The 115,343-nt window shown below is 37.3% G+C and carries 100 protein-coding genes (2 of these 100 cut by a window edge); 40 read left to right on the plus strand and 60 right to left on the minus strand.

Translation table 11 applies throughout. The annotated features are described in order from the left end of the window. The 18 genes from D0T60_RS07705 to D0T60_RS07790 all read right to left on the minus strand — a co-directional run. Window positions 1-4: the beginning of a hypothetical protein gene (locus tag D0T60_RS07705; RefSeq protein WP_163217582.1), read on the minus strand. Its footprint begins 503 nt before the window's first position; the window shows 4 of its 507 coding nt (coding positions 1-4); the start codon lies at window positions 2-4; its stop codon lies off the left edge, out of view. Between the two features lie 157 nt (window positions 5-161). Next, entirely contained in the window at window positions 162-797 is a 636-nt protein-coding gene (locus tag D0T60_RS07710; protein ID WP_163217583.1) for a metallophosphoesterase, read from the minus strand. An 8-nt stretch (window positions 798-805) separates the two neighbouring features. Then, window positions 806-2,062: an MBL fold metallo-hydrolase gene (locus tag D0T60_RS07715; protein WP_163217584.1), complete on the minus strand. Its 1,257-nt coding sequence runs from the start codon at window positions 2,060-2,062 to the stop codon at window positions 806-808. Further along, window positions 2,059-2,970 (minus strand): hypothetical protein, encoded by a 912-nt coding sequence (locus D0T60_RS07720; RefSeq protein ID WP_163217585.1) that lies wholly within the window; start codon window positions 2,968-2,970, stop codon window positions 2,059-2,061. The genes D0T60_RS07715 and D0T60_RS07720 overlap by 4 nt, the downstream gene beginning before the upstream one ends. A 7-nt stretch (window positions 2,971-2,977) precedes the next feature. Next, a complete protein-coding gene (locus D0T60_RS07725; protein WP_163217586.1) occupies window positions 2,978-3,868 on the minus strand; it encodes a YafY family protein in 891 nt (296 codons plus the stop codon). 536 nt (window positions 3,869-4,404) lie between these two features. Continuing rightward, window positions 4,405-4,833 (minus strand): hypothetical protein, encoded by a 429-nt coding sequence (locus tag D0T60_RS07730; RefSeq protein ID WP_163217587.1) that lies wholly within the window; start codon window positions 4,831-4,833, stop codon window positions 4,405-4,407. 727 nt (window positions 4,834-5,560) lie between these two features. Further along, the gene (locus tag D0T60_RS07735; protein WP_163217588.1) at window positions 5,561-6,469 is read right to left on the minus strand and encodes a F0F1 ATP synthase subunit gamma; all 909 of its coding nucleotides are present in this window, start codon (window positions 6,467-6,469) and stop codon (window positions 5,561-5,563) included. 297 nt (window positions 6,470-6,766) lie between these two features. Next, window positions 6,767-8,350 (minus strand): F0F1 ATP synthase subunit alpha, encoded by a 1,584-nt coding sequence (gene atpA, locus D0T60_RS07740; RefSeq protein WP_163217589.1) that lies wholly within the window; start codon window positions 8,348-8,350, stop codon window positions 6,767-6,769. A gap of 131 nt (window positions 8,351-8,481) precedes the next feature. Further along, window positions 8,482-9,042 (minus strand): F0F1 ATP synthase subunit delta, encoded by a 561-nt coding sequence (locus tag D0T60_RS07745; protein WP_163217590.1) that lies wholly within the window; start codon window positions 9,040-9,042, stop codon window positions 8,482-8,484. 1 nt (window position 9,043) lies between these two features. Next, window positions 9,044-9,544, minus strand: a complete 501-nt coding sequence (gene atpF / locus D0T60_RS07750; protein WP_163217591.1) for a F0F1 ATP synthase subunit B — start codon at window positions 9,542-9,544, stop codon at window positions 9,044-9,046. A gap of 9 nt (window positions 9,545-9,553) precedes the next feature. Further along, on the minus strand, window positions 9,554-9,814 hold the full coding sequence (gene atpE / locus D0T60_RS07755; protein WP_163217592.1) for an ATP synthase F0 subunit C: 261 nt from the start codon (window positions 9,812-9,814) through the stop codon (window positions 9,554-9,556). 150 nt (window positions 9,815-9,964) lie between these two features. Next, the gene (gene atpB / locus D0T60_RS07760) at window positions 9,965-11,041 is read right to left on the minus strand and encodes a F0F1 ATP synthase subunit A (protein WP_163217593.1); all 1,077 of its coding nucleotides are present in this window, start codon (window positions 11,039-11,041) and stop codon (window positions 9,965-9,967) included. A gap of 14 nt (window positions 11,042-11,055) precedes the next feature. Then, window positions 11,056-11,304: a F0F1 ATP synthase subunit epsilon gene (locus D0T60_RS07765; RefSeq protein WP_163217594.1), complete on the minus strand. Its 249-nt coding sequence runs from the start codon at window positions 11,302-11,304 to the stop codon at window positions 11,056-11,058. 5 nt (window positions 11,305-11,309) lie between these two features. Then, window positions 11,310-12,827, minus strand: coding sequence for a F0F1 ATP synthase subunit beta (atpD, locus tag D0T60_RS07770; protein WP_163217595.1), 1,518 nt, complete (start codon window positions 12,825-12,827; stop codon window positions 11,310-11,312). Window positions 12,828-13,126: 299 nt separating this feature from the next. Next, window positions 13,127-14,374 carry a DUF1015 domain-containing protein gene (locus D0T60_RS07775; RefSeq protein WP_163217596.1) on the minus strand — a complete coding sequence of 416 codons (1,248 nt, stop codon included), beginning with the start codon at window positions 14,372-14,374 and terminating at the stop codon, window positions 13,127-13,129. Between the two features lie 99 nt (window positions 14,375-14,473). Continuing rightward, window positions 14,474-15,391, minus strand: a complete 918-nt coding sequence (locus tag D0T60_RS07780; RefSeq protein ID WP_163217597.1) for an NAD(P)-dependent oxidoreductase — start codon at window positions 15,389-15,391, stop codon at window positions 14,474-14,476. A 105-nt stretch (window positions 15,392-15,496) separates the two neighbouring features. Continuing rightward, a complete protein-coding gene (gene serC / locus D0T60_RS07785) occupies window positions 15,497-16,564 on the minus strand; it encodes a 3-phosphoserine/phosphohydroxythreonine transaminase (RefSeq protein ID WP_163217598.1) in 1,068 nt (355 codons plus the stop codon). A 342-nt stretch (window positions 16,565-16,906) separates the two neighbouring features. Beyond that, window positions 16,907-18,235, minus strand: coding sequence for a DEAD/DEAH box helicase (locus tag D0T60_RS07790; protein WP_163217599.1), 1,329 nt, complete (start codon window positions 18,233-18,235; stop codon window positions 16,907-16,909). A gap of 378 nt (window positions 18,236-18,613) precedes the next feature. On the opposite strand from D0T60_RS07790, the gene D0T60_RS07795 reads away from it, so the two are divergent. The 9 genes from D0T60_RS07795 (at window position 18,614) to D0T60_RS07835 (ending at window position 33,379) form a co-directional block, all read left to right on the plus strand. Continuing rightward, entirely contained in the window at window positions 18,614-21,556 is a 2,943-nt protein-coding gene (locus D0T60_RS07795) for a TonB-dependent receptor (protein ID WP_163217600.1), read from the plus strand. 12 nt (window positions 21,557-21,568) lie between these two features. After that, window positions 21,569-23,065: a RagB/SusD family nutrient uptake outer membrane protein gene (locus D0T60_RS07800; protein WP_163217601.1), complete on the plus strand. Its 1,497-nt coding sequence runs from the start codon at window positions 21,569-21,571 to the stop codon at window positions 23,063-23,065. Between the two features lie 16 nt (window positions 23,066-23,081). After that, window positions 23,082-23,954 (plus strand): DUF4984 domain-containing protein, encoded by an 873-nt coding sequence (locus tag D0T60_RS07805; protein WP_163217602.1) that lies wholly within the window; start codon window positions 23,082-23,084, stop codon window positions 23,952-23,954. A gap of 79 nt (window positions 23,955-24,033) precedes the next feature. After that, on the plus strand, window positions 24,034-25,629 hold the full coding sequence (locus tag D0T60_RS07810) for a hypothetical protein (protein ID WP_163217603.1): 1,596 nt from the start codon (window positions 24,034-24,036) through the stop codon (window positions 25,627-25,629). A 101-nt stretch (window positions 25,630-25,730) separates the two neighbouring features. Next, complete coding sequence (locus D0T60_RS07815) at window positions 25,731-28,310, plus strand: DUF4458 domain-containing protein (protein WP_163217604.1); 2,580 nt, start codon at window positions 25,731-25,733, stop codon at window positions 28,308-28,310. A gap of 22 nt (window positions 28,311-28,332) precedes the next feature. Beyond that, window positions 28,333-29,976: a BACON domain-containing protein gene (locus D0T60_RS07820; RefSeq protein ID WP_163217605.1), complete on the plus strand. Its 1,644-nt coding sequence runs from the start codon at window positions 28,333-28,335 to the stop codon at window positions 29,974-29,976. Window positions 29,977-29,982: 6 nt separating this feature from the next. After that, window positions 29,983-32,025, plus strand: a complete 2,043-nt coding sequence (locus tag D0T60_RS07825) for a S8 family serine peptidase (RefSeq protein ID WP_163217606.1) — start codon at window positions 29,983-29,985, stop codon at window positions 32,023-32,025. Window positions 32,026-32,037: 12 nt separating this feature from the next. Continuing rightward, complete coding sequence (locus tag D0T60_RS07830; protein ID WP_163217607.1) at window positions 32,038-32,844, plus strand: DUF1573 domain-containing protein; 807 nt, start codon at window positions 32,038-32,040, stop codon at window positions 32,842-32,844. Between the two features lie 28 nt (window positions 32,845-32,872). Beyond that, window positions 32,873-33,379, plus strand: coding sequence for a hypothetical protein (locus D0T60_RS07835; protein WP_163217608.1), 507 nt, complete (start codon window positions 32,873-32,875; stop codon window positions 33,377-33,379). A 296-nt stretch (window positions 33,380-33,675) separates the two neighbouring features. On the opposite strand, the gene nqrF is transcribed toward D0T60_RS07835, so the two are convergent. From nqrF to D0T60_RS07865, 6 genes are read right to left on the minus strand one after another with little or no spacing between them, the layout of a single operon-like run. Then, on the minus strand, window positions 33,676-34,929 hold the full coding sequence (nqrF, locus tag D0T60_RS07840; RefSeq protein ID WP_163217609.1) for an NADH:ubiquinone reductase (Na(+)-transporting) subunit F: 1,254 nt from the start codon (window positions 34,927-34,929) through the stop codon (window positions 33,676-33,678). Between the two features lie 19 nt (window positions 34,930-34,948). Continuing rightward, on the minus strand, window positions 34,949-35,548 hold the full coding sequence (nqrE, locus tag D0T60_RS07845; protein WP_163217610.1) for an NADH:ubiquinone reductase (Na(+)-transporting) subunit E: 600 nt from the start codon (window positions 35,546-35,548) through the stop codon (window positions 34,949-34,951). A 25-nt stretch (window positions 35,549-35,573) separates the two neighbouring features. Continuing rightward, on the minus strand, window positions 35,574-36,206 hold the full coding sequence (locus D0T60_RS07850; protein WP_163217611.1) for an NADH:ubiquinone reductase (Na(+)-transporting) subunit D: 633 nt from the start codon (window positions 36,204-36,206) through the stop codon (window positions 35,574-35,576). A gap of 14 nt (window positions 36,207-36,220) precedes the next feature. Beyond that, window positions 36,221-36,913, minus strand: a complete 693-nt coding sequence (gene nqrC / locus D0T60_RS07855) for an NADH:ubiquinone reductase (Na(+)-transporting) subunit C (protein WP_163217612.1) — start codon at window positions 36,911-36,913, stop codon at window positions 36,221-36,223. 13 nt (window positions 36,914-36,926) lie between these two features. Further along, on the minus strand, window positions 36,927-38,105 hold the full coding sequence (locus D0T60_RS07860; protein WP_163217613.1) for an NADH:ubiquinone reductase (Na(+)-transporting) subunit B: 1,179 nt from the start codon (window positions 38,103-38,105) through the stop codon (window positions 36,927-36,929). A gap of 29 nt (window positions 38,106-38,134) precedes the next feature. Next, a complete protein-coding gene (locus D0T60_RS07865) occupies window positions 38,135-39,493 on the minus strand; it encodes a Na(+)-translocating NADH-quinone reductase subunit A (protein WP_163217614.1) in 1,359 nt (452 codons plus the stop codon). Between the two features lie 900 nt (window positions 39,494-40,393). Here D0T60_RS07865 and D0T60_RS07870 point away from each other — a divergent pair. From D0T60_RS07870 to D0T60_RS07945, 16 genes are all read left to right on the plus strand, one after another. Then, window positions 40,394-41,155, plus strand: coding sequence for a TolC family protein (locus D0T60_RS07870; RefSeq protein WP_163217615.1), 762 nt, complete (start codon window positions 40,394-40,396; stop codon window positions 41,153-41,155). Between the two features lie 17 nt (window positions 41,156-41,172). Continuing rightward, window positions 41,173-43,365, plus strand: a complete 2,193-nt coding sequence (locus D0T60_RS07875) for a hypothetical protein (RefSeq protein WP_163217616.1) — start codon at window positions 41,173-41,175, stop codon at window positions 43,363-43,365. After that, on the plus strand, window positions 43,358-44,833 hold the full coding sequence (locus D0T60_RS07880; protein WP_239059519.1) for an O-antigen ligase: 1,476 nt from the start codon (window positions 43,358-43,360) through the stop codon (window positions 44,831-44,833). Before D0T60_RS07875 ends, D0T60_RS07880 begins: the two co-directional genes overlap by 8 nt. A 37-nt stretch (window positions 44,834-44,870) precedes the next feature. After that, a complete protein-coding gene (locus D0T60_RS07885; RefSeq protein ID WP_163217617.1) occupies window positions 44,871-45,776 on the plus strand; it encodes a glycosyltransferase family 2 protein in 906 nt (301 codons plus the stop codon). 26 nt (window positions 45,777-45,802) lie between these two features. Beyond that, the gene (locus D0T60_RS07890) at window positions 45,803-46,939 is read left to right on the plus strand and encodes a glycosyltransferase family 4 protein (protein ID WP_163217618.1); all 1,137 of its coding nucleotides are present in this window, start codon (window positions 45,803-45,805) and stop codon (window positions 46,937-46,939) included. Between the two features lies 1 nt (window position 46,940). After that, on the plus strand, window positions 46,941-48,128 hold the full coding sequence (locus tag D0T60_RS07895) for a glycosyltransferase family 4 protein (protein ID WP_163217619.1): 1,188 nt from the start codon (window positions 46,941-46,943) through the stop codon (window positions 48,126-48,128). Continuing rightward, window positions 48,121-49,059 carry a glycosyltransferase gene (locus D0T60_RS07900; RefSeq protein ID WP_163217620.1) on the plus strand — a complete coding sequence of 313 codons (939 nt, stop codon included), beginning with the start codon at window positions 48,121-48,123 and terminating at the stop codon, window positions 49,057-49,059. The genes D0T60_RS07895 and D0T60_RS07900 overlap by 8 nt, the downstream gene beginning before the upstream one ends. Beyond that, window positions 49,056-50,048 carry a glycosyltransferase family 2 protein gene (locus D0T60_RS07905; RefSeq protein WP_163217621.1) on the plus strand — a complete coding sequence of 331 codons (993 nt, stop codon included), beginning with the start codon at window positions 49,056-49,058 and terminating at the stop codon, window positions 50,046-50,048. Before D0T60_RS07900 ends, D0T60_RS07905 begins: the two co-directional genes overlap by 4 nt. Then, window positions 50,035-51,222 carry a Coenzyme F420 hydrogenase/dehydrogenase, beta subunit C-terminal domain gene (locus D0T60_RS07910; RefSeq protein WP_163217622.1) on the plus strand — a complete coding sequence of 396 codons (1,188 nt, stop codon included), beginning with the start codon at window positions 50,035-50,037 and terminating at the stop codon, window positions 51,220-51,222. Before D0T60_RS07905 ends, D0T60_RS07910 begins: the two co-directional genes overlap by 14 nt. Before the next feature lie 39 nt (window positions 51,223-51,261). Continuing rightward, a complete protein-coding gene (locus D0T60_RS07915) occupies window positions 51,262-52,092 on the plus strand; it encodes a DUF4422 domain-containing protein (RefSeq protein ID WP_163217623.1) in 831 nt (276 codons plus the stop codon). A 286-nt stretch (window positions 52,093-52,378) separates the two neighbouring features. Next, complete coding sequence (locus D0T60_RS07920) at window positions 52,379-53,905, plus strand: lipopolysaccharide biosynthesis protein (protein ID WP_163217624.1); 1,527 nt, start codon at window positions 52,379-52,381, stop codon at window positions 53,903-53,905. Beyond that, on the plus strand, window positions 53,902-55,068 hold the full coding sequence (locus D0T60_RS07925) for a polysaccharide pyruvyl transferase family protein (protein ID WP_163217625.1): 1,167 nt from the start codon (window positions 53,902-53,904) through the stop codon (window positions 55,066-55,068). Before D0T60_RS07920 ends, D0T60_RS07925 begins: the two co-directional genes overlap by 4 nt. Before the next feature lie 404 nt (window positions 55,069-55,472). Next, window positions 55,473-56,612 carry a glycosyltransferase family 4 protein gene (locus D0T60_RS07930; protein WP_163217626.1) on the plus strand — a complete coding sequence of 380 codons (1,140 nt, stop codon included), beginning with the start codon at window positions 55,473-55,475 and terminating at the stop codon, window positions 56,610-56,612. Beyond that, window positions 56,596-57,756: a glycosyltransferase family 4 protein gene (locus tag D0T60_RS07935; protein ID WP_163217627.1), complete on the plus strand. Its 1,161-nt coding sequence runs from the start codon at window positions 56,596-56,598 to the stop codon at window positions 57,754-57,756. Before D0T60_RS07930 ends, D0T60_RS07935 begins: the two co-directional genes overlap by 17 nt. A 1-nt stretch (window position 57,757) precedes the next feature. Beyond that, window positions 57,758-58,618, plus strand: a complete 861-nt coding sequence (locus D0T60_RS07940; protein WP_163217628.1) for a glycosyltransferase family 2 protein — start codon at window positions 57,758-57,760, stop codon at window positions 58,616-58,618. Further along, the gene (locus D0T60_RS07945) at window positions 58,615-59,811 is read left to right on the plus strand and encodes a glycosyltransferase family 2 protein (protein WP_163217629.1); all 1,197 of its coding nucleotides are present in this window, start codon (window positions 58,615-58,617) and stop codon (window positions 59,809-59,811) included. The genes D0T60_RS07940 and D0T60_RS07945 overlap by 4 nt, the downstream gene beginning before the upstream one ends. 68 nt (window positions 59,812-59,879) lie before the next feature. On the opposite strand, the gene D0T60_RS07950 is transcribed toward D0T60_RS07945, so the two are convergent. From D0T60_RS07950 to D0T60_RS07985, 8 genes are all read right to left on the minus strand, one after another. Then, window positions 59,880-60,437 carry an HdeD family acid-resistance protein gene (locus D0T60_RS07950; RefSeq protein WP_370524402.1) on the minus strand — a complete coding sequence of 186 codons (558 nt, stop codon included), beginning with the start codon at window positions 60,435-60,437 and terminating at the stop codon, window positions 59,880-59,882. Window positions 60,438-60,676: 239 nt separating this feature from the next. Then, complete coding sequence (locus D0T60_RS07955) at window positions 60,677-60,826, minus strand: hypothetical protein (RefSeq protein WP_239059520.1); 150 nt, start codon at window positions 60,824-60,826, stop codon at window positions 60,677-60,679. A gap of 21 nt (window positions 60,827-60,847) precedes the next feature. Continuing rightward, complete coding sequence (locus tag D0T60_RS07960) at window positions 60,848-62,032, minus strand: ATP-binding protein (RefSeq protein WP_163217631.1); 1,185 nt, start codon at window positions 62,030-62,032, stop codon at window positions 60,848-60,850. 166 nt (window positions 62,033-62,198) lie between these two features. Beyond that, window positions 62,199-63,131 carry a UDP-glucuronic acid decarboxylase family protein gene (locus D0T60_RS07965; RefSeq protein ID WP_163217632.1) on the minus strand — a complete coding sequence of 311 codons (933 nt, stop codon included), beginning with the start codon at window positions 63,129-63,131 and terminating at the stop codon, window positions 62,199-62,201. Beyond that, a complete protein-coding gene (locus D0T60_RS07970; protein WP_163217633.1) occupies window positions 63,128-64,087 on the minus strand; it encodes a glycosyltransferase family 2 protein in 960 nt (319 codons plus the stop codon). Before D0T60_RS07970 ends, D0T60_RS07965 begins: the two co-directional genes overlap by 4 nt. A gap of 2 nt (window positions 64,088-64,089) precedes the next feature. Next, window positions 64,090-65,016: a radical SAM protein gene (locus D0T60_RS07975; RefSeq protein ID WP_163217634.1), complete on the minus strand. Its 927-nt coding sequence runs from the start codon at window positions 65,014-65,016 to the stop codon at window positions 64,090-64,092. Then, window positions 65,013-65,852, minus strand: coding sequence for a radical SAM protein (locus D0T60_RS07980; RefSeq protein WP_163217635.1), 840 nt, complete (start codon window positions 65,850-65,852; stop codon window positions 65,013-65,015). Before D0T60_RS07980 ends, D0T60_RS07975 begins: the two co-directional genes overlap by 4 nt. A gap of 578 nt (window positions 65,853-66,430) precedes the next feature. Beyond that, on the minus strand, window positions 66,431-67,447 hold the full coding sequence (locus D0T60_RS07985; protein WP_163217636.1) for a hypothetical protein: 1,017 nt from the start codon (window positions 67,445-67,447) through the stop codon (window positions 66,431-66,433). Window positions 67,448-68,239: 792 nt separating this feature from the next. Here D0T60_RS07985 and trpB point away from each other — a divergent pair. The 11 genes from trpB (at window position 68,240) to D0T60_RS08040 (ending at window position 78,206) form a co-directional block, all read left to right on the plus strand. Continuing rightward, on the plus strand, window positions 68,240-69,439 hold the full coding sequence (trpB, locus tag D0T60_RS07990) for a tryptophan synthase subunit beta (protein WP_163217637.1): 1,200 nt from the start codon (window positions 68,240-68,242) through the stop codon (window positions 69,437-69,439). Window positions 69,440-69,444: 5 nt separating this feature from the next. Next, the gene (locus tag D0T60_RS07995; RefSeq protein WP_163217638.1) at window positions 69,445-70,851 is read left to right on the plus strand and encodes an anthranilate synthase component I family protein; all 1,407 of its coding nucleotides are present in this window, start codon (window positions 69,445-69,447) and stop codon (window positions 70,849-70,851) included. An 11-nt stretch (window positions 70,852-70,862) separates the two neighbouring features. Then, window positions 70,863-71,432 carry an aminodeoxychorismate/anthranilate synthase component II gene (locus D0T60_RS08000; protein ID WP_163217639.1) on the plus strand — a complete coding sequence of 190 codons (570 nt, stop codon included), beginning with the start codon at window positions 70,863-70,865 and terminating at the stop codon, window positions 71,430-71,432. Between the two features lie 4 nt (window positions 71,433-71,436). Beyond that, a complete protein-coding gene (trpD, locus tag D0T60_RS08005; protein WP_163217640.1) occupies window positions 71,437-72,435 on the plus strand; it encodes an anthranilate phosphoribosyltransferase in 999 nt (332 codons plus the stop codon). A 3-nt stretch (window positions 72,436-72,438) separates the two neighbouring features. Beyond that, complete coding sequence (gene trpC / locus D0T60_RS08010; protein WP_163217641.1) at window positions 72,439-73,233, plus strand: indole-3-glycerol phosphate synthase TrpC; 795 nt, start codon at window positions 72,439-72,441, stop codon at window positions 73,231-73,233. Window positions 73,234-73,249: 16 nt separating this feature from the next. Next, a complete protein-coding gene (locus D0T60_RS08015; RefSeq protein WP_163217642.1) occupies window positions 73,250-73,870 on the plus strand; it encodes a phosphoribosylanthranilate isomerase in 621 nt (206 codons plus the stop codon). An 8-nt stretch (window positions 73,871-73,878) separates the two neighbouring features. Continuing rightward, a complete protein-coding gene (trpA, locus tag D0T60_RS08020) occupies window positions 73,879-74,652 on the plus strand; it encodes a tryptophan synthase subunit alpha (protein ID WP_163217643.1) in 774 nt (257 codons plus the stop codon). A 176-nt stretch (window positions 74,653-74,828) separates the two neighbouring features. After that, on the plus strand, window positions 74,829-75,194 hold the full coding sequence (locus tag D0T60_RS08025) for a PleD family two-component system response regulator (RefSeq protein ID WP_163217644.1): 366 nt from the start codon (window positions 74,829-74,831) through the stop codon (window positions 75,192-75,194). A gap of 12 nt (window positions 75,195-75,206) precedes the next feature. Then, window positions 75,207-76,355: a sugar transferase gene (locus tag D0T60_RS08030; RefSeq protein ID WP_163217645.1), complete on the plus strand. Its 1,149-nt coding sequence runs from the start codon at window positions 75,207-75,209 to the stop codon at window positions 76,353-76,355. A 15-nt stretch (window positions 76,356-76,370) separates the two neighbouring features. Further along, window positions 76,371-77,543, plus strand: a complete 1,173-nt coding sequence (locus D0T60_RS08035) for a glycosyltransferase family 2 protein (RefSeq protein ID WP_163217646.1) — start codon at window positions 76,371-76,373, stop codon at window positions 77,541-77,543. Between the two features lie 24 nt (window positions 77,544-77,567). Further along, the gene (locus D0T60_RS08040; RefSeq protein ID WP_163217647.1) at window positions 77,568-78,206 is read left to right on the plus strand and encodes a DapH/DapD/GlmU-related protein; all 639 of its coding nucleotides are present in this window, start codon (window positions 77,568-77,570) and stop codon (window positions 78,204-78,206) included. A 279-nt stretch (window positions 78,207-78,485) separates the two neighbouring features. Here D0T60_RS08040 and D0T60_RS08045 read toward each other — a convergent pair whose 3' ends face one another. The 25 genes from D0T60_RS08045 to D0T60_RS08165 all read right to left on the minus strand — a co-directional run bounded on the left by D0T60_RS08045 (window position 78,486) and on the right by D0T60_RS08165 (window position 104,850). Further along, complete coding sequence (locus D0T60_RS08045; RefSeq protein WP_163217648.1) at window positions 78,486-78,980, minus strand: hypothetical protein; 495 nt, start codon at window positions 78,978-78,980, stop codon at window positions 78,486-78,488. 46 nt (window positions 78,981-79,026) lie between these two features. Beyond that, on the minus strand, window positions 79,027-79,785 hold the full coding sequence (locus D0T60_RS08050) for a hypothetical protein (protein ID WP_163217649.1): 759 nt from the start codon (window positions 79,783-79,785) through the stop codon (window positions 79,027-79,029). Beyond that, a complete protein-coding gene (locus D0T60_RS08055; protein ID WP_163217650.1) occupies window positions 79,778-80,878 on the minus strand; it encodes a hypothetical protein in 1,101 nt (366 codons plus the stop codon). The genes D0T60_RS08050 and D0T60_RS08055 overlap by 8 nt, the downstream gene beginning before the upstream one ends. After that, a complete protein-coding gene (gene tssD / locus D0T60_RS08060; RefSeq protein WP_203558304.1) occupies window positions 80,875-81,300 on the minus strand; it encodes a type VI secretion system tube protein TssD in 426 nt (141 codons plus the stop codon). The genes D0T60_RS08055 and tssD (D0T60_RS08060) overlap by 4 nt, the downstream gene beginning before the upstream one ends. 12 nt (window positions 81,301-81,312) lie before the next feature. Further along, window positions 81,313-81,741 carry a type VI secretion system tube protein TssD gene (gene tssD, locus D0T60_RS08065; RefSeq protein WP_163217651.1) on the minus strand — a complete coding sequence of 143 codons (429 nt, stop codon included), beginning with the start codon at window positions 81,739-81,741 and terminating at the stop codon, window positions 81,313-81,315. Window positions 81,742-81,757: 16 nt separating this feature from the next. Further along, entirely contained in the window at window positions 81,758-84,244 is a 2,487-nt protein-coding gene (locus D0T60_RS08070; RefSeq protein WP_163217652.1) for an ATP-dependent Clp protease ATP-binding subunit, read from the minus strand. 6 nt (window positions 84,245-84,250) lie between these two features. Further along, window positions 84,251-84,883: a hypothetical protein gene (locus D0T60_RS08075; protein ID WP_163217653.1), complete on the minus strand. Its 633-nt coding sequence runs from the start codon at window positions 84,881-84,883 to the stop codon at window positions 84,251-84,253. Further along, the gene (locus D0T60_RS08080; protein ID WP_163217654.1) at window positions 84,873-86,255 is read right to left on the minus strand and encodes a hypothetical protein; all 1,383 of its coding nucleotides are present in this window, start codon (window positions 86,253-86,255) and stop codon (window positions 84,873-84,875) included. Before D0T60_RS08080 ends, D0T60_RS08075 begins: the two co-directional genes overlap by 11 nt. A 7-nt stretch (window positions 86,256-86,262) precedes the next feature. Then, complete coding sequence (locus D0T60_RS08085; protein WP_163217655.1) at window positions 86,263-88,122, minus strand: type VI secretion system baseplate subunit TssF; 1,860 nt, start codon at window positions 88,120-88,122, stop codon at window positions 86,263-86,265. Between the two features lie 8 nt (window positions 88,123-88,130). After that, on the minus strand, window positions 88,131-90,626 hold the full coding sequence (tssR, locus tag D0T60_RS08090) for a type VI secretion system protein TssR domain-containing protein (protein WP_163217656.1): 2,496 nt from the start codon (window positions 90,624-90,626) through the stop codon (window positions 88,131-88,133). Further along, the gene (locus D0T60_RS08095; protein ID WP_163217657.1) at window positions 90,623-91,504 is read right to left on the minus strand and encodes a PKD domain-containing protein; all 882 of its coding nucleotides are present in this window, start codon (window positions 91,502-91,504) and stop codon (window positions 90,623-90,625) included. The genes tssR and D0T60_RS08095 overlap by 4 nt, the downstream gene beginning before the upstream one ends. 2 nt (window positions 91,505-91,506) lie before the next feature. Continuing rightward, on the minus strand, window positions 91,507-92,007 hold the full coding sequence (locus tag D0T60_RS08100; protein WP_163217658.1) for a type VI secretion system transmembrane protein TssO: 501 nt from the start codon (window positions 92,005-92,007) through the stop codon (window positions 91,507-91,509). Window positions 92,008-92,094: 87 nt separating this feature from the next. After that, complete coding sequence (gene tssO, locus D0T60_RS08105; RefSeq protein WP_163217659.1) at window positions 92,095-92,589, minus strand: type VI secretion system TssO; 495 nt, start codon at window positions 92,587-92,589, stop codon at window positions 92,095-92,097. A gap of 13 nt (window positions 92,590-92,602) precedes the next feature. Further along, on the minus strand, window positions 92,603-93,436 hold the full coding sequence (locus D0T60_RS08110) for a hypothetical protein (RefSeq protein ID WP_163217660.1): 834 nt from the start codon (window positions 93,434-93,436) through the stop codon (window positions 92,603-92,605). Window positions 93,437-93,540: 104 nt separating this feature from the next. Further along, window positions 93,541-94,191 carry a hypothetical protein gene (locus tag D0T60_RS08115; RefSeq protein ID WP_163217661.1) on the minus strand — a complete coding sequence of 217 codons (651 nt, stop codon included), beginning with the start codon at window positions 94,189-94,191 and terminating at the stop codon, window positions 93,541-93,543. 62 nt (window positions 94,192-94,253) lie between these two features. Continuing rightward, window positions 94,254-95,768, minus strand: coding sequence for a hypothetical protein (locus D0T60_RS08120; RefSeq protein ID WP_163217662.1), 1,515 nt, complete (start codon window positions 95,766-95,768; stop codon window positions 94,254-94,256). A gap of 9 nt (window positions 95,769-95,777) precedes the next feature. After that, entirely contained in the window at window positions 95,778-96,398 is a 621-nt protein-coding gene (locus D0T60_RS08125; RefSeq protein WP_163217663.1) for an ankyrin repeat domain-containing protein, read from the minus strand. Continuing rightward, entirely contained in the window at window positions 96,382-98,262 is a 1,881-nt protein-coding gene (locus tag D0T60_RS08130) for a peptidoglycan-binding domain-containing protein (RefSeq protein WP_163217664.1), read from the minus strand. The genes D0T60_RS08125 and D0T60_RS08130 overlap by 17 nt, the downstream gene beginning before the upstream one ends. A 21-nt stretch (window positions 98,263-98,283) precedes the next feature. Then, window positions 98,284-98,874, minus strand: a complete 591-nt coding sequence (locus tag D0T60_RS08135; RefSeq protein ID WP_163217665.1) for a DUF4123 domain-containing protein — start codon at window positions 98,872-98,874, stop codon at window positions 98,284-98,286. Window positions 98,875-98,920: 46 nt separating this feature from the next. Then, the gene (locus tag D0T60_RS08140; protein ID WP_163217666.1) at window positions 98,921-99,460 is read right to left on the minus strand and encodes a hypothetical protein; all 540 of its coding nucleotides are present in this window, start codon (window positions 99,458-99,460) and stop codon (window positions 98,921-98,923) included. A gap of 89 nt (window positions 99,461-99,549) precedes the next feature. Further along, complete coding sequence (locus D0T60_RS08145) at window positions 99,550-100,941, minus strand: hypothetical protein (RefSeq protein WP_163217667.1); 1,392 nt, start codon at window positions 100,939-100,941, stop codon at window positions 99,550-99,552. Between the two features lie 6 nt (window positions 100,942-100,947). Beyond that, a complete protein-coding gene (locus tag D0T60_RS08150) occupies window positions 100,948-101,643 on the minus strand; it encodes a DUF4280 domain-containing protein (protein WP_163217668.1) in 696 nt (231 codons plus the stop codon). Window positions 101,644-101,654: 11 nt separating this feature from the next. Continuing rightward, window positions 101,655-103,523: a type VI secretion system Vgr family protein gene (locus D0T60_RS08155; protein WP_163217669.1), complete on the minus strand. Its 1,869-nt coding sequence runs from the start codon at window positions 103,521-103,523 to the stop codon at window positions 101,655-101,657. A gap of 30 nt (window positions 103,524-103,553) precedes the next feature. Beyond that, window positions 103,554-103,919, minus strand: coding sequence for a type VI secretion system baseplate subunit TssG (locus D0T60_RS08160; protein WP_163217670.1), 366 nt, complete (start codon window positions 103,917-103,919; stop codon window positions 103,554-103,556). After that, window positions 103,903-104,850 (minus strand): PmoA family protein, encoded by a 948-nt coding sequence (locus D0T60_RS08165; RefSeq protein WP_163217671.1) that lies wholly within the window; start codon window positions 104,848-104,850, stop codon window positions 103,903-103,905. Before D0T60_RS08165 ends, D0T60_RS08160 begins: the two co-directional genes overlap by 17 nt. A 125-nt stretch (window positions 104,851-104,975) precedes the next feature. On the opposite strand from D0T60_RS08165, the gene D0T60_RS08170 reads away from it, so the two are divergent. Further along, the gene (locus tag D0T60_RS08170; RefSeq protein WP_163217672.1) at window positions 104,976-107,036 is read left to right on the plus strand and encodes a polysaccharide lyase family 8 super-sandwich domain-containing protein; all 2,061 of its coding nucleotides are present in this window, start codon (window positions 104,976-104,978) and stop codon (window positions 107,034-107,036) included. 268 nt (window positions 107,037-107,304) lie between these two features. Here D0T60_RS08170 and D0T60_RS08175 read toward each other — a convergent pair whose 3' ends face one another. After that, complete coding sequence (locus tag D0T60_RS08175) at window positions 107,305-107,718, minus strand: L-rhamnose mutarotase (RefSeq protein WP_163217673.1); 414 nt, start codon at window positions 107,716-107,718, stop codon at window positions 107,305-107,307. A 401-nt stretch (window positions 107,719-108,119) separates the two neighbouring features. On the opposite strand from D0T60_RS08175, the gene D0T60_RS08180 reads away from it, so the two are divergent. Genes D0T60_RS08180 through D0T60_RS08190 form a run of 3 tightly spaced genes read left to right on the plus strand, consistent with a single transcriptional unit; the run spans window position 108,120 to window position 112,646 of the window. Beyond that, entirely contained in the window at window positions 108,120-108,638 is a 519-nt protein-coding gene (locus D0T60_RS08180) for an NAD(P)H-dependent oxidoreductase subunit E (RefSeq protein ID WP_163217674.1), read from the plus strand. A gap of 45 nt (window positions 108,639-108,683) precedes the next feature. After that, window positions 108,684-110,585, plus strand: coding sequence for an NADH-ubiquinone oxidoreductase-F iron-sulfur binding region domain-containing protein (locus D0T60_RS08185; RefSeq protein ID WP_163217675.1), 1,902 nt, complete (start codon window positions 108,684-108,686; stop codon window positions 110,583-110,585). A 24-nt stretch (window positions 110,586-110,609) separates the two neighbouring features. Then, entirely contained in the window at window positions 110,610-112,646 is a 2,037-nt protein-coding gene (locus D0T60_RS08190) for an NADH-dependent [FeFe] hydrogenase, group A6 (RefSeq protein WP_163217676.1), read from the plus strand. A gap of 288 nt (window positions 112,647-112,934) precedes the next feature. On the opposite strand, the gene D0T60_RS08195 is transcribed toward D0T60_RS08190, so the two are convergent. Beyond that, window positions 112,935-113,840 (minus strand): prenyltransferase, encoded by a 906-nt coding sequence (locus tag D0T60_RS08195; protein ID WP_163217677.1) that lies wholly within the window; start codon window positions 113,838-113,840, stop codon window positions 112,935-112,937. A gap of 170 nt (window positions 113,841-114,010) precedes the next feature. Then, window positions 114,011-115,343, minus strand: partial view of a hypothetical protein gene (locus tag D0T60_RS08200; protein WP_163217678.1) — the 3' end only. The gene runs 1,604 nt beyond the window's last position; 1,333 of the gene's 2,937 nt are visible here — the last part of the coding sequence; its start codon lies beyond the right edge, outside the window; the stop codon is at window positions 114,011-114,013.

Raw genomic sequence — 115,343 nt, forward strand, 5'->3', positions numbered from 1 at the left:
TCATAATTATTTATATTGCTATTGTTTATTGTTAAGAGTTTAATCTGTTTTTTGAAATATAATTTATACCTCAATCTATTAATATGTTATTATTTCGTCTTTTTATATTTCAGCATTATCAATAGGTTTAAAAATAATGCCGCAAAATTTTTCTCCAAACCTTACTTATTTAACGATTGAATAAGAACATTCTGCAGCTCATCAGTTATAAACAATCTTGGTTTATTCACAAATTCATATTTTTCATTCATTATTGCCGAATTTACAAACGTGGTCTTATTTATTGTTTCAACCCCATTTGCAGCATGAATATGCCCGAAAAAATGATAAAAGGGATTCACTCGTTCTACTGCCTCCAACAATATCCGACAACCGTAATTCATCCCATCATCAAAATCCAAAATACCAAAAGGAGGATTATGAGAAATCAATACATCGGTATCATTAGGAATTTCCTTCATTATTTCTTCCATACGCCCTTTCTTTAAAATATCTCCCATAAAAAGAGGGACACCCCAAAACCTTAAACCCTCAAATTCAATCCCTGAACAACACAAGTAATGGCAATTGTCTGGTAATCCTTCAATTTGCTCGCCATATAAACAATCATCATGATTGCCTGCTACAAAGATCTTGTGTGCATAATCCAAATCACAAAACCAATTCAAGAAATCTAATATTTCATCATCTGATCCGGAGAATGAAGCATCGTCAGAATGAATAATGATATCAGCTTTGGGTAAGTTGGTCAACAACTTATGACTGCCGTGTGTGTCCGAAATATGAAGTATTTGCATTTTTTCTTCTACAGATTAATAATTGACGACGTAACTATCCTCTCTTTTAATGCTTCCGGAATATCAAGCGAGTAATAATCATTTTTATCTTCACCATGAATAGGAACAATTCCTTTTGTAGGATTGACTATTTTACAAACATCACTCAAACATTCTACTGATGCATGTCCGCTCGTATGGAGTTTCTCTATATTGGGAAATTGATTAACAAAGCGAAGATAATTTTCTTTCGCATATTTGCTTTTTGCTTGAATATACATTCCCCACATAGAGTAAATCAATACAGTATCCTCATCCTTTAATTGTTCTCTCAAAGAATTATAGTATTTAGAGAATTTTTCTGTAGGACGAACTAACATACAAAAACCTTTATCCTGCATCCAATCATGCAATTTTTTATTATTCTCCCTGAAATCATAGACGCTATCAAATCTAAACAATGGAGTTTTTGTTCCTGCCGATTTGGAGAATATTTTCAATATATTCTTCTGATAATTATCGCAGACGAACGGTCTATTATGAACTTTTTTATTTGCTGCATAAAAAGTGGCAAGCCGTTCCATGTCGGTAGAAGAACAAAGGACGAACACATTCTTGTATTGGTTCATGATGGAAATGACATCTTTTTGTAACTCGTTTTCAGTTTTTACTCGTTCGCCTTGGCGCGACAACATAGTTCCTTCTATGATGAGCATATCAACAGCTCCTTCAATTACTATTTTATTCAGTATCTTTCTTAGTCCATTGCCGAGATAGCCATGATCACGGAAGTCGCCGGTGTGTAGGATGCGTTTGTTTTCTGCTTCAATCAAGAACATAAAAGACTCGTATGCCGAGTGGCTAACAAAGTATGGAGTTACTTTAATATCTTTGACTTGTACCGACTTACCCTCTCTCAGAGAAATCATATTTTCCACCTGATCACGGTATGATTCAAATCGCTCTTTATCATTTTGGATAAAGCTCAATCGTTTGTATTTCTCAATAACAACTTGCTTAGCAACTTGCCCAATGTATTGAGGGATGATGTTAGGAACGAAATGAAATAAATCCAAATGATCTCCGTGATAATGAGTATAGAAAATTGCATCAAGATCTTTGGTAAGATTCTTTATGCTTTCTTCACTTGCCAGTTCATCATTACTTACACCTTCATTGTCGGGCAAGTTTTGACCTAAGTCAATAAATATACGAGTATTTTCGGTGGCAACTTCTGTGATACAACCTCCGATTTGGTTGATTCCGCGATGAATGGTTATTTTCATTCACTATAAGGTTTATATGAATATGATATATGATCTTCTGTTCTTAGTTGGTAACTATCATTCATGAGATTTATTAGATTTATAACATCGTGTAAAATTAAAGGATGTAGTTCATCTGTCAAAAAAACACCTTCAATATGTTTGATTGTTCCATTAAGAAATGCACTATAAAGTTTATCAAAATCTCTATATTTTGATTTGCTTGCCTCTTGTGGATAATTTATTCGTCCATTTTTAACATCGTTCATGATATTCACATAATACATCAATTCTGATATTATTCCAACCATTTTATTACTATCTTTCTTTAGCTCGAAAATGTACAAAGTATCATTTTTTAATGCCCAAATGTCAATTTGACTTTTTCCTCTTGGCATAATGCTATTCTTTTTACTAATTGATCCGTCAAATACACCAACAGGTAACTGTTGATTAATCACATCGTACTCTATGTGGTTAGTTATATAATCTCTTTCAAGAATAGCCTCATCACTTTCTACGTCCACGCTTGCATCATTGCAAGGAAAATTGATGATCCATTTTTCTGTACTTTCTTTGCAATAATCAAAAGAATATAAAGTTCCATTTTCTACCCATTCTTTATATGTCTCAGCAAATTTCCAAACACGATATAGAAATCTTTTGTAATGCAATTCTTCTTTTTTCTCACTTAGTGGATCCCAAGAAATAGAAACTTTCTTAATTAAATCAGGTAGACATGCTTTTAAGCAAAGAGCCCATCCTTCAAATGCAGATTCATTAGCTTGCATATTTGCACAAACACCTTCATCTGATAATTCAATAAAGAGAATTTCGTCTTTAATTTGAAATGAAATAGAAGAGGAAAGAGAGATGTTCCCGTTTTTAGTAATTTCTCTTAGTTTCTGAACAATTTCATCATTTCTCATAATTATTTCATTTATAATAAGTTAATACTTTATCTATAGTTTCTTTTAATTGTTTTCTCACATAATAAGGGGAAAGTACTTTCGCATATTTCCCCATCGAAAGAATATCTCCATAAAATTTGGAGTTAGGACGGAGTCTGTATGTAAATTCCGACTTACCATCTTCGGTTTTTGTTTCTTCTTGGCTTGAATGTAAAGGCAAAGTTCGCAATCGGTCGACTTGTATTCCATAAGCTCTGACAACAATATCCATAATTGGTATATTCTCATATTGCCCAATGCCATTTTCTTCTAAGTATTCTTTAGGAGAGAAGTCTTCGGGAAAAATGAAGGTTTCTCCCTGTAACTTTACGCTTTTTATTCTATCTAAAGCATAAGCCTTAATTATTTCTCCATTAGGGTTTATTCCATAAATATACCAACGCTGCTTGGTCAACTGCAAAAAGTATGGAAGTAGTTTTACTGCAAACTCATTTTTGCCAAATGGTTGATAGGAAAGTTCAATGATGCAGTTTTCTTTTATAGCTTGCAATAGAGTCTCTAAATGAAATTGAGCCGAAGGAATCTCATCAGTCACTATCCTATCTTTTATTGATACTGACTGATTTATAGCCGATTGAAGAGCCATAGCATTCCACATCCACCGAGCTATTAAAGTACCATTATCATCATCTGAGACTAATTCGTAGCAATTATTTGCATAATCATAGTTAATCAGAACACCTATTTCTAAATCATTGATTGTATTGCGATGTTCTTGAAATGTACGACGAGACAAAGGATTTCTACCGTCATTAAGAATACTTCTCTCCCATTTCCGACTTAACTCATCAAGCGACATAGGTCTTTCTTTTAGTGTATCCACTAACCAAAAATATCGCTTTAGTTTATTCTTCATCTGTTCTTTTCTTAGTATGTTGCGAAGATACGACATTACGTGGGCAAAAAACGTGTGCAACGAAAAGATTATGAGAATATAATAAAAGGAGTTGCTCCACTATATACTTTTACCGTTTCAACCTATATGCCTTTACCCTCTCAACCTACACACCTTGGCACTCTGTAGGCATATATTCACAAGATACAAAGGTATATACCTAAGCAGTCTGTAAGTGTACACCTTTGCAACCATTAGGTGTACACTTAAGCGACCCTTAGGTATATACCTTTGCAACCATTAAGTATACACTTAAGCAATCCTTACAAATACATCTATATAAATAAGGTACGCGTACCTATATTTATAGTCACTTTATTGGGGTTTAAAGGGATTATAGCTTTAGAAATCCTGAAGTAACCGGGGCTATACTGATAACTTCCTTCAACTTCTTCTCTGCTGAGTATAAATAGCCCGGGATAGACCCTATCCCTTCTAAGAACCCAGAAATAGATTTATTTCAGGGGTGAATTATTATTTTTTCTATGTTACACTTTTTAATCAACCAAATACAATATAGTCAGATTTCCATCATCAAAACCCGTTGTTATTGCAGTTGATTTTGACAATATTGATTCTTTAAATTTATCAGAACGAATATAATTAGCTACCAAACTCTCTGAGTATTTTTGAATCTCCTCCCACTTCTTACCTTTTGAAAATTTCTCCCCAAACTCGAAATACTTATTTTGAGGCTCAAAATCTATTTCTGTAGCCCAGTCTTCATCTTCCTTATCGAAAGACTTTGAACCAATCAAATACATCATATAACCATCGGTGGATTCAAACAGTCCAAAGTTAAATCCAACAATAGAGCTATCTATTTTTTCTTCACTATTGATTTGCTCTAACCATTTTTCAAATCTTTCTTCGATTTGATCTTTATCGAATTTCTTTGCAAAAAATTTATCAAATAGACCTCTCATTTATTTTCTTTTTTCCAAGTAGGAAGAAGGTACATTTATCGGCTCCAACTTTGTATTTACTACCTGCATTTCCTATTTGATGTTTCATGTAAAGGTAGAGGAAATAATTTAAATCGTAATCATATAACTTGATTATACCAAATAAGAAGATTCTGGACTTTTCAAAAGGTCGGACCTAACGCTACATTAGGTCCGACCTTTTCGATAATTAGGTCTGACCATTTGCCTCGTTAGGTCCGACCAAACTATATTTATCTTCCCTGCAAAACAAAAACTACATTGCAGGGAGCTAATCAAGTACTTCTACCTCTTCAATATTCCTATAGAAGCTGTTGATGGAATTAATAAGGTGTGTGAATCCCTTAAAGAATTTGCTCCACTATATACTTTTACTGTTTCAATCTATATTTTGAGACTTCGATAAAAAAAACTATTTTTGTAACACAGAATAAAAATAAGAATATGAGATAATTAAAAGACAGATATAAAAATATTGTATTTACAATGTGCTTCTTCTTATAGAGAAACGACCAATTTAACTATCCGGGAAGAAAAAACAGTGTGAATATGCCTGTATGGTGTATTCTCAATTTATCTTCAACCGGATAAGGGTTACTTGGTCGTACCTTCTATAAATTGGAGTAAATTGTTGAGTACACCTTTTTTATTTGTCAAGTGATTCACCTTAAATAACAATAGCCTATGATATAACAATTCATTAATTGGCCTACGTCATACTTCCTCCAACAATATCCTGCAACTCATTAGTAATAGCTTGTTGACGCGACCTGTTGTATTGCTTGGTAAGATCCTGAATTAATTCATTGGCATTATCTGTAGCTATTTGCATAGCCATCATACGAGCCGCGTGTTCGGAAGCACTCGAATCGAGCAAAGCAGTAAAGATTTTGAGTTTCAACACTTCCGGCAGAAGGCTTTCCACAAACTCTGCTTCCGAAGGTTCTACAATATAATCGGTTTTATAATGATTTGGAGAGGTATCACTTTCAACGAGTTCCTGACTGTTGCTAATTTCTTCCTGCAATTTGGCGATATCAAGTGGCAAGAACTGTTTGTTCAGTAATAGTTGTGAACCCGAAGACTTAAAATGATGATAGATCACTTCCACTTTATCAACCTCGCCAGCGAGAAATAAGTTCATTAACTCCCCGGCTAACTGATAGGCTTCTTCATAAGTAGGTTTATCAGCCATTTCCAGATAAGAGCCTTTAGGAGTATACCCTATTTTCTTTATAGCATCTTCAATCTTACGACCTACAGGATATACCCAGATATTATCAATACCTAATTCCTTATAAGAATCAGCTACCTGCACGAACTTTTTAATTACATTGGCATTAAATGCCCCGCAAAGAGATGAGTTAGAAGAGAATACAACAATAGCTACTCTTTTTACTTGCCTCTCTTCCATATAGGGCGAATAAAAAGAGTTATCCATTACACTTAAAAAGTTAGTCAGAATATGATTCATTTTCTCTTGATAAGGCAACATATTCTCAATAGCAGCCTGTGCCTTATGCAGTTTGGCAGAGGCTACCATCTTCATCGCCGAAGTAATCTTCAACGTACTCTTTACGCTATTGATTCTTCCTTTTACTTCTTTTAGTGAGGCCATTTTTTATTTGAATTTAGTAATGGGAGCTGTTATCATTATAACCTGCAAGCAATCACCCCGATAGGGGGTGAGATGTGCATAACCCCGTGCAAGCGTAGCGCAGCTCGGGGATAGACGCCAAATCCCAATCACAACAACCCTGAAAGGGTTGAACCCACTTCGGGGTTCAGTTTGATGGTGGTAGCTTACTACCCCGGGCTGCGCTACGCTGACCCGGGGTTATGCACATTTTACCCCTATCGGGGTAATTGCTTATAAATTATAATCATTTCAAAGAACATTTAGGTTTTGACACACTTAAATAAACTGTTTCGCTACCATTTCGGCAGTTTCTTCAATTGCCTTTGTAACAGATTCATTTATTTCTCCTTTCTTTAATACATTCAGAACATCCTCTTGATGATTTAGTTCCAATGATTTCAGGAATGCTTGTTCAAAATCGAGCACATTATTCAAAGGAATATTCTTTAATAAACCATGAATACCACAATACAGTACAGCAATCTGCTTTTCTACGGGCATTGGATCATACTGAGGTTGTACCAGCAAGCGTGCATTCTTTTGTCCTTTATCAATGGCAAAGGCTGTAACAGCATCCAAATCGCTACTGAACTTGGAGAAAGCTTCTTGTTCACGATATTGTGCCTGATCTATCTTTAAAGTTCCTGCCACCTTCTTCATGGCTTTTAATTGGGCATTACCCCCTACACGAGATACGGAAATACCCACATTGATGGCCGGACGATTTCCCTGATTAAACAAATCTGTATCCAAGAAGATTTGTCCGTCTGTAATAGAAATCACGTTTGTAGGAATATATGCAGAAACATCACCTGCCTGTGTTTCGATAATAGGCAAAGCTGTAAGTGAGCCACCACCTTTTACCATTCCTTTAAGACTTTCAGGCAAATCGTTCATTTCGGCAGCTACTTCCGGCTGACTAATGATCTTAGCGGCTCTTTCCAACAAGCGCGAATGCAGGTAAAATATATCCCCGGGGTAAGCTTCGCGGCCAGAAGGACGACGCAAAATCAAAGAAACCTCCCGATAGGATACCGCTTGTTTAGATAAGTCATCATAGACTACCAATGCATGACGACCGGTGTCACGGAAGAATTCTCCGATAGCAGCTCCGGCAAAAGGTGCAAAATATTGCATCGCAGCAGGCTCTCCGGCAGTAGCTGCCACTACAATCGTATATTTCATGGCATCATGTTCTCTCAATGTATTTACGATAGTAGCTACGGTAGAAGCTTTCTGGCCAACAGCCACATAAATACAGTAAACGGGATCACCCGATTCGAAGTTTGCCTTCTGATTGAGTATGGTATCAATGGCAATGGCAGTTTTTCCTGTCTGACGGTCGCCGATAATTAACTCACGTTGACCGCGCCCGATGGGAATCATCGCATCAATCGCTTTTAATCCTGTCTGTAAAGGTTGGTTTACAGGCTGACGATAAATAACTCCCGGAGCTTTACGTTCCAAAGGCATTTCATATAGTTCGCCACCAATCAGCCCTTTACCGTCTAAGGGTTCTCCCAATGGATCAATAACACGCCCCAACATATTCTCTCCCACCATGATGGAAGCAATCTTTCGGGTACGCTTCACGGTAAAGCCTTCTTTTATTTTATCGGTTGGTCCTAAAAGCACGGCACCCACGTTATCTTCTTCGAGGTTCATAACGATTCCCTTGATACCGTTATCAAATTCAAGTAGCTCGTTAGCCTCGGCATTACGTAATCCATAAATACGTGCTACTCCGTCACTCACCTGCAAAACGGTACCAATTTCATCTAACTGAACTTTGGTATCAATACCTTTTAACTGACGGAGCAAGACATCAGATACTTCGCTTACTTTTATTCTATCAGACATATCTTATATTTACGATTTTACAATTTACGATTAGACGATTAATGAATGATTTACAATGATTGGATTATGAAGTTGATATATAACTCAATGTAATTCCAATCGTAAATAGTAAATCGTCTAATCGTAAATCCCTACACAATTCTTTTATTTTTCTCTATCAACTGTTGTTTAATCATCTTCAGTTGGGTAACCACGCTTGCGTCCAAACGATAATCATTAATATCAAAAACAAAGCCACCGCCAATAGAAGGATCCACAATAGTCTGCAACTCCATTTCGGCATGTACAACCGCTCCGGCTGCACTCCTGATACGTTCTTTAATATCTTTATCTACCGGAACGGCGGTTATCAATGTTCCGTTACCAATGTGTTTCAGACTCCTGTAAAGATCGAGATAAATCCTACACATAAAATGAAGATACACTTCTCTGCGATGCTTCAAAACCAGTTCCATAAAACGAATAAAAACATCGCTCGACTTCTCTTCTCCATTGGCTGCCGCAGATATGAGTTCCAACTTATCTTTTCGGGATAAAATTGGGTTCTCCAAAGCAATACGAAGCTTAGGAAACTTAGAGAAGCTTTTAGATAAACGGATAAACTCCTGGTAAACCGTATCTTCGGCCCCTTTTTCCACAGCATATCCGATTAATGCTTTGGCATATCGTCTTGAAATGGCTCCTATATCCATACTATGATCTTCTGTTTAGTACTTCTTCCAGCATTCGGTCAATCATCTCCATTTGTTCTTCCTCTGTATTCAGGTTTTTGCGAATCACTTTTTCCGCAATATCCACAGATAAAACAGCAACCTGGCGACGTATTTCCCTGATAGCCTCTTCTTTCTCTAACTGAATTTGCTTCTTGGCTTCATCCAGCTCTTTCTGTGCGGCAGCTTGGGCTTGCTTACGGGCATCGTATATAATCTTATCGCGTTCTTCCGAAGCTTCTTTTAAGATTCTACCCTGCTCTCTGTTGGCCGCTGCAATCAATGTTTCGCCTTCCGATTTTATTTTGGAAAGTTGTTCATTGGCTTCTCTGGCTACTTCGAGCGATTGGTCTATATAGCCCTTACGTCCTTCCACCATTTTTATAATAGCCGGAAAGCCGAATTTAGCCAAAACAAAGAATACAATTCCGAAGCACAGAGTCATCCAGAATAATAAGCCAAGATCAGGTTGTAATAACGACATAGTTTTCTATTAACTGAATAATACCAATAAACATACTACCAATGCAATAATAGCCACCCCTTCGATAAAGGCGATTGCAAGAATCATGTTGGAACGAATTTTATTCGTAGCTTCCGGCTGACGGGCAATGGCATCCATAGCCGCTCCACCGATTTTGGCAATACCAATACCTGCTCCGATAGCAGCAATACCTGCTCCGATAGCTGCTCCTAACTGGCCAAGTCCCGCTGTTGCGGCTGTTGCTTGTAGTAATAATGCTGATAGTAACATACTTTTTAATTTTAAATTGTGATTTCTAAATTATTGTTCGGAACACAGAGGCACAAAGACACAAAGTTATATAAACAACTTTGTTTTAAAAACTGAAAATCTCTGTGACTTTGCGTCTCTGTGTTCATTATTATATCCATATCCATTCATTTATTCTTCGCTATGCTTTTCCTGCGCCAAACCAATAAATACAGCCGACAACATGGTAAACACATAAGCCTGAATAAAGGCAACCAGCAATTCAAGTGCATTCATGAATATACTGAAAAACACAGATGCAATGGTTAGCGAACCTTGCAACACAACTCCCATTTTGGCTGCAATAAATATCAGGCAGGTAAGAACCAGAATAGCCATGTGTCCGGAAAGCATATTGGCAAACAAACGGATCATTAAAGCAAAAGGCTTGATAAAGACTCCTAAAAGTTCAACAAAAGGCATTAACGGCACCGGTATTTTTAACCATACAGGCACATCGGGCCAGAAAATATCTTTCCAATAATCTTTAGTTGCAAAGCAATTAATGGCAATAAATGTACATAGCGAAAGCACACACGTAATGGCAATATTACCGGTTATATTCGCTCCACCGGGAAAGAATGGAATCAATCCCATAAAGTTATTAATAAGAATAAAGAAGAAAGCAGTCAGCAGATAAGGAGCAAACTTTTTGTAATTCGGCCCTATACTTGTTTTGATAATATCGTCGTTCACCATCATGATAGTCATTTCCATGAGTCCGACAAAGCCTCCGGGCGCCATAGCTCCCTGTTGACGTTTTTTATACCACCGAGCCACACCAAGTATGATGCAGATAAGTATGATACTGTTCAGCATCAAAGAAAAAACAACCTTAGTTATAGAAATATCAAAAGGTCTTGTTTCTTCTCCTGCTTTATTGCGTTCTACTATTTTTCCTTCGTACTTGCTGCCTTCGGGGGCTATATAAAAGCCATTATATGTACCGTGATTTTCCTCTAACCTTGAGGATAAGAAAACATTCCATCCCGAAGTTTTACTGTACACAATAACAGGCAGGGGAACACTTATCGCTTTTTCGTTCCAATCGACAATGTGCCACTCATACGAATCACCGATATGTCCGAATACGATGGATTTAACATCAACCGATTCTTCTGCATTGTGCTCCTTTGCCATAGCCGGAGTTGCCGGCAAACAAAAAAGCAGGAATAACGGTAATAATATATAATACAATGAATGTTTCATTTCTCTATTACTTATCAAGAAATACAAACGGAAGCTACTCCATTACTCATTTCTACAAATCCTCCTTGTATCTCTATTTTTTCTTCTTTTCCGGATGCCTCATAAGTTAGCGTACCTTTGGTTAATGAAGAAACAATAGCCGCATGATGTGCCAATATGGTAAATTCGCCGGCACTGCCGGGAACTGTAATACGTGTAGCTTCTCCATCAAATAATTGTTTGGCAGGCGACACAATCGTTAAATGAAACGTATGTTCTCTCATAATGATTATCTATCTGCTTGTTCTTGCAATTCTTTACCTTTGGCAATCGCGTCTTCAATAGTTCCCACGTTCAGGAAGGCAGCTTCCGGAAGATCATCTACTTCACCATCCAGAATCATTTTAAATCCTTTAATAGTATCTTCTATCGGTACCATTGCTCCTTTCACTCCGGTAAACTGCTCGGCAACTGTAAAGGGCTGCGACAGAAATCGCTGTACACGACGGGCACGGTTTACCGTCAAACGGTCTTCGTCCGATAGTTCTTCCATACCAAGAATAGAAATAATATCTTGCAATTCTTTATTCTTTTGCAATACCTGTTTCACACGTTGAGCTACATCATAATGTTCTTGTCCTACCACGTGAGGATCAAGAATACGTGAAGTAGATTCCAATGGGTCTACAGCCGGATAGATACCTAACTCCGTAATTTTACGGCTCAATACAGTGGTAGCATCCAAGTGAGTAAATGTAGTAGCAGGTGCCGGGTCGGTCAAGTCATCGGCTGGTACATAAACAGCTTGCACAGAAGTTATAGAACCGGTTTTGGTAGATGTAATACGTTCCTGCATAGCTCCCATTTCGGTAGCCAATGTAGGTTGATATCCTACGGCAGAAGGCATACGTCCCAACAAAGCAGATACTTCGGACCCCGCCTGTGTAAAACGGAATATATTATCGATAAAGAACAAGATATCTCTGGAACCTCCGGATTCACTACCCATATCACGAAAAGACTCGGCAACGGTCAACCCCGAAAGTGCCACAGACGAACGCGCCCCGGGAGGTTCATTCATTTGTCCGAAAACCAATGTAGCTTGAGATTTGGCAACTTCTTCGGGATCTACTTTCGACAAATCCCAATGCCCGGCCTTCATGCTTTTCTTAAATTCTTCTCCGTAACGAATTACATCCGATTCAATCATCTCACGGAGTAAATCGTTTCCTTCGCGGGTACGCTCTCCTACTCCGGCAAATACAGAGAATCCATTATGTTTTTTGGCAATGTTGTTAATCAGTTCCATAATGAGTACGGTTTTACCTACTCCGGCACCTCCAAACAATCCGATCTTCCCTCCTTTGGAATAAGGTTCGAGCAAATCTATTACTTTAATACCTGTGTAAAGTACTTCTTGTACAGTAGTTAAATCTTCGAACTTAGGTGGCTCGCGATGGATAGCATAAGCCCCTTCTCTATTTAGTTCGGACATGCCATCAATGGAATCACCCACTACATTCATCAATCGTCCTTTAATCTGTAAACCAATAGGCATAGTGATAGGACCACCTGTAGGATAAACCTTCATACCACGTTGCAACCCATCCGTACTATCCATAGCTACAGTACGAACCGTATTTTCTCCGATATGTTGTTGTACTTCAACAATTAATCGTTTACCGGCACGTCTGATTTCTAATGCATCATGAATACTGGGAAGAGTTAAATCAATATCGGAACCTTCGAAATATACATCGACAACAGGACCGATTACTTGTGATATATAACCAACAATCTGTGACATATTCTTATCTTACTTTTTTTAATAGTAGTATACTTATATCTATTAACACTCTTTTCCTTGTTTTGTTTAAGAATGTGTTAAATTAAGCGGTGCAAATGTAACAACAAAAGCCTGCGGAAAGTATTTTTTATCACAAATTCGCCTGAAATAACATCATTTTAACAGAAAAGTCACTACAATTAAACAACTAAAGTTTTTATACAATCCCCTCTAAACACCAATATTCGCGGATAAAAAAACTCCATAAAAGCTTTTCAGCCTTTATGGAGTTTTCATGTTATAGAACGTTAATATTTTTATTAACTTAACTTGTGTATTACCAATCCTGAACGCAATTTAGGTTCAAACCAAGTGGTTTTAGGAGGCATTATATTACCAGTATCGGCAATATCCATCAATTGTCTCATCGAAACCGGGTAAAGAGCTAATGCTACCTTCATTTCTCCGCTATCTACTCTTTTACTTAATTCTCCCAAGCCACGAATACCGCCCACAAAATCAATTCGCTTATCTGAGCGTAGATCTTTAATACCCAGTATTTCATCTAAAATAAGATTGGAAGAGATAGTAACATCCAATACTCCAATCGGGTCATTATCATCATAAGTACCCGGTTTGGCTGTCAGGCTATACCACTGACCATCCAGATAAAGAGCAAAGTTATGCAATACATTCGGTTTGTAAATTTCGGCTCCCTTCTTTTCTACGATAAAGTTCTTATCTAAAGCTTTCAGGAATTCTTCCGAAGATAAACCGTTCAAGTCTTTCACCACCCGGTTATAATCAATAATCGTTAGTTGATTAGCCGGAAAACATACGGCCATGAAGTAATTATATTCTTCATCTCCCTTATGATTGGCATTTTGTTTGGCTTTCTCCGCTCCCACCAATGCAGCAGCAGCCGAACGATGATGACCATCTGCGATGTATAATGCAGGCATTTTAGCAAATTCTTCTGTGATAACGGCTATATCTTCCTCATTATCTACAATCCAGAAAGTATGTCCAAAGCCATCACCCGGAGCAATGAAATCATATACAGGTTTACCGGCAGCATATTTCTTCACTACTTCGTCTAATTTTGCATTGTCGGGATAAGCAAAGAATACCGGTTCGATGTTCGCATCATTCACACGAACATGCTTCATCCGATCTTCTTCTTTATCACGACGGGTAAGTTCGTGCTTCTTAATAATACCATTCATATAATCGGGTACATAAGCTCCTACCACCAAACCGTATTGTGTTTTACCATTCATGGTTTGCGCATAGATGTAGTATTGTTCCTTTTCATCTTGCACCAACCAGCCCTTATCCTGGAATAGTTGGAAGTTCTCAGCAGCTTTTGCATAGACTTTCTCATCATGTTCATCGGTTCCCACCGGGAAATCTATTTCCGGTTTGATTATATGATAAAGAGACTTTTCATTTCCTGCTGCTTCTTCGCGCGCTTCTTCAGAGTTCAATACATCATAAGGACGTGATGCTACTTGCTCTACTAAATCTTGTGGGGGACGAACGCCCTTGAATGGTTTAACTATTGCCATAAGGTATTATATTAAAATTAATAAACCACAAATTAACAGATTATACAAGTTATAAGCAAAAGTTATCTGCATAATCTGTTAGTTTGTGGCTCAATTTTATCAGTTTACTTTGAATTTTTCTATTCCATCCTTTAAGAAGCCTACAATTTGCTGTGCAGCTGCAATACCTGCGTTGATATTTGCTTCGGCTGTTTGAGCACCCATTTTTTTAGGAGTAGCAAAATAGCGACCGGAGAATAATTCTACAAACTTAGAGTGAGCGGCAGGCATAATATCCGTCATATACTTAAAGTCATTACGTTCATCCATCAGTTTAATCAATTCGTCTTCGTTGATTACTTCTTTACGAGCTGTATTTACCAAAATGGCTCCTTGGGGACAACTCTTTAACAGGTCATAATTGATCGATCCCTTTGTTTCGGCCGTAGCCGGTATATGAAGAGAAATAACATCACACGTTTTATATAATTCTTCAGCAGAATCAAGTGCTTTTACTCCGTCTTTTTCAATTACATCTTTGGGGCAAAATGCGTCATAAGCATATATTTCCATTCCAAAACCTTTGGCAATACGTGCTACATTTCTTCCTACATTTCCGTAAGCATGAATTCCCAGTTTTTTGCCCAGCAACTCTGTACCGGATGTTCCATTAAAGAAGTTACGAGCAGCATATACCATCATACCCAAAGCCAATTCTGCTACGGCATTTGAGTTCTGTCCCGGGGTATTCATTACACATACATTATGATCTGTAGCTGCTTTCAAATCCACATTATCATAACCGGCTCCTGCGCGTACCACTATTTTCAATTCTTCAGCAGCATCCAACACTTCCGCATCAATAATATCACTACGGATAATAATGGCATTCACATCTTTCACTGCATCAAGCAATTGAGCTTTTTCTGTATATTTTTCAAGCAATGACAGTTCATAACCGGCAGCTTCAATTTCCTTCCGAATACCATCTACTGCAACTTTCGCAAATGGTTTGTCTGTAGCAATAAGTATTTTCATTTTAATATAGAATTAAAAAAAATAGAATTAAGAATTGGAACAGAAGAGATTTCAATCTTCTAATTCGCATAATTCTTAATTCTAAATTCCAAATTATTAGTTATCTTAATATTTTTTCTCAAATTCCTGCATGCAGTCGATCAATGCCTGAACGCTTTCTTTAGAAATAGCATTGTAAGTCGACGCGCGGAATCCTCCCACCGAACGGTGTCCTTTAATACCTACCATTCCTCTTTCAACTGCGAATTTCAGGAAGTCGGCTTCAAGTTCTTTATATTCAGGAGCCATCACAAAGCAAATGTTCATGCGCGAACGATCTTCTTCGGCAGCCGTTCCGACAAACATTTTATTACGATCTATTTCCTTATATAACATGTCGGCTTTTTCAATGGCACGTTCTTCCATTGCTTTTACGCCTCCTAAAGATTTGATCCAACGAAGCGTTAGCATGGCAGAATATATAGGAAGAACCGGAGGTGTATTAAACATAGATCCATTGTCGATATGTGTCTGATAGTTCAACATGGTTGGAATGTAGCGAGACACTTTACCCAACGCATCATTTTTCACAATCACAAAGGTCAATCCGGCTGGTGCAAGATTCTTTTGGGCACCACCATATATACACATATATTTAGAAACATCTATCGGACGAGAAAAAATATCCGATGACATATCAGCTACCAAAGGAACAGGAGAATTGAGATCTTCTTTCAACTCTGTACCATAAATTGTATTATTGGTAGTAATATGGAAATAATCGGCATCGGTCGGGATGGTATAATCTTTGGGGATAAAAGTATAGTTGGCATCTGCAGAAGAAGCTACCTCAACCACTTCGCCAAATCCTTTTGCTTCCTTCATTGCTTTTTTAGCCCATACACCGGTATTCAGGTAAGCCGCTTTCTTCTCAAGGAAGTTATAAGGTACCATACAAAACTCCAAACTTGCCCCACCGCCTAGAAAGAGTACCGAATAACCTTCGGGAATGTTAAGAAGTTCTTTAAACAATGCCTCGGCTTCATCAACCACAGCCTGAAAATCTTTCGAACGATGACTGATTTCAAGGATAGAAAGACCTAATCCATTAAAATCCAAGACTGCCTTCGCTGTTTCCTCAATTACTTCGCGAGGAAGAATGGAAGGGCCCGCACTAAAATTATGCTTTTTCATTTGAAGTTTGTTTTGGTTATACAAATCTAAATATTATTTAAGTCTTAATAGACATGGCGAAATTACTAATAATTTTCTTCTCGGCAAATAATCTATCAATATTCTACAAATAGAAAGGAAAAACTTCAAAAACATATTATTTTAACAATAATTACTATACAAAAGGAAATCTCAAGAAAGCATTTAAAGGTTTTAGCAGGACAAAGAATGCATTAAAACTGAATATTTATTAATCTAAGAGGAAATATGGCACAAATACTACTGCCAAATCACTACCAAATTACAATTTATTAACACGGTGGTTACGCTTTTGCAAAATAGAGATTACAATTAAAACATTCATTATAAAGCCGCTTCTATAATCGTCTTCATTCCTTTTATTTTCTCATTACGAATTAAGGTCATTAATTGTTTTACCCTACTTGCACGAACCGTAACAAATGCATAATGCTCTTTTACATCCACTCCACTTATATCTTCTCCCGAAAGCTGTCCTTTTTTACAAAGAAAACCTACAATATCTACTTTATTTAGCTTATCCTTTTTTCCTTTACCTATATATAAGGTAGTCCAAACCGGTTTAGCCGGATGCGGAATCGACTCCGGAAGCAAATAGTCCTCTAAATCTGTAGGAAGGTATTCCGGAATTCTATCCTGTTCATTTATAATAAGGTAAGAAGTTCCTTCAGCATCCCACCGGGCAGTACGACCATTACGATGAGTAAATGCCTCTTCGCTTACAGGTAAGTGATAATGAATAATATGTTCTATTTCCGGGATATCTAATCCTCTGGCAGCCAAATCGGTAGAGATCAGAACAAAACAACTTTTATTTCTGAACTTATAGAGCGCACGTTCCCTATCGGGTTGCTCCATCCCTCCATGAAACGCCTCATTATATAACTTCCTTTCTTTCAGTAGTTTGCTCACTCTATCTACAGCATCCCGATGATTACAGAAAACAATAGAAGATGAATTTCCCAATGAGCAGAGCAATTTATAAAGCGTATCTATTTTATCTTTGGAAGGAGAAACAAGTTTTCGAAGCTGTAACCTTGTTTGTTCCTGATTATTGGAATGAAGAAAATCTAATTTTGTAGTTCTATGTAATCCGGTAAATCGAGGAATCTCTTCCGCATCAGTAGCAGACATCAACATACGTTTCTTTAATCCGCTAAGTTGAGCCACGATTTCTTCCATTTCATCCTGAAAGCCTAATTCCAGCGACTTATCAAATTCATCAATTACCAATGTCCGGATAGTTTGCGGAGAAAAGTTTCCTTTACGCAAATGGTCGGCTATTCTACCGGGTGTACCTATTATAATAGACGGATGATTTCCTACTATACTTTTCTTTTCTTCACTTATAGGATGACCTCCATAACAACAACATGTTTTCCAAGAAGTATTCATCGATTTGAATACTGAATCTATCTGCAAAGCAAGTTCGCGAGAAGGCACCAATATAAGTGTTTGAATATCCGTTCCCGGCTTGAGCGTTAATAATACAGGAAGAAGAAAAGCCAATGTTTTCCCTGAACCTGTAGGTGATAATAAAACGACATCACTATCATTTTTTACAGTATCCAACGCAGCTTTTTGCATAGGATTCAGTTCTTCAATTTTCAATTGATGAAGAACTTGCCTGATAATTTCATTATTTTGTTGCATGATACAAAGGTATAAAAAAGAGATCAGCAGGCTTTAACAATAAATAAAATTATTTTTTTGTTTCAATTAATAAACTCAGCTAAAGGTTCTTTAAACTTTATTCAGATTTCATTTAGTTTCATTCCCAAGCCAGAAACTTTTATTTCCAAGCGGAATTGACACCTAATTTAGCTAAAAACAAAGAAAAAACTAACAAAAAGAGTTATATAAAGAATAAATAGATAACTATAAAATATATCTATTGTCACAAAAAGTATTAGTAATCGGACCATACCCTATCAGTTTTTTGTATATTTATTCGTTTTATTTTAATCTTTTTATATTATCTTCGCATCATTAAATACTTATTTTATCCAATTATTCAAATCGTATAGGTTTATGAAGAAAATTAGACTATTGTTATCATTCTTCCTACTCATATTTGTGGGGGGAGGCTATGCCTTCGCACAAGGTTTGGTAACAGTAAGCGGAATTGTGACATCATCAGATGCCAATGAGCCGCTTATCGGAGTCACTATCGTTACCGGACCAAATTCCGGTGTGATTACACAAATAGACGGTAGTTACTCTCTCTCTGTTGCTGCAGGTACGACAATCACCTTCCGGTACATGGGCTACGAATCTCAGCAATACACGGTTCCCGCCGGCAATGCTAAAATCACACACAATGTGGTGTTGAGAACTGACTCACATATCATTGACGATGTGGTAGTAGTAGCGTATGGTGTACGTAAAAAAGGTACCATTGCCGGTTCAGTATCTACAGTGAAAGCAGACAAACTGGAAAATGTTCCGGCTGCCAGTTTTGACCAAGCTTTGCAAGGTATAACTCCGGGGCTTACCATTCTCTCCAAATCAGGAGAACCCAGTGCAACAGCATCATTTAAAATCAGAGGTACAAATTCAATTAACTCCGGCAACGATCCTCTTTTCATTTTAGATGGCATGCCAATCTCTGCTTCCGATTTCAACACTATTAACCCTAACGATATTGAATCGGTTTCTGTGTTGAAAGATGCATCTTCAACTTCTATCTATGGTGCACGTGCAGCCAATGGGGTAATGGTGATTACTACCAAACGCGGACGCATGGCAGACAAAGCTCTGGTAACATACCGTATGCAATACGGTTTTTCGCAGTTGGCGAGTGGCAAATGGAATCTCATGAATACAGATGAACGTATCCAGTATGAAAAAGAAGTTGGCTTGACAGAAAGAAAAGACTACAATAAGCTAAGTAAAATCAACACCAACTGGTTGGAAGAGATTTTTAACGACCGTGCTCCGCTGCAAAGCCACGAGGTACAGGTGAGTGGTGCCACAGAGAAAACCAATTACTACCTTTCCGGTAGTTTCTATACTCAAGACGGAACCACAAGCGATTCTGATTTTCTCCGTTATAACTTTCGCACTAATTTAGAAAACCGACTGAGCAGTATGTTTAAGGTAGGTGCAAACATTATGTTGGCTTACGAAAAGATTCATGAATCTGTATCCGGAGGCGATTATTATACAAATACTCCTATTTCGGCTTCTCGTTTTATGCTACCATACGTAAGCCCATACAAAGCAGACGGTTCTTTAGCATCTGTTAACGATGGTTCTTGGAAAACAGTTGGCGAAAATCCATTGGAATGGAGTGTCAATAATCCATATTACCTTAAGAAATACAAAGTACTTGCCAGCCTTTTCGCCGAAGCAAAACCAATTGAAGGACTTACTCTCCGCGTTCAGGGAGGTATAGACTATGGAAATAGCAGATCAAATACAATCAGTATTCCCAGCTATCTGCCTAATAATTATGAAGGAAAAGCCGGACAAAGTACCGCAACAGGTGTTACACTGACAATTACCAATACAGCCAACTATACCTTTGATATTAAAGACAAGCATCATTTTAATGCTATGCTTGGACAAGAAGGGGTCAACTACTCTACTGAAAGCTTTGGTGTGGGCAGTGCCGGACAGAATAACGATTTTCTATCAGGCGTTAAATATGGTACTCGCGTTACTTCCTGGAATAGTTCTAAAGCTGAATACGCTTTCCTTTCTTTCTTTGGAAGAGGTGAATATACGTACGATGATCGTTTTTATTTTGACGGTTCTTTGCGTACCGATGGTTCTTCTCGCTTTGGTAAAAACGGACGCTTTGCCACATTTTGGTCTTTAGGATTTATGTGGAACGTAAAAAACGAGAAATTCCTAAAAAGCATAAAATGGCTTACCAATGCACAGATTGCCGTTAGTACAGGTACCACTGGTAACTCTTCGATTCCTAATTATGCGCACCACGCACTGTTAGGTGGAGTAGGTAATTACTTGAATGTAGCCGGGGTTGGTCCTATCTCACAAGGTAATGAAGATCTGGAGTGGGAGAAATTATGGTCATCCAATTTGGCCTTCCGTTTAGGATTCTTCAATCGTGCTAATGTAGAGATTGAATTATACAATAAGAAAACCACCAATATGCTGATGTCTGTACCCGAATCGTATGCCAGTGGTAAAGGGGGTTTCCATTGGGATAATGTAGGAGCAATGATTAACCGAGGAGTGGAACTCAACGTAAACGTAGATGTGATTCAGAAGAAAAATTTCACATGGAATATCAGTGCAAATGCTTCTTACAACTATAATGAAATCACTGAACTATATAATGGTTTGAACGAATATGTTACCGGAACCACATCAACAAAACTAATGGTAGGGCACTCTTATGGTGAATTTTTCCTCAACAGATACGCAGGCGTTAACATTGCCAATGGAGATGCACTCTGGTATACGAAAGACGGAGAAATTACTACAAAATACAATGAAGCCGATAAAGTGATGGTAGGCAAAAGTTGTATTGCTCCTTGGCAAGGTGGGTTTGGTACTACAGCATCTTACAAAGATTTTAGTCTTTCGGCTCAGTTCAGTTGGGTGGCTAACCGCTATATGATGAACAATGACCGCTTCTTTGAAGAAGGAGGAGGACTTTTCGATAGTTACAACCAATCGAAAAGAATGCTCTACAACCGTTGGAAAGAACCAGGAGATATAACTGATATCCCACGTCATGGAGTAAGCCCACAATTTGATACCCACTTACTGGAGGATGCTTCTTTTATGCGTCTTAAAAACTTGATGGTTAGTTATTCGGTACCAAAAAAATGGTTAAAGAAAACCTTAATTATTTCCAGTGCTCGATTATACGTACAAGGACAGAACTTACTGACCTTTACCGGTTTTAGTGGTCTGGATCCGGAATCTGACGCTAATATTTACAAGGTACAATATCCGATGTCTCGCCAATTCATGTTCGGAGCCGATATTACTTTCTAAAAACAAATAAGGATGATACATAAAATTAAATACTATATACTGCTGGCAGTTATTTCGCTTGGTGCAGCTTCCTGCCTCGACAAGTTTCCGGATGGAGATGGTATTCCACAAGAAAGAGGAATGCAGAGCCTATCAGATGCAGATCAAAGACTAACGGGAATCTATGCCGGATTTAAAAACAGTGCTTTGTATAGCGGTCTGCTTACTATATTGCCTGATATCCAAACCGACTTAGTGTACGGGGTGGAAGGATACAGTAACACTTATGGCGCTTTCTGGCGTTGGGAAATTTTGCCAACGAACACCGAAGTTACAAGTGTGTATGCCGCACTTTATAATATTATAGGTTCTTGCAATCTGTTTCTGGATGATGTAGAAGGATTACGTGAGAAGCTAATTGACGACGACGAACTTGACGAACTTTTGAATATCGAGGGGCAAGTGCACTTCGCACGCGCACTATGCTATTCGGAACTAATCAAGCTATTCTGTAAAGCTTACGACCCGGCAACGGCCGAAAAAGAGTTAGGTATGGCAATGATTACCAGCTACAAGAACCCTGAAAAAAGAGTTCGTGCCAATCTGAAAGATTCGTATGCTTTTGTTTTGAAAGACTTGAAAAAGGCAGAAGAGCAAATCACGAATGAATCTAAAGAGTTCATGTCATACTTTACTCAGACTGCGGTGAATGCATTGTACGCTCGCATATATTTGTATATGCAAGATTGGGACAAAGCCATTGAATATGCAACCAATACCATTGAAGACGATTATTTGTACCTGGCAAGTACTAATTCGCTTGCTACAAGTACTCAATCGATTTATAAATATATGTGGACCAATGACAACTCTACTGAAATTATCTGGAGAGTAGGTTTTACCCCAACGTCATACGGAGGTGCATTAGGACGTGTGTTCCTGAATTACAATTATATATCTTATACTCCCGACTATGTAGTAGCTACTTGGGCATACAACCTCTATAGTACTAACGACCAACGACGGGCTGCATTTTTCAGAAATACAACTACCGGATATTCTCATAGATTAACATGGCCTTTGTTGATTAAATATGAAGGTAACGAGAGCTTCAGAAGCGGTTACAATATTTTGCATGTAAATATGCCAAAAGTATTCCGTATGTCAGAACAATATCTGATTCGTGCAGAAGCTTACTGTCAGAAGAAAGAGTATACCAAAGCAGCTAAGGATATTACCACCCTTCGCACTGCACGATATACGACTTATACTTCTACCTCACTCACAGCAGATAACTGGTTGGAGGAAATAAGCAAAGAACGTGTTCGCGAATTATATATGGAAGGATTCCGCCTACAAGACCTCAAACGTTGGCACAAAGGCTTTGAGCGTACTCCACAACAGAATTCTATCAAAGAAGGAAGTAGTCTGAAAATTGAAGCAGACGATCCGCTGTTTGTATGGCCCATTCCACAGCATGAGATTAATTCTCCCGATGCGGATATCAAACCTAATGAGAGCAATAAATAATAAAAAGAATACTACAATGAAACAATTAATAACAGGATTAGTTATTGTGGTAACGATGATAGGATCGTTTATCAGTTGTAGCGAAGAGTATACCACTTATAATGGTCCATCGTATGTGATGTTTGCCGACACACTGGCGGTTTACCCGATACAACAATCGAATGAAGCCTTTAAAGTTGATCTGGTAGCTACGAAAATTACCAATCACGACCGTACCTTCGGAGTTGAGATCATAGGAAATAAAGGAAATGCCATTCTGGGTCGCCACTATACGCTGGAATCGAACTCTGTGACAATCAAAGCCGGAGAAAACAAAGGAAATATCATCGTGCGTGGTAACTATGACAAAATAGAGAACACCGACACATTAACCTTTGGATTGCGCTTGGCAAGTATCGACAAAAGTGTAGAATGGGATCTCTATGGAATAGAAACCAAAGTGCAAATGCGGAAAGCCTGTCCTTTCAATATTGACGACTATGCCGGTTACTGCCGATTAAGCTCATCTTTCTTCCAAAACGGATTTGGAGGTATAGAAACTCGCAAAATCAAAGTAGAAATAGCAAACAGAGAAAAGAATATTCTCCGCTTTATTGATTTCTATGATAAAGGCTACGACATCTATATGCAAATAGACCCAACCGTTGATGTCTTAAACCCAAGTATTAAAATGGTGGGAGAACAAACCATCGGCGACTCGCGCAACTTCTTTACCTGGATTTATGGTTATGATGGAATGGTGCAAGCTCAAGATTTGCGTGGTGTACAAACCATGTTCAATACTTGCGAGAGATTTGCTATTCACTATATGACTTTATATGTAAATGAAGTAGGTATTGTAGGTAGCTTTTACAACATCATCGAGTGGTCCGATGAAGATGAAGAGTGATTGTAGTCTGTATATATATTTAATATTAAGATATAAGACTTTAGTATATTATTTGTAGTTCACTAAATTTTTAAATGTTATGAAAACTAAATGCTTTTTGATTAGTGCATTCGCACTGTTTACAGCGCTTTCATTGGTATCTTGTAGTGATGATGATGATAAGCCGGAAGTAATACCTCCTGTGTTTCCTGAATTAGAGGAAATTACACTTGAACCTAACAATACAAAAGAAATTAGCTTCACGGCTAATAAAGACTGGAAAATAGAAATAGAAGATGCTGCTACTAATTGGCTTACTTTTATTGAAATAGTTGGAGAAGAAGAAAAGGAAGTTGGATCATCCGATCAAGGTTCAGCTGGTGAAATTAAGCGAACAATTAAAGTAAAGGATGATGCTTGGAGTTTTGCCGAAGAGTCTGCCGAAATCAAATTGACTATGGGAGGCGAGAGCAAAGCGATCTATAAAATTACCCGTATTGGCAAGGAACGTATCGTGAAACTATTTGTAGGAAATGCTGCTGTCGATAAAGTAGAACTTAAATTCACAAAGAATGTAAATGGGGGTAAATCAAATATGGTAAAAGTAGGTTTCGTTGCCAACTTTGACTGGGTAGCATCAATGCCGGAAGTTATAGAGATGGAGGCAGAAACCATTACTGGTTTGAAAGCTGAAGATTTAGGCGGAAAACCTAAAAGTGATGAAATGGACTATATTAATATGAAATTAGAGTTCATCACTTCTGCATACAATGGAGTAATCAAAGTGAAAGATGCGAATGATAGCGACTTTGAATATGAAGTGCCTTTAACTTATACTGGAATTGGTGATGAAGAAATCAATTTTGTTACTAAAAATCGTTTTAATATGATTAGAGGCGGTATAAAGTTTAATGACAAAGGATTTTTCATAGAGGAGAAACAGGCTGAAAAAGAAACCCAAGAGAAGAAAATTTCATTCGCTGTAGAAACTCAAGAAATGAAATATAAATCTTATCTTGTCCAATTTGACGAATCGAATAAACCAATTCAGGTTCAACCTGCTAATTCTTGGTTAGACATACAAGAAAAAGATGGTAATTTTGAGATTGCTATTTCAGGAGATGGTATCAATACTGGAGATTTTAAAGCTCTTTATCTATTGATTTTGCCAGAGAAAATGACTAGTGGAACAGTTAATTTTGCAGATTATCTTAAAGCAGATGAAATGAATGAAACAACAACTAAAGGCTTGAATTATGTAGTGAGAATCTCACAAAAAGCAGCACCTCTTACTACTGGTTTTGTTTTATTATGGGGAGTAAAAGGAGATATTGCAGCAGAAAATGTTATAGATGCAAGTAATTTTGTTAATATAATCGGAAACGGAGCACCAGTAGGCAATACCTATAAATATTCTTTTACTAATACTATGCTTGATGGAGCAGGTGCTTTGCAGATTAAGCCAAACGGATGGAAAGCAGAAGGTCCAGGCCTTTATGAACTTGTTGAAATTGACGGTGCAGATTGGAGTACAGTTGAACTTAGTTTCAATATGCCTTGGCCCGATTTTTTACCAGTTTTAAATCTTGATAAACTTGCAGGGGCTACTGGTCCTGCTGCTGTGTTATTCTATGACTCAGAAGCAGATAAAACTGCAGGAAAACCAATGGGTGCAATATTATTGATGAAAGATTAAATTTTAAATTAAAACCGTTCCGGAAACTATTCGGAACGGTTTCATTTAAGTTTTTACGAACTACAAAGAAAAACAAAAGTCAAGAAATTAATTTTCTATTTATGAAATTTACAACATCATTTTTCAATTGGATACTCGCATTAGTGATTATCGTAGCAGCCACAGGATGCTCCGATGATGACAAAGATATCCTACAAGAAGGCTATGGGTTTGTACAATTGCGACTTTATAAAAGCGCTTCATACAATACCCGGGCAGATGACAGATTGAATTATCTCTACGAAGCGAAAAAAATAAAGATCACGCTACGTAGCAGTGACAATAATATAATTGCTCAAACTGTTTCGATTGAAGCTCAAAGCAAAGAATTGGCAGAGTATGGTATGCAGAGTGATAAATTCCAGCTTCTAACAGGAGATTACACCCTTGTAAACTACTCCCTCTACAACGAAATAGACCAAACCATCTATTCCGGAAAACCAAATGAAGCCACTACGGTTCATGTACCGGAAGGCGGATTGATTATTCAGGATATTGTAGTAAATGTGCTCGAGCGTGGACAGATCAAATTCGAATTAGTGAAAGACCTGTCGAAAGTAACCAGAGCAACTGGTTTGAAAGAATATGCTTTCCACAGAATTATGTTTGCAGATGTGACTATCCGAAAAAAAGGAACAACAAACACTACCGAATTTAAAGGTTTGAAAATGACCCATGAGACTTTCCACCCGGAAGGTCAACCAGATTATTATACCAGCCACTGCTGGACTGATAGTATTGTAAGCGTTGCTGCCGGTACTTATGAAGTAACAGGATTTGTAACCTATTTCGACCGAAACAAAAAGATACAAGAAGCATCAACCAGTGTTATTGATAACGAATTTATTGTAAAAGACAACGAAGTAACTCTTGCCGAAGTGCCCATTACTTTAGAAGAATCGGCAGGAGATATTAAAGATGCCGTAGCTCTGAAAAAGATTTGGGAAGCCTTGGATGGTCCTAACTGGAAAGTAAAATGGGATTTTAATCGCGACATTGACCTATGGACAGCCCAGCCGGGTGTTCAGATTGTAGATAATGGTCGGGTAGCATCCTTAAACCTCGAAGGAGTAGGAGCCAAAGGTCACATGCCGGCAGCCTTAGGCGAATTGACAGAATTGCGTCAGCTTTATTTGGGTACTCACAGTTTCAATACAGGTACCTCTAATGTAAATCCTTCCTCCAACGAACTGATGGAGTTGGGTGCTACCGACCTTGAGGCATTCAGAAACCATTTCACAGAAACATACATTCGAAACAGTGATCCTTTGTGTCAGTTCGGACCAGAGTTTGTAAATGAGTTCAAACTGCAAGGTGTGAAGTTGAAAGAGAATAAAAGTGAATTGAGAGCTTTCCCAACAAAAAGTGGTAATAACCCATTCAATTACTCGAACCAAGTTTACTCTTTGCCTGACGAAATCAATAATTTAAAGAAATTATCTCAACTCTATATCGCTTACAGTGCACTTGAAACACTTCCCGAAGACCTTTCGGGACTGACTGCTCTGACTGATGTTGAGATGTTCTACAACCCGAATATAACCAAGTTCCCTGATGGACTGGCTACTCTCCCTAAATTGATTGTATTTACTTTCTCTTCTAATTATAATTTGCCTGCTGAAGAGATGAAAAGAGGATTGGAAAAACTAAGTACCGGTGCTTCTACTACTTACATTCAGGCAATTCAGATGCCAAGTCAGCCTTTAGAAGTGGTGCCCGATTTGACCAGTTTGGTGCTTCTGAATAATGTTGTTATGCAGAACTGTGGCATCAAGAAGTTTGAGAAAGCATTTGGAAAAGACTTCTTTATAAATAAGATAAACTGTAGCTGGAATGAGTTGGAAGATCTGCCTCGCGATAGTGAAGGTTACTTTATGGCAGTTGAAGATCAGGAAGAAGTTAATTTCTCTCATAATAAGTTTAAATTGTTCCCTGATATTTTCGATTCGAAGTCTATTTTCAGAATGTCTGTTGTAGATTTCTCTTACAATGAGATAGAAGACATAGAGAACGGCATCAATGGAAGTGGTAGTTTTAAAGGTATCAATGCAGAGCAATTCTTCTTATTCAACAATAGGCTTGGACGCTTCCCAAAAGAGATTCTGAAAGCAAATTCTAATATCAGTTATCTTCATTTGGCCGGCAACGCCATCGAAGAAATTGAAGAGGATGCTTTCGAAGGAGATCATATCTTCAATATAGTATCATTGGATTTATCGTCCAACAAACTGGAAAAACTTCCTAAAAGCTTTCATAGCGCCACATTCCCCTATATGTATGGGGTAAACCTGAGTCACAACAGGTTTAACCACTTCCCTAAAGGTATTGCCGACTTGCGTAGCTTAAGTATGTTTATATTCCGTGCTCAACGCGACGAAAAAGGTAATCGCATCATGAGGGAATGGCCAAGCGGAGTGTATAATCGTGCGAGTCTTCGCGCACTTTATTTAGGTTCTAACGACCTGCGTAAAATTACCGATTATATCTCTCCCCGAATCAATACTTTCGAAATAGCAGACAACCCTAATATTGCCATTGATCTTTCGGATGTATGTCCGTACATCAAAGCCGGTAGCTACCTTTTGGTTTACGATCCGTGGCAAGATATCAGAGGGTGCGACGCACTTGTATTAGAACGCTAATATTAATATAATGTATAGCAAAATGAAATATTTTAGTCAATTATTAGTAACTATTTCGTTCGTTTTGGCTCTAACAGCCTGTGAAGACGACAAAGACAATATAATATTTAATATTGAAACCGATCAGTTTTCCATAAATGCCGAGGGTGGAACCAAAACCATTAAGATTCAATCCAGCGGCAAATGGATAGCTTCGACCGAAGAACCTTGGGTGTCATTTTCACCGGCCAATGGTTTCGGAACTGTTGATTGCCAGATCAAAGTTGATTCTGCTTTGACAAATAAACCCCGAAATGCAATTGTGCGTTTCATTTCAGAAGATCAAAGCGAACCCCAACGTTTAATAATCACGCAGAACGGTTACGAAAAGATGATGCAATTATCCGTAACTGAAGTAGAAATACCAACCTATGATGAATTAAAGAAAAGAAAAGTAGAGGTTGAACTAACTACTAATGTAGAGTTTAATATTGAAATTCCACAAGAAGCAAACTGGGTAAAAGTTGAAGATTTTGATTTCGAATTAGATAGAGGAGCACGTCCACGTACAGTAAAGCTCTTCTTCAACTGGGAAAACAACAGCCGCCCTTGGGAGCGAATTGCCGATATTCAATTTAAGCCTAAAGGTGAAGAAGAACTAAGTGAACAGGTTAGCCTGAAAATCATTCAAGAAAAAGCACCTAAAATTGAAGACAACGCTCAAGGAGATTCATTAGCCATTATTGCTTGTATGCGAGCTCTGGGACGTTCGATGGGAGCCAATGAAGGCGAATTGATGTCCAGCTGGGATTTTGTAACTTTGTGGGAAGCCGATGATAAAGATGTAAATCCTCAGGATATTGGTCGTGTTCGTTCAGTTACATTCATGTCTTTCGCCGGTAAAGAAGGAATTCCCTACGAAATTCAGCATTTGACCAGAGCTGAAGAGATTATTTTCTATGCAAGTGAAAGTTATTTATTGGGCAAATTCAGCACAGGTCCTGATCTCTCTAAGTTAACACAGCTTAAACGTCTTCAAATATATGCATTTGGTTTGATTGAACTGGATCCAAGCTTTGTAGCACTGAATAATCTGGAATACCTTTCTCTTTCCGGTAACAACTTCAGTAAAGTGCCGGATATCATTACACCAGAAAATTTCCCTAACTTAATACACCTTGACTTAGCGGCTAACCGCAGATGGAGTATGGGCGACTTAACAAAACCTGCCGGATACATACAGAACTTTGGCGGACAAGAAACTTGGGGTGGACTATTAGGAGAATTTCCAACTCGTTTATTGAAATGGGAAAAGTTAGAATATCTGGGACTTTCTAATAACTTCATTTACGGAACCCTTCCCAAAATGGAGGATTATCCCATTCGCTATACTGCTGAAGATTTGGCGCAAAATGACACATTGCCTGATTTATTGTTAGATAAGCCTAAAATATTACCTAACGCAAAGGTACTCCGTATTAACTTAAATCTGTTGGAAGGCGAAATTCCGGAATGGATATTGTACCATCCGAATTTATGGAGATGGGATCCATTTACTTTAGTTTTCAAACAAGATGAGGGGGTACTAAATTTGGATGGTAAGGTAGCGGGATTTACAAACGTACCTACTGGATGGAGTTATTACTACGACGCATATCCACTTAGAAAACCCGAAAACATAGATTAATATTATATGAAAAAAATACTTCAAATTAGTGTATTGGCACTTGTTTCTTTCTTTGGGTCGTGTACCGATAGAGATACCAATGACTTCTGTGGAAGTGAAAATAAAGAGAAACAAGCAACCATTGTAAACTCTCCTGAAGGTGCTCAGGAGGGAATGATTTTGATTAAATTTCATCCTGAAATATCAAAACTGCTTGATCAGGCATATCCTGCCACTCGCTCGGCAGGTCCACAGGTATTAACTCGTACAGGAATTAACACGGTTGACGAGTTGATGCAAGTGATTGGCAGCTACAAAGTAGAACGTATATTTCCACTGGATACCCGTCATGAAAACCGGACACGGGAAAATGGATTACATTTGTGGTACACTGTGCATTTCGACGAAAGCTTAAATGTAGAGCAAGTAGCCGAACAACTTGCCGGATTGGGAGAAATAGCCAAAGTACAGTATAGCTACGAGGTTAAGCGTTCTTATAGCGGAGAAGCAATACCACTTACACAAAGTGATGTTCAACAGCTGAATGTTTCTACACGTGCAGCATTGCCGTATAATGATGAAAAATTGCCATTACAATGGCACTACATCAACGATGGAGATGAAAGCTTCATGGAGCATATAGTAAAAGGTGCCGATGTAAATTGCGCAGAAGCTTGGCAAAAATGTGGGGGAGACCCTTCTATTGTTGTAGCTGTAATGGACGAAGGAGTTATGTGGGATCATCCTGACCTTAGAGCCAATATGTGGATGAATAAAAATGAAATCTACAAATCGGATAAAGATAACGATGGTAACGGCTATGCCGGTGATGTGTATGGAATGAACTTCTCGCGCCCTGAACCATCGGGAGTTGTTACTTGGGACGATCCTAATGATAGCGGACACGGTACACACGTAGCCGGTACTATTGCTGCTGTTAATAATAATGGTATCGGAGTATCCGGTATTGCAGGTGGAACTGGTAATAATGATGGGGTGAAAATCATGTCACTTCAGATATTTGGAGGTCAATACCAAGCAAACATTCAAAATACGGTTCGTGCCATTAAGTACGCAGCCGATAATGGTGCAGTTATTTTGCAATGTAGTTGGGGGTATCTCTCAGCATTGTCTAACCCGATAATTGTGGGTGGACGAGGTACATACAGAAGCGATGAAGACTTTGAAAAAGGTGCTCCCGTAGAGAAAGAAGCTTTCGACTACTTCATTTATAATGCGGGGGATCCGAATGGTGTAATTGATGGAGGATTAGTTATTTTCGCTTCCGGAAACGAATATGCCGGAATGGCAGCTTATCCGGGTGCATACAAAGATTATATTTGTGTATCTGCTATGGCTGCGGATTTCACTCCATCAAACTATACGAATTACGGTCCAGGTGTTGATATAACTGCCCCGGGTGGTGATCACGATTACCATAAAAGTGAACGTGGTGGTATCCTCTCAACATTGACTCCTAACAATAACAGTGGTGCATATTACGGATACATGGATGGAACTTCCATGGCTTGTCCTCACATGTCAGGTGTAGCAGCACTGGGATTGTCGTATGCTGCAAAACTACATAAACAGTTCAATTCACGTCAGTTTAAAGATTTAATACTTAAGTCGGTGAAGGACATTAATAGCTACTTAACCGGCGAAAAGTTGTTCTATACTAACTGGGCTTCAATTGGTGAATACTGCCCTACCCTACTTGGTTTGGATATTTACCGAAATAAAATGGGAAATGGTGTTACCGATGCAGGATTGCTTCTTAGAAACATCGAACAAAATGGTCGTGACATCAAATTGCCTAATACATATATTGCACTGAATGAAAGCAAAGATCTGGATGTAACCCGTTGTTTCCAAAACGGAGAAACCACCACCTTTACAGTAACATCTGCAAATAGTTCAGTAGCAACAGTGTCTGTTAGCGGACAAACTGTAACTATTACCGGAAAAGCAGTAGGTTCAACTACGTTTACTGTGACTTCCGGCACGGGCGAAAGCCAAACGGCTCATATCACAGTTCGTAAAGTAGCAGATAATAACGGTTGGTTCTAAATCAAAATAAGAATGCAGTTTCGAATCTACACAATATTATTGGGATTAATGTTTATTGCGCTTCATACCGGAGCGCAAAACATTCATCCTATGCAGTATATGCTCGATTCTATCGCAAACCCACCTTTGGATGCAAACCCATCGCTTGTATTTGAAACTAACGAAATTCGAGGCGAACGTCTCTCGGAAGATGATCGGCCCAAGGCATACACCTTTTCGTTTCGGAATACAGGTGATAAACCATTGGTTATCACACAGATAAAATCGTCTTGTGGATGTATTGTAGCAAACTTTGAACAAGCACCCGTATTGCCGGGGAAGCAAGGGGAAATTACAGTTACATACAATCCTAAAGACCATCCGGGAAAATTCAGACAGCGAGTATATGTTTATACGGATTCCTCCGATAAACACCCATCGACACGACTGACTATTTCCGGCGAAGTAACTCCCACAACAAACAAGTGGAGAGATTATCCGGTGGCAATGGGTAGCTTGCGAGTAAAACGTAATTCCATGTTATTTAGAACTGCAACCCATAACACCTCCTCACAAGCCGAACGCCTTGAATGCGTGAACAGTGGTCATTCTCCTTTACGGCTGAATGCTATGCCGGGCATGAAACCAAGTTGGCTATCATTCCGCACCGAACCCGAAGTTATAGCTCCGGGAGAAATTGCAGATATAGTGGTTGAGGTAAATAGAAAACTTCTCCCCCCCAGAGGAACGGCAGAACGAATAGAATATTCCCTGCTACTGGACGGAATAAATGTACGCCCTTCGCAACGAAGCCTGCGTATATTAATAGAAGTAAATTGAAATTTAAAACATTAAAACATACAAGTTGATGAAAACATTTTTAAAATGCATGCTATTGACAGTCGTACTTTGCGGTGTTTGGTCGTGTAGTGACGATGATAAAACAACTACCCTACCTCCTACTCCTGTGACGTATAATGAAATATCCGGAACATGGAAAATGACAAAGTGGAATAACGAAGATATGAACGACAAGCGTTATTTCTATGTTACTTTCGACCGTAAAGATCGTGTATTCGATATTTACCAGAATCTTGATACAGAGAAAACCCGTCATCTGACAGGCAGATACCTATTAGATTATGATGAAGATTTGGGTACAGTTATCTCAGGAGACTATCATCATGCTGCTGGTTCTTGGAGTCACACTTATCTTCTAAATGATTTCTCTAAAGATGAGATGACTTGGGTAGTAGTAACAAGAGAGAACAATCTATTGGCCAATCCTTGGACACCGGATTTCACAGATGTTACCATTTACACACGTATAGATGCTGTACCTGAGGAAGTGTTGAATAACACAAGGGCAGAATAGAGTCAACTATAAAAAGAATAAAGTAAGCCGTGTCAGAAGTTCGCTTTTGGCACGGCTTTTTTATGATTAGTTGTACACTTTTGTGTTCTAAAGGTATATACTTAAAGGAGGTCTAAGTATATACCTTTGAAACACTTAAATATATGTCTTTAGGCGCTTTAGCCTATTACCTTTAGAAAACTTAAGTATATACTTTCTAACCCCAATCTCTAAATAAATACAAACAGATTTAAGCATAAAAAAACTGACAGAGAAGTTCCCTGCCAGTTCTATATAATTAATTGAAGATAAGATGTTTATGCACCAAAATCGTCGAACATAAGCATATTACGTGGTACGCCCAAATCATAAAGCATTTTCTCAACAGCTTTAGCCATCGGACCGGGACCACACATGTAGTATTCGATATCTTCCGGAGCATCATGATCTTTCAAGTAATTATTAAGAATTACGTTATGAACGAATCCGGCAGTGTATTTCACCCCTGCTTTATCTGCTTCCGGATCTTCACGGTCGAGCGCAAGATGGAATGAGAAATTAGGGAATTGTCTTTCCAATTCAAGGAAATCTTCCATGTAGAATACTTCATTCAATGCACGTGCACCATACCAATAGCTAATTTTACGATCAGAGATTTTCAATGTACGAAGCAAGTGAAGAATATGCGAACGCAACGGAGCCATACCGGCACCACCACCTACGTAAAGCATTTCACGATCGGAATCTAACACCGGATGGAATTCACCATAAGGTCCGGATACCATTACCTTATCTCCCGGTTTCAGAGAGAAGATATAAGAAGAAGAAATACCGGGAGGCACTTTCATGAATCCACCATTCACACGATCGAATGGAGGGGTTGCAATACGAACGTTCAACATTACAATGTCACCCTCAGCCGGATAGTTGGCCATAGAGTAAGCACGCATTGTTTCTTCTTCATTCTTGCAAGTCAAATCCCACATATTGAATTTGTCCCAATCACCTCTGAAGCGATCTTCTATTTCGTAATCCGAATATTTAATATCGTATTTCGGAATATCAATCTGGATGTAACCCCCGGAAGTAAAGTTCAAGTGTTCGCCCTCGGGAAGCTTCACTATAAATTCCTTGATGAAAGTTGCTACATTCTTGTTAGAAACCACTTCGCACTCCCACTTCTTCACGCCAAGCACAGACTCGGGGATACGGATTTGCATATCCTCTTTTACCTTTACCTGACAGCCTAAACGCCAGTGTGCTTGTTGTTCTTTACGTGTAAAATGTCCTTTTTCGGTAGGAAGTATCTCTCCTCCACCATTGTCTACCTGGCAACGGCATTGAGCACAAGTACCCCCTCCACCACAAGCGGAAGGCAAAAAGATTTTATTAGCAGCTAATGTCATAAGCAGATTGGAGCCACTCTCTACTTCTACTTCCTTTTCACCATTAATGGTAATTTTTACAGGGCCTGAAGGAGAAAGGTATTTTTTGGCTACCAAAAGTATAATGACGAGCAACAGGATTACTGCCAGAAAGACTCCTATACTCGTTAATATTAAAGATGTCATTTTCTTTTCGTATTTTAAATTAGATTTTCAATCCTGAGAAACACATAAAGGCCATTGCCATCAAACCTACGGTAATAAATGTAATACCCAATCCTCTTAATGGAGCAGGAACATCAGAGTATGCCATTTTTTCGCGAATAGCAGCCAGACCAACAATTGCTAAAAGCCAACCAATACCCGAACCTAAAGCGTAAGTAGTGGCTTCGCCTACATTCACAAATTGTCTTTGTTGCATAAACAGAGATCCACCCATGATGGCACAGTTTACAGCAATCAGTGGCAAAAATATACCGAGCGAGGCATAGAGCGAAGGACTGAAACGTTCAACCGCCATTTCAACCAACTGTACAATACCTGCAATCACAGCGATGAAAAGGATAAAGCTAAGAAAGCTGAGGTCTACACCTTCAATCAGTGCATTTTCTTTCAGTACATAGTTTTCGAGCAGGTAGTTAACAGGAAGTGTAACAACCAATACGAAAATTACGGCAACACCCAACCCCATAGCAGTCTTTACATTCTTCGATACAGCCAAATATGAACACATACCCAAGAAGTAAGCGAAGATCATATTGTCGACAAAGATCGACTTTACAAATAAACTTAAATAATCATTCATTTCTATTTTCGATTTTTATGGGGTTTTACTTCTCTTGCAACTCTTTTGTACGTGCTCTCTGTACCCAGATGTAGCATGCACAGATAATTAACGCCATTGGAGGCATCAACATCAAACCGTTATTGATATAGCCTAAATCATAGAAAGACTGAGGTATCACCTGGAATCCAAGCAATGCTCCCGAGCCCAACAACTCGCGGAAGAAACCAACCACTACAAGTATGATGGCATAACCAATTCCGTTTCCAAGCCCGTCGAGGAAAGACTCCCACGGACCATTAGCCATAGCAAAAGCTTCCAAACGTCCCATCAAGATACAGTTGGTAATAATTAAACCCACATATACGGAAAGTTGCACACTTACATCATAAGCAAATGCTTTTAATACTTCGCTCACAATAGTTACCAATGCAGCTACTACCACCAACTGAACAATAATACGAATACGGTTAGGAATTGTATTGCGCAATAATGAAATAATAACATTGGCAAAAGCAACAATCACAGTAACAGACAGCCCCATTACAATGGCGGGCTCAAGTTTAGCTGTTACAGCCAATGCCGAACAAATTCCTAATACCTGAACAGTTACCGGATTATTTATATTAAGCGGGCTAAAGAATACATCTTTATTCTTCTTAGAAAACAATTGACTCATTTCTATTTCCCTCCTTATTTATTAGTTAAAAATTGATTGTACTGTGCCAGACACTTTTTCAACATATCTTCAACAGCTACCGAGGTTATGGTACCTCCTGATATGCCGTTTACATAGTCTTGCCCAGCAGCCGTTTTTCCCGGTTTTACTACAGCGATAGACACCAGATTATTGTCTTTCATAATATGCTTTCCAATAAAGGGAGCCTGAAAACCTTCTGTAGCAATTTCAGCACCAAGTCCCGGTGTTTCTCCTGCATGAGAGAAATAGGTACCGTACACTGTATTCTTGTCGCCATCTAAAGCCACATAGCCCCAGATAGGTCCCCAAAGTCCTTGTCCGTAAAGAGGTATAATGTATTTGGTACTTCCTTCTACTTCGCAAAGATAAACAGCCAATTTACGATCTTCCGGTTCTTTAGAGAGTTCTACTTTTTCTACTACACTAAATCCTCCTTCTTCGGCAATAACTTCGCCTTTGAAGTTGATGATCATATCTTTCTTTATATATTGCTTATATAGAGCCTCTGCATCTTGTCCTTTAGTATCAACATTCAAAGAACTCAATATCTGCTTCATCTTATCCAACTCTACATTCTTATTCTGAATATCTTTCAATGAATAAGAAGTGAAAGCCAGTACGAATGCCACGATAACAACCATTACCGAAGCATAAATGATAGTATAACTATTACTATTGGTATTCATTTCTTTCGGTTTTTTAATTGTTAGACTTAATGGCACGTTTCTCTCTACGGGTGATGTTGCTTTGCACTACGTAATAGTCAATTAACGGTGCAAATATGTTCATCAGCAAGATAGCCAACATCATACCTTCGGGATAACCGGGGTTCAACACACGAATCACGATAGCCATTACCCCAATCAGGAATCCGTAGATATATTTTCCGGTTTCGGTACGTGCGGCAGTTACCGGGTCGGTAGCCATAAATACAGCACCAAAACAGAATCCACCTAATACCAGATGTTGCCACCAAGGCATGTGAGCCATGGCTGTATCCGGACCAAACTGATTAAAGATAACACCCATAAAGGCACCGCCAAAGAATACGGAGAACATCACTTTCCAGCTGGCAACTCCTGTAGACAATAATACGAATGCTCCCAAAAGAATGGCAATTACACTGGTTTCACCGATAGAACCGGGCATCATCCCTGTTATCATATCCCAGGAGAAGGGAGTATATCCTGTAGCTTCGAGTGCTGTTGATGCTTCTCCCAAAGGTGTAGCAGCAGTCAATCCGTCTACAGTGCTTCCTAAACCGAATATGCTTTCGTTAGCCACCCAAACAGCATCTCCCGACATTTTAGTAGGATAAGCAAAGAATAAAAAGGCGCGGGTAACTAATGCTACATTAAATACATTCATCCCTGTACCCCCGAATACTTCTTTTGCAAAGATTACAGCGAAAGCAGTAGCCACAGCAATAATCCAAAGCGGACAGCCTACAGGTACTATTAACGGAATAAGAATACCGGAAACAAGGAATCCTTCCTGGATTTCTTCCTTTTTCCATTGAGCTATTACGAACTCAATACCCAATCCTACCACATACGAAACGATCAGTTTAGGCAGTACGGCCAAGAAACCATAGCCAAACATTTCCCAAAATCCGCCGGCAGTTTGTGTATGAGTGAAATGCTGATAACCTACATTGTACATACCAAACAATAAGCAAGGCACCAATGCTATTACCACCATCGACATGATACGTTTGCTGTCAATCACATCATGAATATGTGTTCCAGATTTCGCCGTTGCACTCGGAACGAATAAGAATGTTTCGAATCCGTCGAACACAGAGTGAAATGCGTGGAACTTACCTCCCTCTTCAAAGTTCGGTTTTATCTTGTCGAGATATCTTCTTAACGCTTTCATTTAAGATTATAAGTTTTTAGTTTTTATGTTTAACTCATTTCCGCACGCAGATTGTCGAGCCCTGCACGAACAATCTTCTGTAATTCCTGCTTCGAAGAATCTACAAATTCACAAAGAGCGAAATCTTCCGGAGCCACCTCGTATATACCCAGTTGCTCCATGCGGTCGATATCTTGAGTTATAATTGCTTTTATCAAGTATTCGGGCAGAATATCCATTGGCAAAACACGATCATATTCGTTAGACATAATCATATTACGCTTGCCACCCTTAATACGTGCATCGATTGTATATTCTCTTTTCTTGAAAGCATCGAACAGCCAACTGAAATAAGAATGGTTCACACTAAACTGATTGAATCGAGGCATGATAAATCCTAAGAATTCATGGGTATCATTTCCTTCGGGAATTACTGTCAATTGATTGTCGAAAGCTCCCAGATATCCGTTTAATTCAATTAGCTTACCGGTTAGCACATTTCCACTGATATAACGAAGCGGTTTATCTGTTGCCACATTTCCGGCTAATACATTGGCTACGGCTGCTCCTGCAATCAATTTGCAATATGCAGGTTTGTTCACTTCCGAACCTGTAAGAGCAACTACACGTGTAAAATCGGCATGCCCCAGATTAAACAAACGGCCTATCAGAATTACATCTGCGGCAGCTACTGTCCATACAATCTCGCCTTTATTAATGGGAGCAACATGATGGATCTGTATACCCACGTTTCCGGCAGGATGCGGTCCATCGAACGTTGTAATAGTTACGTTCTTTGCTTGTGTTAAAGCCGGTGATTTTTGTTTCTTGCTGATGCCCAGGTATGTTTTTCCTAATTTGGAAAGCACATCCAAGCCGGTTTGAAAGTTGGCTTCTTCACCTTTCAACACATATTCAAAGTCGGGTGCCAAAGGTTTGCTATCAAATCCTGAAATAAAAATGGCTCTTGGAGTTGTTTCAGGATCAGCAATCACATCGTAAGGGCGCTGTTTGATAAACGAGAACAATCCGGCTTCACAGAGTCCGGCTTTCAGCTCTTCGGCAGAAAGGCTTGATACGTCTTTCTTTCCAAACTCAACAAACTCTTGTTTGCCATCAGCTTGAACGGTAACTGCCATTACCTTACGTCTTTCACCACGCAATACGCCTGTCACCACTCCACTCACCGGAGAAACAAACTTCACCTCGGGGTGATTCTTGTCCACAAATAAAGGGCTACCGGCCAAAACATGTTCCTGTTCTTTTACAACTACTTTTGGAGTCACTCCCGGAAAATCATCCGGAATGAGTGCGAATGTATCCGGTGCTTTCACCGAGAACATCTCCTCTGCAGCTTTACCTTTCAGGCTAATGTCAAGACCTCTACATAACTTTATTACATTTGCCATGCTACAATTAATAATAAGGGTTTTATAATTTGCGGCAAAAGTAATAAATAATAATGGATTCGAAAGGGGATTAAAGAAATATTTCTTTAATTATTTTCGATCTGCGAAACACCTGTCAAAGGAGCAAGAATAAAACCCATTGAGTTATAATCATAACTCAACGCTTTAGCTATACTAACATCATGCATTAAAAAGATAATCCATTGCATTCCGACACAAAGCTCTTTTGCCGCATTTATATACCTGTTTGAGTTATATTATCTTGTTTTGAGGGAAATGGGGGAATGGGTACGCGGAAAAAACGGAATGAGCGGATGAACGCGGAAGATATATTTTCGTCCTTATGTCGCAAGAAAAAAACAATTCCGCGTGTTTCTGCTCATTCCGCGTTTTCCGCGTATCTATCTTGTTTTGAGTTATATTGAACCGCAGAGTTACGCAGATTAACGCAGAGTTTTTAATACAATGCTGCATAGAACTAATACTTAATCCTCTGCGTTAATCTGCGTAACTCTGCGGTTCAAATTCAATCATTTCCGAACCTGTTTTGAGTTAATTATAAATATCTACTTATAATATATATATTCTTTTATTTTTTTAGCCTAAAAGGAGGTGGTACCACCTCTAACAACCTTCAAAAAAAAGGTTTTAAAAGAAGGGGAAACGGGCGGGCGCGCGCGTACTTATTATGCAATAAGAAATAAAGGCCTCAAAAAACACCTATTTTTATAGAGGGTACCTCTGTAATTATATTCGAAAAGAGAGAAAACCGAACGAGGCTAAGAGAGGTTATGACTAAAAAAATCAATAAATAATAGCATATATTACAAGTTAGTGCATGCTAATACGGAAAATATATCTATATTTGCAACATATTAAAACAGAAAAAGCAAAAAATCTATGGTCAAATTTTACAAGAAATCCCACCTTGTTGGGGTGTTTCTTCTATTACTGTGTACGGGAAACCCATTCTCATTAAATGCACAAAATATTGCAAATATTAATCATTTGGATATAGAAGAATACGCGAACTTATCACTCCCACCTTTAGATGTATTGTTTGAGAATGCGAAGACAGCACCGAGTTATGAATTGGCTCAAATTCAAGAAGAATTTGAAAGAAGAATTCTGAAAAAGGAAAAAAGGGCCTTTCTGGGCTTCTTCAGCATCCGTGGAAGTTGGCAATATGGCAATTTCTCAAACGATGGAAGTTTTAGTGACATCATGAATCCTATCATGTATACTTACAACAAGGTTGAACAAACCTCCTATTCGGTTGGAGCCGGAGTAAGTATTCCTTTAGATGCTTTATTCGATTTAGGCCCAAGAGTAAAAAGACAGAAATTAAAGGTCAGAACATCCGAACTCCAAAAAGAGATACAATACCAAGACCTGAAACAACAGATATTAGAACTGTATCTAACAGCATCATCGCAATTAACGATTGTAAAATTACGCTCCGAAGCCCTGGCATTGGCAAATATTCAATATGCCATTGTAGAGAAAAACTTCATGAGTGGCATCGTAGACTCCAACACCCTCTCTCAGGAAAAAGAAAAACAGTCGATGACAATGGAGCGATACGAAAACAGCAGATCGCAATTAACAAAAAGCATTATGATGCTGGAAATCATTACCAACACCCCAATTATTAAGAAATAACCTAAATACAGAAAGCAATGGATTATATACTCTACTTTTGTCGATTTTTATATCGAATACGATGGTGGTTGCTAATCGGAACATGTATCATTACATTAGCAGTAATATATGCCACAATGAACATGGGACGCAGCTACAAAGTAACTGCAACTGTATATACCGGAATTATTTCGGGCTATTCAATTGAAGGTTCAAATGGAATGGACTGGGCGGCAACTAATAATGCTATCGACAATCTAATTAACATCATGAAGTCGGAAAGCACTTTAAAACGAGTTTCTTACAAACTCTATGCCCGCAATATGATAAATGGTAATCCGGAAAAAGATAACCATTATCTTGCCGCATCAAGTTTTCGCGAAATATATAATCGCACGAAAAACAACAGAGACGGCAAAGCACTATTAGCATTAATAGATAAAAATAGTGAGGAAGAAACTGTAAATAACATGCTAAAATACGAACAACCTGTTCCCGATAACTTTATTTATGGTTTATTCTATTGGAATCATTGGCACTATAGCTATGGTGCACTTAAAAACATAAAAATCAATAGAAAAGGAAACAGCGATTTGCTGGAAGTTAATTACAGTTCTAACGACCCCGGTATTGCTTTTAATACAATAGAAATTTTAATGGAGGAATTTGTCAATGAGTACAGAGCAATCCGATATGGCGAAACAGACAAAGTAATTGAATATTTCAAAGGCGAATTAGGAAGGATTGGTAATGAACTACGTTCTGCCGAAGACTCCTTAACAGCATATAATATTGAAAAGCGCATCATCAACTATTATGATGAAACCAAAGAAATAGCTTCCATCAATGCTACATACGAGCTTCAGGAACAAAATGCATTAATGGCATATAATGGAGCGCGGTCTTTACTGGAAGAGTTGGAACGACAAATGGACATAAATATCGGAAACCTAAAAACGAACTCTCAGTTTATCACAATCTTAAACAGTGTATCATACCTGACCAGTAAAATATCTGAAATAGAATCTTTTTCAAGCTCTACCGAGACAGAGCAGTTAGAAGATTACAAAAACAAACTTGAGAAAAGCAAAAAAGAATTAACCGACATTTCCGATAAATACTTAGAAAACCAATATACCAAAGAAGGTCTTCTGAAAACATCGATCATAGAGCAATGGCTGGAACAGTTACTCGTATTTGAGAAAGCCAAATCAGACCTCCAAATCATTCAGAAAAGTCGACAAGACATGAATGAGAGATATGTATTCTTTGCCCCGGTAGGTTCTACCATTAAACGAAAAGAAAGACAAATAGATTTCACCGAGCGTAATTACCTTTCTGTCTTAACCAGCTATAATGCTGCCCTGATGAGAAAGAAAAACCTGGAGATGACCTCTGCCACATTAAAGGTATTGAACCCTCCGGCATTTCCAATATCTCCGGAACCCACAGGAAGAAAGAGAATTGTAATTATTGCTTTCGTTGCAGCATTCTTATTTATTTTAGGCTTCTTCTTGTTAATTGAAATTTTAGACCACACACTTCGAGACAGAATCCGTGCCGAGCGTATTACCGGAAAGAAAGTGATAGGAGCATTCCCGGGCAGAGCAAGACTTAAATACAGGAAATACAATGATACTTACAAATCTATTGCTACTAAATTCCTAAGTAATATCGTTTTAGGATTCTTTACCGAGAAGAAAAAAGGAAATCCATATATTGTAAATTTCTTAAGTACAGAACCGGGAGACGGCAAGAGCTATTTAAGCACTCACCTGGAAGAATATTGGAACAACCTTGGTATGAAAGTTCGTAGAATATCATGGGATAAAGACTTTGATGTAAACAATCCCAAATATCTATTAGCTCAATCAATCAACGATTTCTCTCAACCTAAAAACGAAGATATTTTGATTGTTGAATATCCTAACTTAAAGGATTACAGCATTCCCGGAAAATTATTGAACGAAGCCAACCTGAACCTGTTTGTAGTGCGCGCAGACCGCGCCTGGAAAGGGGCCGACAAGCTTGTTATGGAAAAAGTATCTCAACAAAGCGAAGCCGATATTTATTTTTATTTGAATAAAACATCGTTGGAAGCCACAGAAAGCTTCACAGGTATGCTGCCCCCTCATACCTACCTTAGGAAATTAGGATATCGTTTATCTCAATTAGGGCTTACCGAGCATTTAGATAAAGATACTGTAAACTTAAGAGAAGAACATGAGTAAAAAAAACTTCTTAAAAGATATATTACCAATAAACTCATCCAAAGAAGGTTTATTAATGATTATATTAGGAGTAATCTTCGGATTACTTCTAATATATAAGTTTGCATTAGCAGGTAATACTGCCACCTCTTTACTCATAGCCATACTACCTACTACTTTAGTCGTATTTATTTTCACCGTATTATTCTATCGAAGAATATTCTACGCTTTATTTATCTCTCATTTCATAATCCTGCTTGTAAGTTCTTTCACCGATATAATGATTGGGGCTATAACTTTGCTTTTTAACATTACAGCCTTAATATTATTGGTATTAATAAGTGTTTACCGAAATACATCATGGAAGAAAAGTTGGAATGGCATGTTGGGATTATTCTCCATCTGGGGATTATATTGTATTGCAGAGTTGGGTAACCCAAACACCGTACAATATGCTTGGAATATTGCTATAACATACTATTATGTTTATCCTACTATTTGTGCAATACTTGTACCGATAACCATACGTAAATATAAAAGTGTAGAGTGGCTATTGATTTTATGGTCTGTTTTCGTACTAATAGCTGCCTTCAAAGGGTATTGGCAAAAAAGCCACGGCTTCAATGCCAGAGAACTTGCTTTCTTATTTGAAAGCGGAGGAGCAAGAACCCACATCATCTGGTCGGGGATACGCTATTTCTCTTTCTTTACTGATGCCGCAAACTTTGGTGTACACATGGCAATGGCTGCATTTGCTTTTGGAATGTCTTTCTTTTATATCGAAAAGAAATGGCTGAAGGTGTACTTTTCCATAGTAGTGGTAGCGGCAATATATGGAATGTTTATATCCGGCACACGAACAGCGATAGTAGTGCCCCTTGCCGGTCTTTTATACTTTATCTTCCTATCCAAAAACTGGAAAGTGTTTTTTACAGGGCTTTTTGCCGTTTTTGCTATATTCTTTTTCTTCCGATTCACAACCATAGGAAACAGCAATGAATACATTCGCAAAATGCGCTCCGGGTTTACTCCTAAAAACGACGCATCTTTCATGGTTCGCGTAGAGAACAGGGAAAAAATGAAAGTATATATGAAAGAAATGCCCTTTGGATATGGCTTAGGGCTGGGAGGAAAAGCCGGAAGACATAAACCGGACAAGCTAATGCCCATCCCACCGGATTCGTGGTTGGTTAATGTATGGACAGATACAGGAATCGTTGGCTTAGTATTGTATTTGGCTACGCATATCATTCTTTTTGCATGGTGCTCGTGGATATTAATGTTCAAGGTAATGAATAAACGTTTACGCAACATTTTAGCTATCTGGCTTTGTGTTAATGCCGGCTTCTTTGTGGCTGCTTATGGCAATGATGTTATGCAATATCCAAACATGATTATCTTATATACCGGCTTTGCTTTGTGCTTTGCGGCACCATATATAGAGAAGAATGATAAAAGATTATTATTAGAAAAGGAAGAAGATTATTGAGTCACGATATCTTTTGCATTGAATAAAGAAAAGAACAATGAAAAGCCCTCTTGTATCATTTATATCAGTAAACTATAATGGTTACAATGATACCTGTGAACTTATTAATAGTTTATTGACGCACATCAACAGCGTAAGTTTTGAAATAATTATCATAGATAATGCGTCGAAAGTTGATGAATCTGTTTTACTAAAAAAGAATTTTCCTCAGATTATTTCCATCAGAACCCCCGAGAACTTAGGCTTTTCGGGGGGAAATAATCTGGGTATCCTACATGCAAAAGGAAAATTTCTTTTTTTTATTAATAATGATACATACATAGAAGAGGATAATATTATATCTCTTACAAAATTTTTAGAAGCAAACCCCATTATCGGTGGAGTATCGCCTAAAATAAAGTTTGCCTTCCAACCTCAAAAGATACAATTTGCAGGATACACTCCCCTTTCTCCTATTACCATACGAAACACAACGATTGGGTACGGAGAAATTGACAGTGCCCAATACAACTCCCCCCAGAGAACCTCCTACTTACATGGCGCCGCAATGCTTATTAAACGCGAAGTAGTGGAAAAGGTAGGAATGATGCCGGAAATATTTTTCTTGTATTATGAGGAACTCGACTGGTGTACACAAATAACAAAGGCAGGGTATGAATTATGGTATGTACCCAGCCTGACAGTATTCCACAAGGAGAGCCAAAGCACTGGTCAGGAAAGTTATCTGCAAGTTTTTTACTTAACGCGCAACCGTTTATTGTATGCCTGGAGGAACTTAAATCAGATTAAGAAATGGGTCGCCATTTTATACTTAATGAGCATTCCTTTAGTTAAGAACCTAATAAAATATACAATCAAAAGAAAACCTAACCTGATAAAAGCTACTTTTTGTGGTGTATATGCATTCATTACATTGCAAAACAAACGCATTGGCATTGAATAAGTAACAGATTAAGAACAACCTCAAAGATGAAAATCGTATACATATACACCGCTCTTCTAACCGTAGGAGGTGCCGATAGAGTAATAACAGAAAAGGCGAACTACTTTGCCGAGAAATGTAATTATGACGTATACATCATTACAGACTCGCAGCTTAACCGCCCACCTGTTTTTCCTTTATCTCCTAAAGTTACCCACATAGACTTAGGCATCAACTTTGGTCAACAATATAAGTACTCCATTCTTAAACGTGCGTTTGTTTATTTTAAGCTAATGCGCATATACAAAAAGAAGGTAGAGATATGCTTAAAACAGATAAAGCCCGATTATGTATTCTCAACCTTAGGAAGAGATGCCGATTTTATTGCTACCGTAAAAGATGGAAGTAAAAAAATAGCAGAAGCGCATGTAGCCAAAAAATACATTCGTAATTTACATCTCGTAGAGCAGAAAAGCTTCCTCCAAAAACAGATAGCAAAGTTATGGAGAAAGAAACTGAATCACGCCGTCGGCAAGTTCGATGCCCTTGTGGTATTAACATCAGAAGATGCCAAAAGCTGGAGTCATGCAAAAAGAATAGCAATCATACCCAATTCCTTACCTTTTTATCCGGACGAAAGCAGCTCCACTAATAATAAAACTGCAATTTCCATTGGACGGCTAAACGAACAAAAAGGTTTTGACAGACTCATTGAAGCATGGGAGTTGGTATATAAAAAGCACCCGGACTGGAATATTCATATTTATGGAGAAGGAGAGCTAAAAGATAAATTAGAAACACTGATTCACGAAAAGCAGTTGGGTAATGTGTTTTTCATAGAAAAAGCGGTCAACAACATCACCGATAAGTATCTTAATAGCTCTATCTATGTAATGAGTTCTCGCTTTGAGGGTTTCGGCATGGTATTAATTGAGGCAATGGCATGCGGAGTTCCTTGCGTATCTTTTGATTGTCCACACGGCCCGTCGGACATTATTAAAGATAAAGAAGACGGATTTCTGGTTAAAAATGGTGATACAACAGAACTTGCCCACAAAATATGTACCCTCATAGAAGATGCCGAATTACGAAAAACGATGGGAGGTAAAGCCAAACAAAACATCAAAAGATACTCGGTAGACATTGTTATGAAACAGTGGGTGGATTTTTTAAATACAATATAATATGTTGAGCGAAAAGCCTAAAATAGTATACATTGTAGGAGGATTATATTCTCCCAGCGGCATGGGGCAAGTACTTAGTTTGAAAACCAACTATTTAGCCGAGCATTCAGATTATTCAATCCACATTGTATTAACCGAAAGAGAGCAGCAACCTCTGTTCTACAAAATGTCCGACAATATCAACATTGTAAATTTTGATATTAACTTCGACGAATTAGATACAATGCCTTTATTCAGGAAATTATACCACTACTATATAAAACAACGTACGTATAAGAAGAAGCTCTATAAATACCTGATGGAGTTAAAACCTGCCATTACCGTATCGGCCATAAGACGGGAAATCAATTTTATAAATTCAATACCCGATGGAAGCATAAAGATTGGAGAGCTTCATTTCAACAAAAGCGATTACAGGGTATTCAAAAAGAAATTTCTTCCTCGCTTTATTAACTCATACATTACCAATGTTTGGAAGAATAAACTAATCCATGAGCTAAAAAAACTTTCACATTTCGTCGTCTTAACTCATGAAGACGAAGCTAATTGGACCGAGATTGAAAGAATATCTGTTATCCCTAATCCGCTATCGTTCTATCCGGAAACAACATCCGATTGCTCTAATAAGAAAGTGATATCAGCAGGGAGATATACCTGGCAGAAAGGATTCGAAAGACTTATTGATGCTTGGGAGATTGTCAACAAAAAACACCCGGATTGGAAATTATATATATATGGATATGGCGACAGACAACATTATCAAAATCTGGCTAATCAAAAAGGCTTAGAGAAATCACTTCGATGCGAACCTCCAACCTCTAATATAAGAAACGAATATTTAAACAGTTCGATATTTGTTTTAAGTTCCAGATACGAAGGTTTTGGAATGGTAATTATTGAGGCAATGTCTTGCGGCATCCCTCCCGTTTCATTCGACTGCCCATGTGGTCCTAAAGATATTATTGAAGACAAAGTTACCGGACTGCTTGTTCCAAACGGAAATATTGAAGAACTGGCCAATAAAATTATCTGGCTGATAGAGAATGAAAGTGCAAGAAAAGAGATGGGAAAGAAATCATATACATCCGCCCGGAAATATAAGATCGAAAATGTAATGAAACAATGGATGGATTTATTTGCATCGGTATTAAATAACCCCTCAATAACTAAACAGAATAAGAATGCCTAAAGTAAGTATAATTATCCCTGTATATAATACCCAAGATTATGTAAAGCAAGCAGTTGATAGCATTATACATCAAACACTTCAAGATATTGAGATTATCATAGTTAACGATGGGTCAACCGATGATAGCTTCAAGATTCTTCAGGAGTTAGCATCAACAGATAAACGGATAAAGCTTTACAGCCAAGAGAATCAGGGATTGTCTAACACTCGCAACCGCGGAATAGAAGTTGCAAGTGGAGACTATATCTATTTTATGGATAGTGACGATCTTCTCGATAAGAATGCATTAAAAGAATGTTATGAGAAATGCGAAAAGGAAAATCTTGACTTTGTTTTCTTTAATGCAGATGTCATTCACGAATCTACGGATTCATCCTTTCAGATGGATTATCATCACTCCGGCATTGAGGATCGCGTATATAGCGGGGTAGAAATATTAAATTACCTTCTGGATACCTGGCAATTTAAAAGCCCTGTGTACTTAAATGTAATAAGAGCATCGTATTACAAAGAAAACAACTTTAGTTTTTATCCCGGCATTATTCACGAAGATCAACTATTTACCATGTTATTATATATCAAGGCCAATAGGGTTTCATACATAGACAAAGATTTCTTTAAACGCAGAATCAGAGAAGCCTCTATCATGACACAGAAAATTTCGTGGAAGAACGTGGTAGGCTACTTTACTGTATTCGACCAATTAAATATTTTCTCCAAAGGAAAAGCTCCAATTATACGCAATACGATAAAAAAGCATATCAAAATAACGCTTAATGCCTTTCTGTACAACGTAAGCCTTCATCCATTTAAAGATAAGGTAAAGCTTTTAAAATTTTGCATCCAAAGCGGATACTTGAAGTATATAGAAATAAATGTACTAATAAAGTTCATTTTACCTTTAAGGCTCATTAAAGAAAAAATAAAATGAAGCAACCTAAAGTAAGCATATTGATTCCTGTATACAATGTTCAGCCTTTTTTTGAACGTTGTATCCATTCATTATTTAAACAAACGTTTCAGGATATTGAATATGTTTTCGTTAATGATTGTACTCCGGATAATTGCATATTACTATTAGAAGAAACGCTGAAACAGTATCCTGAAAGAAAGAAATGTACTAAAATAATTCATCATACCACCAATCAAGGTATTGCCGAAACCAGAAACACATTACTGAAACACGCCACAGGCGAGTACATACAATTCGTTGATAGCGACGACTGGATTGAGCCAAATATGATTGAATTAATGTATAATAAAATAATTCAGACTAAGGCTGATATTGTAGGATGCGACTATTATTTAGACACTAAAGAGTGCAGTCAACACATCAAAGAAAGCTACCCCACCCCCAAAACGGAGTTGCTGGCAGCGGTAGTTTCTCAAGATTTTTTTGTAGTGCTATGGAAGTTGTTAATAAAGAAAGAACTGTTTGATAAATACCATATAAAGTTCCATTCAGAACTTAGAGTAGGCGAAGATTCTATCATCTGTTTAAAACTAATCTATTATAGCAATTCTGTTGAATACACCAGAGAAGCACTATATCATTATGTGCAATATAACGAAAACCATCTGGCAAAAAAGAGTCTGGAAAACATCTATTTATGGACCAAGGCAATATATGCAGTAGAAGACTTCTGTAATGAAACACAGATCACCCATGCGATTGGCTCTGCCTTGAACCGACGAAAATATGTAATCAAATTACCACTGATTATTGACCCTTCATTAAGGAACCTGAAATTATGGCACAACCTTATGCCGGAAGCAAACAACACCTGGAAAGATATTCCGATGAGCTCAGCCGATAAAGCGATCTTCTACCTTGTGCAGCATAAAATATATGCTTTAGCATACGTTATACTTTATTTAAAAACAATCTTAAAAAGAACATTTAAGAATGATAAAGCTTAATCATAAAAAAGATTGTTGTGGATGCTTTGCTTGTTCCACCAAATGCCCTCAAGCATGTATAGAGATGCAAGAAGATGTCGAAGGCTTTTTATACCCCCAAATTAACGAGCAAAATTGTATTCACTGCTCGCTTTGCGAAAAGGTTTGTCCGGTAATAAACCAAAGAGAAGAAAGAGAGCCTTTATTATCTTATGCATTAAAAAACAAAGACGAATTTATTCGAAGCAATAGTTCGTCCGGAGGCTTTTTTCATTTAAGTGCTCAGCAAACTATTAAGAACAAAGGGGTAGTATTCGGCGTAAAGTTTAATGAAGAATGGGAAACACTTCACGACTATACCGACTCTAATGATGAAATAAATAAATTCTTAAAGTCAAAATATATACAAAGCAGAGTAAACAATAACTATGCATTGGCAGAGTCTTTTCTTAAGGAAGGTAAGTTGGTGTTTTTCGTAGGAACGCCTTGTCAGGTATCCGGATTACTGCTTTACCTCCAAAAAGAATATAAGAATCTTATAACAATGGATTTTATTTGTCACGGCGTACCATCTTCTAAAATCTGGAAAAAATACCTTGAAGAGATTCTTCCTGAAGATTCTAACATCTTAAATATCAATTTCAGAAATAAAAGCAAAAGCTGGAAGAGATATTGTTTTTCCATGCAATACACCTCCCTCAATAAGAAAGGAGAAAAAGAAGTTAAAGAGCGGATTGATAAGCCGGGAAAAAATCTTTTTATGAGAGGGTATTTAAAAGATTTATATTTAAGACCTTCTTGCTACTACTGCCCAACCAAAAGTTTAAAAAGTAAAAGCGACATTACAATTGGAGATTTCTGGGGCATTGAGAACATAGTACCGAAATTTGATGATGACAAAGGATGCAGCGCCATTATGCTTAATACAGAGAAAGGAGTTGAATTCTTTTCCGGAATACCTCAAGATAATTATGCTTATAAACCCATTAGTTATAAAGATATAGTAAGGTCAAATAAATCATTGATTATGTCGGCCGAACTTTCAGCTAAACGAGATATTTTCTTTAAAGAATATGAGCAAGGAACAATGATAAAAACAGTAAAGTCTTTAACATCAGATCCTTTGCATAAAAAACTGGAATATGAACTTTATAAGTTACTTAAGCGCACTTATCAATTCATTTTCTCCAAATAAGCAGAAACAAGAGTAAACAAATTAATAGAAAATCAAATCATGAAAAGTAACATCAAAATTATAGTTTGTGCTCACAAAAAAGTATTACTTCCTAAGCATGAATTCTTTTTCCCGGTTCAGGTAGGTACAGATATAGCTAACGAAAAGTTACCATATACTCCGGACAATACAGGAGATAACATTTCTATTAAGAATAAAAACTATTGCGAATTAACTGCCCACTACTGGGCTTGGAAAAACCTGAAAGGAACAGATATTATCGGTTTAAATCATTACCGGAGATTTTTTGACTTTTACCGCCGCCAAAAAGCACTATCTCCGGATAGAAGTTTTATTGCAGCGGATGATTTTTTCAGAAAAGGATACCGGTTCCCCGATTTGGAGAATGTATTAAATAAGTATGATATCATATTAGGAAAAACCCGTAACCACCCCTATAATATAGCCACGCAATATTGTGTTTTCCATATCATGAATGATTGGATAACTCTAAAGAATGTAATCGCAGAACTAACGCCCGATTATATTCCTGCATTCGAAGAGACAATGGAAAAATCAAATTCAATGTCATGCTACAATATGTTTATCACCTCGTGGAAGCACTTCGACGGTTATTCCGAATGGTTATTCAAGATTCTCTTTGAGATGGAAAAAAGAATTATCCTCTCTCCTTATGAAGATCAAGCCAGAATTTTTGGCTATTTATCAGAAAGGCTTATCAATGTATATTGCAAAAGACATCATTTAAAAATTAAGCATTATCCTATAATTATGCTTCTTGACGAATGTAAGCGCGGATACAACCCAAGTAATATAAGATATACATATCGTAGAATCAAAAACAATATATCTTACTTTTTTAATAAATAAATTTTAAAGTAGATGTTCATAATTAGTTTATACCGTAGCAATCACCCCGAAAGGGGTGAGATGTGCATAACCCCGTGCAAGCGTAGCGCAGCTCGGGGATGGAGACATACCACATCAAATCTCAACCCTGAAGGGGTTGAACCCACTTCGGGGTTCAGGGCAAAGAGAGTAGTACCATCACCCCTGGGTTACGCTTCGCTCACCCAGGGTTATGCACATATTACCCCTGTCGGGGTAAATGCTTGCAGTTTTATTAATTTATGAATTCATTTTGAATACTTACTTAATGATAAATAGTAAACGAATAGCCCAAAACACCATTATTCTATACTTTAGAATGGTGTTTGTTATGCTAATCTCCCTTTACACTTCCAGAATTATTCTCGCAGCCTTAGGGATTGATGATTATGGAATATACAATGTAGTGGGAGGAGTAATTGTAATGTTTACATTTATCAACGATGCGTTAGGAGGAGCTACTTCTCGTTTTCTGACACTTGAGTTAGGTCGCGAAGACTACATCAAATTAAAACAAACATTCAGCACCACCCTTACTATACATATATTCATAGCTATAATCATTCTGTTATTTGCCGAAACTGTTGGGCTTTGGCTGCTAACCCAAAAGATGGTAATTCCGCCGGAAAGGATGCATGCAGCACATTATGTTTATCAATTTTCGATTATTGGCACCCTCTTTTCAATCACACAAGTGCCATATAATGCTGCAATTATTGCACACGAACGCATGAATATATATGCGTACGTTGCTGTTATTGAGGTTATACTCAAATTGCTGATTGCATTTTTAATTAAAGGAGCAAGTGCAGAGATAGACCGATTAATTCTTTACTCGCTCCTAATGCTGGTAGTATCTGCAATCATTATGATAATTTATCGTATCTATTGTATCAAACATTATAAAGAATGTCATTTCTCTGTTCAAAAAGATAAAGCCTTATACAAACAAATACTCTCATACACAAGCTATGATTTGATAGGAAATATATCGGGAGTTGCCCAAGGACAAGGAATGAATATTTTACTCAATATATTCTTCGGGCCGGGCGTTAATGCAGCACGAGGCATCGCCTATCAGATACAAGGAGCTGTAACCAAATTCTCCAGCAGCTTTATGACAGCCATTCGCCCTCAACTGATAAAACAATATGCTTTAGGCAATACAGAGAATGTGCTTAACCTACTGTATAACAGTAGTAAGTACTCTTATTTCCTAATGCTTATTTTTACCATTCCAATTTGTATTGAGATAGAATTTATTCTAAAAATATGGTTAGGCAATTTTCCGGATCACACCATTACCTTTGCTATTTTAGTGCTTATATTATGCCTATTCCAATCAATAAAAGGGCCTCGGGTTACGGTATTTCATGCTACAGGCAATATCAAACTCTTAAATATGACGGTAGGTACGCTTCTCTGCCTGAGCCTGCCTATTTCATATTTCTTCCTGAAAAAAGGAGCAACACCCGAGAGTGTATTTATTGTAATGATAGCAGTGTTCCTCATCTCAGAAGTAATTAGCATCATCATATTAAAGAAATACATAGATTACAATATAAAAGAATATGTAGTAAAAGTATATGGAAACTGTGTTCTCGTAACATTAGTCTCGCTACCTATACCACTACTAATCTATTACTCGCTTTCGCCCGGTTTTTATAGGTTCTTATGTGTTTGCTTTTCCAGTTTAGTTATGATGTGTTTCTCTGTCTATTTTATAGGAACAGACAAAAACACCAAAAAGAAAATAAAATCAACCGTTTTAAACGTAATAAAGAAATATAGATGAATATAGGAATACTCACACAACCATTACGTAATAACTATGGAGGGATTTTGCAGGCTTTTGCATTGCAAACTACTCTTCAAAGAATGAATCATACTGTTTGGGTATTGAATAGAGATTACCCTAAAATATCTGTACTTAGAGAGTCGAAGGTTATTTTAAAGAATATCATAAAAAGATATGTATTCAGAAGAAAAAACACTCCGATAATTCCTCCTTACTTGTTTTTACTAAAAGAAAAGAAGGAAATATGCAGCAAGACTTTAGAATTTATAAATCTTAAAATAAACAGGACTGAAGTTCTTAGATCTGACAATGAGTTAAGAAAAGCAATAAGAAAATACAATATACACGCATGCATTGTTGGTAGCGATCAGGTGTGGCGTCCTAAATATTCTCCATATATGCCGAATTTCTTCTTTAATTTTATCCGGCCAACCGAAAATATAAAGAGAATTGCTTTTGCTGCATCGTTTGGTGTTGATAAATGGGAATTTTCAGAAGAAGAAACGATACTATATTCGACTTTAATTAAGCATTTCGATGCTGTATCCGTCAGAGAAAAGTCCGGCATCACCATGCTCGAGAAGTACTTGAACTACCATCATGCAAAGCATATACTGGACCCTACCCTATTGTTGGAAAAAGATAGCTATATTCAATTAACAAAAGAAGCCAACGAGCCTGCTCATTGTGGAGAAATAATGCTGTATATTCTTGATTCGGATGTAGAAAAGAATAGAATAACTGACGAAATTGCCCAAGCATTGAATATGAAAACCTTCACCACCATGCCGGATAAAGTTTTATCAGAAGAAACCAAATACGACCTTATTGCGTGCACTTACCCCCCCGTAACCAATTGGCTACAAGGTTTTATGGATGCTAAATTTATCATAACCGATTCTTTTCATGGGTGTATTTTCTCCATTATATTCAACAAACCATTTATTGCTATTGGAAATGAAGAACGTGGACTCGAAAGATTCAATTCGCTACTCGATACCTTTGAACTTGGAAGCAGGTTAATTAACATCTCCAAAGAAAGAGAAAAACCGATTCACAGCCTTATTGCAGAAGAAATTAACTGGAATAAAGTTAATAAAATCAGAGAAGAAAGAAAGCTGAAAGCGATTGACTTTCTACAAAGAAATTTATCCATTTAAAATTGATAAGCCAGTGTTTAGGACTAATTCACCCCTTAGTAATCACCCCGAAAGGGGTGAGATGTGCATAACCCCGGGTCAGCGAAGCGCAGCCCGGGGGTGGAGACATACCACATCGAATCTCAACCCTGAAGGGGTTGAACCCACTTCGGGGTAAATGCTTGCTGTTTAATAAGTAGATGTTCATAATTAGTTTATATCATTACCCCCTCCGCCCTTTGGGCACCTCCCCCTTGCAGGGGAGGAATTCCTGCGGCATCGACTCCTCCCCTGCAAGGGGGAGGTGCCCAAAGGGCGGAGAGGGACTTTCTCATATTATGAATTAATTTTGAATACCTACTTATGCGAATTCACTTTGAATACTTACTTATGTAAACTAACTTTAAATATTTACTTATAGAATAATGAAAGCCCTGTTCCTTATATTTCATGGATTTGAAGAATCTAATGGCATTTCAAAGAAAATCCGTTATCAGATTAGTGCCTTTAAAGAATGTGGAGTAGATATACGCAATTGCTATTATGACATTGACAAAGACAATAATCGTAAATGGATAATAGACAATCAGGTTCTTGTGAATTTTGGCAATTCAATTTGGGGAAAGATAAAGAAGCGTTTTTGTTTCAATGCTATTTTAGAATATATAATTGAACAGGAAATAGACTTTGTTTATATCCGTTCTTATCATAATGCGAATCCATTTACAATCAATTTCATAAGTAAAATCAAGAAAAGAAACATTAAGGTGGTAATGGAAATTCCAACTTACCCGTACGATCAGGAATATATTACTCTTCGAATGAAACTGGATTTATGGGTTGATAAACTTTTCCGCAGAAGATTAGCCCGGGAAACAGATGCAATTGTCACATTCTCGAACGAGCCTGTTATTTTTGGTAAACAAACTATTCGTATTTCTAATGGTATTGATTTCTCGAAAATTAAAATAAAGCAACCAAACAGCACTTCCCATTCAACTCAAATAAATCTTATTGGAGTTGCCGAAGTTCATTACTGGCATGGCTTTGATCGTGTTGTTCAAGGACTTGCCGATTATTACAAGAGTCCACATAATACACCGGTCTATTTTCATATTGTTGGAGACTTAACCGGCGAAAGAGAAAAAAGAGACATTCTTGTTCCTATCAAAGAAAATAATCTCGAAAAATATGTCATTCTACACGGAAGAAAATTCGGAAAAGAATTAGACTCATTATTTAATGAAGCGGATTTTGGTATTGGAAGCCTGGGAAGACACAGAAGCAATATTACCTACATAAAAACGCTTAAAAACAGAGAATATGCAGCAAGAGGAATCCCATTTGCCTACTCCGAAATAGATGAGGACTTTGAACAAATGCCTTACATCCTGAAAGAACCGGCAGATGAAACTCCTATCAACATACAAGAAATAGTCGACTTCTATCATAGCCGGAAATGGAACTCCACGGAAATACGCGCGTCTATTAAATACTTATCATGGAAAAACCAGATGGGAATAGTATTAAAAAGTATGTTCAGCAGTTATGAAACAGAAAATTAAAATAGCATATTGCTTACCTTCTCTTTATATAGCCGGGGGTATGGAACGTGTACTTACCATAAAGGCAAATTACTTTGCTGATGTACTCGGATATGATGTTTATATTATATTGACCGACGAGAAAGGGAAAAAACCTTATTATCATTTATCGTCCAAAATAACAATTATCAATTTAGATATTGATTTTAATGAATTATGGAATAAACCATTATACAAGAAAATGTACATCTATCTAAAGAAGCAACAAAAATATAAGGTAAAACTAAGAAACTGCCTTATGGAGATTAAACCGGACATTACCGTATCTATGCTGCGCAGAGAGATTAATTTCATAAGCCAAATTAAAGATGGAAGTATAAAAATAGGAGAGATACATGTTAATAGAGAGAACTTCCGGGAGATATCCGAAAAGAAGGAAACATCAATTCATAAATTGCTTTCCAATCTTTGGATGAAACAATTAATAAAAAAGCTAAAGAGATTAGACAAGTTTGTTGTTTTAACACACGAAGATGCCGAAAAATGGAATGAGCTTACAAATACAATAGTCATTCCTAATCCTCTTCCTTTTTTCCCAGATAAACAATCGTCTACCGAACACAAAAAAGTGATTGCAGTAGGTCGGTACACATGGCAAAAAGGATTCGATCTATTGATTGACTGTTGGCATTTAGTACATAAAAAGCATCCGGACTGGACTCTTCATATTTATGGAGAAGGCGAAAGAGATAAGTTACAGGCTCAAATTGACAAATTAGAACTGAACAATAGTTGCATATTGGAACATGCAGTTCCCGACATCATTAATAAATACATTGATAACTCCATCTTTGTTCTGTCATCCAGATATGAGGGCTTTGGCATGGTTATCATCGAAGCGATGTCTTGTGGAGTGCCTCCGGTTTCTTTCACCTGTCCAAGCGGTCCTCGTGACATTATCAAACATGGAGAAGATGGGCTTTTAGTTAAAAATGGAGATGTAGAGCTTCTGGCAAATAGCATTATTTATTTGATAGAGCACAACGATATACGTAAAAACATGGGCGAAAAAGCCCGAATGAATGTAGAAAGATATAAAATTGATCAGATAGCCCAAGAGTGGAATAACCTGTTTTTATCATTAATAGCAAAGAAAGGAAAATAAGATGGAAAAATGGTATAAAAAATATCTCCGGGTTTATGAAAAACCTTTTAGCGAAGCACCCGATAATATTATTAACGAAGTTCGTAGCAAGCTCGCCAAGCTGCAAAGCAAAGATCCTTTGATTACGGTATCTGTTATTGGCTACAATGAAGAAAAACATTTATTAGCCTGCCTTTGGTCGCTTAGTGATATGGTATGTAAATACCCTGTAGAGATTATTGGAGTAAATAACGACTCCAAAGACAGAACAGAAGAAATATTCCAAAAAGCAGGAATACCTTATTACAACGAATATCAACATAGCTGTGGTTATGCACGTCTCTGTGGGTTAAATCAGGCAAAAGGAAAGTATCATATTAACATTGATTCCGACACTTTATACCCTCCAAAATATGTTGAGATAATGGTTGATGCCTTAGAAAAACCGGGTATTGTGGCAGCCAGCTCTTTATGGAGTTATATGCCCGATAAAGATCACTCCCAACTCGGATTATCATTCTATGAATTTACCCGGGATATGTATCTGTTTTTCCAATCCTTCAAACGTCCGGAACTAAGTGTTCGAGGGCTTGTATTTGCCTACCGTACCGATTATGCACAAAAAATTGGAATACGTGTTGATATCATCAGAGGAGAAGACGGATCATTGGCATTAGAACTTAAAAAACATGGAAAAATAGCCTTCGTCAGAAACCGGAAAGCACGTCCTGTAACCGGATACGGAACAGTAGGAGCCGATGGTTCTTTATTTAAAAGTTTCAAAGTACGGTTTATAAAAGGAATAAAAAGTATATCCGGTATTTTCAAAAGCAAAGAAAAATACGAAGACGAAGACTCCAACCTTATAAAAAACAAAAAATGACACTTACTCTTCTCATCCTCTTCTGGTTTTTCCTATTCATTGTATTCTATACTTATTTAGGATACGGTATACTTCTTTATCTTCTGGTAAAGATCAAAGAAGCATTCAAAAAATCTCCCAAATACTCTTTACCCCAAAACGATAATGAACTTCCCCAGGTAACCCTGTTCATCACTGCCTTCAACGAAGAAGATGTTATTGACACCAAAATGCAAAACTGCATTGAGCTCGATTACCCTGCCGATAAACTAAACATCGTTTGGGTAACAGACGGCAGCAACGACGGAACCAACAAACGCCTAAAAGCCTGGCCGCAAGCCACTGTTTACTTTCAATCTGAACGCTTGGGGAAAACAGCCGCCATGAATCGCGGCATGCGCTTAGTAAATACTCCCCTTGTAGTATTTACCGATGCCAATACCATGCTTAATAAAGAAGCCATTCGGGAGATTGTTTTAGCATTTATGAACCCTAAAGTTGGCTGTGTTGCAGGCGAAAAAAGAGTAGCCGTACAAGAAAAAGACGGAGCTGCTGCCGGAGGAGAAGGCATCTACTGGAAATATGAATCTACTTTAAAAGATTTAGATTCCCGATTATATTCGGCTGTAGGAGCTGCCGGAGAGTTATTTGCTGTTCGCAAAGAACTATTCGAGGAAATGGAACCCGATACCCTGCTCGATGATTTTATTCTCTCCATACGAATTACGATGAAAGGATATACCATCGCTTATTGTAAAAATGCATACGCCATAGAGAACGGATCGGCCGATATGAAAGAGGAAGAAAAGCGCAAAGTACGTATTGCAGCAGGAGGACTCCAATCTATTTGGCGACTGCGACCTTTATTGAATATTTTCCGCTATGGTTTACTTAGTTTCCAGTATGTTTCACATCGAGTACTGCGCTGGTCTATTACTCCTTTCATGTTATTTTCTCTGTTACCGTTAAATGTGGCATTATTATTTACAGGAGTGTCCATCCCATTTTACGGAACGATACTTGCACTACAAGTATTATTCTATCTTTTAGGATTATGGGGGTATGATCTATCTACCAAACAGATAAAAAACAAACTACTCTTCATTCCTTATTATTTCCTTTTTATGAATATAAATGTATTGAAAGGTATTAACTATCTAAACAAACGCAAAGGCAGTTCAAGCGGTGCCTGGGAAAAAGCCAAAAGGGCTTGAGAGCCTGTTTAAATTTTCCACAAAATAATTATTTTAGGATGCTTTCGTTTTTTTCTTTCGTACTCTTTTTATTCATCTATAATTTCAGCATCCACTATATCTGTAGTAACCGGTGTTTTTGGTTTTTTATTGATAAAACGAAACCAATTAATCAATTCTGATATAGCATAAACAATTCCGGAAGCTCCAATAATTATAAAAGCTGTATTGCGAGCATCTGTAGGATTAAATAAAATAAATACCCCCGCAATGGTAATAAGTAAAGGCAGCACATAGAAACCAACAGGCACCGCTGTCCATTTACGAGCCGTAAACAACGAATACAATTGCTGTATACCTCCCAGCAATAAGACTATTCCCAACAGAATCATTAATATATCTACGAAAAGCGCCGGAACAATCACCAAAATTAATCCCAGCAAAACACTTCCAATAGATGCTATAGGGAAATTGCGAGAAGTTTGATTACTTTTATTGGCAAAATAGCTAATTACACCAAACAATCCCGGAACCAAAAACAATATTCCAATGGTTATAACAAGGTAAACAACAGCCAAATCGGGCCATATTACCAATACCAACCCAATAATTAGTGCACAAATAGCACGTATAAATGAATAATTCATCATAAATTATAGCTATCAATAATTCAACATTACTTTATTATATAAAAGTAACACATATAAATGCACCATATCCGAGCTGCACCTATATATTTAGAGTTTATTAACCGAGTTTAGAATCCCAGGCGGATTCGAATACATTATCCTTTTATGCTGAATATCAGAAAGATATGGTTTTCTAAAATTGCAATTCGGTCAACTTTCGGTCAATACTTATAGTTTATGCTATCGGTTTAACGATTTCAATCTTCTCTTGTTCCATTTTGAATTTGTTCAGTATAGAAGGCGTATGCTTCCTTATCGAACTGTTCTCGGCTGGGCGTTCCATGTGCGCCAAACTCCTTTTCAAGTTCTGCGCTTATGTCAGTCAGTATGTTTTCATTTGTACTCATATCTTCCATTACTGACAAAGTTTAAAACAACTTCCTTATATCCATCAAGAAGAAATCTTCAACAGCTATACCGCCATCACCGACAATAAATGAGGATTGAGGATTAAATAGTTGTCTGAATTTATCTAATCCTTCTGTTTTTTTCTCCGCATTGCTCTTGACTTCAATAGCTACTACGGAGCGCTTCTTCCGTAGAATGAAATCCACTTCATCATTGCGTTCACGCCAGTAGAATACCTCAAAACGATGAATAAATGCTTGACTGACGAGATAGGCACCGATACCCGATTCAAAGATATGTCCCCATGCTTTACGGTCAAGAATAGCTTGTTGAAAAGTGAATGAACTATACACCATTTTCAATGCGTTATTGTAAACCTGCAATTTGGGAATACTTGCTTTTCGCCTTGCCATATCCATACTGAATTTCTGAAGTCCGCAAAGTAGTCCGCTCTCATCCAGCAAATTGATGTACCCTGCCAAAGTTGCCGTATTACCTGCATCTTGCAACGAACCAAGCATTTTATTCAAAGAAAGCAAGCTCCCGGAGTAAGCTGCTCCTAACTCGAATGTTTGACGAAGCAAAGCTGGTTTGCTTATGGGAGTATCCATCAAAATGTCTTTATTGATAGTTGCGTCAATAATGGATGATTGGATATATTGCTGAAAACGATCATTATCATCAATTAAAGAGGCAGCACCGGGATAACCACCGTAGAACAGATATTGGTCAAGCGAGAAACCGAAACATTCTTTCATTTCTTGATAGCTCCAGTGGCTCATGCGGATTTCTTCGAATCGTCCAGCCAATGATTCTGACAATCCCTTTTCCAATAATACGCGACTGCTACCAAGAAGCAAAACTTTGATGTTGCGGTCATGGAATGTATCATCATCCCACTCTTTTTTTACGACTTCACTCCAGTTCGCAATTTTTTGTATCTCATCTATGACAAGGATGATGCTGTCCTGTCCTTTACTCTCTTTCAGGCTGCGAACCGCTGCCCAACAATTGGAAATCCAAGCACTGTTCGTAGCCGGAACATTGTCGGCAGAAAAGAATTGGTAAGGAGCATCCAAATCTTTTAGCACTTGCTTGACTACTGTCGATTTGCCTATCTGTCGAGCACCCATTACGACTTGAATAAACCTTCGCTGCTCTTCAAGCCTATTCTTAATTGTTTGATATTCTGCCCTTTTGTACATAGCTTTACATTTTACGCAGTGGAGTGCGTATTTCTACGCAGTGCAAATATAATAAATACATTTGGTTTATAAGTTCAACACAAGCTTAAAACGAAATTCCGCTACGCTACATTGCGTTTAAGCCCTTGATTGTTATAGGCAGTATATTGTATCGTTTTTGCATATCTTATCTATTTTTACGAAAGTACTCAATTGTTCTTATTAATCCGTCTTTCAATTCTATTTTAGGTTGCCAATCTAATATTTCTTTTGCTAATGATATATTTGGTTGACGCTGTTGTGGGTCATCTTGAGCAGCAGGTAAAAATATAATTTTTGATTTAGAATTTGTCAAATAGATTATTTCTTCGGCTAATTTTAGAATGGAAAATTCTGTAGGATTTCCAATATTCACAGGTGAAACAAAGCTATCTGCTGTATTCATTAAACGAATCAAACCGTCAATCAAATCATCTACATATTGAAAACTGCGCGTTTGTTCTCCGCTTCCATAAATTGTTATATCCTTATTTTGCAATGCTTGAATAATAAAATTTGAGACTACTCGCCCATCATTTTCCTGCATGCGAGTTCCATAAGTGTTAAAAATACGTGCAATTTTGATTCGAACATTATTTTGTCGGTAGTAATCCATAAATAAAGTTTCAGCACAACGTTTACCTTCATCATAACAAGAACGAATTCCTATTGGATTAACATTTCCCCAATATGCTTCATTTTGTGGGTGAATTTTTGGGTCGCCGTAAATTTCACTTGTTGAAGCCTGTAAAATTTTTGCTCTCGAACGTTTTGCTATACCCAAAAGATTGATTACACCCAACGTAGAGGTTTTTATGGTTTTTATTGCATCATATTGATAATGAAAGGGTGAAGCAGGACAAGCCAAATTATAAATTTCGTCAATTTCGATAAAATAAGGTTCGCAAATATCGTGTTCAATTATTTCAAAATTCGGATTATTAATTAAATTTTCAATATTTTTTTTGTTTCCAGTGAAATAATTATCCATGCATATAACATTATTTCCTTCATTTAGCAATCTTTCGCATAAATGAGAACCGACGAAACCTGCTCCACCTGTTATTAATATTCGTTTCATAAAGCTGTTATTTCTTCCGTTTTATCAAAGTAAGCGTAATATTCAGGGATTTCATTGAGCAAAGTAGTCTCGCCTTGTCCATATCTTCTGAATTGACGATTAAAAGATTTTAGATTTTGAAACAAATTTGTAGTATAACCATAGTTATGAGAAATGACCATTTGTGAGTTGTATTTTATTGCAAAACCATTTTGATTTGCACGAAAACAAAATTCAATATCTTCACCTGCTGGCAGTGGAAATTCTTCATTAAAATTTACATCTTCAGCTACTTGTCGAGTTATTGCTAAATTTGCAGTTGTACCATATAGGAGTTGTTCGCTGTTAATAAATTTTCGACCGTTTAATGTTCCGTTTATGTTGTGATATATTCCAAACCAATTTTTATCGTAAGAAATCGTATTACCAGACAAGATTTGAGCTTTTTTTGAATTTTGAAATTCTGAAATAATTGCTTCGATCCAATTTTTAGAAAGGATACAATCGGTATCAGTAAAGGCTATTACATCAGAATTATTCTCGAGAGCAATCTTTTTTCCAAAATTCCGTGCTTTGGCAGGACCTGAATTTTCAGGTTGCCGATAAACTTGTATGTGTTTGGGAAAAGAATATTCAATGGGAGAACAATCGTCAACTATAATAACATTATTCGGACTAATTGATTGCTTTGAAATTGATTGCAAAAGATTTTCAATATCATTTATGTCTTTCTGATTTTTGATATAAGTTGGAACAACAATGCTAATTGTCGGATTCTGCGGAATATTATTTGCTATCGGTAAAGGGAAATCAATGTATTGATAATTATTATTGTTTTGTTTTGTGCTATATTTCTTGAAAGCGATTATTTCAATTATTTTGGTTAATAAAAATTTGATTTGGAATGGATTGTTTGATAATCTTTCATACCAATAATCTAAAATTTTACCGTAGGGTACATTTGATAGAGAACTCATATTTAAACTCCTAAATTGGCACAATTCTGACAATAATAAAAACACTTGTGAGAGTGAAGAAACACGTTTCGTTCTTTGCTCTCCCATATTTCGCTCAACGATTGATTAAAAATATTCCCATAAACATAAGGATTGAACATATTGCAAGGGGTTATTGTGCCATCATGTAAAATACACAATTCTTTGTCTAACGCAGGGCATTGTTTCATCGATCCATGCGTTTTTGTCTGCCTTTCCGCTTTCAATTTGATTCCTGCAAGTTGATCGGGATACAAATATTGTAAATTTGAATTTTCGTATAATTTTCGGACTTGCTTAAACTGTTCTATAATTGTTTGGTAATTCAGTTTTACACTATCAACAAATGGTTCAATACCCTCGTCTCTACGAATTGTATTATACAAAATATGACAATTATTTTCAAAGGCAAATTGTGCCATCTCATATATGCGAAGTATATTTGTTTCTTGTATTGTAAAAACAATAAATGGTCTATTTCGTAAAGTTTTCAGTTGTTTGATATTAGATTCTATAAATTGAAAATTTGCTCCTTTTCTAATTGCAGATAATTCATTTGCTTTTGGACTGTCCATCGAAATGAAAAGTTGAACACCATTTGTAATCAAAGCATTGATTATTTCATCATTGTTGAATGAGAAGTTGGAAAATAGATTGATATTTAATTGCGGAAAATACAACTTTGTATAGTTTAGAATTTTCACAAAATCAGGGTGAATTGTACTTTCTCCGCGACCATTCAACCTAATTATTCTTGTTTTCTCTCCTATTTGGTGTAGCAGGGTTCGGTACTTGTCAAATGACAAAAATTTATCTTTATTGAATGGGTTCGTTTCTTTGCCAAACCCACACATTGTACAACTCAAATTGCAGTTAAAACTTAATTCTATAATTATTTCTTCAAAATTCATGATTCTTTTATATTGCATTTTAAAACTTTGCAAGGCAAATTGCAAACTGTCATTTTTTTACTCACAAATAATGTATAATCAGAAATCAAAATATCATCAATTCTCTGAGTGTGCAAATTTCCAAGCGGGTTATGGCATTCTTTGATCCATGATTGCTGAAAACAAGTAAATACATCTCCATTTTGCATAATTGAAAGATTTCTATTTACTGAAAAACATTGTTGTCCTTCATTTGGTGGAATTATTTGTTTAGCTTCAGTCTCCGACCAAGAACCATTAAAACCATCAGAAATATAGTCTTGAATAGAATGATAAATATTTTTCTGTTTAGCATATTCTGCAACTTGGGCTATATGCGATTTTGTTTCTTTTGAATATACAGATTGAATACTAATCTTGCTGGGATTTAGGACTGTTGTTGCATGTTCTAAATTTTGAAAAACAATGTCGTATGAATTTGTTCCTCTCACAAATTTCCAAAATTTTCTATCCAAAGTGTCTATGGAGAATACAATATGAATGTTGTAGTTTGCGATTTTATCAATGAAATTTTTATCTGCTAAGACTCCGTTTGTAACAATTGTCGTTCTTATGGAAGTTTCAGAAATTCCTTGAAGTATGTCACAAAATTCCATTTTAAAAAGTGTGGGTTCTCCGCCAACTATACAAAACTCTTTTGCTGTTGAAATACTTTTCAAAGCAGTTATAATTTTTTCTACGGGCAATCGTGTGGCATTGTCTTTATTCTTCCAATGAGAACATTTGGTACATCGTTGATTACATTCGTTAGTAATCATATAATATATGCTTGTTACTTTGTAAAAATTATTTTTCATTTTTTTTCATTATGGCATTACGTTTCCCTATATTGCCTACAACGTCCGTCAGCTTGGTGCTGTATCCCGAAGGGTATTGCACCAAACTGACAGTTAGCTGAAGTCGTTCTTGAAAACGGCTTTTTACAGTCGGGCGGATCAAGTTATTGCAACTAAAACATTGGATAAATTTCCATAAATTCCCGATTTATGAAGTTTAATTCCAATGGTAAAAGTATAAAAAATCTGCTTAACTTTATGATTTACAAGAAAAAGGATTGACTTTGTCGTTTTTTTCTTGTAACTTCGCTCAAGCTTTTCAAGCGATCAGCTTGTGAAAATCGTAACTTTTCAGCAAATCTCTTTTGCTAAGCTTGAAGCGAGAAAATCTATCCTTGATTTTCCCTAAAATGAATCCAATCTCTCAAATACTTTTTTAGTTGCAATACGCGCTCGATTGCAGCTAACGTCCGGCGGCTTGCTGTAGTGCGGGGTTCACAAATGTTCACGCGAGCGTGAACGCTTGAAAGTCCGACAGGACTTTCTGCGGGCATATGCCCCGCATTACAGCAAACCGCTTGTTGCCCGTTCGGCATTGTTTATAATTCCTTTTTCATTGAATTGTTCTTAATTGCTTTTCGACATCTTTTTACTCGTTCTGCATTATCAAAACTTGCTAACCCTAAATCAAAAAAGATAGAATCTTGTAACTTAAAATCTCCCCAGCGTAATTTCCTATCAACTTTTTTCGCTCTATCAAAAAGTTCTTCAAAATCATCATCAACTTGCAATTCACGCCTTTTAGCTTCTTGATATGCAGTTGCCAATATTTTTAATTCTGTTTCCAATTCAGGTTGTTTCAACTGCGAGTGTTGTTCAAAGATATTTTTTAATTCTTGATATTTCCCTTGGTCTGAATATGCAGTCAGAAGATCGAAATAGAATTTATGTCCCAAATTTTTGTGTTCACATAATTTCATGGATTCTTCCATATTATGTTTTGTTGCATAGTTTCTTACCAAGGATGATTTAGTTATTGATACTTCATATCTATTGGTTGCAGGCTTGCTTTTTTTGAAATATTTGAAGTAATTTTCGACATCGCCTTTCATCGCAAAATGTTTGAGAAAGATTAGATAGCCCATATCAAAATTATCCTCCTCTTTGAATATGATTGTTTTTTTGAAATTTGGAATAAATTTTTCAGCCGTTTCAATATCATTCAAAACAACACAATTGCTTATAATATGCTTAAGAACGTGATTAAATATTATATCGTCATTCACAATTCTTTTTGCAAAATCTAATATTTGTATTTCATCATAATTTGCAAAATCAAGTAAGACTAAAAGTGCATCGAGCCAATCCAAGGAATATGTGATAGATTTTTTTGGGCAATCTCTTAGCATATCTTCGAAAGAGTGTCTGTCGCCATCTTTGTAACCCAAATCTCCAATCCCTAAATTTCGCCCTTGATAGGGGAGTTTTGAAATTTTGCGTAATGTAGATAAAACGAATTTATCATTACCTTCAACTTTTTGACTTCCATTGGCTCTGTTATTGTTATTTAATGCTTCTATACAAAATAGTATAGATTGCTCAAGTTCTTGTTTCATATATTATACCAATCATACCTAAATTTGGAAATAGTATGCACTTTGGAGTAACACACTATTTCTTGTCTAATTTTCAAAAGTACTAAATATCTGAAAAACGACCTAATTTATAGCACAAAACCTCTATTTAAACTTCTCCATATTCCTATTTCCAAGAATCTTACTATCACATTAAAACATAACATTAGCGTTCACATAACCTCAAGATAGAAAACTGGTAACCTATCTTGGAAAAGTATAAATAATGCAGGTTAAGCCCATATACGATAAAAGTATATTTCTTTGTGCTGAAATCTATTTTCATTTCACCTACAAACTATTATCTTTCCAGGCAAAAGTTATTCGTCCACCCGCGGGTGGACGCAACGTACTCCACGGGTGGACGCAAAGTACCCCGCGGGTGGACGCAACGTACTCCGCGGGTGGACGAATAATTTTCAGAAGGAAATAAAATAGATTTTGCATAAAAAACAAATAGATTACGCATAGAAAATAAATAGTTCTCTTAATCCAAATAACTTATGAGATATTATATGATTCCCCGAAAAAAATCTTCAAAAGCTTTGGAATATTAAACAATATGCTTAATTTTGCCCCATAATTCAAACAAAACGTATGAAAGCGAATTTAGTAAATACATGTTGGTGGCGCTACTTACACTCCATAAAGTCGTAAGGTAGCAGTCTCGTGTATATATACTAAATCAGATAATATTATAAAGAGCCCTGTCGCACCTGCGACAGGGCTCTTTCTGTTTTATCGTATTTACAACATCCAAAAATATAAGAACTTATGAAAAATTATTTAGCAGACTCAAATGGCTATTACGGAGAATTTGGTGGTGCATACGTACCTGAAATTTTGCACAAGTGTGTAGAGGATCTACAAAAAACATACTTAACCGTATTGGAAAGTGAAGAATTCAAGAAAGAATATAATCAGTTACTTCGCGATTATGTAGGCAGACCTTCCCCACTCTACTTAGCAAAAAGGTTATCCGAACGATATGGCTGCAAAATTTATCTGAAGCGAGAAGATCTAAACCACACCGGATCTCACAAGATAAACAATGCCATCGGACAAATTCTCCTGGCACGCCATATAGGGAAAACAAGGATTATCGCCGAAACAGGTGCCGGACAGCATGGAGTAGCCACAGCAACTGTATGCGCACTCATGAATATGGAGTGCATTGTATATATGGGTAAAACAGACGTAGAACGCCAGCATATTAATGTGGAGAAAATGAAGATGCTCGGCGCCACCGTCATACCGGTTACCTCGGGTAATATGACATTGAAAGATGCAACCAATGAGGCCATTCGTGACTGGTGTTGTAATCCTTCAGACACTTTCTATATTATTGGTTCAGTAGTAGGACCTCACCCCTATCCCGATATGGTTTCACGCCTTCAATCAGTAATCAGCGAGGAAATCAAAAAACAATTAAAAGAGCAGGAAGGCAGAGAAAATCCCGATTACTTAGTGGCTTGTGTAGGAGGAGGAAGCAATGCGGCCGGCACTATTTATCATTACGTAAACAATGAAGAAACGAAGATTGTACTTGCGGAAGCTGGGGGTAAAGGTATAGATACAAAATTCACCGCTGCTACCATCTATCTGGGAAAAACAGGTATTATACACGGATCGCGCACCTACGTTATTCAGAATGAAGACGGTCAGATAGAAGAACCTTACTCTATCTCTGCCGGATTAGATTATCCCGGTATCGGACCAATTCACGCAAATTTGGCCGCTCAAAAACGTGCTTCCATACTTCCTGTAAATGATGATGAAGCCATTGAAGCAGCCTACGAATTGACTCGCCTTGAAGGAATTATCCCAGCCTTGGAATCTGCCCATGCCATAGCTGCCTTAAATAAAATCAATTTCAAATCTACAGATGTGGTAGTTCTTACTGTATCGGGCAGAGGCGACAAAGACATTGAAGTATACCTGGAGCATAATTCCATCCATAAAAATCAAAACTAAGTAACATGAAAACTTTTACATACAAAACCCACTGCAAACAAATACTAGGAGATATGCATACTCCCGTCAGTATCTATCTTAAAGTACGCGATCTTTACCCACAATCTGTACTTATGGAAAGCTCCGATTTCCATGCAGGAGAAAACAGTCTTTCTTTCATCGCGCTCTGCCCGATGGCAAGCATAGGCATCAACAGAGGAATTGTAACTACAACTTATCCGGATAACACTAAAACAGATACTCCCCTATCCGATACATATACAGCAGAGGAAGCACTTAACGGGTTCATCAATCAATTTAAAGTCGAAGGAGAACATGCCGATTCCTGTGGATTGTATGGCTATACCACTTTTAATGCTGTAAAGTACTTCGAGCAAATACCCATTAAAGAAAGCCATGATGAAATGAATGACGCACCGGATATCTTATACATATTATATAAGTATGTGCTCATCTTCAATCACTTCAAGAATGAACTTACATTAGTTGAAATGCTTTCGGAAGGAGAGAAAGACAGTTTATGCCAACTGGAGAATGCCATTGAAAACCGCAATTACGCTTCTTACAATTTCTCCGTAACAGCTCCAATGACGAGTCCCATCACCGATGAAGAACATAAAGCCAATGTTCGCAAGGGAATTAAACATTGTTTACGCGGAGATGTGTTTCAGATCGTTCTTTCACGCAGATTCATACAACCTTATGCGGGCGACGACTTTAAAGTATACCGTGCTTTGCGAAGTATCAATCCTTCTCCTTACCTTTTCTACTTCGATTTTGGTGGATACCGAATTTTCGGTTCTTCTCCCGAAACACACTGCAAAATAACGGAAAGACATGCATACATAGATCCGATTGCAGGTACTACACGCCGTACCGGAGATGCCATGAAAGATAAAGAATTAACAGAAGCTCTTTTAAGTGATCCTAAAGAAAACGCTGAACATGTAATGCTGGTAGACTTGGCGCGCAATGATCTTAGCAGAAATTGTCACGATGTACGAGTAGTATTTTACAAAGAGCCGCAATACTACAGTCATGTCATTCATTTGGTTTCCCGCGTTTGTGGCACATTAAATGAAGATGCAAATACCATAAAAACATTTATTGATACCTTCCCTGCCGGAACTCTTAGTGGTGCTCCCAAAGTACGTGCTATGCAACTTATTAGTGAAATAGAGCCACATAACCGGGGAGCATACGGAGGATGTATCGGTTTCATTGGGCTAAATGGAGAACTAAACCAGGCAATCACTATCCGAACGTTCGTAAGCCGAAATAATGAACTTTGGATACAAGCCGGTGGAGGTATCGTTGCCGGAAGTCAGGAAGAAAACGAACTTCAGGAAGTCAATAATAAGTTGGGTGCATTGAAGAAAGCAATCGACATGGCTGTATCACTTAAAAACTAATCTGTACAACAATGAAAAAGATATTAATACTGGATAATTACGATTCATTCACCTTCAACCTTTACCATTTGGTGAAAGAATTGGGTGAAACACATATAGAAGTACATCGGAATGATCAAATTAGCGTGGAAGAAGTAGAGCACTTCGACAAGATTATCCTCTCTCCCGGTCCCGGAATTCCGAAAGAAGCAGGTTTACTACTTCCTATCATAAAACGATATGCTTCTTCCAAAAGTATATTAGGCGTTTGCTTAGGTCACCAAGCCATTGGGGAAGCCTTCGGAAGCAAACTCGAAAACCTGAAAGAAGTATACCACGGATTACAAACACCTATATATATAATAGGTGAAGATCCAATCTTTACAGGTCTTCACAAAGAGATACTTGTAGGTCGCTATCATTCTTGGGTAATCAGTCCGGAGAACCTTCCTTCCGAACTGATAATAACAGCCGAAAGTAAGGAGAAGCAAATTATGGCCATCCGTCATAAAGAATATGATATGCATGGCATACAGTTTCATCCGGAATCCATTTTAACACCACAGGGAAAAACGATTATCCAAAACTTCTTAAGCAAATAAAATCATGAAACAAATATTATATAAACTCTTTGAGCACCAATACCTCGGACGTGAAGAATCCCGGGAAATCCTCCAGAATATAGCGCTGGGCAAATATAACGATGCCCAAGTAGCCTCGCTTATTACAGTGTTTCTGATGCGTAACATCTCGGTAGAAGAATTATGCGGCTTCCGTGATGCCTTACTGGAAATGTGCATACCCATAGATTTCAGCGATTACAAGCCTATCGATATTGTAGGTACCGGTGGAGATGGAAAAAACACATTCAATATATCAACTTCTGCCTGTTTTGTGGTAGCAGGGGCCGGATATCCTGTTGTGAAACATGGGAATTACGGTTCCACTTCCGTTAGTGGTGCAAGTAATGTGATGGAACAACATGGAATCGCATTCACGAATGATATTGAGAAATTACGCCGTAGTATGGACGCATGCAATATCACATACCTACATGCTCCTCTTTTTAATCCGGCCATGAAAGCAGTGGCACCGGTCCGCAAAGCACTGGCCGTACGTACCTTCTTTAATATGCTTGGTCCGTTAGTGAGTCCGGTGAAACCGACTTATCAACTGCTTGGCGTATACAACCTCCCATTGCTTCGCCTTTATAGTTATACCTATCAGAAAAGCAACACACAATTTGCTGTAGTACATAGCTTGGATGGGTATGATGAAATATCCCTAACCGGAGAATTTAAAGTGGCAACCTCAGCCTCCGAAAAGATATATACTCCTGAAAGTTTAGGCTTTATCCGTCATCAAGAGCACGAACTATATGGAGGAGAAACTCCGGAAAAAGCAGCTCGCATTTTCGATCAGATTATGAAAAACAAAGCTACAACGGCACAAAAAAATGTAGTAATCGTAAATGCAGCTTTTGCCATTCATACAATTTCACCAGAGAAAAATATAGAAGAATGCATTTCAATAGCCCGGGAATCATTGGAAAATGGAATGGCGCTGGAGGTATTCAACAAATTCAAATCAATTAATCAAGGATAAATCATGAATAAAGTAAAGGATATATTATCAGAAATCATTGCCAACAAACGATTTGAAGTTGAGTTTCAAAAACGTTCTATTTCTTTGGAACAGATACAAGACAGTTTGACCGATATGCAAAAGCACCGTTCTATGAAAGAGGCATTAGCAAATTCTAACTCTGGCATTATCGCTGAATTTAAAAGGAAATCGCCCTCGAAAGGGTGGATTAAAGAAAACGCAGAAGTGGAGAAAATAGTACCGTCTTATCAGGCGGCCGGTGCATCCGCATTATCTATACTCACCGACGAGAAATTCTTCGGAGGTTCACTCAGAGATATTCGAAGCGTACGTTCTTTAGTCAACATTCCGATTTTGCGGAAAGATTTCATTATTGATGAATATCAACTTTATCAAGCTAAAATAATTGGAGCCAATGCCGTGCTGTTGATAGCCGCTGCTTTACACCCTGAGCAATGTGTGAAACTGAACACAATAGCTCACGAATTAGGACTTGAAGTATTATTAGAAATACATAGCGAATCTGAATTGGAATACATAACTCCTGAAATAGATATGGTTGGCATCAATAACCGGAACCTGGGAACATTCTATACAAATATTGAAAACTCTTTCCGATTGGCAGATCAGCTTCCCAAAGATACATTGTTAGTGTCTGAAAGTGGCATCTCCGAAGTAAATACTGTAAAAGATTTACGTAATAAAGGATTCAAGGGCTTTCTTATCGGAGAAACTTTTATGAAAGAAAGCGATCCCGGACAGGCTCTCAAAGAGTTTATAAACCAAATAAATCAATAACCCGAAACTGTAGTTTATGATAAACGGAAAACTGATTAAGGTTTGCGGTATGCTAAATGGAGAGAATATCCGCGAAATAGAAAACTTAGGAGTAGATATGATTGGATTTATCTTCTATCCTAAATCTCCGAGATATATCATGGAGATGCCCCACTACCTACCCCAAAAAGCCAAAAGAGTTGGAGTTTTTGTCAATGAGGATAAAGAAACTATTAAGATTTTCGGCGATCGTTTTTCATTAGATTACATACAATTACACGGAAAAGAATCTCCGGAATATTGCCGCACATTAAAAAGTAAAGGAGTAAAAATAATCAAGGCTTTTTCCATTGCACACGAAAAAGATTTAGAAGAGGTCTATCTGTATGAAGATTCCTGCGATTATTTTCTTTTCGATACCAAATGCAAACAGTATGGAGGTTCGGGCAGTCAGTTTGACTGGGGTATATTAAAAGCTTACCAAGGCACAACACCCTTTCTATTAAGTGGGGGAATCAATTTATACAGCGTGCGGGAACTAAAGGAATTCATTCATCCACAGTTTGCAGGTATAGATATCAATAGTCGCTTTGAAATAAAACCCGGCTATAAAGATATGAATAGAATTAAAGCCTTTCTTGAACAATTTAAAAAATAAAAAACATTATGAATAGAATTAATCAATTATTTAGCAAACAGCCTAAAAACTTATTATCAATTTATTTTTGTGCCGGACATCCTACATTGAATGGTACCGCTGAAACCATTAAGGCATTAGAGGCCAACGGAGTAGCTTCGATAGAGATAGGAATCCCTTTCAGCGATCCAATGGCCGATGGAGTAGTCATTCAGAATGCAGCCACACAAGCCTTAAGAAACGGAATGTCTTTGCGTCTTCTTTTTGAACAACTGAAAGACATCCGGAAAGAGGTAAAAATACCTTTGCTATTTATGGGGTACCTTAATCCAATCATGCAATTTGGATTCGAGAAATTCTGTCAAAAGTGTGTAGAGTGTGGCATAGACGGAGTTATCATTCCAGACCTTCCTTTTAAAGATTATCAGGAAACATACAGAGAGACAGCAGAAAAATATGACATCAAAATAATCATGCTTATTACACCCGAAACCAGTGAAGAGCGTATCCGGGAGATAGACAACCATACAGACGGATTTATTTATATGGTTTCTTCTGCTGCAACCACAGGCTCTCAGAAAGAATTTAATGAGAACAAACAATCTTATTTCAAAAGAATAAATGATATGAATCTCAAAAATCCCCGGATGATTGGTTTTGGCATTAGTAATAAAGCAACTTTCGAGGCTGCTTGTCAATATGCTTCGGGTGGAATTATTGGTAGTAAGTTTGTTACATTACTCGAAGAAAACAAGAATCCGGAAACAGCTATCAAAAAACTTATTTGCCTACTGAAAGAGTAAGATTACATATCGACAATATAAAACTTTCTCTGAGTAGAAAAGAACGACTAATAAATCATTCTTTTCTACTTTTTTTTTCATCGAAACCTCCGACTAACCTAAATATATACAAAAACATATTATATATTTGCATATATATTAGCAATAAAACCTGTATAAACCCTACGTTCTTTAATATGAAAAAGAGTATCATGTTAATAGACGATAAGGCATCTATAGCCAAAGTCGTAGCTATTTATTTAAGCAAAGATTACAACTTTATTTATTTTGAAAATCCCGTAAAAGCGATTTCCTATCTGCAAAAAGGCGAAGTGCCCGATCTTATTATATCCGATATCCGCATGCCGGAAATGATGGGAGATGAATTTCTTCATTACATGAAAAACAATGAATTATTCAAATCGATTCCAATTATTATGCTCTCCAGCGAAGAAAGCACTACGGAAAGAATAAAACTACTTGAGGAAGGTGCAGCCGACTATATTCTTAAGCCATTCAATCCTATGGAGCTTAAAGTCCGTATAAAAAAAATCATTGAATAAGGACACCTGAGTATGCATTTTATTTACATTGGTAAAAATAAAGATACCATTGAACATTTTTCTCATTTAACAGAAAGTAAATTTCGCACTGCTTCTAATGGGAATAAAGCGATTCTGTTAATTGAAACCATTCATGGTAAAAAGAATATTGTAGTCTTCTATGAACATGGACAAATAGATCGGGATATTGCAGAAATTAAAAAGATAAGAAGGAAATTTCCTCATATCTACATGGTATTGGTTATTGATTGTTTTGATAAAAATGATAGTTTAAGTTATCTGAAAGCAGGGATAAACAATACAATTTCTTCGAAGGCGGGAATAAAGACTATTAACGAAATTTTCAACTTTCTCAATATCAGAAATCAGGAAGAACTTAACATCGAGAGAAAGGAAAACATACAAAAATTCACCCTCCCTTTGTGGAAACGCTGTTTTGATATCTTCTTTTCCGGAGTGGCAATTATCTGCTTGTCGCCAATACTAATTATCACTGCGTTAGCCATCAGAATTGAGAGTAAAGGAGCTGTTATCTACAAATCGAAACGAGTAGGAAGCAATTATAAGATCTTCGATTTCTTAAAATTTCGTTCCATGTACACAGGGGCAGATAAGCATTTGAAAGATTTCAATAACCTCAATCAGTATCAACTTGCTGAGGAAGAAGAATCGCCACAATTGCTGTTTGAAGATGATGATTCCTTAGAAATAGACAAAGACACTGTACTGATATCTGACGACTTTGTTATTTCCGAACAAGATTACATTACCCAAAGATCTAAAGAACAAAAGAATGCATTTGTTAAGCTCGAAAATGACCCCAGAATAACTAAAGTCGGACATTTTATACGTAAATACAGCATTGATGAGCTCCCCCAGTTATTTAATATATTAAAAGGAGATATGTCTGTAGTGGGTAATCGTCCTCTTCCGCTTTATGAAGCAGAATTGCTAACCAGCGACGAATACATTGACAGATTCATGGCACCAGCCGGACTCACCGGACTTTGGCAAGTAGAAAAGCGCGGAGATTCCGGACGGATGTCGGCCGAAGAGCGTAAGCAGTTAGATATTAAGTATGCTAAAAACTTTTCTTTTTGGTTGGACATAAAAATTATTCTTAAAACAGTTACTGCGTTTATTCAAAAAGAAGATGTATAGTTAATCTCGTTCTCTATGGAAATATTAACAACAGTTATTGCAATAATAGATGGGGTATTATTCTTTTGTATGGGGGTTTCTGTTATTTATCTGTTCATTTTTGCATTAGCTTCCACATTTAAACAATCTACCACATATCCTACTGCAAAAAGAAACCATACATTTGCCATATTATTTCCGGCATATAAAGAAGATAAAGTGATAGAATCTTCCGTATCTTCCTTCCTAAACCAGAATTATCCCAAAGAACTTTATGATGTGGTGGTTATCTCCGACCAGATGAAGGATGAAACCAATGAAAAGCTCCTCAGTCTGGATATCACATTACTTAAAGCCAATTATAAAGATAGTTCCAAAGCGAAAGCCTTGCAATTGGCCATGAATAGATTAGATGAATCAAAGTATGATGCTGTGATAATTATGGATGGAGATAATTTAGTGGAACCCGATTTTCTGGAAGAAGTGAATAAAGTTTATGATACCGGAATTATTGCCATGCAAACACACAGAATGGCCAAAAGCAGAAGCACAACTACCGCCCAATTAGATGCGGTAAGCGAAGAAATAAACAACTCTATATTCAGAAAAGGACATGTGAAATTAAAATTCTCTTCTGCCCTTATCGGCTCAGGTATGATTTTTGAATATAAGTGGTTCAAGAAAAACATCTTCATGACTTCAACCGCAGGAGAGGATAAAGAATTAGAAGGCATTTTATTAAAACAACGGATATACGTTGAATACCTTGCACAAGTAAACGTATATGATGAGAAGGTTGCTAAAGATGCTGCTTTTTATAATCAACGCCGTCGTTGGATTGCTTCTCAGTATGGAGCATTATTAAACGCTTTACCGGATCTTCCCCAAGCCATATCATCACGAAATTGGGATTATTGCGATAAGATTTTTCAATGGATGATGTTACCACGTAGTATATTAATTCTCGGTATCGGATTTTTCTCTATTGTAACACTGCTATATGAGCCTGCTCTTTCAGTCAAGTGGTGGTTATTACTTATTTTCCTTGGATTAACATTGTGCATAGCCATCCCTCGATATCTAATTGACAAGAACTTTTTTCATTCAATAGTAAAAATACCATGGCTTGCTTTTCTTATGTTTCTTAACTTTTTTCGCTTGAAAGGAGTCAACAAAAAGTTTATTCACACAGATCACGGAGAAGAATAATTTATGCATCCTAAAAATAAGAATATGGATACAAATAACCTGAAAGAGAAAATCAAGCAGCATCCTTTTTTAAAGAAGTGTATTCATAATTTTATTATGCATCCTGTAAAAACCAGGCCTCAATGGTGGATACGTATGTTTAGTTTCGTATACCTAAAAAGAGGTAAAGGCTCTGTTATCTATCGCAGTGTACGCAAAGATTTACCTCCTTTCCGCAAGTTTTCACTCGGAAGGTATTCTGTAATAGAAGATTACAGTTGCTTAAATAATGCCGTGGGCGATCTTATCATCGGAGAATACACACGTATCGGATTAAGAAATACCATTATTGGCCCGGCAATAATAGGAAATCATGTAAACCTTGCACAAAACATTACCGTCACAGGACTTAACCATAATTTCGAAGACGTGCAGACACCTATTGACCAACAAGGAGTAAGCACCAAACCGGTTATTATAGAAGATGATGTATGGATTGGAGCAAATGCCGTAATACTGCCGGGTGTAACCATCGGAAAGCACTCGGTAGTAGCAGCAGGAAGTGTTGTGAGCCAATCTGTACCTCCATACTCTGTATGTGCCGGAATTCCTGCTAAGATAATGAAGCAGTATGATTTTGACAGTAAAGAATGGAAAAAAGTTCCTAAGAGTAATTATAAATAGGGAGTATTCTACTCACAAATACCCATTCAAGGTGATTGTATACTTTCTGAAGGTAGAGTATCTTTGCAGTATCAGAATTTATTAATTAGTCATAATTTTATTACGTAACCACTTTAAGTAAAATGAGATAAGATCCCATCGAAGTGATTCGCTGGGATTTTTTGTTTATATTATATATAAGTTCCTATGTTTGTATTTGAGCAACATACAATTCTTTTTATTTAATATCAAAGGTTTTTAGAATTTTCACTGTAAATAACAGAATGCAACCGAATAACCCTACTTCATCTTCCGATTCACCGCCAACGGCCCATTGTCATGACTTTGTGCCTTCCGAATGCTTCCAAAAGAACGCCTGAGTCTGATCTGCTTGTTGGATGTTGACATACTTTCCATAATGGTCTGTTTGAACTCGGCTGAAAGTTGATTATTGGTCACTTTCAAATAGTAAAGTCGCTCACTAAAAGCACCTCTCAGCCGACAGGTAGAGATCACTACAATGAAAGTAGAAAGGCGACGGTTTCCTAACACCACTGAATTAAATAAATAGTAGTCATGAAGATAAATACCAATGCCTAACTGCTTTCTGAAAAAACGGTTACCATTCAAGTATTGTTCCGGAGTTTTTCTTATGAAATACTCCATGCTGGAAACATCATTAGGGCAAGCGCAGATGGTTTCTACTCTTCCCCACTCTTCGACGGGACCTTTCAGGCAGATTCCCAATTTTAGAAATTGCAGAAAGGTGCTTAAGGGGTATGTGTTGGTTGGCATATTTTTATAGCATTATCAAAACTCATAAGCTGACTATTCTTGTTATTTATAATCCATAATCTCTTGGAGTTATCATCAATTTTTCCATCAAAATATTATTTTTATCAAAAAACTCATAACAAAACACCACTTTATAATCTCGAAGTAATGTAAAAGTTCCTCGTTCTTTCAATCGATTTATCAACATCTCTTTTTTTATCACTATTTCTTCTTTGGTAGCATCTAAGTTTTCTGCTTTTACAGTATATTTCAGAGTATCAGGGTATTCTGCACTTATTTTTGTTATATAGATATTTTTAGCAATAGAAATGGGCAAAGTATCTTTACTAGTATTAACTAATTGCATTAAATATGAATACCCATTTTCTAGTTTAGTGGGCTGATATGTATTATAATCTTCCGGAGTGTATTTAAGATTAAGTAAAATATGCTCTTCAGTATCTTTATAGCGATAAATAATAGTTGCATTACTTTCTCTGATTTCTTTCATTTTAATATTGGTCGCAATATTATAGAGGCTATTTTCATTTATAAATTTCAGGTATTCACTATCTTTGAAAGTATCCATAGAATATGTAGTTCTATAATTAAAGACAAGAGTATCGCCTGTTGCTTTTGCATTTAAGAGTAGCGTATATTCATCCATTTTTAAAGGACAGTCTTTATTTATATTTAATGCACATTTTTCGATTGTGGAAATATTATTACATTGAGAAAATGAAAATATGACACAAATAGAAAAATAGAATTGAATGGCGTTTTTTTTGAATAACATAAATGTATTATTTAAGAAAGTATTACTCATTGTTAATTGCAGAGTTTATTTGATTAGACATTTTTTCACCAATAATTGAACTTGTAGACTCATTCATTATTATGAAAAAGTAATACAATGGTTTATAATGTTTTACGCTAGATCCCACTGTGTTTTCCAAAAAAGAAGAGCCTGAACCTATCGCAAAACCCGTTCCAACATTTACTGCATTATTTTTGTTGAAACTTCCAAATTCAAATACACTTTTTTCCGAAAATGGGCGAACTCCTATTAATTCACCAGCAAGGGAACCAGTTAAGGGATCTAAGCATGCAGCAGCCGCAACAGTTGCTAGGTTAGTTTCTCTTCCTTTTGTTCTGGCTTCTATAAAAAAACTGACACCAGCTTTTAGACCCCACATTTCTGTAGAGACAGTAATCGGAACAGTTGCAACAAGGCCACCCACCGCCACTGCTTTCATGGGTATTTGTTGCGCCCCCTGATAAGCTGTTGGATCTCGTTTTTGTATATCAGAATGAAATTTAGCAATAGGGTCAATAGCTCTAATTTCTCCTGGAGAACTAAATTCCTGCTTTTTAATATTGTAAACTCTACGGTATTCTACTGTTTCTAATTCATTATATATTTCCAAGGGGATATCATCCAAATATATGGGAAATAATGAATCGTTCTTATTTAGTTTCATCAATAAATGCTCGCATCTCATTCTTAGATTCTTAGTTCCAGATGAATCAGAAAGAAATTCAAGCTCCTTTCTTCTTAACTCACTTATTTTTTTCTCTAAAAAAGATCGAAATTTGGCTTTCACACCATTCCTTTGAGTATTAAATTGCATGATCTGCTCTTTAATTCTTATATCCGCATCATCTATTCTTATTGCGTCACAAGCCAATGACAAGGGTACAAATTGCTCATGGTGTTCAATTTTATTAACCATTGCATAACGAGTGAACTTATTATTACTGTTATCTAATGCCTTAGTTTCAACAACCACTTCTGGCAGGATAAAGCTTATCTCTCCACTTTTATAATGAACGAAACCTATATAGGATTCGTTTCTATTTATTTTCTCCCAGTAAACAGCTTCCGGTATAATGGGATATTTTTTGTTAGGATTACTCATTCTATCCAGAAATTATCATATTCAATCCCATTAATCATTAATCTCTCAGGCGAAAGAATCAAATTAGTTTGTAACCCTCCACTAGCATTCACATTTCGATTAAAGTTAATGCAGTTAGCTCTAAAAAAATCAATTCTTAAGGGAGCACTACCTGTTTCTATTTTAAAATTTATAGAGCCATCTTTTTCTTTTCTTGATTTGATAGCCCATTCATAGAAAGTGTCAGGCAAAGCCTCGGTTAAAGTGAGCATAAGTTGGCCACCTCTGGTTTCGCTTTGAGGTTCTCCTTTATCATCCATTGGCTGGCTAAACCCAATCTTAAATTGTTCTATTTCGTATTCTCTTCCATCCATCTGCAACCATGCAGTTACATTACTATCTATTTGCGGAAAATTGAATATTGATCCTATTTTATTTAACATGATACTCTTCTTTTATTTATTAATCCATTTACTTTCGTAGCTATAACGACCTATGGTCATTTTCTTTACACTTAATACCAACGACGTGGAAATATAGGCATTTCCTGTTTTAATATAGCTTATTTCCATTGAAACACAAGCAGCATCAAATAATTGTATTTTTTCCAATGGAATTCCTGAGTCATCACAAAAGACAATCATCCCATCTAAGTATTTACGTGAGTTTAATGACCATTCTATCAACTCTTTGGTTGGAATGGAAGGTATACTTATGTCCACAATCCCTCCAGTTGTATTAGATTGCACTTGCCCTTTATTATCTATACTCTTTAGAAAAGAGTAGTTACATTTAGATAATTCATAACCATTTTTCATTAGATTAAGCATATTAGTTCCTTCAGCAGAAGTCCCCAATTTCAAAAACGCATTGTGTGAAAACATAATCTCATATTTTTATTTAGTTAATATTCCAAATCAATTCTCCATGCTCATCCATCCCAACCATCAACCTATCTCCATGCTTCAACTTATTCCCCACAATCAATCTTGATATGGGTCTTCTCAAATAGGTTCGGATAGTCCCGGCTATTTGGCGCGCACCATACTTAGGGGTAAATCCTCTAGACGACAACACCTTGCGAATCTCTTCGTCAATCTCCAATTCAATGCCTTGCTTTGCCAGTGCATCTTCCAGTCCACGAAGTTGAATGTTGAAAATCTTAAGCAACATCGTTTCGTTGATGGGCGAGAAGGGTACAATCTCCGAGAGGCGAGCCAAGAACTCCGGACGGAAATATTGCCCCATCACTTCCATTAGTTGAGCAGTTTCGGGAGTAACGCCTTTACTGAGTTGCTCAGTAAGCCACTGACTACCGACATTGGAGGTAAACAGAATGATGGCGTTAGAGAAATCACCCTCCTTGCCCAGGCGGTCGTGCAGCTTACCCTCATCCATAATTTGCAGGAAGATATCGTACACCGATTGATGCGCTTTCTCAATCTCATCGAAAAGCACCACAGCGTAGGGTTGCTGACGGATTTTATTAACCAATAAACCACCTTCTTCATAACCCACATACCCCGGAGGAGCACCATAAAGCAAGGCTGCCGAATGTTCTTCTTTAAACTCGGACATGTCAAAACGAATCATCGCTTTCTCGTCATTAAACAGTGTCTCGGCCAGTGCTTTGGCAAGCTCGGTTTTTCCTGTTCCGGTAGGTCCCAACAGGAAGAAAGAACCAATTGGCTGACCGGGTTTATTAAGTCCACTGCGTGATTCGAGAATAGCATCTACCAATGATTTGATGGCACCATCTTGTCCTACCACACGGCGGCGAAGCAAATCTTCCATATTGAGCAAGCGCTCTTTTTCCTGAGCCTGCACCTTTCCAATGGGGATACCCGTTTTTGAAGAGATAATAGCAGCTATTTCATGTGGCTGAATAGACGTTATTTTTTCTTTGGAAAATTCGCGTAAGACATCCAATGTCTGATTGATATAATCAAATAACCTTTCTGATTCTTCTATCTCTTTTACGTCTGTTTCATCGGTAATGATGCCCAACAGAATAGGGCTTAAACGGTTTTGAATGGAGAAATGCAAAAAACGAAGATCTTCCAAACGTTCTTCTTCACTCTTTTCTACAGCACCTTCAATACCGGCTAGTTCCTGAGTAAAGTATTGTATGTCAGCTTGCGCTGTTTCGTTTACCATCTTGGTGGCCGACATCGTTCTGTCCATCAGGTCGATCGCTGAGTCGGGCAGGCGGCGATCTTTATCATAGCGCTTGGCCATGCGCACGCATTCTTCTATTGCTTCAGGCGATATTTCCAGTTGATGAAATTCGGCATAACGAGGCAATACGGAATGCATCATCAATACTGCCGATGCGATATCCGGCTCATTTACCTGCAATACTTCGAAGCGACGACTGAATGCATGATCGGGCTCTATCAGCTTACGATATTCATCAATCGTAGTAGCACCAATCACCGTTAGATCGCCTTTGGATAATTCAGGTTTCAGGATGTTGGCGGCACCGGCATTGCCTTGTTTGGGATCAAGCAATATATGTATTTCATCAATGAAGAGAATAGCATTATCAATGCCACGTATCTCTTTGATGATGTTTTTAATACGGTCTTCGATCTCACCTTTGTAAGTGGCGCCGGCAATGAGTGCGCCTGTATCCAGCTCAAAAACAACTGCTCCTGCCAGATAGGGAGGTACTTTGTTGTTCACGATATCGTATGCAAGTCCATCTACCAGCGCTGTTTTTCCTACTCCGGAATCTCCGATAATCATCACATTGGGTTTGCTGTGGCGCCCCAATATTTCCATCATCATACGGGTTTCTTTATCACGGCTTACGATGGAGTGTATTTTCAACTCTTGGGCTTCGGCAGTTTTGTCTACACAATACTTCATCAGGTTTACCATAGGCATCGCTCCATTTTCCTCGGAAGATACAAACGAAGAGGAAGCATTTGACAACCCAATGGCCGATGCGGTTTGCTTTCCGCTGGTGTAGAGTTCGTAGATTTCATTCTCCCGGAGAGGGAATGATTTCAACTGGTCGGGGGTGAAGCCGACATTGGGGTGAGACAGAGCAGTTAGTACGCAAATGGGGTTAATTTCGAGTAGCCCCAATTTAAGCCGTACATTATCTGCTTCCTCGAATATATTTGGGATTCTTTCATCTGGTTCTATCTCGGCTACGACTCCCGATTTGGGAAAATCTTCGATACGCATCTCTGCCCATTCTTCGAAATAACCGGAATCTTTGTCCATGCTTTCAAGAAAGGGCTTGATACCTGTTTCTTTATGCAGAAGAGCTTTTAATAGGTGTGCAGCACCATAATGTGCATTATAATATTCGCGAGCTATGGATTTTGATATCCGGATAGCCGTTTTTACTGAGTCGTTTAAGTTTATGAAGTCCATTGTTAATTAATATTTAATAGGCAATACAACCAGCGTATCCATTTTATTGTCAGTTCCCGATATCTTAAATTTAATACTATCTCCTTCCAGCAATGTTTTTGTAAGCTCTGGATGCTTTTCTTTAAACTCCGAAAAACTCCCAATTGATAATGTGTCTTTTCCTTGAATTTTCCCACGTTTTTTCATCTGTTCAACATATTCTTTTAATTCAGATTGTACAATGTCCGATTGATCTATTTCGTGACTAGGATATACGATGATTTCCTGAATTTCAGGAGCAGCAATTGCTCTATAATTCTTATAATGAGGCTTGATTCTAACTAAAGAATCTTTTATTTTTTCGTATAAAAGACTTGCTGCATTCCAATTTCCTCGAGCTACCATGTATTGTTTTCTACATTCTTTACAATAATAGTAGTTAATAGAATATATCTTTCTTTTTACAGGAGATGAGTTTTTAAATTTGAACACAAATGGAAAATTCACACTAAATACTTTATTATCATCAAGATCTGCCCGAATGATAACAGGGTATTTTGAATATGTTTGTTCTACAAAAACAGTTTCACTTAAAGATTTTGTGAATCTGCAAGACGAGAGCAAACATATTATTGAAAATAGTATCAACTTAATCTTCATATTCTTTAATAAAAAAAGTTTCTATAACAGTTATTGGTTTCTCACTTATTGGATGTTCCATTTCTCGGTACAAAAGAGTTATTGTTTTATTTCTATCACTATCACTTGCATCCATTATCTCATATATATTTTTAAATTTCCCATGAATTATTTGAGAAGCTATTGTTGGAGAAATATCTAGCAATTCATACCCTAGATTTTTAAATTCAGGATAAGCGTTGCCTCTATTATTAATTACCTCATTAACCTTACTAACTCCTTCAAGTTTTGCTTCATTTAAGGTAATTTCTATTACATTTTCTTCCGTTTCATTTAAAAATAAATCTATTTTCTGAGTTTTTTCATAAGCTACTATTCCAATAGCATCCCATAGAAAATTGTAACTTGTTTTATGAAAGATCATAGGTATAGGTGAATTGGGATCTGGATTCATACCAAATTTTATCAGATCAAATACATCAAAGATATCACCTGTATGTTTTAACAGGCCTTTTATATTAAATAAATTTGATTCATATTTATTGACCCAATATCCATATTGGTCAATTCCTTTAGATGTATGTACAACTCTTTGGCCTCCCTCAACTATTGAGTAAGTGAAATGCTTAGATTGCTTGGTTTCTATTAATAGTCCTTCATTTGTAGAAATTGTAATTCCTTCTATTCTGCTGTTATTTACATATCTGGATTCTCCCACATTGTGTATCGTACCCATATTATCTACAAGAGTTCCTTTCGCCATTTTATTTAACGCATAGGCTTTGGCTCCTCGTTCTATTACATTTATAATTTCTCCGGTAACCTTATCTCGTACAAAATCACAAGCCTGAACTAATAAGAGATGCATTAATTCACCATTAACAGAATATAATTCAGGAAAACCTTCGTCTATTGGGGAAGGCTTTATGTATAATTCTCTGTTTGAATAATCAATTCTTAAAATAGATTTTATTTTCTTTTTCTTTATGCTATCTGTATAAGTTGCCTTCCAGTATAAATCCCGATGTTGTATTTTAGGACCTATTACCCAGGCTTCATTTTTCAAATCAGAAGCCCAGTTATCTGGCAGATATAGGTCTATAACTCCTGTGTTATTTTTAATTTGAATCCTTTTTTTTATTTCTTTTCCATCAAATTTGCTATCGTCCGAGAATGTATCTTCATCGAATAATTGCAAATCCATTATTCCATTAAAGATACCTTTTGTCTCAATATGGAAATAAACGGTGTCATCCAGTCGAGCTCTTTTAATTTTATTTACACCTTCTATATCAGAACTCCAATAACCGTTTATTATTTGAGGTTCAACAATAGGTATAGTGGCTTGACATTTGCTATATTCATTTGTTGCTATTGCATTTAATTTTCCCATGCTCTGACTATTTATAGTTAACTGTAGAATCTTCTGATGTTATTTCAAACTTGTTCATGATAATTTTATTTTTTATTCTCAATGCCTCGGAGATTTCTTTCTCTTTCACGACCACTCGATAATTAAAATTAGCTGGCGATATTCGTCGCAAACGTATCAAAAAGTCTTTAAGAACCCCTTTTTGCTTAAAATACGCTGTAGATTGAGTCTTTGGAGTTATTTGTATTTCCATCACAATAATAATCCCTTCTTTTAATTTATGACTAATAATAGCTTTATGCACTACATCTACCTTTTCTATATATCTCCCAAGTTCCAATTTGCAGAAACTAAGAATATTGTACTTAGTCAGGATTCGCCCTTTAGAACTTAAATAGAAATTGCTTATTTGCTTTAAGCTATTCGAATCACCAAAGCTACGTCCTCCACTAAGTGGTGTTAAGAAATAGGCATCCGATTTATTCAAAATCGGCACACTATTGGCTGTTAGTCCGGATTTCTGGATGAACTCATTTAATAATTCACTATGTGTAGTCCAATAATTTGTAGTAATTAAGTTTGCTTCCTCGCCGGGGCAAAGGCTTAACAATGCTGAGTTTGATAAATCTCTTAAACGATTCTGTAAAACCCTACCGGTGTCTTTGTCCTGAATAGAAGATAAAACATTCAGGACATGGATTATTTTCTCATTATCAATCGCCGGGAAAGAACTTCGCTCTTCCTGAACGATATCGGCTAAACGCTCTAAATAGTCAATAATACGTGGGTCGTCTACATTGGTTTGCCGAACTGTTTCCAACATATAGCTACATTTTTCGTGAAGCTGATCTTCTCTTTTGTAGGTCTTTCCTGTATTGTCTGAAATAGATTCAATTTCAAGAAAATTTTGTTTTTCTTGAGAAGGCAAAGAAATCACATTACCAAATTCAACGTCTTTAATAGAGCATGTATTATACCTGCGATTGATAACCGGGATGGCATTAAAAGCGATAGATATTTTTTTAAGATCCTCTTGCTCAAAATTTGCAGGAAACTCAACTGAAATCCAATATAAAGGAGGTAAAGAAGAGCTTTCTTCTTCTCCAAAAATATCAATTAAATCATAGGGCAGTTTTCTTTTAGGTATATTCTTAAACTCAATGGGCGAAAGAATTGTTTGGTAATGATCTTTGTAATAGGCCAACACCTCCGATTCAATAATGCTCACATCTGTGTGTTTGGCTATTGGAAAACCGACTGCGCTTTTCAAGATCTCACCATCAATAGACCATTTCAATTGAGACATAATCTCATAGTACAGGTGGTGATCTTTCAGATGTGGAAAGTCTAAATAGAAAACAAGATTATTCAATGTATCAAATTGAGATAGGGTGGTCAATCCAATCCAAATTGTATTATATTTGGCTCTTTTTTTAGAATGCGCCATTATTTTACGCTCTTTTTCGACAGACCATAGTGTTTGATCACAAAATAGATGAGTTATTTCTATATCATGAACCGTTGCAGTTGTTGCCGGTGTAAACACTATTTTAGATTGAAATCTATGCTTTAGTCTTTCCGGGAGCTCTTTGAAAGAAAATTCAACATGTTTGTCTATTTGATACATGGGTACTGTAGTACTCACTTTCAATACACTATGGCTTGGTCGTTCGTAATTGAATCCGGGAGGAAGCAGATGTTTAACCAACTTATCTGCGATTGACATATCAAGTTCTTCCAACCGGTTATCAATTAATGATAATTCGTGGCTGACAGCCTCAATCATTAAATGAACCAGAGAAGGCAAATTATTTATATTCTGCACATCCCAGCTTAAGTCAATATAGTGTAATATGCGCTTGGCTATAGCCTCTTTTGTTTTCATCATCGTGTAATTTACGGCAACATCCTTCTATCCACCCAATAATAAGTTTCTCCATTCGAATCAAAAGATTCTGCTTTATCCAGTTCCTTTTTCATCTCCTTATAATAGTTTACCAGTTCCTCCAGTTGCTCGTTCGACATTCGTTTTTTTCGTTTCAAATCTCTTACTTGATATCTATTCAGCAGTTCATTGGAAACAGGACAGCCTGTAATACGGAACTGAGCTTCGGCAAGCGTTAAACGTTTTAGTTTTCGTTTCGATTCTTTGCAAAGCTTGCAATATTGAATAGGTTTGAGATATTGCTTCCTCAGGTGCTTACGAATTTTACGAGTGCCGGCATACTTACCTATACTATCCGGGCTTGCTTGTGGGGTTTCGGAAAATGCATCATATAGTTGTTCTCCTTCCAGTTCGGCAAACAAATCATCCTCCGGACAGTTACATGGCTTACGCTTTTGTTCCTTTTTTTTCTTAGCATCTACAATATATTCCACCTCGTGAGCAGAAAGAGAGGCGATGAACTCTTTTAACTCACTCAGTTCTTTTTCCGAGAGCATCAAGCGGTAATCAAGCGAATGGTTAATAGAGTCTTCCAATACCACAATCCGGGAGGGAACATTCCAACCGGGCATCTCATTAATAAAACCGGCTACCAGTTTCTTGTGGGGAATACGTCCGGGCATTATCTCGTGATGGCGCAGAAACAAACTATCAAACTGGGTACGGTTGTTTCCTACAGTGCGGAATGCTTTCGACATGTATTGTATCACACTGCTGTGATCTTCGCCAATCTGTTGCAGCAAAGTATCAATATTATTGGCAAGAATTTCCATAGGAAGCACTTCTTGTTTCTGAGGAAAGAATAAAGCACCTTGTGTGATGCTGTTTTTAGGAAAATCCAATCGGTATCCGTTATTTTGCATTTCGCCTACTTCGGTATAGTAGTTGGCGCGACGAATTTGTTCGGGGGAGACTAATAGGTCGCATTTGCTTTTCAACATCGCATCGGCATACGAGCTGATCATCGTTTCTATGTCCAGTACAAAATTGTTGTAATCATCTCCATCATCGGCATACACTTGGAAGCCGATGACGCGACAATTGTTCTTCAATAGCTTTTTGGCAAGATCGGGCTGAATGCCGTCACCGGAAAATCCTTTTTCGCCAATGAGTACAATTACATTGGTGGCACTTTTCTGATCTTCCAATAGTTCCAATGCTTTGTTTAATCCTTCCCATGTATTGCGCTCCGGAAAAGCGATGGGAGCAAGCTTGGCTTTGTTGTTGGCCTTGTCGGACAAGAAGTTAATCATCTGTGAGTAGTCCGGCGAAAATCCACTGCTTATAGGATGAGATAGGAATGTAGCATCATCAAACGTAAGTACGCTATTGAACTGAAATGTGTAAGAATGATCTAAGCGTTCAAACAGAGATTGCAGGTTTTGGAGAGCATTCACTATCTGCGGAAACTGCGAAATGGTGTACTCCTTGCCCTCAAAAACGAAAGAAAAATTGATTCGTTTCAGATTGCGGGCAATGGTGCGGAACTCTTTATGTGATATCTGCCCGCCATTAACATTGAATATATAGTTGTTGCTGTAATCGAATACTGGCAAGGTCAACCGGGTTTTAAAGGCTATCAGAGAGTCTTTCCTTGAATAAGAAGATACAGGACTGAAACGAATACTTGGGTATTGGTCTGTTAATAGTTCGCCAAACTCTGTCATATCTTCGGTTACAGGAATTTCTTCTCCCTTGCGAATAAAGAAACGTTTGTTTTTTTGTGGAATGGTAGACAGGTTAACGTGCAAACCGGTACCTATGTTTTGAATCAGCGAATTATCTACCCAGCCCAATATATCCTGCAAGGCTTCATCGGGTTTGATATAGGGTTTGCGTGCCAGCAAGGTCATATTTCCGTCTTCTGATTGTTTCAATTGATAAACTACACTGAAAGGAGAAACGGTGCCTACCTGCGATTTGAGTTCCAAGTCTTTATAAAGCAAAAGGGAGTCGGACTTGACATATTTTTCAGGCTCATTGATCGAAACGGTATCGGCAAACACAGTCAACATCTTATTTTTGCGACCACTGGCAATATCGGTCACCGACTGGCTATTGAGCAATAACTTAGACTTGGGTACCCAGCCATAGTATTCTGCTTTTTTATATTCCAACTTTCCATTTTTCAGAATATCGGGCGTGTATTTAATCAGTTTCAGGTAGTCTTTTTTACTGCCAATCACTAAAAAAGGATCTAAATAGTCCATATCCTTAGCTTTTACCTTTCCTCCTCGCTTATTGAACGATTCATTCTTTTCGCGGTCGGAATAAACTACCCAAGGGTCTTTGTTCAGGTCGCTATAGGGGGCTTTGATATCGCCCACGCAATAGTTTTGGGAATATTTTCGAGGGATTTTCTTTACACGGGTAAAGCGGTGCACGGGGCCACAGGAGGTAATAAGCAGCAAAAAAGCAGCACACAGGGTTATTTGAGTCTTTTTCATTCCAAATCCGTTTGAATCACAATAATCTTACTAATACACTCTTCGAAGGCTTCCATTGTTACCAATACATTTTCGATTTTTACTTTTTTCCGTCCGATTATCTTTAATCCCTGGCAATAAGAGTAAAAATCATTTTTCTTGTTATTGTTAACTACAACCAACGTATTGGAATCACCACATAAATACTTTTTCAGAACATAATTGTAGTTAGTATTGAAGGGTTTTTGATCGACAATGGCTTGCAGCTTTTCTTTGATATCGTTTCCTATGATGGATGAAACATCAGTAGAATCATTATCCGAGTATTGCGGTATGATAGTAATCGTATGCAAAACCGGGTATTTGGTTTCTTCGGTACGCAAAGAAACGGTGTATTGCCCGGGAAGCTCGTAGCGATAAATCGTATTTTTCTCATGAGCATCTACCTTGCCCGACTCTCCGAACTCCCAGCGCCACTCTTGCGAAGGGCCTTCACCGCGAAAAGTAATATATTCGCCTTGTAAAGCACTTGTGGGGGCATTGATGCGAACGATTTCATCTTGATCACTTTTCACTTTAGACCGAACAGTAACAAGGAACTTTTTCTCCAACTCACCATTTACAGTCAAGCGTATTTGATATTTGCCTGATTCAGAGAAGATGTGTGTACCACTTTGCAAAGGTGAACTTTCTCCATTACCAAACTCCCAGAGCCAATGGCGAGCTCCCTGGGTGCTATCGGCAAAAGAAACAGGCATACCCGGCTCTACATCAAAAGGAGATATAACAGCCCGAACTTCTTTAGTATAGACACAAGAGCGTATCCAGAAAGTGATTCCAATACAAAATGCCAGTGTGAGCAGAATCACATATATACGATGATTGAGTAATTTTTGCATAACTACTTTTTTCGGTTTTTAAGTTCATCATTCTTTTTCTGAAGACCGATTTCGCACTCTTCCAGGTTTCTACGAAAGCGGATGATATTTTGCTGTTTACTCCAATACTCTTTGCGGTCGGCAAACCACATATTATAGAAATTAGGAAGCTGATTGAATATTTTGTACCGACCATCATAGTTATGGTCGTCATACAACCGTCGGATGTCATTCAGATAAAATTTAATATCACTCTCTTCGTAACTGGCATTTACACCGGGGTCGAAAGCTTTAATCTTTCGGTAGATGGAATCGACTACTATCAGTTGTTGGCTTTGCAAAGCCTGAAATTCACGGATACGATCCATCTTAGAGATCACAAATTCTTTGCGAGTGCCGGTTTTTCCTTCCGAATAATAGAACAGGAAAAAACAGCAAGCCAGTGTAGCTGTTATAAACAAAACTGATACATAGATAAAACCAATTATTTTTTCCCGTCTATTGCGAGTATTCTTTTTCTCCATATTTACATTTAATTAGTTTACGCTGATTCATCATCTACTTTCTATATTTAGAGACACTCTCAGCCCTTAATTCGTAATTCCTAATTCCTAATTAACACTGATTCCTCCCAGCGTCAACTTCCGTGCCGTCTGCCTGTTTTCTTCTGTACATTTCAACAGGTCGGTTCTCACCATTTCCTCTTCTTGTTTTGCTAAGCGAATAGAATCTTTGATACTTAAAAAATCATTCAGTTCATTTACCAGTTTCCAATAAAGGCGTACGTCTTTTCTATCCATGTCCTCCATCAATGATTGAGTTTCTTGTTTGCGACGAATCACTGCATTCAAGAGTTGAGCATCATTCAGGTTGGTATTAAATAGATTGGCATAGTAATAAAGAGAGTCGATGCTATTGGCTATATCGGCTTGGCGGATATAAATTACATCATACTCTTCGGTTTTTTCTACAATGCGATTGACTTCTATCTGTGAGGTTTGGAGATAACAGAAATAAATACATACACCAACCAGTACACAGATAGCCAGATAGAAGGAGAACCAGCCGTAGCCTTTGTAGATTTCTTTGTTGTTTTTCGCTTTCATATATGTCTTTGTTTTATTTGTAGAAATTATTTTTCTCCAACCATTCTTTGGCAGCAGGATAAGAAAGTAATTCTTTCTTTAAAAAACTGCCCGGAGGAGTGGTAGGAATTAAACCTGTTTCTTTATTTTTTGAGTAACACAATTCTATGTAGTGAGCTATATAAGCAGCAACCTGCAATTTCTCTTCAAGAGAGAATTCAATTGCTGTATGCAGGATATGGCAACCATAATCGTAAAGTAGTTGAAGTAATTGAGTATTATCACAGGTAGAATTGCCGGCGATGTACTGGATTAAGCCTTTTCGAATTTCAAGTTTACCACTGTTTTTGATGGCAAAAAGGTTGGGATATGGAAATTCGGATGTATTTTTTGATGAAAAATAGTTTTTTGATAATTGCTGAAGTACTGCTTTATTTAGTTTGTAATTGATGTCATAACCGAAAGAAATGATGAGCTGTGTAAGAAAAGGTAGATCGTTTTCAATCAGCCAAGTCAGACTATTGTTATTGTTGTGGAAAATGAAATTATTCCAGTGGAGTGTTCTTTCAATTATGCTATCTGTTACTTCTAAGGTAGATAGCGGAAGGATTATGTTTTCCTGTTTGGAGAATAGGATGTCTTCGTAATCTGAAAATGTAAAAAGTAGGAATTGTGGGTAATCAAGCATATTCGCGCATTGATGCACGGTGCTCATATCTATTCGGATTGTTTTTTTGATGCGTTCTCGAAAAGTATGGACATCAGGGAATGAATAGTTCCTTACTCTTAATCCCTCAATATAGAAAGGGATTTGGAAGAGACATTCATTTAAAGTATTTTCATCCATATCAGTTTGTTTTATTTTCATCTTTTTATCATTCACCACGTATTTAGTCCCCTACGCAAAACCATAAATTGTTAAAGTATCGAACAGGTTCATTCTTCGTTTTTTATATACCATATAGGATCGATTTATTTAATAGAAATATAAGTCAGATGCGCAACTATACTTGTAGTTTCTCTATTAATTCCACCAATAATGATGGGAGATTCATGTCCTTTACTGTTGTTGTTTAATATTTTATCACAAGGAACATTCGATTCTATTTTAGTTTTTCTTATGCTTAATAATAAACGTTCAACAGGGATGCATATTTCATTTGTTTCGTGGACTGGAGCAAACATTTGAACAAAAAACACCTTGCAGTATATTGGCTCTTTTATCTCAGAAAGCGCCCCCTTTATATTAAACATAATTCTGTAAGAATATAATTTCCCAATTTGTTTCTCGAAATATACATCACCTGTTATTATGATAATATTTGCACATTTTTTTTCTCTACAATGTATATCTTGATATGTAAAATTAGGCTTATCTGTGGCCACAAAAAACAACATATATTCATGTCCTGGATTGAATAATTCTAAGTTTTTATCAGATAATATTCCTATAGCACCTTCTTTTTTTATATCTATCTCATCATTGACATCAAGTATAGCTTCTGATAGTTTTATATTTGGTGTTTTTTTTAATCCAATATAAAAAGGAATTGAAGTAAATGTATATAAAAACACAAATAGAAAAATAGTAAAAAAGCCAAGCGACAATCTGTACTTTTTCATCAACAGACATAATATTGATATTACAATATTAACAATGAGTATAATCAATATTTTCAAAAACATTACTTCGAATTTTTAATGGATTCTTCTAAAAAATCAGAGGCGGATTTGCCATTTGATATAATCTCAGTAAACATGTGATAAGCATATCCATGGCTTTGTTTAGATTCAAAGCAAATATCTGGTCCTTCTTTAATTTTCCATTGATTCCCTAAATCTGCAATGATATCATCTACATTAATTCCCTCTGCATTTGCAAATATATTAATCCAAAAATCTGCCCCTACTGGAACTGGGCTTCCACTATACAAATCTGCAAAGATTAAGGGTCTTCCTCTAACTGGATCTAATGTTATCAGCATTTTAACTTGATACCCTCTTTTAGTAAGCATTTTGGAGAGATGCGCACCATTCCAACCTCCAAGACTATGACCCACTATATATACGGGAATATTTACATTATCAATCTCTTTTATTACATATTCTTCAATATCACTTTTTGGATATAATTCAGAATATCCCAAATAAACAGTATGACAATCGATTTTTGCACATTTGCCAATTGTGGTATCAAAAACGTTTTTTACATTATCCATTATATTAGTTGGATCTATTACAAAGCTTTCTTTATCTCCTGCCCCTCCGACAAAAAAGACAACAACTTTTTTCTTAACAATTGTATTCTTACTTATTGTCTTTGTTGGTTTATCCAAATATGGCATTACAATAATCTCTTTATCATTCCATTCTTCTTTAATGAAAACTTTAATTTTCTCACCAACCTGCATTTGCAGATATTGTACATCATCTACTTCTACTATCCATTTAATGTAACTTTTATCAATTCCAGATATCGCATTTTTTGTTTCTACTTTATACTCAATCTCTGATTTTATGGTAGTAATAGATTCTCCTATAACAATCCAGTTGGCAACCTGGCATTCACAACTTATCTTAGGAGTATGTATATTAAGGAATGGCATAAATATAATATTTTTTCCATTCCATTCTTCTGGCACATTGAATACGATTTCGTCTCCTTTCATGATTATTCCATCAATGATTAAGCGTTCATCATCGTTAATTCCTACCTTAACCATCCACTTAATATCCTTTTTCACAGAAGGGAGTACTTTCTTTTCTTCAACAGAATATTGATTAACCTTCAATTTTATCTTTTGCCCAACTGCAACTTCCGATGAATCCGTACCAACTCGTCCAACACCTCTTATCCGAACATTTGTATTACATTTATTTTCCACATAAAAAACAGTACTTTGCAGAATGGACTTAAAATCATTAATATAAGCATAGAACTTAATATACTTTCCCACTTCCGATTTCTTAAATGTATAAGTTATCATCGTTTTTTTCGATATTTCAATCGGAAATCCATCATCTTTGAGCGCAAACAATAATCGCAATGGATTCTTTTGAGCGTCCTCCATTTCGATAACTTGTTTGTTCCATGTTATCAATTTATCAGAACTATTGAAAAGCTTTACTCCTTCTATGTTCGCAAAAATTGCCTGCCAAGTATTGGGAGAGACGATGTATATATATTTATTGGTTGTCATTTTAAAATATTAATCTTTTAATAAATCAATAAGTTCTTTATTACCTAAAGAAAGTGCAATTTCATAAGCATTCATTTCTTCTTCTGAATCATCATAACATGTCGCTAATTCTCGTTTATTTTTATCAACCCCACGATCCAATAAATATTTGACCATTTTTGTATTATTCTGGCGTACAGCTGTGGTTAAAACAGTATTCCCATAACAGCTATTTCCCTCTAAAGCAGTATCTTTAAAATCTAACAGATCTAATATTTCATAATCATTAAGATAAACAGAAGCTATAAAAAAATTTAATCGATTTTCCCAGTCTGGTTCTATTTTTTTAAAATTTATTCCATATAATATAATTAATCTATAATCAATATGATAGTTATGACTAAATCCACTATCTATGTATTTAGTATCCCAATCGCTGATATCTATTTTTTCTTTTTTGCAAATATGAGATAATAGCAGATTAAGACTGTCAGTTTTTTCATTTCCTAAATACTCCAATATTAAAACAAAATTATCCTTTTCGATTGTTTGATATAATTTATTTGTTTGTTTACTTTCTGTTTGAGTCTTACAGCTAATAAAACAACAAACCAACATTGTCAAAAATATTAATTTACTCTTCTTTCTCATACTTACAAATCTCTTTAATATATTCCTTATCAATCCAACCTTCATTAGTATGCCCTCGTGGTATTATCTTATATTGAGTTGTGCTTTCTTCCAATATAGTTACAACCTCTTGGATTCTAGGTTCACTTAGATTTGTTTTACTTTTTTCTGGAATCGTAGTATGTTTTACTACCCATTTCTTATCGGACGCAGTATTTCCATTTGAAAAATTGAGAAGATATGCACCTTTTATTGTCCCTAGCCAAATACGTTCAGTTCTTTCTCTTTTTTCTTTTTCGTCTGCTTTATATGTACAGTCTTTAATATCTTTATATTTACCAGAATCTGACGTTGTTATTAAGTTACCATTTATAAAGGCTGTTCCTTTTAATGTGGATTCTGTTTTACAGTAAAATTCATTTTTTTGATAATTAGTCTTATTAAACTCTCTACAATCTATATGCACCCATGATGTTGCAGTAAATTCATTCGTTTTCACCGTTTCCTCTATTTTTTTTCCAGGATTGGATTTATCGTCTTTTGTTACTGTTTTTTCTGTATAATACGAAGCTAAACTGGGCTCCATACAAAATTTATTATTCCCTGATGGCGTCCACCGAATACGAGCTCCACAATATATTGAGAATAATTCTCTTACTTTGTCTGCCCTACTTATATATGTTCCGGATGATCCTGAAAAGTGCATATCCACAGCATTACCCATGTGATTTGTAGTATTTCTTCCTTCTCTTATGTTGTCTGCAATACATCGATATACAGAACTAAACTTTTCAAGTTTAATCCCATCTGTTGTCTCCACTTTATCTAAATAAAATTTCATCGCTGAAAGTGTCCAAAGCAAAGATCTGTGAATGCCCGGTTTTTCCGGACCATTTTTATTAAGACTAGCTAAGGATGCTCTATCTTCTCCAAAACCCTCTGTACATTTATGGTCTTTACCTTTTTCTTTTTTTGTTGTTAAGCAAGGACATTTTACATTAAAATTAGCTTCTGTTTCAAACGCTATATAATAAGTTTCGCAAAACTCATCTAATTTTTCGAGAAAATGTTTGCAAACAAGGCCAGTCTGTGGAATCTTCATGTAATCTCTTTGAAATTGTTTCACAGCATTTTCTGTCTTTTTTGTAAACTTTTTCTCAGGAAGAGGGTTGCCGTTTTCTCCAAAACCAGCTAAACGTATATTTAATTCTTTTATTAGATCGCTATCTGCTGAATTGCTACTAATACAATTAGCACAACATTCAACTACAATTGTATTTCCAATAAACAATTCTGTCTTATCTGATTTAACATTAATTATTAATATTTTTCCATAGAAATTTTCATCAATTGAAATGGAGTTTTCTCCTTCATCTTCTGTGAACAGTTCATTATTTACTATTTCTATAGTTAAGGTTTTTATTATTTCTGCATCTACTTTATCTTCTTTTATTTCTATTGTTAACTTATCTCCATCACTAAAACCTTCTGTTTTTATTTCTATATAAGAAACTTTATCTTTGTACTCCAATATTTTCTTATCTTCTTTCTCCTTATTCTTCCATTTCGCATATAAGATTTTTGGGGTAGCCACAGTTGCAGGTGTGCCAATAGACAAAGAAGCAACTTCGACTTGTTGTTCACAAGGAAATATAACTTTTTTTTCATCTGCATCCGAATTATTTTCTTCACTCCAATTATTTGTTTCCGAATTTTTATTCTTTCCCTCAATATCAGAATTTGTTTCCTGAACTTTTGATACTAAAGTAGCTGAACTTTCAGATTGAGTAGTATCTTGCTCTTGCTGAGAAGAATTATTCTCTGATAATGAAACGATTTTGTCTTTAACCGCTTTTATTGATTTAGCAATAGCTACGATTTGCATATTTGTTATTACCCACATAAGTCATAGAGTTTGATGTTTAATTTCCAATTTCCGTTCTGATGATATGTAAAAAAAACGTCTTTCATTTATTCTTTTATCATCCGTTATTATATAATTAATAACTTTAAAAAAATCAATTGATTGCTCTGCCGTTAAATTCGGAAAAACTACATTCACAACATACGGATCATAAAACCGAAAATAGATATAACTTTTATCCTCTTTTCTCATTCGCAAAAAACGCCTTAAATGCTTACGCAATTCATCAATATCGAGCGAAGATGACAACCAAGTCACTCTTCGTTCAATCGGATCTTTTTCTTTTATTGTCTGCACCAGTTTCTCATTAGTGGATATATCAACAAGGTAAGGAGCTACACTCCATAACTCTTCACCTGTTGAGCCTCTGAATAATGATCTGTATTGAATAGTGGGGTCGAGAAGCAAAATGTCAATATCTGTACCCCATAGAGCGGCATCAATAAGTACATAGTTAGGAGATAAGCCCTTACTTAGGAAAGTTTCGCTTTCTGCATTTCGTTTTTGCACGAGTTCTTCTTGACGCAGGGCATCTATGTCTTTTTTAACTTCGGGGAGTATCCATGTATTCATATCGCTATTTTTTATTTGCAGTGTATTTTTATCAACATTATACCAATTACTTCAATACTCTAATATTGGTAAACCAAAAATGACTATCTTTAAAGAAAAACCAAACAATTATATTGTCAAATTGATAATTGATGGATTCTATTTTGATGGATTTAGAATTCATTTTTTTAGCATAAGAAAACTCTTTTACATGTTTGTTTGGCTTCCCAAATTTATCAACAAATTCGTTCAATCGTGATTGAGAAGTTATTCCATTATAAAATTGAATTTTCTGATAATTTTCAAAAATAACTTCTTCCAAAACATACTCTATAGGAGGATCACCCTCCAACCATTGACTAGAAAAACGAAACAATAGTCCTGTACTGTCATTTTTGAAGGTAATATTAGAATGCCAACATGACCCAGTGTCTCTATCAGCATGAGCATCATTTTGTTCCTTTTTTAATATGCCTAAATTTTTATTCTCTTTAAAAAAAGAAAAATCTTTTAAGTTGGAATGTCCTAACTTTAGTTCGCTAATATTCCATTCTTGATTTATAAAAATAGTATCGCACATTTCTTTTAAATCAATATTAACTTTCATATTGTCAGCATTATTCTTTTTTGCACAACCAATAAGAAAATAGAACAAAAAGCATTGTAGCATAATTTTTAAATATATATTCATTTAAGTCAATAATTAGAAATTAAGCTTCGATCGTTTCTCATAATATCCCACTGCCATTTAAAGAAAGAATACATTTTTCCTTTATGTATATTATCTCCAGAAGAAGTTCCTCTTGGTCCCATTTTCCATGTATAATCCATGTAATTATCTGTATAGCCGTGATGAAATTTATATGGAGAAAGATTAGAAAATGGATGTAATAGAGAAAGAGTGTGTCCACATTCATGAATAAAAGTTTGTCCATTTATTAAAGCACTTCCAAAAACAACATAAGCATTCCCCCATTGTATAGGAGTCGCAGACAGGTTTGCATCTGCGATACCTGAAGTGTTTCCTGCTGATATTTTTGTAAAAAAAAGATATGTTCTTTTGTTTGAGTTCCCATTGATTCCTCCTTGAGGTGCATGAAAACCATAATTATTATAGAGCGTTATGATATCTTTAAGGAAGTTATCAGCTTGCGAAGCTCTTATTTGTGATTGAGGATTAATATAGTTTCTTTTAAATATATTGACATCACTATTAAGTGGCAATTTGCTTATGTCAAATTTAGTATCCACTTTAACCTCTGTTCGTATTAAGGCTTGATTAAATGATTGATTTTTAAACATATACTGATAATCATCTTTTAATTGAGCAGGTGCATTATCTGTGATAACATTGACAACAACAATTTCTGCTTTAGGTATAATATTATTCTTATATACCATTAATTTTCCAATTTCTCTTTTCTGGGTACCCAATTGAGCAAAAACCTTTATCTCTGTATGATTATTCAATGTTCCTCCCACGCACTTTATATTAATAACCTTTTCTTTTAAATAAGAAACAATTATTGTTGATCCTAGTGTCTTTGTTTTAGGATATATTGCTGTAAAATCTGACAGTTTAATTTTCGATGGTGTTATTTTTAAATATTGAGAGTTTCCAGACTCAAAAACAATTTCCGTACTACTTCGGTCAAGGGAAAGATCATCAATTTCTTCTACTTCTATATCCAGATTTATTCCATCTTTATGCATAGTAGACCCATGCGTAAATTGGGCATTCGTAGTATAAGGGAATATGGTTAGCCAAGCAGGATAATAATCTACATTATATGGGGTTATTGGGTTAACAACATCTTGTCCGTATGCAGAGGGTAATAGTAAATGATCTTTGCAAAGTGGAGTAGGAGCATTGATTACTGTTCCATTTGTATCATGTGTTACAATTTGTAAAGGATGAATGTAATCATCTCTTAACCAATCAAAGCCATACTTCCCATTGTAATCATTTGGGCGCCTAAAATGAACTATAAATTTTTTTAATGGAATGCTTATACTATTACTGACTTGTCCAACAACTCTGCTATTTTTTCCTGGTTTTGAGGTGGCTGTAAGGGCTGTTTTTTTCATATAACTTTATTCGTATTTGAATTTAAAATTATCTATATAGGCTGTATTATCATCTTCAACCAGTAAATTTTCAAATATTAATTGAGAATTTCCATTGTCAAATTTTCGACCTTCCTCTGCATCAATAACAATATCTATCATTTCACCTGCTCCACCTTCTTCCACATCCACGCAAAGTGTTACCTCTTTTCCCTCTTCCAATTCAGATAAAGTTCTTGGTTCCCCTTGTTCATCCATCCAATATATCTTCAATATCTTCGGTTTCTCTTCTCTTTTTCTCTTCTCACACTCCTCACAAAACGGCACCGCCTCCAATGCTGCCTTTCTCAGCGCATCTATCTGTGGCGAACTTGGATTTACCACCACCTTATTTGACTTCATCTGCCCCGAATTCTGAAAACTAATCATCCCTCCACAAGCACATTGAATCTTTGATGTATTTAACAATGGATTCCCTCCCGGCATCTCCACCGAAGCCACAAATCCCGTCCACATAATAGGAGCAGGTACACAAGGTGGACTGAATGGCTTCAATTTGCAAGTGCCAAAAGGCATGATATTCGTATTCGGTATTTTATCCGAAGTGGTAGCCACAGCGTTACCTTGTATAAATGATAAAGTATTACTGGTCACTTGTAATACACTGGGTGCTGCACCTCCTGTGCACACCAGTATGGCTCCTTTGGTTGCATACTCACTCATAACGATCTTTCTTATTGATTCTGCTTAATGGTACCTGCTTTCATATCTATCTTACTACCTCCGTTCATCTCAATCTTCGACGAAGCTTTCACAGCAATACTCTCGCCTTGTTGTGTAAATTTGCCCGAACTTTCTTCCGCAATGCTTGCTCCTATAACTTCAATCTTATCGCCACTTTCGGCATGAAGCAGATTTTGAGCAACAACATTAATACTATCACTAGCTTCAACCTGGATTGTTTCAGCCTTCATGACTATCTGCTTAGTTTCCATCTGAATAAGTTCGGGGGCTAAAAGATAGATATCCTGACTGGACGCAATTTTTATTGTACCTTTTTCTTTCTCTACACTAATTGAAATAGTATTTTCATCGTTATGTTGCAGAATTACAGTGTATTTCTCCTCATCTTCCGAATCTGTAAATTCTAACTTACTTCCACTGCGAGTAGTAATACTTTTACGATAGTTATTATCTCCTCCTCCTTCTGTATTTTTTCCATGAAACATACTCCCCATCACATAGGGTCGGTTAGGATCGCCAAACTCGAAGCCTACCATCACCTGATCTCCTTCTTCGGGAATGAATACCATTCCCCGGTTCTTTTCTACAACACCTACTTTCTTAGTACCATAGCCTACAATTCCTCCGGCATCGGGGCTCATCACACGTAGCCAAACATCACCAACTCTATCTTGTGCAAAAGGAAACTCTACCTGCACCCGACCTAATTTCTCCGGGTCATTGTTTTTGATGACTGTTGCCAAAATAGAACTGGCTACAGGCATTCTCAGTTCAGGAGTTGGAACAAACTGCAAATCAGCCGGAATGGCTTCAAACTCACAACTATAACGATGATTCTCGTCAATACGATGGGTGACCTTAACCACTCTATATGTACCTAACTCTGACGTACCCATGCCCTGAGGTATTAATATGGTAAGTAATCTTCCGATACGTGGGTCGCATGTTTTAGAAATACCTCTTACATATACACTGCGAGAGGCTGTTGCCGTTTTCCGTCGCTCCACCATATCATCCAGTGCACCTTTATCTTCTACGGCAAAAGAGGCCGGCAGTAGAGTAGGTCTATTAGTTACCAGCTCTGCTGCTTTTTGAGCAGCCACATCTAAGTATTCGTTTGAGTTCTCAATTTTATCTGGCGATGTCTGTCGAAGAATTTCATTTTTAGCAGGTAGATATTGATAATTAGTAAATGTATTAGCCAGCAATCGCGAACCAAATTGAAGTGTCACTATTTCTCTGTCGTACATTACTTCAAATGGTGCCCAATCTTTATGAGTACCAAACACAAGATCTCGCCCGGTGTAGTATAATGTTTCGCCCGATATAGCCGATAATCGTTGCAAGAACTCCCAATCGCTTTCATAATACTGCATCAGGAAATTTAAAGATACATTATATCTTGGAGCATTTACAATTGATAAAATATCTTCTTGTACACCTTTAGTAACTTCTTCTACTACATCTTGCAAAGACATTTTTCCGAAAATATCCAATCGTTGGCCTCTTTCCAGCAAATTGGTTGGACTGCAACCTTCCAGTACCAGATAACCAGACTTTCCTTCCCGAGCTTCGGTATATACATTGTCTATCACACCTCTAAACTCATATACCCATGCGCTATCGTCGCCTTGCTGCAAATCAATATCAAGTGTTTGTCCCATCAAGGCTATCTGGTTTGATAAATCACCGAATAACGATTGATTGGCCACATCATAATCTAATACTACTTTAAATCGATGGTGTTGACCAAACTCCTGATTCAGTTCCAAGGAAACAACATTGCTCATTTTGTCTCCTTCAATATACACAAATGCATTAGTAATGTGTCTTTCATCTAATAAATTCGATGTTGCCATATCTTTTTTGTTTTTTATAAGTTTCTAAGGTTATAAAGCTGTGTTAATACCTAAATAGGCTGTATGATCTCTGCCCGATAAACGGAATTTCGTTTCAGATTCATTTATGTGATAACGAACCTGCACATTCCGGTCAAATGGTATCATCAGGCTAATTAATTCTTTTAATATTAAATCATCGCTCCGGTTTGACTCAAAACGTTTCATCTTTTCAAGATTTACCGGACCAAGATGAATTAGTATATCAGGACTTGCATATTCTGCTGTATCGCCCAATACAGATGTAACCCCCAATCGCCAGTCTCCCAATTTCACTCTGTCTTCGGGACCTAATTGTCGTTTCGATTTGCCACCTTCTTTAATATGTACCCATAAATGCTCAATCCTCTTTCCCAAAACGCTTCCACAAACGTTCAGCCTTTTTAGAATCTATCAATTCATCCAAAATATAAATACGGTAACGTAGCTTTAGCTCAGATTCCGGTCTTAAAGTATAAGCCTGCTTTTTAGTAGGAGAAAAATTCCACATCATATCTCCCTTTCCCGAATTGGCTTTTTCGTCCCAAATACGAAGAGGTTCGGGATGATTCAAATTAGAAGGATGCGAAAGAATAAGTATACAGGCATTACTATGATCTCCTTTTCCTTGATAAAAAGCCCAGCGGGCATCGGTATTATCTGCATCTTTTTGGGTAAAACCTTCGGAGGTCTTAAAATCGGCACGACCGGGTGTCCAGTCTTCACGGGTACGAATCACCAATCCCCCATACCTATAACATTCCAAGGTGATGGGTTTCTCTGTAGCACACTTTAAAGTAGTTATATAATCCAGGTAATAGCCGGGAATAGAGGAGTTACCAATCTCAATTTTCAGATTTTCAATCATAGCGATTTGCTCGTTTTGCGAATCCGGATAAGCAACATGGTCTAATATAGCGCTAAATCCTTGAGTAGAACGATCGGTAAACTCTCTAAAACGTACCGTACCTTGTTTTTTCGCCACATTCCAAAAATCTATTTCTTTTCCATCAAAAGTAGTTTTAGTCCATGCATACCAAAGTCCGTAGTGATGATAATGATCGGAAGGCGAAAGGTTGGTAAGCGTTTCTCCATTCAAGCTCTTTATAGGATGAAAAAAGCCACTGCGTTTATACACCGAATCAATGCTGGTAGGAGGATACGTCATTCCATAGTTATAGGTAAACAAACGTTTTCCATCTCGTTCAAATTTCAAAGAATGACCATTGTCTATCAAAATATCTGAGCTGGTAGTAAGTTCGCAACTCACTAAAAATAAAGCGATGAAAAATAAGATATATGTTTTCATTATCAATATGTTATCTGTAAAGGATATCTGCACGTTGGCATAAAAATACAAATATATGGGATAAATTCATAAATAGAAACCACTTAAATAGTGTATTTTTGCATTATAACCAACAATGTAACACCATGAATTTTCGTCGTATACCTTTTATATTGACTCTCTTATTTTTCGCAATTATCTTAAAAGCCGCAGAGGCAGATGAGCTACAAAAGATCCGGGAAAATTATATCCGATCTTTAATTAGCTTCAATAAAGAACCGGCCAACCTTGTAAGACTTCTGACTGCCCTCCCACCGGAAACAGAGATTTCCGATCAGGCGGTAACCGAACTACACCAACGTTATCCGTTTAACGTAGAAAAGATAACAAGCTACATGAAGGAAATGCGCCCCAACGGATCATGGTCTGATATTAATTACGAAGATAAAAAGCGTTCCGGCTGGGAACCTAAAATACATGCCGAACGCATCTTGGAGATGACAAAGCTCTACCGTTCCAAACAAACCGACTACTATCAATCTCCCTGGGTAGAAGAAACAATACACAAAGCGCTGAACTTTTGGTTTATTACCAAGCCGATGTGTTTGAACTGGTGGCAAAATCAAATTGGTATTCCCAAGACATTAGGTGGGGCTTTCCTTCTATTTGAAGATAAACTGAACCCGGAAGAAAAAGAAGGTGCGATAGCCGTTATGTCACACGCCCGATTTGGTATGACAGGACAAAACAAAGTGTGGCTGGCAGGCAATGTCATGATACGTGCCCTCTTACAAAACAATTTTGAATTGGTTCGGGAAGCACGAGATATCATTGCCTCTGAAATTGTTACCGGACAAACAGAAGGTATTAAAGAGGATTGGAGTTTCCACCAACATGGCCCTCAACAACAATTTGGGAATTATGGAATGTCATTTATTTCGGGAATGAGCTTCTTCTCCGGTGTATTTAGTGGCACTTCTCTTGCATTCAGCAACGATCAACTCAATATTCTTTGCTCGCTATTGGAAAAAGGATATCGTTGGATTTTATGGAATGGGTATATGGATATTAGTTCCTTAGGACGACAGCTATTCCATAATGCGCAGATTCATAAAGGTTTCAGTGTAGCCTTTGCCGCCGCCGGGTTGGCAAACAGTGGATTTCCCGAAGCAAAAACAATCTCGCAGGAAATAGAAAATGATAATTATCATTCCCCCACCTCCGGCAATCCGTTTACAGGGCATAAGTATTTCCCGAACTCCTTGTATAGCACTCATCGGACACCTAAATGGATGACTTCCCTGAAAATGTCTTCCAAACAGGTTATCGGCACGGAACTGGTAAATGAAGATAATCTGAAAGGCTACTACATGGGTGATGGTGCCACCTATTTTTATATACGAGGAGATGAATACCTGAATGATTTCCCCTTCTGGGATTGGCGAAAAGTGCCGGGAGTGACAGCCTACGAAAACACGGAAGCAATTCCCCGTAAAAGCAGAACTCAAAACCGAAACAATACAGATTTCGTAGGAGGAGTTACAGATGGTAAATATGGACTTGCCGTAATGGACCTCGATCTCGACGGACTTCGCGCCCGGAAAACATGGATATTTACAGATAAATTTGTGCTTTGCCTGGGCCGGGGTATTCAATCAGATAGCACGCTCACAGTAACTACCGCCATAGATCAACGCGGAAAACAAGGAGCGCTTTCTGTGCTGAACGGCAAACAATGGGAAGCTATAAACGGAAACAAAACCTTTACATCCGCTCAATCTCGTTTCTTTCACGATAATACCGGATACATTGTGCTTGGGAAAAGCAAAGCAGTGGCAACATCCGAAAACCGTTCCGGACAATGGCATGACTTTATGCAAATGTATCGCCCCAAGCTTGAGGAAAAAGAAATGATTATGCTACACTTAGATCATGGCGCAAGTCCTAAGAAAGCAACCTATCAATACCTTGTGTTACCGGGAGCCAGTCAAGAAGAAACTGCCGGGTTTGATGTCTCTTCCATTCAGTTTATGAAAGATGATAAAACTGCGTTAATAGTTTCCGTTCCGGCCATAGACAGTTATTTTATAGTAGCCTATAAACCTTTTAAATTCAACTATAAAAAAGGACACACTTTTAAAGCCGACGCAGCAGGCATTTACTTAATAACAGGAAACAGATTGCATCTACCTGTTCTTTTTGCTTAAGTACTTTGTTTCATTCCCTAAGTAGCATACTTCTTATGCCACTACCTATAAGTTATTTCCCTTATCACCGCCATGATAAATTATTATCATCAGCATGATATGAATTTATCACGAGCATGATAAATATTTATCATGTACGTGATAAAGAAACTAACAGGTATATTATACACAAGAAACCAGCCTACTTTACGAATAGAACCAGCTACCTTTACAGATAGTATAAGCCGCTATAGTTGAACCAAATTTATGGAGTATGAATAATGCAGATCTAAAAACGGTTTCTAAGTAAACACGACTCCGGTAAACTAAAAATCTGTTCCATCATCTGCCACTTCTCGGCTGATGAAGCCGATGGATCTGCTTCCTGAAAAATAGACATATATTCTTCCCATTTCTCTTGAATAGGCATTTTTGCCAATTTGGCAAAGGCACTATCCCACTCAAAATCCAATGGAGTTTCTACCACCATAAACAGGCGTGTGCCAATCAGGAATATTTCCATATTAAGAATGCCGATGCTACGGATTCCTTCGCCTACCTCCGGCCAAAAATGCTCTTTACTATGACGTTTTTTATATTCTGCTATCAGATCGGGGTCGTTCTTTAAATCTAATGTTTGGTAGTAACGTTTTGTGGGGACGTTGTATATTACACTTGGGTATCCTTTTTCTTTTTGATTCATGAGGTTTTCTTATTAATGAATGATGGATAAATACAAAGAAACGTATTTATTTTGAAGATGCTTGATACTATAGACATATTTATATAATACTATTTCGACTAAGTGTCTTCTAAAAAAACACATTAATCAGGCAACCACTATCAATTTATCACAAAACACGCATCCAAAACAGCTTTTAAAGCAATTAGCACTTCCATAAAATCAAATATTCACCACTCAACTAAACAAAAAGTAAGATACTACCCTATTTTATTTCATTTTTTTGTTTATCTTTACCCACTGAAAAACAACCTATTTTATTGTTTGTACAAATTATCGACTTATAAGTTAGTTGTACTAAAGTAAATAAGCTGAATAATTCTGCAACAATAAAAGTTAACCAATAAAGACTTATACTTTAAATGAGCCAACATCTAACTGACTCCACATCTGTGGTTAACAAAACTGCCAGACAGTTTACACGTGTGCTTGAGATCATTGAAAAATATGATCACGACAAGCAAAGACTCATCACTATTCTTCAGGAAGTACAGGAAGAATACCGCTATTTGCCACAACAAGTGCTTACTTACATTGCCACTGCGCTCGACATGCCGGTAGCCGAAGTATTTGGCGTTGCTACTTTCTATGCTCACTTTTCTTTGGAAGCCAAAGGGAAGTATGTAATTAAGGTGTGTGATGGAACAGCCTGTCATGTAAAAGGCTCGTCCAGACTCATTGATACGGTTTGCAGTAAGCTCAAACTTTCTAAAGAAAAACATACCACTGATGATATGCTTTTTACATTAGAAGCTGTTAGCTGCCTGGGAGCCTGTGGTTTAGCTCCTGTAATGGTTATTAACGAACAGGTATATGGCGAAGTCAGTGCCAAAAGATGTGAAGAAATCATCGATCAAATTATACAGAACGAAAATAAATAAGTGCAGCTATATCTCATTTAAATCTCTAAAAAACGTAACAAAATTATGGATACAATTAATCTGAATCAGATACAGGAATCGTACAATAAGGCTGCCTCTCATGTAAAAAAACGTATTATTATTTGTGCAGGAACAGGCTGCATCGCTAATGGATCATTGAAAGTATATGATGCCTTCGAAAAAGCGCTGAAAGATGCCGGACTTCCACAATTCTTCGACCTTGAACTAAATCGACACGACGACAACGAACACACGTATCAACTCACTGGAAGTGGTTGCCAGGGTTTCTGCGGACAGGGACCTCTGGTAAACATACTTCCGGATGAGATTATGTACACTAAAGTAAAACCGGAGGATGTGCCCCGTATTCTTGCGGAAACCATTCTCAAAGACCTTATTATTGATGAACTGCTGTACGTAAACCCGGCAGACGGAAAAAAGAGCCGCGGACAAACCGAAATTCCTTTCTATAAAAGGCAAACCCGCCTTGTATTGGGCGAATGTTCTCATTTAGACCCGGGCAATATCAGGGAATACATTGCCCACGGTGGGTATTTCGCTGCGGAAAAAGCATTCACTCAAATGACACCGGAAGAGGTTTGTAACACCATTCTTGAGTCCGGACTACGCGGACGAGGGGGCGGCGGTTTCCCCACCGGTAGAAAATGGCTTTTCACCTTACAGGAAGCAGGCCCAAAGAAATATGTGATCTGTAATGGAGATGAAGGCGACCCGGGTGCTTTCATGGACAGAAGTCTGATGGAAGGAAACCCACACCGCGTACTGGAAGGCATGATGATTGCTGCCCGCGGAATTGGAGCAGACGAGGCTCATGTGTACGTGCGCCTGGAATATCCTCTGGCTATTCGACGCATGCAAAAAGCCATCAAAGATGCCATGCAGGCGGGTGTATTGGGCGAAAACATTTTCGGAAGCGGACACCGTATGTATATCCATATTATGGAAGGTGCAGGTGCTTTTGTTTGCGGTGAGGAAACTGCTCTGATAGCTTCTATCGAAGGTAAACGAGGAATGCCCAAGCCTAAACCACCCTTTCCGGCTCAAAAAGGTTTGTTTGGCAAACCAACTGTTATTAATAATGTAGAAACCTTGGCGGCTGTTCCATTGATTATTCGCAATGGTGCTTCCTGGTTTAATCAATATGGTACGGAAAAATCAAAAGGAACTAAAACATTTGCTCTAACCGGACACGTAGCTAATACAGGTTTGATAGAGGTTCCTTTCGGAACTACCCTTCGGGAGATTGTTTATAACATCGGTGGTGGTGTAACAAACGACGAGGGTAAAGTTACCGATGAAGGTTTTAAAGCCGTTCAAATAGGTGGCCCCTCCGGCGGCTGTCTTACAGAAGATCACCTGGATATTGAAATCGACTACGATAATCTGATAAAGAATGGGGCTATGGTAGGCTCCGGAGGAATGGTGGTGATGAACAAACAATCGTGCATGGTGCAGATTGCTCGTTTCTTTATGAACTTTACGCAAAATGAAAGCTGCGGAAAATGCGTTCCATGCCGGGAAGGTACCAAACAGATGCTGGCTCTTTTAGATGAAATTATAGATGGTACAGCTACCGAAGATAGTTTCGAACTTCTTCAGGAAGTGGCTCAGGTAGTTAAGAAGGCTTCGCTCTGCGGATTAGGGAAAACGGCTCCAAGCCCGGTTATCTCTACTATCAATCGCTTCCGTGATGAATATCTGGAACACATTACAGGTAAACGATGCGCAACCAATAATTGCAAAGCATTGGCCGATATCTCTATTGATCCCGACAAGTGCACCGGTTGTACAGCCTGCGCACGCAAGTGTCCTGTTGGTGCTATCAGCGGAGAAAAGAAGCAGTTGCATGTAATCAATCCCGAAGTGTGTACTAAATGCGGTGTTTGCGCTACTACTTGTAAGTTTGGTGCAGTGATAGGATTTTAAAAGAACCTTCAATCTAAAACAATCATGGAAAATAAAGGATTTATTAATATAGACGGAATAAACGTTCCGATAGAAAACGAAAAAAACATATTGGAAGTTATCCGCAAAACGGATATCGAACTGCCCACTTTTTGTTACCACTCTCATTTAAGTACGTATGGTGCTTGTCGCCTTTGTGTGTGCGATATTGAGGGGATGGGCATACAAGCCACTTGTACCATTGCCCCCAAAGCCGGCATGACTGTGCGCACCAACACGGAAGAAGTGCGTAAAATACGAAAAATTAATTTGGAACTTCTGCTGGCCAATCACGATATTAGTTGCCCCAGTTGCTCGCGTTCCAACAATTGCAAATTACAATATTTGACCCGTCGGTTAGGGGTTGATAAAGTTCGCTTTAAAAAGATAGATAAAAAATTACCTGTCGACAACAAATCGAGAAGCATTGTTCACGATCCGAACAAATGTATTTTATGCGGCGATTGTGTAAGGGTCTGTAAAGAAATACAATCTGTAGGTGCTATTGATTTTATTAACCGGGGTTCCAAAACACGTGTGGCACCTGCCTATTTAAAGAGTCTGGCAGATGTAGAGTGCGTGTATTGCGGTCAGTGTGTTTCTGTTTGCCCGGTGGGAGCCCTTATTCCACGTCAGGAAACAGAAGAGGTTTGGGAAGCCATTCACGATCCGAATAAATATGTGATTGCTCAACTGGCTCCTGCCATCCGGGTTGCCTTAGGAGAAAGTGAAGCTTCCGGCTCCGATGATAGCGCTGTTAATACCGGACAAATTGTGGCTGCCTTAAAACGTTTGGGTTTCAATCAGGTATATGATACCTCATTTACTGCCGACCTAACCGTATTGGAAGAAGCTACGGAATTTATCGGAAGAAAAGTAAAGGGAGAAAAGTTGCCGCTGTTTACTTCTTGTTGCCCAAGCTGGGTGAAATTCACAGAGCAGTATTATCCCGAGTTATTAACAAACCTTTCTACCTGCAAATCTCCGCAACAGATGTTCGGAAGCATTGCCCGCGAAATATTACCGGAGCTATTAGGCATTAAACCCGAACAATTGGTAGTGGTTTCTGTAATGCCATGTACAGCCAAGAAATTCGAAGCCAAACGCGAAGAATTTATTCATGATGGCATAGCCGAAGTAGATCATGTTCTAACCACAGAAGGATTAGGAAGAATGATTCACGAAACAGGTATCCAACTCAAGAAACTTCAACCGGAATCATTCGATATGCCTTTAGGCTTTAAAACCGGTGCCGGTGTTATCTTTGGAAATACAGGAGGTGTGAGCGAAGCCGTACTGCGCTATGCATACGAAAAACTTACAGGCGAACGCCTCACCAACTGCGATTTTAAACAAGTACGCGGCATGGACGGCATACGCACCGTTGAACTAACATTGGGTGACATACACCTAAAACTCGGCGTAGCGCATGGATTAGCCAATGCCCGCAAACTTTGCGAAGAAGTTAAAGCCGGAAAATCCGATTATGATTTAATAGAGGTAATGTCTTGTCCGGGTGGTTGTATTGCAGGAGGTGGACAGCCGGTGAGCTTTGATCCGGATTTCCGTGAAAAGCGAGCCAAGCTATTATACAATGAAGATAAAGCTTTGCAGTTGCATAAATCTCAGGATAACCCATACATCAAGGAGTTGTATAGTAACTTCCTGGGCGAAATTGGAGGACATAAATCTCATGAGTTACTACACACACATTACCACAGTCGTAAGCGCATTGTGAATGAGCAAATCAGTATTCGTAATATTGAAAAGCCCAAAATAACAGTAGCTGTATGTGTGGGTAACAACTGCTTTATGAAAGGATCGCAAGAGTTACTCAAAAAGGTGCTCAAGCATGTGGTTGAAAACAAACTGGAGGATATTGTCGGCTTCGAAGGACAAGAAGAAATGGTGAATCTAAAAGCTACTTTCTGCTTCGAACGATGTGATCGGGGACCCGTGGTAAAGGTAAACAACAAGATTATCGAACATGCTACATACGAGGTGATTATTGAGGAAATTTATAAGGAGATAGATCGATTATAAAAACATTGACCTGCATAACCGCCAGCTACTCGGCCATACAGATCAATGGAAAATAGGTTTTTTGTAAATCTTCGAAGTACTTATTCAGAGAGAGGCAAATAAGTGCTTCAGGTAACAAACATGTAAAGAACCAGTGAAAAATTAACAAGGGTTTGTTGTTGAACACAAAGGTAAAAAAGCATTTCTTATCTCCACTATCCATCAGAGATATGAAAAACTAATTCCGAAATACAGAACAATATTTGTCGGTATTCGGCTGTATTCAATAAAAGAACTAAGAAACAGTTTCTAAGAAATAAGCCCCCCTACTACAAAGTTAGCGATAGACAGCAATACACAGTAGATGAGCACCAATTGAGCAACTCGTTCCGGAAGGAATTGAATCTGATTGAGTGTTGCTTCATCTACTTTATTGATCTGTTTTATCTGCCCTATCACCATCGGGAGGGTTAAAAAGGCTATCAAACAACAGGGAGACAACAAACCGAAAAGCACCATCCCCAATAAAAGTAAATAAGCACCCAAAGTAAGAAAGATAAAATATTTTTTAGACATCTCTACTCCCAGCTTCATTGCCTGAGTCTTGATGTCGGCTTTACTATCATTTAATATATCCCGCGTATTATTGGCATGCAATATGGCTACAATTAATAAGCCGGCAGAAGAACTGACCACTAATGCCTGCCACATTAGCTCTCCGGTCATTACATAAGCAATACCCAGACTTATTAGCCATCCGTAAATCAGGAAAATAACTAAATCGCCCAATGCCACGTATTTCATGTGATTATAAAAATAGGTGCCCAAGAAACCTAAACCACCTATCCAAAGCAAATGCCAGCCGGAAGAAATAAGAAGGCACACGCCAATCAGAGAGCCAACCAACAAGGAGAGTAATCCGTAGATAAATATACTACGAGGTGTAAAAACACCATCTACCAGAATACGACTGGAAAGTGTATCCTTGCGATCGACTTTATACACATAATCAAAATAATCATTGAGAAGATTTCCTCCTACCTGAAAGATTACGGCTCCAAGCATTGCCCAAATGCCATTCCACCAATAAATTGGTGTATTCAACTCTTTTTGAATATAGAATATATAAGAAATAGTCAGTAACGCCGGCATAGCCGATGCCGTTAATGACCAGGGACGAGTAGCAAAGACCCAATCTTTGAGAGTTCTCTTCATGGTGGTGTTTTGTTTTAGTAAGATGCAAAGATAATACAAAAAAAATCCCCACCACGCCTGATGGGGATCTTAGCAAAAAACCTATTTTACAGGACCGCACCTCACAGCGGGGTATGCTGACATCAATTCCGAGAATTTATGTTTCCCGCCCGGAACGGGAAGTAAATTAATTATTCTAAATCTTTTACACACCGAATGGGAAATGCACATTGTGCTATGTTCATATTAGCAGTTTTCAGCTCTGATCCTCCTCTGGTTAGAGCTAATGTCCAATTCACCCACTTCCCTTGATAATTAACATCCATAGCAGTAGTAAAATAGTAACAAGAACGACCTGCTTCACCAAGTTTGTTTGGTCTTAAATTATCCCAAGTGCTACTATCCAACATTCCGCCAGCAGGAAAAAAGAGCGACGCATCATTATAAGGATTATAAAATAACCGACCAATATAAGCCACGTTTGATTTTCCTTTGGCCACAGCGCATATCGGCCATCGATCATCGTTACAGAGGTCTACATCACCATCAGTTGGAGTGCTTATTGCTCTACGGTCGAAAAAGCCATCAGCATAGTACCCCCATTCGGAATTACGTTCTTCAGATTTGTAACTTTGATCTATTCTGCCATCATTTGGAATCTTAAATAAAGATTGGCGTATTTCAGAGTCGGCAACAGTCGGATTACTATTATCCGGAGGAGTGGTGAATATTGTCCCATCATTTGGACGACGATATTTGCCCGGACATGTTTCGTATAAACTTGGATTCCAAACAACTTCATTTCCCACACCCATACTGCCACTTGAATGCACTTTGCTAGGATGGAAAAACTTTCTAGACACGCTATATGTATACGCACCTACCTGAGATGGATATTCGGTAAATTTTCCTTTTTTTACCTGAACAGTTGCAGTAGCATTCTCATTTTCAATCGCAGCAGCAGTTAAGTTATATGGAGAAAACATTACTACTTTATCTCTTGGAATGCCATCTTGTGTGTCTTGCTTTCGCATCAGACAATCAGAGGTTTCTCCTTGACGTATCCATATTTTATTTTGTATAGTATGATTATCCTCTTTGTTGGTATATGTAAGCAACACCACTCCATAACGGTTGGTGGAAGAGAAACCAGTTAAGCCTAAACGGAAGTAAATACATCTATCTTTCTCCGGAGTGCCTTTGGGAATACTCCCACGCACAGTAGTAGTACCACCATCTACATAATAGTTGGCATTTGCCAAAGTCGGCACATCCGGATTCTCCGGTTTTTCTGTTCCGGCATTATAAGTAACTGCTCCCGGACTACCAGAAGATATACTATAAGCCGGACTCTTTTTCGTATCCATTCGTATCCACTCTTGCCCAGATATTACACTGGCTTCCCAATCATAGCTATACCCTTCGGGAACCGGCATTCGTATTAATCGTTCAGCACGTTCATTGTGCTTCCAAAAAGCACCTACATAAGGAATAACCGTATGTATTTGTGTTGCCTTTACAACA

It is taken from the genome of Bacteroides sp. 224, from assembly GCF_010500995.1.
Lineage (GTDB): Bacteria > Bacteroidota > Bacteroidia > Bacteroidales > Bacteroidaceae > Bacteroides.

What these genes read in the sequence shown, in the direction of transcription:
- D0T60_RS07710 (WP_163217583.1), bottom strand. Translation starts at nt 797, where the DNA reads ATGCAAATACTTCATATTTCGGACACACACGGCAGTCATAAGTTGTTG.
- D0T60_RS07715 (WP_163217584.1), bottom strand. Translation starts at nt 2,062, where the DNA reads ATGAAAATAACCATTCATCGCGGAATCAACCAAATCGGAGGTTGTATC.
- D0T60_RS07720 (WP_163217585.1), bottom strand. Translation starts at nt 2,970, where the DNA reads ATGAGAAATGATGAAATTGTTCAGAAACTAAGAGAAATTACTAAAAAC.
- D0T60_RS07725 (WP_163217586.1), bottom strand. Translation starts at nt 3,868, where the DNA reads ATGAAGAATAAACTAAAGCGATATTTTTGGTTAGTGGATACACTAAAA.
- D0T60_RS07730 (WP_163217587.1), bottom strand. Translation starts at nt 4,833, where the DNA reads ATGAGAGGTCTATTTGATAAATTTTTTGCAAAGAAATTCGATAAAGAT.
- D0T60_RS07735 (WP_163217588.1), bottom strand. Translation starts at nt 6,469, where the DNA reads ATGGCCTCACTAAAAGAAGTAAAAGGAAGAATCAATAGCGTAAAGAGT.
- atpA (WP_163217589.1), bottom strand. Translation starts at nt 8,350, where the DNA reads ATGTCTGATAGAATAAAAGTAAGCGAAGTATCTGATGTCTTGCTCCGT.
- D0T60_RS07745 (WP_163217590.1), bottom strand. Translation starts at nt 9,042, where the DNA reads ATGGATATAGGAGCCATTTCAAGACGATATGCCAAAGCATTAATCGGA.
- atpF (WP_163217591.1), bottom strand. Translation starts at nt 9,544, where the DNA reads ATGTCGTTATTACAACCTGATCTTGGCTTATTATTCTGGATGACTCTG.
- atpE (WP_163217592.1), bottom strand. Translation starts at nt 9,814, where the DNA reads ATGTTACTATCAGCATTATTACTACAAGCAACAGCCGCAACAGCGGGA.
- atpB (WP_163217593.1), bottom strand. Translation starts at nt 11,041, where the DNA reads ATGAAACATTCATTGTATTATATATTATTACCGTTATTCCTGCTTTTT.
- D0T60_RS07765 (WP_163217594.1), bottom strand. Translation starts at nt 11,304, where the DNA reads ATGAGAGAACATACGTTTCATTTAACGATTGTGTCGCCTGCCAAACAA.
- atpD (WP_163217595.1), bottom strand. Translation starts at nt 12,827, where the DNA reads ATGTCACAGATTGTTGGTTATATATCACAAGTAATCGGTCCTGTTGTC.
- D0T60_RS07775 (WP_163217596.1), bottom strand. Translation starts at nt 14,374, where the DNA reads ATGGCAATAGTTAAACCATTCAAGGGCGTTCGTCCCCCACAAGATTTA.
- D0T60_RS07780 (WP_163217597.1), bottom strand. Translation starts at nt 15,391, where the DNA reads ATGAAAATACTTATTGCTACAGACAAACCATTTGCGAAAGTTGCAGTA.
- serC (WP_163217598.1), bottom strand. Translation starts at nt 16,564, where the DNA reads ATGAAAAAGCATAATTTTAGTGCGGGCCCTTCCATTCTTCCTCGCGAA.
- D0T60_RS07790 (WP_163217599.1), bottom strand. Translation starts at nt 18,235, where the DNA reads ATGCAACAAAATAATGAAATTATCAGGCAAGTTCTTCATCAATTGAAA.
- D0T60_RS07795 (WP_163217600.1), top strand. Translation starts at nt 18,614, where the DNA reads ATGAAGAAAATTAGACTATTGTTATCATTCTTCCTACTCATATTTGTG.
- D0T60_RS07800 (WP_163217601.1), top strand. Translation starts at nt 21,569, where the DNA reads ATGATACATAAAATTAAATACTATATACTGCTGGCAGTTATTTCGCTT.
- D0T60_RS07805 (WP_163217602.1), top strand. Translation starts at nt 23,082, where the DNA reads ATGAAACAATTAATAACAGGATTAGTTATTGTGGTAACGATGATAGGA.
- D0T60_RS07810 (WP_163217603.1), top strand. Translation starts at nt 24,034, where the DNA reads ATGAAAACTAAATGCTTTTTGATTAGTGCATTCGCACTGTTTACAGCG.
- D0T60_RS07815 (WP_163217604.1), top strand. Translation starts at nt 25,731, where the DNA reads ATGAAATTTACAACATCATTTTTCAATTGGATACTCGCATTAGTGATT.
- D0T60_RS07820 (WP_163217605.1), top strand. Translation starts at nt 28,333, where the DNA reads ATGAAATATTTTAGTCAATTATTAGTAACTATTTCGTTCGTTTTGGCT.
- D0T60_RS07825 (WP_163217606.1), top strand. Translation starts at nt 29,983, where the DNA reads ATGAAAAAAATACTTCAAATTAGTGTATTGGCACTTGTTTCTTTCTTT.
- D0T60_RS07830 (WP_163217607.1), top strand. Translation starts at nt 32,038, where the DNA reads ATGCAGTTTCGAATCTACACAATATTATTGGGATTAATGTTTATTGCG.
- D0T60_RS07835 (WP_163217608.1), top strand. Translation starts at nt 32,873, where the DNA reads ATGAAAACATTTTTAAAATGCATGCTATTGACAGTCGTACTTTGCGGT.
- nqrF (WP_163217609.1), bottom strand. Translation starts at nt 34,929, where the DNA reads ATGACATCTTTAATATTAACGAGTATAGGAGTCTTTCTGGCAGTAATC.
- nqrE (WP_163217610.1), bottom strand. Translation starts at nt 35,548, where the DNA reads ATGAATGATTATTTAAGTTTATTTGTAAAGTCGATCTTTGTCGACAAT.
- D0T60_RS07850 (WP_163217611.1), bottom strand. Translation starts at nt 36,206, where the DNA reads ATGAGTCAATTGTTTTCTAAGAAGAATAAAGATGTATTCTTTAGCCCG.
- nqrC (WP_163217612.1), bottom strand. Translation starts at nt 36,913, where the DNA reads ATGAATACCAATAGTAATAGTTATACTATCATTTATGCTTCGGTAATG.
- D0T60_RS07860 (WP_163217613.1), bottom strand. Translation starts at nt 38,105, where the DNA reads ATGAAAGCGTTAAGAAGATATCTCGACAAGATAAAACCGAACTTTGAA.
- D0T60_RS07865 (WP_163217614.1), bottom strand. Translation starts at nt 39,493, where the DNA reads ATGGCAAATGTAATAAAGTTATGTAGAGGTCTTGACATTAGCCTGAAA.
- D0T60_RS07870 (WP_163217615.1), top strand. Translation starts at nt 40,394, where the DNA reads ATGGTCAAATTTTACAAGAAATCCCACCTTGTTGGGGTGTTTCTTCTA.
- D0T60_RS07875 (WP_163217616.1), top strand. Translation starts at nt 41,173, where the DNA reads ATGGATTATATACTCTACTTTTGTCGATTTTTATATCGAATACGATGG.
- D0T60_RS07880 (WP_239059519.1), top strand. Translation starts at nt 43,358, where the DNA reads ATGAGTAAAAAAAACTTCTTAAAAGATATATTACCAATAAACTCATCC.
- D0T60_RS07885 (WP_163217617.1), top strand. Translation starts at nt 44,871, where the DNA reads ATGAAAAGCCCTCTTGTATCATTTATATCAGTAAACTATAATGGTTAC.
- D0T60_RS07890 (WP_163217618.1), top strand. Translation starts at nt 45,803, where the DNA reads ATGAAAATCGTATACATATACACCGCTCTTCTAACCGTAGGAGGTGCC.
- D0T60_RS07895 (WP_163217619.1), top strand. Translation starts at nt 46,941, where the DNA reads ATGTTGAGCGAAAAGCCTAAAATAGTATACATTGTAGGAGGATTATAT.
- D0T60_RS07900 (WP_163217620.1), top strand. Translation starts at nt 48,121, where the DNA reads ATGCCTAAAGTAAGTATAATTATCCCTGTATATAATACCCAAGATTAT.
- D0T60_RS07905 (WP_163217621.1), top strand. Translation starts at nt 49,056, where the DNA reads ATGAAGCAACCTAAAGTAAGCATATTGATTCCTGTATACAATGTTCAG.
- D0T60_RS07910 (WP_163217622.1), top strand. Translation starts at nt 50,035, where the DNA reads ATGATAAAGCTTAATCATAAAAAAGATTGTTGTGGATGCTTTGCTTGT.
- D0T60_RS07915 (WP_163217623.1), top strand. Translation starts at nt 51,262, where the DNA reads ATGAAAAGTAACATCAAAATTATAGTTTGTGCTCACAAAAAAGTATTA.
- D0T60_RS07920 (WP_163217624.1), top strand. Translation starts at nt 52,379, where the DNA reads ATGATAAATAGTAAACGAATAGCCCAAAACACCATTATTCTATACTTT.
- D0T60_RS07925 (WP_163217625.1), top strand. Translation starts at nt 53,902, where the DNA reads ATGAATATAGGAATACTCACACAACCATTACGTAATAACTATGGAGGG.
- D0T60_RS07930 (WP_163217626.1), top strand. Translation starts at nt 55,473, where the DNA reads ATGAAAGCCCTGTTCCTTATATTTCATGGATTTGAAGAATCTAATGGC.
- D0T60_RS07935 (WP_163217627.1), top strand. Translation starts at nt 56,596, where the DNA reads ATGAAACAGAAAATTAAAATAGCATATTGCTTACCTTCTCTTTATATA.
- D0T60_RS07940 (WP_163217628.1), top strand. Translation starts at nt 57,758, where the DNA reads ATGGAAAAATGGTATAAAAAATATCTCCGGGTTTATGAAAAACCTTTT.
- D0T60_RS07945 (WP_163217629.1), top strand. Translation starts at nt 58,615, where the DNA reads ATGACACTTACTCTTCTCATCCTCTTCTGGTTTTTCCTATTCATTGTA.
- D0T60_RS07950 (WP_370524402.1), bottom strand. Translation starts at nt 60,437, where the DNA reads ATGAATTATTCATTTATACGTGCTATTTGTGCACTAATTATTGGGTTG.
- D0T60_RS07955 (WP_239059520.1), bottom strand. Translation starts at nt 60,826, where the DNA reads ATGAGTACAAATGAAAACATACTGACTGACATAAGCGCAGAACTTGAA.
- D0T60_RS07960 (WP_163217631.1), bottom strand. Translation starts at nt 62,032, where the DNA reads ATGTACAAAAGGGCAGAATATCAAACAATTAAGAATAGGCTTGAAGAG.
- D0T60_RS07965 (WP_163217632.1), bottom strand. Translation starts at nt 63,131, where the DNA reads ATGAAACGAATATTAATAACAGGTGGAGCAGGTTTCGTCGGTTCTCAT.
- D0T60_RS07970 (WP_163217633.1), bottom strand. Translation starts at nt 64,087, where the DNA reads ATGAGTTCTCTATCAAATGTACCCTACGGTAAAATTTTAGATTATTGG.
- D0T60_RS07975 (WP_163217634.1), bottom strand. Translation starts at nt 65,016, where the DNA reads ATGAATTTTGAAGAAATAATTATAGAATTAAGTTTTAACTGCAATTTG.
- D0T60_RS07980 (WP_163217635.1), bottom strand. Translation starts at nt 65,852, where the DNA reads ATGAAAAATAATTTTTACAAAGTAACAAGCATATATTATATGATTACT.
- D0T60_RS07985 (WP_163217636.1), bottom strand. Translation starts at nt 67,447, where the DNA reads ATGAAACAAGAACTTGAGCAATCTATACTATTTTGTATAGAAGCATTA.
- trpB (WP_163217637.1), top strand. Translation starts at nt 68,240, where the DNA reads ATGAAAAATTATTTAGCAGACTCAAATGGCTATTACGGAGAATTTGGT.
- D0T60_RS07995 (WP_163217638.1), top strand. Translation starts at nt 69,445, where the DNA reads ATGAAAACTTTTACATACAAAACCCACTGCAAACAAATACTAGGAGAT.
- D0T60_RS08000 (WP_163217639.1), top strand. Translation starts at nt 70,863, where the DNA reads ATGAAAAAGATATTAATACTGGATAATTACGATTCATTCACCTTCAAC.
- trpD (WP_163217640.1), top strand. Translation starts at nt 71,437, where the DNA reads ATGAAACAAATATTATATAAACTCTTTGAGCACCAATACCTCGGACGT.
- trpC (WP_163217641.1), top strand. Translation starts at nt 72,439, where the DNA reads ATGAATAAAGTAAAGGATATATTATCAGAAATCATTGCCAACAAACGA.
- D0T60_RS08015 (WP_163217642.1), top strand. Translation starts at nt 73,250, where the DNA reads ATGATAAACGGAAAACTGATTAAGGTTTGCGGTATGCTAAATGGAGAG.
- trpA (WP_163217643.1), top strand. Translation starts at nt 73,879, where the DNA reads ATGAATAGAATTAATCAATTATTTAGCAAACAGCCTAAAAACTTATTA.
- D0T60_RS08025 (WP_163217644.1), top strand. Translation starts at nt 74,829, where the DNA reads ATGAAAAAGAGTATCATGTTAATAGACGATAAGGCATCTATAGCCAAA.
- D0T60_RS08030 (WP_163217645.1), top strand. Translation starts at nt 75,207, where the DNA reads ATGCATTTTATTTACATTGGTAAAAATAAAGATACCATTGAACATTTT.
- D0T60_RS08035 (WP_163217646.1), top strand. Translation starts at nt 76,371, where the DNA reads ATGGAAATATTAACAACAGTTATTGCAATAATAGATGGGGTATTATTC.
- D0T60_RS08040 (WP_163217647.1), top strand. Translation starts at nt 77,568, where the DNA reads ATGGATACAAATAACCTGAAAGAGAAAATCAAGCAGCATCCTTTTTTA.
- D0T60_RS08045 (WP_163217648.1), bottom strand. Translation starts at nt 78,980, where the DNA reads ATGCCAACCAACACATACCCCTTAAGCACCTTTCTGCAATTTCTAAAA.
- D0T60_RS08050 (WP_163217649.1), bottom strand. Translation starts at nt 79,785, where the DNA reads ATGAGTAATACTTTCTTAAATAATACATTTATGTTATTCAAAAAAAAC.
- D0T60_RS08055 (WP_163217650.1), bottom strand. Translation starts at nt 80,878, where the DNA reads ATGAGTAATCCTAACAAAAAATATCCCATTATACCGGAAGCTGTTTAC.
- tssD (WP_203558304.1), bottom strand. Translation starts at nt 81,300, where the DNA reads ATGTTAAATAAAATAGGATCAATATTCAATTTTCCGCAAATAGATAGT.
- tssD (WP_163217651.1), bottom strand. Translation starts at nt 81,741, where the DNA reads ATGTTTTCACACAATGCGTTTTTGAAATTGGGGACTTCTGCTGAAGGA.
- D0T60_RS08070 (WP_163217652.1), bottom strand. Translation starts at nt 84,244, where the DNA reads ATGGACTTCATAAACTTAAACGACTCAGTAAAAACGGCTATCCGGATA.
- D0T60_RS08075 (WP_163217653.1), bottom strand. Translation starts at nt 84,883, where the DNA reads ATGAAGATTAAGTTGATACTATTTTCAATAATATGTTTGCTCTCGTCT.
- D0T60_RS08080 (WP_163217654.1), bottom strand. Translation starts at nt 86,255, where the DNA reads ATGGGAAAATTAAATGCAATAGCAACAAATGAATATAGCAAATGTCAA.
- D0T60_RS08085 (WP_163217655.1), bottom strand. Translation starts at nt 88,122, where the DNA reads ATGATGAAAACAAAAGAGGCTATAGCCAAGCGCATATTACACTATATT.
- tssR (WP_163217656.1), bottom strand. Translation starts at nt 90,626, where the DNA reads ATGAAAAAGACTCAAATAACCCTGTGTGCTGCTTTTTTGCTGCTTATT.
- D0T60_RS08095 (WP_163217657.1), bottom strand. Translation starts at nt 91,504, where the DNA reads ATGCAAAAATTACTCAATCATCGTATATATGTGATTCTGCTCACACTG.
- D0T60_RS08100 (WP_163217658.1), bottom strand. Translation starts at nt 92,007, where the DNA reads ATGGAGAAAAAGAATACTCGCAATAGACGGGAAAAAATAATTGGTTTT.
- tssO (WP_163217659.1), bottom strand. Translation starts at nt 92,589, where the DNA reads ATGAAAGCGAAAAACAACAAAGAAATCTACAAAGGCTACGGCTGGTTC.
- D0T60_RS08110 (WP_163217660.1), bottom strand. Translation starts at nt 93,436, where the DNA reads ATGAAAATAAAACAAACTGATATGGATGAAAATACTTTAAATGAATGT.
- D0T60_RS08115 (WP_163217661.1), bottom strand. Translation starts at nt 94,191, where the DNA reads ATGAAAAAGTACAGATTGTCGCTTGGCTTTTTTACTATTTTTCTATTT.
- D0T60_RS08120 (WP_163217662.1), bottom strand. Translation starts at nt 95,768, where the DNA reads ATGACAACCAATAAATATATATACATCGTCTCTCCCAATACTTGGCAG.
- D0T60_RS08125 (WP_163217663.1), bottom strand. Translation starts at nt 96,398, where the DNA reads ATGAGAAAGAAGAGTAAATTAATATTTTTGACAATGTTGGTTTGTTGT.
- D0T60_RS08130 (WP_163217664.1), bottom strand. Translation starts at nt 98,262, where the DNA reads ATGCAAATCGTAGCTATTGCTAAATCAATAAAAGCGGTTAAAGACAAA.
- D0T60_RS08135 (WP_163217665.1), bottom strand. Translation starts at nt 98,874, where the DNA reads ATGAATACATGGATACTCCCCGAAGTTAAAAAAGACATAGATGCCCTG.
- D0T60_RS08140 (WP_163217666.1), bottom strand. Translation starts at nt 99,460, where the DNA reads ATGAAAGTTAATATTGATTTAAAAGAAATGTGCGATACTATTTTTATA.
- D0T60_RS08145 (WP_163217667.1), bottom strand. Translation starts at nt 100,941, where the DNA reads ATGAAAAAAACAGCCCTTACAGCCACCTCAAAACCAGGAAAAAATAGC.
- D0T60_RS08150 (WP_163217668.1), bottom strand. Translation starts at nt 101,643, where the DNA reads ATGAGTGAGTATGCAACCAAAGGAGCCATACTGGTGTGCACAGGAGGT.
- D0T60_RS08155 (WP_163217669.1), bottom strand. Translation starts at nt 103,523, where the DNA reads ATGGCAACATCGAATTTATTAGATGAAAGACACATTACTAATGCATTT.
- D0T60_RS08165 (WP_163217671.1), bottom strand. Translation starts at nt 104,850, where the DNA reads ATGAAAACATATATCTTATTTTTCATCGCTTTATTTTTAGTGAGTTGC.
- D0T60_RS08170 (WP_163217672.1), top strand. Translation starts at nt 104,976, where the DNA reads ATGAATTTTCGTCGTATACCTTTTATATTGACTCTCTTATTTTTCGCA.
- D0T60_RS08175 (WP_163217673.1), bottom strand. Translation starts at nt 107,718, where the DNA reads ATGAATCAAAAAGAAAAAGGATACCCAAGTGTAATATACAACGTCCCC.
- D0T60_RS08180 (WP_163217674.1), top strand. Translation starts at nt 108,120, where the DNA reads ATGAGCCAACATCTAACTGACTCCACATCTGTGGTTAACAAAACTGCC.
- D0T60_RS08185 (WP_163217675.1), top strand. Translation starts at nt 108,684, where the DNA reads ATGGATACAATTAATCTGAATCAGATACAGGAATCGTACAATAAGGCT.
- D0T60_RS08190 (WP_163217676.1), top strand. Translation starts at nt 110,610, where the DNA reads ATGGAAAATAAAGGATTTATTAATATAGACGGAATAAACGTTCCGATA.
- D0T60_RS08195 (WP_163217677.1), bottom strand. Translation starts at nt 113,840, where the DNA reads ATGAAGAGAACTCTCAAAGATTGGGTCTTTGCTACTCGTCCCTGGTCA.